The sequence below is a fragment of the Nocardia sp. NBC_01730 genome (genome assembly GCF_035920445.1).
Lineage (GTDB): Bacteria > Actinomycetota > Actinomycetes > Mycobacteriales > Mycobacteriaceae > Nocardia.
The window spans coordinates 7,242,238-7,356,044 of sequence record NZ_CP109162.1 but is presented as its reverse complement, the minus strand read 5'-3'; the positions used below and the strand labels follow the sequence as shown (position 1 = coordinate 7,356,044).

General features: G+C 67.8%; 105 protein-coding genes, 1 tRNA gene and 3 pseudogenes (2 of these 109 only partly in view). 48 read left to right on the top strand and 61 right to left on the bottom strand.

Going from position 1 to position 113,807, the window contains the following annotated elements; translation table 11 throughout:
• Positions 1-229, bottom strand: partial view of an Lrp/AsnC family transcriptional regulator gene (locus OHB12_RS30410; RefSeq protein ID WP_327113064.1) — the start only. Its footprint begins 263 nt before the window's first position; 229 of the gene's 492 nt are visible here — the first part of the coding sequence; it begins with the start codon at positions 227-229; the stop codon falls past the left edge of the window.
• 148 nt (positions 230-377) lie between these two features.
• On the opposite strand from OHB12_RS30410, the gene pdhA reads away from it, so the two are divergent.
• The 3 genes from pdhA to OHB12_RS30395 are packed head-to-tail and all read left to right on the top strand — an operon-like array spanning position 378 to position 3,889.
• Positions 378-1,490 (top strand): pyruvate dehydrogenase (acetyl-transferring) E1 component subunit alpha, encoded by a 1,113-nt coding sequence (gene pdhA / locus OHB12_RS30405; RefSeq protein WP_327113062.1) that lies wholly within the window; start codon positions 378-380, stop codon positions 1,488-1,490.
• On the top strand, positions 1,487-2,470 hold the full coding sequence (locus tag OHB12_RS30400) for an alpha-ketoacid dehydrogenase subunit beta (protein ID WP_327113060.1): 984 nt from the start codon (positions 1,487-1,489) through the stop codon (positions 2,468-2,470). The genes pdhA and OHB12_RS30400 overlap by 4 nt, the downstream gene beginning before the upstream one ends.
• A gap of 30 nt (positions 2,471-2,500) precedes the next feature.
• A complete protein-coding gene (locus tag OHB12_RS30395) occupies positions 2,501-3,889 on the top strand; it encodes a dihydrolipoamide acetyltransferase family protein (RefSeq protein ID WP_327113058.1) in 1,389 nt (462 codons plus the stop codon).
• Between the two features lie 10 nt (positions 3,890-3,899).
• On the opposite strand, the gene OHB12_RS30390 is transcribed toward OHB12_RS30395, so the two are convergent.
• Both OHB12_RS30390 and OHB12_RS30385 read right to left on the bottom strand, forming a co-directional pair.
• Positions 3,900-4,346, bottom strand: coding sequence for an acyl-CoA thioesterase (locus tag OHB12_RS30390; protein ID WP_327113056.1), 447 nt, complete (start codon positions 4,344-4,346; stop codon positions 3,900-3,902).
• Positions 4,347-4,700: 354 nt separating this feature from the next.
• Positions 4,701-5,666: an AraC family transcriptional regulator gene (locus tag OHB12_RS30385; RefSeq protein WP_327113054.1), complete on the bottom strand. Its 966-nt coding sequence runs from the start codon at positions 5,664-5,666 to the stop codon at positions 4,701-4,703.
• A gap of 442 nt (positions 5,667-6,108) precedes the next feature.
• Between OHB12_RS30385 and OHB12_RS30380 the strand changes: the two genes are divergently transcribed.
• Entirely contained in the window at positions 6,109-7,488 is a 1,380-nt protein-coding gene (locus OHB12_RS30380; protein WP_327113052.1) for an MFS transporter, read from the top strand.
• Between the two features lie 4 nt (positions 7,489-7,492).
• Here OHB12_RS30380 and OHB12_RS30375 read toward each other — a convergent pair whose 3' ends face one another.
• From OHB12_RS30375 to OHB12_RS30355, 5 genes are all read right to left on the bottom strand, one after another.
• A complete protein-coding gene (locus OHB12_RS30375) occupies positions 7,493-7,900 on the bottom strand; it encodes a nitroreductase family deazaflavin-dependent oxidoreductase (protein WP_327113050.1) in 408 nt (135 codons plus the stop codon).
• A 75-nt stretch (positions 7,901-7,975) separates the two neighbouring features.
• Complete coding sequence (locus OHB12_RS30370; protein WP_327113048.1) at positions 7,976-8,737, bottom strand: LppU/SCO3897 family protein; 762 nt, start codon at positions 8,735-8,737, stop codon at positions 7,976-7,978.
• Positions 8,738-9,118: 381 nt separating this feature from the next.
• On the bottom strand, positions 9,119-10,549 hold the full coding sequence (locus OHB12_RS30365; protein ID WP_327113046.1) for an NAD(P)(+) transhydrogenase (Re/Si-specific) subunit beta: 1,431 nt from the start codon (positions 10,547-10,549) through the stop codon (positions 9,119-9,121).
• Positions 10,549-10,866 (bottom strand): NAD(P) transhydrogenase subunit alpha, encoded by a 318-nt coding sequence (locus OHB12_RS30360; RefSeq protein WP_327113044.1) that lies wholly within the window; start codon positions 10,864-10,866, stop codon positions 10,549-10,551. Before OHB12_RS30360 ends, OHB12_RS30365 begins: the two co-directional genes overlap by 1 nt.
• Positions 10,866-12,011: a Re/Si-specific NAD(P)(+) transhydrogenase subunit alpha gene (locus tag OHB12_RS30355; RefSeq protein WP_327113042.1), complete on the bottom strand. Its 1,146-nt coding sequence runs from the start codon at positions 12,009-12,011 to the stop codon at positions 10,866-10,868. Before OHB12_RS30355 ends, OHB12_RS30360 begins: the two co-directional genes overlap by 1 nt.
• Before the next feature lie 407 nt (positions 12,012-12,418).
• Here OHB12_RS30355 and OHB12_RS30350 point away from each other — a divergent pair, with 407 nt between their 5' ends.
• The 3 genes from OHB12_RS30350 to OHB12_RS30340 are packed head-to-tail and all read left to right on the top strand — an operon-like array spanning position 12,419 to position 14,371.
• A complete protein-coding gene (locus tag OHB12_RS30350; protein WP_327113040.1) occupies positions 12,419-12,880 on the top strand; it encodes an HIT family protein in 462 nt (153 codons plus the stop codon).
• Positions 12,877-13,713 (top strand): maleylpyruvate isomerase family mycothiol-dependent enzyme, encoded by an 837-nt coding sequence (locus OHB12_RS30345; RefSeq protein ID WP_327113038.1) that lies wholly within the window; start codon positions 12,877-12,879, stop codon positions 13,711-13,713. The genes OHB12_RS30350 and OHB12_RS30345 overlap by 4 nt, the downstream gene beginning before the upstream one ends.
• A gap of 4 nt (positions 13,714-13,717) precedes the next feature.
• Positions 13,718-14,371, top strand: coding sequence for a Type 1 glutamine amidotransferase-like domain-containing protein (locus OHB12_RS30340; protein ID WP_327113036.1), 654 nt, complete (start codon positions 13,718-13,720; stop codon positions 14,369-14,371).
• Positions 14,372-14,573: 202 nt separating this feature from the next.
• Here the strand turns inward: OHB12_RS30340 and OHB12_RS30335 are convergent, their stop codons facing one another.
• Positions 14,574-15,086 carry a GtrA family protein gene (locus OHB12_RS30335; RefSeq protein ID WP_327113034.1) on the bottom strand — a complete coding sequence of 171 codons (513 nt, stop codon included), beginning with the start codon at positions 15,084-15,086 and terminating at the stop codon, positions 14,574-14,576.
• A 221-nt stretch (positions 15,087-15,307) separates the two neighbouring features.
• On the opposite strand from OHB12_RS30335, the gene OHB12_RS30330 reads away from it, so the two are divergent.
• Both OHB12_RS30330 and OHB12_RS30325 read left to right on the top strand, forming a co-directional pair.
• Positions 15,308-16,666, top strand: coding sequence for an FAD-binding oxidoreductase (locus OHB12_RS30330; RefSeq protein WP_327113032.1), 1,359 nt, complete (start codon positions 15,308-15,310; stop codon positions 16,664-16,666).
• Between the two features lie 46 nt (positions 16,667-16,712).
• Entirely contained in the window at positions 16,713-16,997 is a 285-nt protein-coding gene (locus OHB12_RS30325; protein WP_327113030.1) for a GNAT family N-acetyltransferase, read from the top strand.
• 112 nt (positions 16,998-17,109) lie between these two features.
• On the opposite strand, the gene OHB12_RS30320 is transcribed toward OHB12_RS30325, so the two are convergent.
• The 8 genes from OHB12_RS30320 to OHB12_RS30285 all read right to left on the bottom strand — a co-directional run bounded on the left by OHB12_RS30320 (position 17,110) and on the right by OHB12_RS30285 (position 24,569).
• A complete protein-coding gene (locus OHB12_RS30320; protein ID WP_327113028.1) occupies positions 17,110-17,901 on the bottom strand; it encodes an ABC transporter permease in 792 nt (263 codons plus the stop codon).
• Positions 17,898-18,860 (bottom strand): ATP-binding cassette domain-containing protein, encoded by a 963-nt coding sequence (locus OHB12_RS30315; protein ID WP_327121621.1) that lies wholly within the window; start codon positions 18,858-18,860, stop codon positions 17,898-17,900. Before OHB12_RS30315 ends, OHB12_RS30320 begins: the two co-directional genes overlap by 4 nt.
• 28 nt (positions 18,861-18,888) lie before the next feature.
• Complete coding sequence (locus tag OHB12_RS30310; RefSeq protein ID WP_327113026.1) at positions 18,889-19,737, bottom strand: DUF4097 family beta strand repeat-containing protein; 849 nt, start codon at positions 19,735-19,737, stop codon at positions 18,889-18,891.
• A 77-nt stretch (positions 19,738-19,814) separates the two neighbouring features.
• The gene (locus tag OHB12_RS30305; protein ID WP_327113024.1) at positions 19,815-20,333 is read right to left on the bottom strand and encodes an Arc family DNA-binding protein; all 519 of its coding nucleotides are present in this window, start codon (positions 20,331-20,333) and stop codon (positions 19,815-19,817) included.
• A gap of 439 nt (positions 20,334-20,772) precedes the next feature.
• Positions 20,773-21,930 carry an acyl-CoA dehydrogenase gene (locus OHB12_RS30300; RefSeq protein WP_327113022.1) on the bottom strand — a complete coding sequence of 386 codons (1,158 nt, stop codon included), beginning with the start codon at positions 21,928-21,930 and terminating at the stop codon, positions 20,773-20,775.
• A 163-nt stretch (positions 21,931-22,093) separates the two neighbouring features.
• Entirely contained in the window at positions 22,094-22,777 is a 684-nt protein-coding gene (locus OHB12_RS30295; RefSeq protein WP_327113020.1) for a TetR family transcriptional regulator, read from the bottom strand.
• Positions 22,778-22,840: 63 nt separating this feature from the next.
• Positions 22,841-23,356, bottom strand: coding sequence for a 5-(carboxyamino)imidazole ribonucleotide mutase (purE, locus tag OHB12_RS30290; RefSeq protein ID WP_327113018.1), 516 nt, complete (start codon positions 23,354-23,356; stop codon positions 22,841-22,843).
• Complete coding sequence (locus OHB12_RS30285) at positions 23,349-24,569, bottom strand: 5-(carboxyamino)imidazole ribonucleotide synthase (protein WP_442799884.1); 1,221 nt, start codon at positions 24,567-24,569, stop codon at positions 23,349-23,351. Before OHB12_RS30285 ends, purE begins: the two co-directional genes overlap by 8 nt.
• A gap of 39 nt (positions 24,570-24,608) precedes the next feature.
• On the opposite strand from OHB12_RS30285, the gene OHB12_RS30280 reads away from it, so the two are divergent.
• Positions 24,609-25,148, top strand: coding sequence for a GtrA family protein (locus OHB12_RS30280; protein WP_327113015.1), 540 nt, complete (start codon positions 24,609-24,611; stop codon positions 25,146-25,148).
• A 1-nt stretch (position 25,149) separates the two neighbouring features.
• On the opposite strand, the gene OHB12_RS30275 is transcribed toward OHB12_RS30280, so the two are convergent.
• From OHB12_RS30275 to OHB12_RS30255, 5 genes are all read right to left on the bottom strand, one after another.
• The gene (locus OHB12_RS30275; RefSeq protein WP_327113013.1) at positions 25,150-26,457 is read right to left on the bottom strand and encodes a sensor histidine kinase; all 1,308 of its coding nucleotides are present in this window, start codon (positions 26,455-26,457) and stop codon (positions 25,150-25,152) included.
• Position 26,458: 1 nt separating this feature from the next.
• Positions 26,459-27,136, bottom strand: a complete 678-nt coding sequence (locus OHB12_RS30270) for a response regulator transcription factor (protein WP_327113011.1) — start codon at positions 27,134-27,136, stop codon at positions 26,459-26,461.
• Between the two features lie 16 nt (positions 27,137-27,152).
• Complete coding sequence (locus tag OHB12_RS30265; RefSeq protein WP_327113009.1) at positions 27,153-27,704, bottom strand: PH domain-containing protein; 552 nt, start codon at positions 27,702-27,704, stop codon at positions 27,153-27,155.
• Between the two features lie 196 nt (positions 27,705-27,900).
• Complete coding sequence (locus OHB12_RS30260; protein ID WP_327113007.1) at positions 27,901-28,686, bottom strand: biotin--[acetyl-CoA-carboxylase] ligase; 786 nt, start codon at positions 28,684-28,686, stop codon at positions 27,901-27,903.
• A gap of 37 nt (positions 28,687-28,723) precedes the next feature.
• On the bottom strand, positions 28,724-28,918 hold the full coding sequence (locus OHB12_RS30255; protein ID WP_327113005.1) for a hypothetical protein: 195 nt from the start codon (positions 28,916-28,918) through the stop codon (positions 28,724-28,726).
• A 207-nt stretch (positions 28,919-29,125) separates the two neighbouring features.
• On the opposite strand from OHB12_RS30255, the gene OHB12_RS30250 reads away from it, so the two are divergent.
• From OHB12_RS30250 to OHB12_RS30240, 3 genes are all read left to right on the top strand, one after another.
• Positions 29,126-30,766 (top strand): acyl-CoA carboxylase subunit beta, encoded by a 1,641-nt coding sequence (locus tag OHB12_RS30250; protein ID WP_327113003.1) that lies wholly within the window; start codon positions 29,126-29,128, stop codon positions 30,764-30,766.
• Between the two features lie 141 nt (positions 30,767-30,907).
• On the top strand, positions 30,908-31,246 hold the full coding sequence (locus tag OHB12_RS30245) for an acyl-CoA carboxylase subunit epsilon (protein ID WP_327113001.1): 339 nt from the start codon (positions 30,908-30,910) through the stop codon (positions 31,244-31,246).
• Positions 31,243-31,875 (top strand): nucleoside triphosphate pyrophosphatase, encoded by a 633-nt coding sequence (locus tag OHB12_RS30240; protein ID WP_327112999.1) that lies wholly within the window; start codon positions 31,243-31,245, stop codon positions 31,873-31,875. Before OHB12_RS30245 ends, OHB12_RS30240 begins: the two co-directional genes overlap by 4 nt.
• Here OHB12_RS30240 and OHB12_RS30235 read toward each other — a convergent pair.
• Positions 31,804-32,586 (bottom strand): helix-turn-helix transcriptional regulator, encoded by a 783-nt coding sequence (locus OHB12_RS30235; RefSeq protein WP_327112997.1) that lies wholly within the window; start codon positions 32,584-32,586, stop codon positions 31,804-31,806. The two genes, OHB12_RS30240 and OHB12_RS30235, sit on opposite strands and share 72 nt — an antisense overlap.
• A gap of 166 nt (positions 32,587-32,752) precedes the next feature.
• Here OHB12_RS30235 and OHB12_RS30230 point away from each other — a divergent pair, with 166 nt between their 5' ends.
• The 3 genes from OHB12_RS30230 (at position 32,753) to OHB12_RS30220 (ending at position 36,214) form a co-directional block, all read left to right on the top strand.
• Positions 32,753-33,661, top strand: coding sequence for a sulfurtransferase (locus OHB12_RS30230; RefSeq protein ID WP_327121617.1), 909 nt, complete (start codon positions 32,753-32,755; stop codon positions 33,659-33,661).
• A 198-nt stretch (positions 33,662-33,859) separates the two neighbouring features.
• Positions 33,860-35,665 carry an acetyl/propionyl/methylcrotonyl-CoA carboxylase subunit alpha gene (locus OHB12_RS30225; RefSeq protein ID WP_327112995.1) on the top strand — a complete coding sequence of 602 codons (1,806 nt, stop codon included), beginning with the start codon at positions 33,860-33,862 and terminating at the stop codon, positions 35,663-35,665.
• Between the two features lie 390 nt (positions 35,666-36,055).
• Positions 36,056-36,214: a hypothetical protein gene (locus OHB12_RS30220; protein ID WP_327112993.1), complete on the top strand. Its 159-nt coding sequence runs from the start codon at positions 36,056-36,058 to the stop codon at positions 36,212-36,214.
• Between the two features lie 137 nt (positions 36,215-36,351).
• Here the strand turns inward: OHB12_RS30220 and OHB12_RS30215 are convergent, their stop codons facing one another.
• Entirely contained in the window at positions 36,352-38,427 is a 2,076-nt protein-coding gene (locus OHB12_RS30215) for a serine/threonine-protein kinase (protein ID WP_327112991.1), read from the bottom strand.
• A gap of 295 nt (positions 38,428-38,722) precedes the next feature.
• Between OHB12_RS30215 and OHB12_RS30210 the strand changes: the two genes are divergently transcribed.
• Positions 38,723-39,106 (top strand): DUF1707 SHOCT-like domain-containing protein, encoded by a 384-nt coding sequence (locus OHB12_RS30210; protein ID WP_327112989.1) that lies wholly within the window; start codon positions 38,723-38,725, stop codon positions 39,104-39,106.
• A complete protein-coding gene (locus OHB12_RS30205; protein ID WP_327112987.1) occupies positions 39,106-39,450 on the top strand; it encodes a hypothetical protein in 345 nt (114 codons plus the stop codon). The genes OHB12_RS30210 and OHB12_RS30205 overlap by 1 nt, the downstream gene beginning before the upstream one ends.
• A gap of 132 nt (positions 39,451-39,582) precedes the next feature.
• Here the strand turns inward: OHB12_RS30205 and OHB12_RS30200 are convergent, their stop codons facing one another.
• From OHB12_RS30200 to OHB12_RS30190, 3 genes are all read right to left on the bottom strand, one after another.
• Positions 39,583-40,833, bottom strand: coding sequence for a YVTN family beta-propeller repeat protein (locus OHB12_RS30200; protein WP_327112985.1), 1,251 nt, complete (start codon positions 40,831-40,833; stop codon positions 39,583-39,585).
• Between the two features lie 77 nt (positions 40,834-40,910).
• Positions 40,911-42,254, bottom strand: coding sequence for an L-lysine 6-transaminase (lat, locus tag OHB12_RS30195; RefSeq protein ID WP_327112983.1), 1,344 nt, complete (start codon positions 42,252-42,254; stop codon positions 40,911-40,913).
• A gap of 64 nt (positions 42,255-42,318) precedes the next feature.
• Entirely contained in the window at positions 42,319-42,771 is a 453-nt protein-coding gene (locus OHB12_RS30190) for an Lrp/AsnC family transcriptional regulator (RefSeq protein WP_040686931.1), read from the bottom strand.
• A 112-nt stretch (positions 42,772-42,883) separates the two neighbouring features.
• On the opposite strand from OHB12_RS30190, the gene amaB reads away from it, so the two are divergent.
• The 3 genes from amaB (at position 42,884) to OHB12_RS30175 (ending at position 45,156) form a co-directional block, all read left to right on the top strand.
• Positions 42,884-44,413, top strand: a complete 1,530-nt coding sequence (gene amaB / locus OHB12_RS30185; RefSeq protein ID WP_327112981.1) for an L-piperidine-6-carboxylate dehydrogenase — start codon at positions 42,884-42,886, stop codon at positions 44,411-44,413.
• Positions 44,414-44,487: 74 nt separating this feature from the next.
• Positions 44,488-44,561 (top strand) — tRNA-Met (locus tag OHB12_RS30180).
• Positions 44,562-44,991: 430 nt separating this feature from the next.
• Positions 44,992-45,156, top strand: coding sequence for a hypothetical protein (locus tag OHB12_RS30175; protein ID WP_327112979.1), 165 nt, complete (start codon positions 44,992-44,994; stop codon positions 45,154-45,156).
• A 145-nt stretch (positions 45,157-45,301) separates the two neighbouring features.
• On the opposite strand, the gene OHB12_RS30170 is transcribed toward OHB12_RS30175, so the two are convergent.
• Positions 45,302-48,775, bottom strand: a complete 3,474-nt coding sequence (locus tag OHB12_RS30170; protein WP_327112977.1) for an indolepyruvate ferredoxin oxidoreductase family protein — start codon at positions 48,773-48,775, stop codon at positions 45,302-45,304.
• 671 nt (positions 48,776-49,446) lie between these two features.
• On the opposite strand from OHB12_RS30170, the gene OHB12_RS30165 reads away from it, so the two are divergent.
• Together OHB12_RS30165 and OHB12_RS30160 are read left to right on the top strand one after the other, a co-directional pair.
• Positions 49,447-49,935, top strand: coding sequence for a hypothetical protein (locus OHB12_RS30165; protein WP_327112975.1), 489 nt, complete (start codon positions 49,447-49,449; stop codon positions 49,933-49,935).
• Positions 49,936-50,214: 279 nt separating this feature from the next.
• Positions 50,215-51,390, top strand: coding sequence for a lipase family protein (locus tag OHB12_RS30160; RefSeq protein ID WP_442800149.1), 1,176 nt, complete (start codon positions 50,215-50,217; stop codon positions 51,388-51,390).
• A gap of 117 nt (positions 51,391-51,507) precedes the next feature.
• Here the strand turns inward: OHB12_RS30160 and OHB12_RS30155 are convergent, their stop codons facing one another.
• Complete coding sequence (locus OHB12_RS30155; RefSeq protein WP_327112974.1) at positions 51,508-52,053, bottom strand: histidine phosphatase family protein; 546 nt, start codon at positions 52,051-52,053, stop codon at positions 51,508-51,510.
• Between the two features lie 107 nt (positions 52,054-52,160).
• Here OHB12_RS30155 and OHB12_RS30150 point away from each other — a divergent pair.
• From OHB12_RS30150 to OHB12_RS30135, 5 genes and pseudogenes are all read left to right on the top strand, one after another.
• A pseudogene (locus OHB12_RS30150) lies at positions 52,161-55,970 on the top strand (ATP-dependent helicase); the annotation flags it as partial.
• A 381-nt stretch (positions 55,971-56,351) separates the two neighbouring features.
• A pseudogene (locus tag OHB12_RS36490) lies at positions 56,352-57,281 on the top strand (Lhr family helicase); the annotation flags it as partial.
• Positions 57,282-57,335: 54 nt separating this feature from the next.
• Positions 57,336-58,124: a DNA-formamidopyrimidine glycosylase family protein gene (locus OHB12_RS30145; protein WP_327112972.1), complete on the top strand. Its 789-nt coding sequence runs from the start codon at positions 57,336-57,338 to the stop codon at positions 58,122-58,124.
• A gap of 106 nt (positions 58,125-58,230) precedes the next feature.
• A complete protein-coding gene (locus tag OHB12_RS30140; protein ID WP_327112970.1) occupies positions 58,231-58,413 on the top strand; it encodes a hypothetical protein in 183 nt (60 codons plus the stop codon).
• Between the two features lie 112 nt (positions 58,414-58,525).
• Positions 58,526-58,858: a hypothetical protein gene (locus OHB12_RS30135; protein WP_327112968.1), complete on the top strand. Its 333-nt coding sequence runs from the start codon at positions 58,526-58,528 to the stop codon at positions 58,856-58,858.
• A gap of 313 nt (positions 58,859-59,171) precedes the next feature.
• Here OHB12_RS30135 and OHB12_RS30130 read toward each other — a convergent pair whose 3' ends face one another.
• On the bottom strand, positions 59,172-60,905 hold the full coding sequence (locus OHB12_RS30130; protein ID WP_327112966.1) for a glycerol-3-phosphate dehydrogenase/oxidase: 1,734 nt from the start codon (positions 60,903-60,905) through the stop codon (positions 59,172-59,174).
• Between the two features lie 662 nt (positions 60,906-61,567).
• Here OHB12_RS30130 and glpK point away from each other — a divergent pair.
• Positions 61,568-63,067 (top strand): glycerol kinase GlpK, encoded by a 1,500-nt coding sequence (gene glpK, locus OHB12_RS30125; protein WP_327112964.1) that lies wholly within the window; start codon positions 61,568-61,570, stop codon positions 63,065-63,067.
• A gap of 214 nt (positions 63,068-63,281) precedes the next feature.
• On the opposite strand, the gene OHB12_RS30120 is transcribed toward glpK, so the two are convergent.
• The 4 genes from OHB12_RS30120 to OHB12_RS30105 all read right to left on the bottom strand — a co-directional run bounded on the left by OHB12_RS30120 (position 63,282) and on the right by OHB12_RS30105 (position 68,340).
• Positions 63,282-64,460, bottom strand: coding sequence for an aminotransferase-like domain-containing protein (locus tag OHB12_RS30120; RefSeq protein WP_327112962.1), 1,179 nt, complete (start codon positions 64,458-64,460; stop codon positions 63,282-63,284).
• A 93-nt stretch (positions 64,461-64,553) separates the two neighbouring features.
• Positions 64,554-65,570, bottom strand: a complete 1,017-nt coding sequence (locus OHB12_RS30115) for a hypothetical protein (protein ID WP_327112960.1) — start codon at positions 65,568-65,570, stop codon at positions 64,554-64,556.
• A gap of 74 nt (positions 65,571-65,644) precedes the next feature.
• Positions 65,645-66,640, bottom strand: a complete 996-nt coding sequence (locus OHB12_RS30110) for a hypothetical protein (RefSeq protein ID WP_327112958.1) — start codon at positions 66,638-66,640, stop codon at positions 65,645-65,647.
• Between the two features lie 296 nt (positions 66,641-66,936).
• Positions 66,937-68,340 carry an NAD(P)H-quinone dehydrogenase gene (locus OHB12_RS30105; protein WP_327112956.1) on the bottom strand — a complete coding sequence of 468 codons (1,404 nt, stop codon included), beginning with the start codon at positions 68,338-68,340 and terminating at the stop codon, positions 66,937-66,939.
• 170 nt (positions 68,341-68,510) lie between these two features.
• Between OHB12_RS30105 and OHB12_RS30100 the strand changes: the two genes are divergently transcribed.
• Positions 68,511-68,987, top strand: coding sequence for a gamma-glutamylcyclotransferase (locus tag OHB12_RS30100; RefSeq protein ID WP_327112954.1), 477 nt, complete (start codon positions 68,511-68,513; stop codon positions 68,985-68,987).
• A 71-nt stretch (positions 68,988-69,058) separates the two neighbouring features.
• On the opposite strand, the gene OHB12_RS30095 is transcribed toward OHB12_RS30100, so the two are convergent.
• The 3 genes from OHB12_RS30095 to OHB12_RS30085 all read right to left on the bottom strand — a co-directional run bounded on the left by OHB12_RS30095 (position 69,059) and on the right by OHB12_RS30085 (position 72,512).
• Positions 69,059-70,219, bottom strand: coding sequence for a M20 family metallopeptidase (locus tag OHB12_RS30095; protein ID WP_327121611.1), 1,161 nt, complete (start codon positions 70,217-70,219; stop codon positions 69,059-69,061).
• Between the two features lie 83 nt (positions 70,220-70,302).
• Positions 70,303-71,550 carry a M20 family metallopeptidase gene (locus OHB12_RS30090; protein WP_327112952.1) on the bottom strand — a complete coding sequence of 416 codons (1,248 nt, stop codon included), beginning with the start codon at positions 71,548-71,550 and terminating at the stop codon, positions 70,303-70,305.
• A 257-nt stretch (positions 71,551-71,807) separates the two neighbouring features.
• The gene (locus OHB12_RS30085; protein WP_327112950.1) at positions 71,808-72,512 is read right to left on the bottom strand and encodes an enoyl-CoA hydratase-related protein; all 705 of its coding nucleotides are present in this window, start codon (positions 72,510-72,512) and stop codon (positions 71,808-71,810) included.
• Positions 72,513-72,959: 447 nt separating this feature from the next.
• Between OHB12_RS30085 and OHB12_RS30080 the strand changes: the two genes are divergently transcribed.
• Together OHB12_RS30080 and OHB12_RS30075 are read left to right on the top strand one after the other, a co-directional pair.
• A complete protein-coding gene (locus OHB12_RS30080) occupies positions 72,960-73,739 on the top strand; it encodes a purine-nucleoside phosphorylase (protein ID WP_327121609.1) in 780 nt (259 codons plus the stop codon).
• Positions 73,740-75,236, top strand: coding sequence for a phospho-sugar mutase (locus OHB12_RS30075; RefSeq protein ID WP_327112948.1), 1,497 nt, complete (start codon positions 73,740-73,742; stop codon positions 75,234-75,236).
• A gap of 31 nt (positions 75,237-75,267) precedes the next feature.
• Here OHB12_RS30075 and upp read toward each other — a convergent pair whose 3' ends face one another.
• The gene (gene upp, locus OHB12_RS30070; protein WP_327112946.1) at positions 75,268-75,891 is read right to left on the bottom strand and encodes a uracil phosphoribosyltransferase; all 624 of its coding nucleotides are present in this window, start codon (positions 75,889-75,891) and stop codon (positions 75,268-75,270) included.
• A gap of 145 nt (positions 75,892-76,036) precedes the next feature.
• Between upp and OHB12_RS30065 the strand changes: the two genes are divergently transcribed.
• The 5 genes from OHB12_RS30065 (at position 76,037) to OHB12_RS30045 (ending at position 79,560) form a co-directional block, all read left to right on the top strand.
• Complete coding sequence (locus tag OHB12_RS30065; RefSeq protein ID WP_327112944.1) at positions 76,037-76,357, top strand: hypothetical protein; 321 nt, start codon at positions 76,037-76,039, stop codon at positions 76,355-76,357.
• 4 nt (positions 76,358-76,361) lie between these two features.
• On the top strand, positions 76,362-77,462 hold the full coding sequence (locus OHB12_RS30060) for a C40 family peptidase (protein ID WP_327112942.1): 1,101 nt from the start codon (positions 76,362-76,364) through the stop codon (positions 77,460-77,462).
• A gap of 144 nt (positions 77,463-77,606) precedes the next feature.
• The gene (locus OHB12_RS30055) at positions 77,607-77,948 is read left to right on the top strand and encodes a hypothetical protein (protein WP_327112940.1); all 342 of its coding nucleotides are present in this window, start codon (positions 77,607-77,609) and stop codon (positions 77,946-77,948) included.
• On the top strand, positions 77,945-78,292 hold the full coding sequence (locus OHB12_RS30050) for a YbaB/EbfC family nucleoid-associated protein (protein WP_327112938.1): 348 nt from the start codon (positions 77,945-77,947) through the stop codon (positions 78,290-78,292). The genes OHB12_RS30055 and OHB12_RS30050 overlap by 4 nt, the downstream gene beginning before the upstream one ends.
• A gap of 26 nt (positions 78,293-78,318) precedes the next feature.
• Positions 78,319-79,560 carry a primosomal protein gene (locus OHB12_RS30045; RefSeq protein WP_327112936.1) on the top strand — a complete coding sequence of 414 codons (1,242 nt, stop codon included), beginning with the start codon at positions 78,319-78,321 and terminating at the stop codon, positions 79,558-79,560.
• Positions 79,561-80,093: 533 nt separating this feature from the next.
• Here the strand turns inward: OHB12_RS30045 and OHB12_RS30040 are convergent.
• From OHB12_RS30040 to OHB12_RS30030, 3 genes are all read right to left on the bottom strand, one after another.
• The gene (locus OHB12_RS30040; RefSeq protein ID WP_327112934.1) at positions 80,094-81,191 is read right to left on the bottom strand and encodes an adenosine deaminase; all 1,098 of its coding nucleotides are present in this window, start codon (positions 81,189-81,191) and stop codon (positions 80,094-80,096) included.
• 141 nt (positions 81,192-81,332) lie between these two features.
• Positions 81,333-82,622 (bottom strand): thymidine phosphorylase, encoded by a 1,290-nt coding sequence (locus OHB12_RS30035; protein ID WP_327112932.1) that lies wholly within the window; start codon positions 82,620-82,622, stop codon positions 81,333-81,335.
• 163 nt (positions 82,623-82,785) lie between these two features.
• The gene (locus OHB12_RS30030) at positions 82,786-83,187 is read right to left on the bottom strand and encodes a cytidine deaminase (protein ID WP_327112930.1); all 402 of its coding nucleotides are present in this window, start codon (positions 83,185-83,187) and stop codon (positions 82,786-82,788) included.
• Positions 83,188-83,464: 277 nt separating this feature from the next.
• On the opposite strand from OHB12_RS30030, the gene sdhC reads away from it, so the two are divergent.
• The 4 genes from sdhC (at position 83,465) to OHB12_RS30010 (ending at position 86,946) form a co-directional block, all read left to right on the top strand.
• A complete protein-coding gene (gene sdhC / locus OHB12_RS30025; RefSeq protein ID WP_327112928.1) occupies positions 83,465-83,863 on the top strand; it encodes a succinate dehydrogenase, cytochrome b556 subunit in 399 nt (132 codons plus the stop codon).
• A 4-nt stretch (positions 83,864-83,867) separates the two neighbouring features.
• On the top strand, positions 83,868-84,299 hold the full coding sequence (locus tag OHB12_RS30020) for a succinate dehydrogenase hydrophobic membrane anchor subunit (protein ID WP_327112926.1): 432 nt from the start codon (positions 83,868-83,870) through the stop codon (positions 84,297-84,299).
• Between the two features lie 92 nt (positions 84,300-84,391).
• Positions 84,392-86,173, top strand: a complete 1,782-nt coding sequence (gene sdhA / locus OHB12_RS30015; protein WP_327112924.1) for a succinate dehydrogenase flavoprotein subunit — start codon at positions 84,392-84,394, stop codon at positions 86,171-86,173.
• Complete coding sequence (locus OHB12_RS30010; protein WP_327112922.1) at positions 86,173-86,946, top strand: succinate dehydrogenase iron-sulfur subunit; 774 nt, start codon at positions 86,173-86,175, stop codon at positions 86,944-86,946. Before sdhA ends, OHB12_RS30010 begins: the two co-directional genes overlap by 1 nt.
• A gap of 96 nt (positions 86,947-87,042) precedes the next feature.
• On the opposite strand, the gene OHB12_RS30005 is transcribed toward OHB12_RS30010, so the two are convergent.
• Complete coding sequence (locus tag OHB12_RS30005) at positions 87,043-87,720, bottom strand: JAB domain-containing protein (RefSeq protein ID WP_327112920.1); 678 nt, start codon at positions 87,718-87,720, stop codon at positions 87,043-87,045.
• A 133-nt stretch (positions 87,721-87,853) separates the two neighbouring features.
• Positions 87,854-88,057, bottom strand: coding sequence for a type II toxin-antitoxin system VapB family antitoxin (locus tag OHB12_RS30000; protein ID WP_327112918.1), 204 nt, complete (start codon positions 88,055-88,057; stop codon positions 87,854-87,856).
• Between the two features lie 109 nt (positions 88,058-88,166).
• Between OHB12_RS30000 and OHB12_RS29995 the strand changes: the two genes are divergently transcribed.
• Together OHB12_RS29995 and OHB12_RS29990 are read left to right on the top strand one after the other, a co-directional pair.
• Positions 88,167-88,700: a DUF4396 domain-containing protein gene (locus OHB12_RS29995; RefSeq protein ID WP_327112916.1), complete on the top strand. Its 534-nt coding sequence runs from the start codon at positions 88,167-88,169 to the stop codon at positions 88,698-88,700.
• Positions 88,701-88,822: 122 nt separating this feature from the next.
• Positions 88,823-89,698 (top strand): annotated as a pseudogene (locus tag OHB12_RS29990) (phenylalanine 4-monooxygenase); the annotation flags it as partial.
• A 97-nt stretch (positions 89,699-89,795) separates the two neighbouring features.
• On the opposite strand, the gene OHB12_RS29985 reads toward OHB12_RS29990, so the two are convergent.
• Both OHB12_RS29985 and OHB12_RS29980 read right to left on the bottom strand, forming a co-directional pair.
• The gene (locus tag OHB12_RS29985; RefSeq protein WP_327112914.1) at positions 89,796-90,410 is read right to left on the bottom strand and encodes an acyl-CoA-like ligand-binding transcription factor; all 615 of its coding nucleotides are present in this window, start codon (positions 90,408-90,410) and stop codon (positions 89,796-89,798) included.
• Positions 90,400-91,914 carry an MFS transporter gene (locus tag OHB12_RS29980; protein ID WP_327112912.1) on the bottom strand — a complete coding sequence of 505 codons (1,515 nt, stop codon included), beginning with the start codon at positions 91,912-91,914 and terminating at the stop codon, positions 90,400-90,402. Before OHB12_RS29980 ends, OHB12_RS29985 begins: the two co-directional genes overlap by 11 nt.
• Positions 91,915-92,043: 129 nt before the next feature.
• Here OHB12_RS29980 and OHB12_RS29975 point away from each other — a divergent pair, with 129 nt between their 5' ends.
• Positions 92,044-93,324, top strand: coding sequence for a D-alanyl-D-alanine carboxypeptidase family protein (locus tag OHB12_RS29975; RefSeq protein ID WP_327112910.1), 1,281 nt, complete (start codon positions 92,044-92,046; stop codon positions 93,322-93,324).
• 91 nt (positions 93,325-93,415) lie between these two features.
• On the opposite strand, the gene yhjD is transcribed toward OHB12_RS29975, so the two are convergent.
• The 3 genes from yhjD to OHB12_RS29960 all read right to left on the bottom strand — a co-directional run bounded on the left by yhjD (position 93,416) and on the right by OHB12_RS29960 (position 96,577).
• Positions 93,416-94,447, bottom strand: coding sequence for an inner membrane protein YhjD (yhjD, locus tag OHB12_RS29970; RefSeq protein ID WP_327121607.1), 1,032 nt, complete (start codon positions 94,445-94,447; stop codon positions 93,416-93,418).
• Between the two features lie 144 nt (positions 94,448-94,591).
• Positions 94,592-95,623 (bottom strand): tryptophan--tRNA ligase, encoded by a 1,032-nt coding sequence (gene trpS / locus OHB12_RS29965; protein ID WP_327112908.1) that lies wholly within the window; start codon positions 95,621-95,623, stop codon positions 94,592-94,594.
• 21 nt (positions 95,624-95,644) lie between these two features.
• Positions 95,645-96,577, bottom strand: coding sequence for an oxygenase MpaB family protein (locus OHB12_RS29960; protein ID WP_327112906.1), 933 nt, complete (start codon positions 96,575-96,577; stop codon positions 95,645-95,647).
• Positions 96,578-96,737: 160 nt separating this feature from the next.
• Between OHB12_RS29960 and OHB12_RS29955 the strand changes: the two genes are divergently transcribed.
• Positions 96,738-97,382 carry a TetR/AcrR family transcriptional regulator gene (locus OHB12_RS29955; protein WP_327112904.1) on the top strand — a complete coding sequence of 215 codons (645 nt, stop codon included), beginning with the start codon at positions 96,738-96,740 and terminating at the stop codon, positions 97,380-97,382.
• A 91-nt stretch (positions 97,383-97,473) separates the two neighbouring features.
• On the opposite strand, the gene OHB12_RS29950 is transcribed toward OHB12_RS29955, so the two are convergent.
• Genes OHB12_RS29950 through OHB12_RS29940 form a run of 3 tightly spaced genes read right to left on the bottom strand, consistent with a single transcriptional unit; the run spans position 97,474 to position 99,247 of the window.
• Positions 97,474-97,965 (bottom strand): barstar family protein, encoded by a 492-nt coding sequence (locus OHB12_RS29950; protein ID WP_327112902.1) that lies wholly within the window; start codon positions 97,963-97,965, stop codon positions 97,474-97,476.
• Positions 97,965-98,474, bottom strand: coding sequence for a ribonuclease domain-containing protein (locus tag OHB12_RS29945; RefSeq protein ID WP_327112900.1), 510 nt, complete (start codon positions 98,472-98,474; stop codon positions 97,965-97,967). Before OHB12_RS29945 ends, OHB12_RS29950 begins: the two co-directional genes overlap by 1 nt.
• Positions 98,471-99,247 carry an exodeoxyribonuclease III gene (locus OHB12_RS29940; RefSeq protein ID WP_327112898.1) on the bottom strand — a complete coding sequence of 259 codons (777 nt, stop codon included), beginning with the start codon at positions 99,245-99,247 and terminating at the stop codon, positions 98,471-98,473. The genes OHB12_RS29945 and OHB12_RS29940 overlap by 4 nt, the downstream gene beginning before the upstream one ends.
• Before the next feature lie 62 nt (positions 99,248-99,309).
• On the opposite strand from OHB12_RS29940, the gene OHB12_RS29935 reads away from it, so the two are divergent.
• Complete coding sequence (locus OHB12_RS29935; RefSeq protein WP_327112896.1) at positions 99,310-100,227, top strand: alpha/beta fold hydrolase; 918 nt, start codon at positions 99,310-99,312, stop codon at positions 100,225-100,227.
• Positions 100,228-100,692: 465 nt separating this feature from the next.
• Here the strand turns inward: OHB12_RS29935 and OHB12_RS29930 are convergent, their stop codons facing one another.
• The 8 genes from OHB12_RS29930 to OHB12_RS29895 all read right to left on the bottom strand — a co-directional run bounded on the left by OHB12_RS29930 (position 100,693) and on the right by OHB12_RS29895 (position 109,128).
• Entirely contained in the window at positions 100,693-101,952 is a 1,260-nt protein-coding gene (locus OHB12_RS29930; protein WP_327112894.1) for an acyl-CoA dehydrogenase family protein, read from the bottom strand.
• Between the two features lie 30 nt (positions 101,953-101,982).
• On the bottom strand, positions 101,983-102,861 hold the full coding sequence (locus OHB12_RS29925) for an SDR family oxidoreductase (RefSeq protein WP_327112892.1): 879 nt from the start codon (positions 102,859-102,861) through the stop codon (positions 101,983-101,985).
• Positions 102,862-102,940: 79 nt separating this feature from the next.
• Complete coding sequence (locus tag OHB12_RS29920) at positions 102,941-103,819, bottom strand: MaoC/PaaZ C-terminal domain-containing protein (protein WP_327112890.1); 879 nt, start codon at positions 103,817-103,819, stop codon at positions 102,941-102,943.
• A complete protein-coding gene (locus tag OHB12_RS29915; protein ID WP_327112888.1) occupies positions 103,816-104,250 on the bottom strand; it encodes a type II toxin-antitoxin system Rv0910 family toxin in 435 nt (144 codons plus the stop codon). Before OHB12_RS29915 ends, OHB12_RS29920 begins: the two co-directional genes overlap by 4 nt.
• A gap of 38 nt (positions 104,251-104,288) precedes the next feature.
• On the bottom strand, positions 104,289-105,494 hold the full coding sequence (locus tag OHB12_RS29910) for a lipid-transfer protein (RefSeq protein WP_327112886.1): 1,206 nt from the start codon (positions 105,492-105,494) through the stop codon (positions 104,289-104,291).
• A 319-nt stretch (positions 105,495-105,813) separates the two neighbouring features.
• Complete coding sequence (locus OHB12_RS29905; RefSeq protein ID WP_327112884.1) at positions 105,814-106,446, bottom strand: TetR/AcrR family transcriptional regulator; 633 nt, start codon at positions 106,444-106,446, stop codon at positions 105,814-105,816.
• Between the two features lie 100 nt (positions 106,447-106,546).
• Positions 106,547-107,692: an MFS transporter gene (locus OHB12_RS29900; RefSeq protein WP_327121605.1), complete on the bottom strand. Its 1,146-nt coding sequence runs from the start codon at positions 107,690-107,692 to the stop codon at positions 106,547-106,549.
• A 398-nt stretch (positions 107,693-108,090) separates the two neighbouring features.
• Positions 108,091-109,128: a GlxA family transcriptional regulator gene (locus OHB12_RS29895; RefSeq protein ID WP_327112882.1), complete on the bottom strand. Its 1,038-nt coding sequence runs from the start codon at positions 109,126-109,128 to the stop codon at positions 108,091-108,093.
• A gap of 127 nt (positions 109,129-109,255) precedes the next feature.
• Here OHB12_RS29895 and OHB12_RS29890 point away from each other — a divergent pair, with 127 nt between their 5' ends.
• Positions 109,256-110,146, top strand: coding sequence for an imine reductase family protein (locus OHB12_RS29890; protein WP_327112880.1), 891 nt, complete (start codon positions 109,256-109,258; stop codon positions 110,144-110,146).
• A gap of 158 nt (positions 110,147-110,304) precedes the next feature.
• Here OHB12_RS29890 and OHB12_RS29885 read toward each other — a convergent pair whose 3' ends face one another.
• Positions 110,305-111,522 (bottom strand): NADP-dependent isocitrate dehydrogenase, encoded by a 1,218-nt coding sequence (locus OHB12_RS29885; protein ID WP_327112878.1) that lies wholly within the window; start codon positions 111,520-111,522, stop codon positions 110,305-110,307.
• Positions 111,523-111,857: 335 nt separating this feature from the next.
• On the bottom strand, positions 111,858-113,375 hold the full coding sequence (locus OHB12_RS29880; RefSeq protein WP_327112876.1) for an MFS transporter: 1,518 nt from the start codon (positions 113,373-113,375) through the stop codon (positions 111,858-111,860).
• A gap of 128 nt (positions 113,376-113,503) precedes the next feature.
• On the opposite strand from OHB12_RS29880, the gene OHB12_RS29875 reads away from it, so the two are divergent.
• A protein-coding gene (locus OHB12_RS29875; RefSeq protein ID WP_327112874.1) for a TetR family transcriptional regulator crosses the window boundary here: on the top strand, positions 113,504-113,807 show its beginning. The gene runs 425 nt beyond the window's last position; 304 of the gene's 729 nt are visible here — the first part of the coding sequence; its start codon is at positions 113,504-113,506; its stop codon lies off the right edge, out of view.

Here is a 113,807-nt window from a genome sequence, read left to right as displayed (position 1 = left end):
CGACAAACGCCGCCAGCGGATAGCCGAGGGCGCGCGGTCGCACGCGGCGTTCGAAACTGCCCAGCACGCCGCCCGCCTCCCAGCGGGACAACCGGGCCTGCACAGTGTTGCGCGACAGCCCGAGCCGCGCAGCCAGCTCGACGCCCGTCGCCCTGGGATTGGCGACCAGTTCCAGCAACAGCCGGGCATCGGTGGCATCCAGGGCCACATCGGCGGTTTCTCTGGGCATACAACGCAGTATGACATCAGGGCGTCGGTATTAATTGAGCATTCTGCTCATTCGCACGACGGTCACTTGCGCAGTTCGCGTTCCGGTGGATGCTGTGAGTTAGAACACAGAGTTATCCGCGGCGCCCCATGGTGAGGAGGCGGTCACGATGCCAGGCCAGCCCGACTATCCCGTGCAGTTGGTGCAGCCCGACGGTCGCCGTGTCCTCGATCCCGAGCATGCGGCGCTGGTCGCCGACGTCGGACCGGAGCAGCTGCGCGCGCTGTACGAGGACATGGCGATCACCCGGCGAATCGATATCGAGGGCACCGCGCTCCAGCGGCAGGGCCAGCTCGGTCTGTGGGCGCCGCTGCTCGGTCAGGAAGCCGCCCAGGTCGGCTCGGCGCACGCCCTGTATCCCGACGACTACGTATTCTGCAGCTACCGCGAGGCCGCCGTCGCCTACTGCCGCGGCGTTCCTCCCACCGAGCTCACCCGGCTGTGGCGCGGAGTCGCACACCACTGCTGGGACCCGCACGCGGTGAACATGACCAATCCGAACATCGTCGTCGGCTCGCAGGGCCTGCACGCGACGGGCTACGCCTTCGCCGCGCACCTGGACGGCGCCGAGATCGCCACCATCGCCTACTTCGGCGACGGCGCCAGCAGCCAGGGTGACATCGCCGAGGCGCTCGGCTTCGCCGCGAGCTGGAGCGCGCCCGTGGTGTTCTTCTGCCAGAACAACCATTGGGCGATCAGTGAACCGGTCCGCGTGCAGAGCGCGACCCCGATCGCGCGCCGCGCCTACGGCTACGGCATGCCCGGCGTGCAGGTCGACGGCAATGATGTGCTCGCCGTTCTCGCGGTGACCAGGCAGGCAGTAGCGAGGGCACGATCCGGTGGCGGACCTTCCTTCATCGAGGCGCTCACCTACCGGATGGGGCCGCACACCACCGCGGACGATCCCACCCGCTACCGCTCGGCCGCGGAGACCGAACAATGGGCGCGGCGCGATCCGATCGACCGGGTACGCAGGCTGCTGGAGCGCGAGGGCCACTGGGACTACGCGTTCGAGCTCCGGGTCACCGAGCACGCCGACGAGGTCGCACACCAGGTGCGCACGGCGACCATCGACCTGCCCGATCCCGCACCGACGGAGCTGTTCGACCACGTCTATACCACCCCGCACCCGCTGATCACCGAACAGCGGCGGGAGTACACGGAGTACTTGACCGGCGATCCCGACGAGGCCTCCGCGCGACCGGAAGGAGTCCCGCGATGATCACCACATTCGCCGCCTCGCTCAACGTCGGGTTGCGCCGCGCGCTGGAGGACGACCCGAAGGTTTTGCTGATGGGCGAGGACATCGGGCGTCTGGGCGGGGTGTTCCGGGTGACCGACACGCTGCAGAAGGACTTCGGGGACAGTCGCGTCATCGACACTCCGCTGGCCGAGTCGGGCATTGTCGGAACGGCCTTCGGCATGGCGCTGCGCGGCTATCGGCCGGTGTGCGAGATCCAGTTCGACGGCTTCGTCTATCCGGCATTCGATCAGATCGTGTCCCACGTGGCCAAGATCAACTTCCGCACCCAGGGAAAGGTGCACGCTCCCCTCACGATTCGCATCCCGTTCGGCGGCGGCATCGGCTCGGTGGAGCACCACTCCGAATCACCCGAGGCCTATTTCGCGCACACCGCGGGCCTGCGCGTCGTCACCCCGAGCAATCCGGCGGACGCGTATTCGATGATCCGCCAGGCGATCGCGCTGGACGACCCGGTGATCTTCTTCGAGCCCAAGCGGCGGTACTGGGACAAGGCCGACGTCGACTTCGACGCCCTCGGCCGCGACGCCGGGCTGCCGCTCGACCGCGCCAGGGTATGCACGACCGGCACCGACGCGACCGTCGTCGCCTATGGCGGCACTGTGGCCACTGCGCTGTCGGCGGCGAAAATCGCGGCGGAAGAGGGGCACTCGCTCGAAGTAATCGACCTGCGCAGCCTTTCGCCGATCGACTTCGACACCGTCGAGGAGTCGGTCGCCAAAACCGGACGACTGATCGTCACGCACGAGGCGCCGGTGTTCGCCGGCCTCGGCGCCGAGATCGCCGCCCGGATCACCGAGCGCTGCTTCTACCAACTGGAGGCACCCGTCCTGCGCGTCGGCGGCTTCGACATCCCCTATCCCCCGGCTAAGCTCGAGAAGCACCACCTGCCCGACCCCGATCGCATTCTCGCCGCGGTCGACCGTTCACTCGCCGCCTGACGCCGGTTCGCCGTAGTGAGAGGTGCCCACGTGGAAGATCGCCAGGATGCTCCAGGGGCCGTGCTGGAATTCCGGCTCCCCGACCTCGGAGAAGGGCTCACCGACGCCGAGCTGGTGTCCTGGGCGGTGGCCGTCGGCGAGACGGTGCAGCTGAACCAGACCATCGCGGAGGTCGAGACGGCGAAAGCCGTGGTGTCGCTGCCGTGCCCGTTCGCGGGACGGGTGGTCGAGTTGCTCGCGCAGCCGGGCGACACCGTTCCGGTCGGCGCGCCGCTGATTCGGGTAGAGCACGAGCAGGCGGCCGGACCCGACGCCGCCGCGGACGGGCGCACCTCGGTATTGGTGGGCTACGGCCCAGAAGGGGAGGCGGCATCCAGGCGACGCAGGCCAGCCGTTGCCCCGCAAGACGTTTCGCACTCCGCAGGCAACGGCGCTGCGGAAGCCGCCGCACCCGAGCCGGTCTCGCGGCCGTCCGACAACACGATCCAGGAGCCCGAACGCATGGTGACGCGGGCGGCGGCCACGCCCGGCGCGCGGAAACTGGCTCGCGAACTCGGCATCGATCTGTGGTTCGTCGCAGGGTCCGGGCCAGGCGGCGCGGTTACTGTCGACGACGTGCGCGGTGCAGTGCCCGTCTCCCAGCCGCGCCCGGCCGAGCAGGCCGAGGCCGCGCCGCCCGCCGTCCCCGAGCCGGACGCGGGCGTCGTCCGTCCGACCACCCGCGAGGCCCGCACCCCGATCAGCGGCATCCGCAAGCGCACCGCCGCGGCGATGCTGACCAGCGTCCGCACCATCCCGCAGGCCGGCGCATTCGTCACCCTCGACTGCACCGCGTCGATGGAGCTGCTCGACCACCTGCGCAGCAGCACGTCCTTTGTCGGCCTGACCCTCACGCCGCTCGCGCTGGTGGCCAAGGCGGTGCTGGCCGCGCTCACGGAATTCCCCGGCATGAACAGCTGCTGGGATGAGGGCGACCAAGAGATCGTCACCAAGCACTACGTGAATCTGGGCATCGCGGTGGCCACCGGCCGCGGGCTGCTGGTGCCGAACATCAAAGAGGCGCAGACCCTGAGCCTGCGGGATCTGACCCGCGAGATCGGCTGGGTGGCGGACACCGCCCGTTCGGGTGCCGCCACTCCCACCGACCTGCGCGGCGGCACGTTCACCATCACCAACGTCGGAGTATTCGGCGTCGACGCCGGGATGCCACTGGTCAATCCCGGCGAGGCCGCGATCCTGTGCCTCGGCTCGATCCGCAAGCGGCCGTGGGTATTCCGTGACGAACTCGCCGTCCGCTGGGTGACCACCCTCGGCGTGAGCTTCGACCACCGGATGATCGACGGCGAACTGGCCGCCCGCTTCCTCGCCACCACCGCCGGGTTCTTGGAGGACCCGCTCACCCTGCTCAGTCGCGTGTGAATACAGCGGTTCACGCGTCGGCGGCGCGTGGGTCCTCTTCGATGACGAGCGCCGCCGCTGCGGTGCGGATGACCTCCGGGATCTCGACCGGCTCGCGGGTCTCCGCGTCCACGTAGACATGGACGAAGGTGCCGGTGGCAACCAGTTCCGGTGCGCTGTCGGCCTCGCGGAAGATGGCCAGATCGTAGGTGATACTGGAGCGGCCGAGCCGCGCGATCCGCAGGCCGACCCGCAGCTGGTCCGGGAAGCTGATCGAGCCGAGATACCGGCAGGAAGTCTGCGCGACCACCCCGAGCGCTGGCAGCGTGCGAATGTCGGTGCCCGTGGCGTGCATCAACCACGCGTTGACCGCGGTATCGAAGTACGAGTAGTACGTCACGTTGTTCACGTGGCCGTAGTGATCGTTGTCGGCCCACCGGGTTGGTACCGGCCAGAGCACCGGATACTGCTGCGTCACCCGGCCGACGATAGCTCAGCCGGGGTCACGCTGTGTCGATGCGCCGCACGCCGGGGCCCTACGTGGCTACGCGAGCTCCCTCCTCCAGGCCTGACCGCACGCGGCTGTGTCGATGCGCCGCACGCCGGGGCCCTACGTGGCTACGCGAGCTCCCTCCTCCAGGCCTGACCGCACGCGGCTGTGTCGATGCGCCGCACGCCGGGGCCCTACGTGGCTACGCGAGCTCCCTCCTCCAGGCCTGACCGCACGCGGCTGTGTCGATGCGCCGCACGCCGGGGCCCTACGTGGCTACGCGAGCTCCCTCCTCCAGGCCTGACCGCACGCGGCTGTGTCGATGCGCCGCACGCCGGGGCCCTACGTGGCTACGCGAGCTCCCTCCTCCAGGCCTGACCGCACGCGGCTGTGCCGATGGTCGCGCGGGGAGACACCGAAGTGGCGTTTGAACGCGGTGCTCAGCGCGAACGCGCTGCCGTACCCGACCTGACGGGCGATCGCCTCGATCGTGGCGTCGGACTCCTGTAGCAGGTCGGCGGCCAGCGCCAGCCGCCATTCGGTGAGGAACGCCATCGGTGGCTCGCCGACCAGGTCGGTGAACCGGCGGGCCAGCGCGGCCCGCGACACACCCACCGCCTCGGCCAAGCCTGCGACCGTCCACCCGTGCGCCGGATTGTGCTGCAACAGCCGCAATGCCTTGCCGACCAGCGGGTCGCCGTAGGCGTGGTACCAAGCGGGCGCGTCATTGCGGGCGAACCAGGCGCGCAACGCGGCAATCAACACCAGATCGAGCAGCCGGTCGAGCACCGCTCCCTGCGCGGGTTCATCCTTGGTCGCCTCGTCGACCAGGATGTCGAGCACCCTGCTGTCGAATTCGCCGCGCCGCAACACGATGACGGGCGGGAGCGCGCGCAGCAGGCGCTGGCTGGCCGCGCCCGCGGACTCGTAGGTCCCGGTGACCATCATGGTGGCGCCGTCCGGATCGGTCCCCCACTGCCGAACCCCAAGACTGAGCGTCTCGCAGAGGATTTCGCCGTCCGGCGTCTTCGTCACCTGGCCGGGATGGATGACGATCTGCGGTTCGGTCGCCGGATCGTCGGCCACGATGTACGGATCGGGCCCACGGAAGATAGCGACATCGCCTGCGCCCAGCTGCCGCGGCGCACCCTGCTCGGTGCGAATCCACGCACCACCGCGAATCATCGATACCACGGTCAGCGGGGCCTCGTCCTGGATGCGCAACGACCACGGCGGATCCAGCAGCGAACACATCAGGAACGCACCCCGGGCGCGTGGACCTTCGAGCAGACTGGCGAGCGCATCCACGCATCAACAGTAGACGATCGCACATGATCATGAGCCACTGAACCATGTTCCGTCTCATCCGGCGCCGATGTACTCGAACCCTGACACACCACCGCCGACCAGCACCTCCGACGTGGTGAGCCTGCTGGACCACCTGTTCGGCGCCGTGCTCGACGGCCGCAATGCCGAGTCCGCCGACGAGGTCCGCCGGGGCTCGGCCGGGAACCCCGAGATTTCACCGACTACGCCACGGAGAAGGGCGGCTACCGGAATCCGGAATGTCTCGGGGCAGTGCCGCGTTGACACTAGAAAAGCAGACCCTACCTGCGGGTACGGCGCTCAACGTAGTGCGCCTCGCAGCCGGGTGCCACCAGGTCGACGTTGCCCTGGACCGGTTTCCGCGGGTGGGGTTGGCAAGCCGTTCCGGAGGCACACCGGACCGTTCATCGCTACCGTCGAAGTGGTGTCGAGCCCTACAGTCGACCGTTCGACCCGCGTCGCGCGTTTCGCGGTGTTCACGGTGTTCGCGTTGAGCGGTTTCCTACTCGCTATGTGGGTGGTGCACATTCCCGTCATCACCGACCGCACGGGCGTCACGAAGTCGACGCTGGGGATGTTCATCCTGCTGATGGCCGGTGCCGGCATCGTCGGCATGCGTCTGGCAGGCCCGCTCGCCGACCGCTTCGGCAGCACGACCCTGGTCGGCGCGGCCGCGTGCACCGCCTCGGTGGCGGTGCTCGGGCCCGGCTTCGCGACCGGACCGGTCACGCTCGCGTTGGCGCTCATCTGCTTCGGCTTCGGCAACGGCGCGTTGGACGTATCGATGAATACCCAAGCGGTACATGTGGAACGGGCGTATCACCGCCCGATCATGGCCGCGTTCCACGCCCTGTTCTCCGGAGGTGGCCTGCTCGGTTCGCTGGTGGGGGCCGCGACGCTGCGTGTGGGCTGGGATGTGCGGCTGACTCTGACGCTGGCCGCGATCGGCTGCGTCGCACTGACCCTCGCGCTGGTGCCGCGGCTGCTGCGCGACGCCACGCCCGAGGCGGGGACGGCGGACGCGGCGACCCACGGCGGCCAGGCCGTGCACGTGACCAAGCACGACACCACACCGCCTGGGCACGACCCAGCACTGCCCGATCACAACCCCGCACCACCCGATGCGGCACTGCCCCTGCACACCGCCGGTTCGCCCCAGCACGCCACGGCACCGATCGAGTACGACACCGCGCCGACCGCACAGCCCGAGCGGGACGCGGCGGCACTCGCCACGATCGCGCGTGCCGAGGTCCGTGATCGCAGCCGAAAGGTCATGGCGCTGGCCGCGATCGCGTTCGCGTTGCTGCTGGCCGAAGGCGTAGCCGCGGATTGGAGCACATTGCAGATGCGCGAACATCTCGGAGCGGACGCGGCGACGGCCGCGCTCGCCTTCGGCGCGTTCTCCACGACGATGACCGTCGGGCGTCTGGCCACCGACCGGGTCAGCGGCGCGTTCGGCCCGGTCGCGGTGGTCCGTTACGGCGCGCTGATCGCCGCGATCGGACTTGCTCTGATCATGATGTCTCCGTGGATTGCGCTGACGCTGCTCGGCTGGGCCATGGCGGGCCTCGGGCTCTCCGGCGGCGTCCCCCAGATCTTCACCGCCGCGGGAAATCTGGGCTCCGCCACGGCCGCGACCGATATGTCCCGGGTGTTCAGCGTCGGCTATCTGGGGCTGCTCGCCGGCCCCACGGTGATCGGCTGGCTCACAGCGGTGGTGCCGCTGACCACGGCGATGGTGGTACCGCTGATCGCCATACTGCTGTGCTGCCGCTACTCGGGCGTAGCCGCCCCGGCGAAATAGCCGGTCAAGACCGCAAGGTCAGCTCGACCAACGGCACGTGGTCGATGTCCGAGCCCGTGGCCTCCTCGATGAGCCCGCCCAGCTTTCGGTACGCCGTGGGGTGTTCGTGTCGATAGCCGTCGAGCACCGTGGCGGACTCGTCGAGGGTGAGGACTCTGGCAACCGCCGAAACCCGATTGCGCGAACCAATACTCACCCAACAGCGGGGATCGGCCACGAGATTACGGAACCACTGGGCCTGCCTGCCGAATCCGGACGCGATGACCACGCGATCTCGGCTCGGCCGCGCGATGGTCTCCAGCACGACGTAGCGCGGTCGACCAGAGCCGCGTCCGGTGTGTTCCAGCAGCAAGAGCCGGCCGCCGAACAGGAAGCCCAACCGGGCCCGGAACAAACCGATCGGCGCTCGCACGAATGACCTGTTCCGCAGTAATCGCGCGCCGACACCCGCCATGCTCGAACGTTAGCAATCCCCCTGCGTCCAGCCCTACTTGGGCGGCACCAGGCACAGTGTGATCGGATCCGGCTTCGGATAGACGATCGTGTCGTTCTCGGTTGCTCGCGACCCGCATGCGGTTTTGTCCGCGGTGCCGCGCACCACCCGGCCGATCTTGAAGTCCGCCGTCGAGCCGCAGGCCACCTTGGTGCTCGCGCCGAGGAAACCGGATTTGATGCAGTCGCCCTCTCCGGCGTTGAGCCGAAGGCAGAGCGTGTAGTCGTTTCTGCCGGTCTGGTAATAGCTGGCGTAGTCCTTGGTCGGGCAGTCCTTGTTCGCACCGTCGATCCGTTGCGCCACCACGTAGTTGGCGTCCGGATCGGAGCATTCCTTCGTGGCGAACTCGGCCTTGACGGTGGTGCCCGACAGCTTCGCGCACTGGCCGATCTCGATCTTCTCGCCGTCCGAGCGCAGCACAGTGCGGGCGCCGAAGACCAGGAGACCGATCACCACCAGGGCGCCGATCGCGAGGAAGATCTTCCCGATCCCGCTGCCGCCACCACTCTGCCGAGGCGGTTGCCCAGGCGGCGGGAAACCACCGACGGGGTAGCCCGGCTGCTGGGGCGGCGGGAAACCGCCCTGCTGTGGATAACCGGATTGCGGTTGCCCTGGATAGCCCGGCTGTGGATAGCCCTGGGGCTGCCCCGGGTAACCCTGCGGCACAGCGGCGGGCGCCTGTGGGTAGCCCGGCTGGCCGCCATAGCCTGGACCCGCGGGCTGGCCTGGATACGGGTAGTTCGGTGGTGTGGTCATGGATCCCCTCCCCGGGTCTCGCGCAGTTCCGTCCGCACAGGGGCGGCGAACTCATGGAATCTAGCCGATGGACGCGCAACTCGCCGCCCGCAAGACCATCCGGTCTGTTCAGCGGCCCGCACCGGATCGGCGAATCCAGGTCGCTCCCGGCCGATCGTTCACAGATAGAGCCCCGGGTTCACCAGATCTTGCGCGAGTCCAACGAACTACCCTCGCTCGCTCCCACTCGGCGATACCGCGGATGGAGACGACCCGACCGGCTCGGCTCCTCGATCGTGCGCCGGCTGCGTCTGGACCGGTTACACCGTGCGCAGGCGACATGACAGCGCCCCTCCACCGATAGCTTCGATGGAGGGGCGCTCGCTGCGAAACGTACCGCCGCTACAACGCCTTCAGTTCTTCGGTGACCGAACCGACGGACTTTTTGGCGTCGCCGAAGAGCATGGAGGTGTGGTCGGCGTAGAAGAGAGGGTTGTCGATACCGGCGAAACCGGAGTTCATCGAACGCTTCAGCACGATCACTGATTTCGCCTGGTCGACGTTGAGGACGGGCATGCCGTAGATCGGGCTGGAGGCGTCCTCGCGGGCGGCGGGGTTGGTGACGTCGTTGGCGCCGATCACCAGGGCGACATCGGTACGGCTGAACTCGCCGTTGATATCGTCCATTTCCTTGAGCGCGTCATAGGAGACTTCCGCCTCGGCCAACAGCACGTTCATATGGCCGGGCATCCGGCCCGCGACCGGGTGGATGGCGTATTTGACCTCGACACCCTTGGCCTCCAAGAGCGACGCCATTTCCTTGACCGCGTGCTGGGCCTGCGCGACGGCCATACCGTAGCCCGGCACCACGATCACCTGGTTGGCATACGCCATCTGGATCGCGGCGTCCGCGGCGGAGGTGGCCTTGGCCTGCTTCTGCTCACCACCACCGGCGCCAGGCGCGGTACCGCCGCCGCCGAATCCGCCCGCAACGATGGCGGGGATGGACCGGTTCATCGCCTTGGCCATCAAATTGGTGAGGATGGTGCCGGACGCGCCGACGATCATGCCTGCCACGATCATCGCGGTGTTGTTCAAGGCGAGACCGGCCGCCGCGGCGGACAACCCGGTCAGGGCGTTGAGCAGTGAGATGACCACCGGCATGTCGGCGCCGCCGATGGGCAGCACGACCATCAGGCCGAGCACACCCGCAAGCACGAGCACGGCGATCATCCACACCTGCGGCACGCCGTCACCGGTGGCCCCGATACCGATAACCACGGCTGCGGCGACAGCGCCGACGAACAGCAACAGGTTCAACGGTTGCTGCAGCTTGCCGATCCCGATCGGGCGACCGGGCAGGATCTCCTGCAGTTTGCCGAACGCGATCAGCGAGCCCCAGAACGACACCGAACCGATGATCGCCGCGAACAGCGAGCCGATCACGATGTGCACGGTGGGTTCTTCATCGAAGCGCGAGAAACCTTGGGAGTTGATGAACTCCGACCACGCGATCAAAGCGACCGTGCCACCACCGACACCGTTGAAGGCGGCAACCAGCTGCGGCATCGCGGTCATCTTGGTGAACTTGGCCGGCGGAACACCCAGCGCGACACCGACCACCAAGCCGGCGACGATCAGAATCCAGTTGCTGGTGTGCCGGATCGAGATCAAGGTGGCCACCACCGCGAGCACCATGCCCGCCGCTGCGATGAGGTTGCCGCGCACCGCGGTCTTCGGACCGGTCAAACCCATCAGACCGTAGATGAACATGCCGAACGCGACGATGTAGAGACCGTTGACCAGATAGGTCACATTGTCGAAGGTATGCATCACTGATCCGCCTTCACCGGCGCTGCCGCCTTCTTCGTCTTGAACATGCCCAGCATGCGGTCGGTGACGACGAAACCACCGATGACGTTCAGGGTTCCGAACACGACGGCGACGAACAGAATGATCTGGGTCAGGATCGACGGATCCTGCACGTTCCCGAGTGTGACCAGCGCGCCGAGCACGACGATGCCGTGGATGGCGTTGGTGCCCGACATCAGCGGGGTGTGCAAGGTGTTGGGCACCTTGGAGATGACGGCGAATCCGACGAATCCGGATAGCACCAGGATCGCGATATTCGCCAGCAGTTCGGTATACATCAGGAGGCTTCCTTCCCCGCGGTTTCGAGGTCCCCGACCGCACGGGTCACACAGGAGTCGGCGAGCACCTGATCATCGAAGTCGGGCGCGAGCTTGCCGTCGACCAGCATCAACTCCAGCAGTGCCGCGATGTTCTTGGAGTAAAGCTCGCTGGCGTGCTCGGGCATGGTGGCGGGCAGATTCAACGGCGACGCGATGGTCACCTCGTGCTTGACAACGGTTCGGCCGGGCTCGGTGAGCTCACAGTTGCCTCCGGTCTCACCGGCCAGGTCCACGATCACGCTGCCCGGCTTCATGCCCTGCACCGCCGCGGCGGTCACCAGTCGCGGCGCGGGACGACCCGGCACCAGCGCCGTGGTGATCACCACGTCGAAACCCTTGATCGCATCCTCCAAAGCCTGCTGCTGGGTGGCCTTCTCCTCGTCGGTGAGTTCGCGGGCGTACCCACCCGCACCGGCGGCATCGATACCCAGATCCAGCCACTGCGCACCCACCGAACGCACCTGATCGGCCACCTCGGGCCGCACGTCATAGCCGGTGGTCCGCCCACCGAGACGCTTCGCGGTGGCCAACGCCTGCAAACCGGCGACACCCACACCCAACACCAGCACCGTCGCAGGCTTCACTGTGCCCGCCGCGGTAGTCAGCATCGGGAAGAACCGAGTCGACTCCGACGCGGCCAACAGCACCGCCTTGTACCCGGCCACATTCGCCTGCGAAGACAACGCATCCATCACCTGCGCGCGCGAAATCCGCGGAATCGCCTCCACCGCGAACGCCTGCACCCCGGCCGACTTCAACGCACCGATCTGATTCTCGGCGTTACGCGGGGCGAGAAACCCGATCAGCGTCTGCCCCGACGACAGCTTCGCCACCTCGGCGTCACTGGGCGGGGCCACCTTGACGACCACCTCGGCCGACCAGGGATCGCCGATCGTCGCGCCCGCTTCTTCATAGGCGCTGTCGGGAATCAGCGCGCCGCGCCCTGCTCCGGACTCGACGACGACCTCGACGCCCCGCTTCAGCAGGCTCGGAATGATCTTCGGCACCAATGCGACACGTCGCTCGCCCGTGTTGGACTCGCGAACGACTCCGACACGCGCGCCACGTAGCGACGGATCGCCTACGCTCTGCGTTGTCTCCACTTGTCAGACTTCCTTCTCGTGCTGAGCTTCCAGGCAACGGGTAGACGGTCGGACGATGCTACTCCAGAGTAAGTTCGCCCAAATCCTCGCAACTGTACCCGGCTCGCCGTGAGCCTAGCTGAGATGCCAGTCACACGTGTCGGCTGTATTCCGCCGGTTTGCCGGATTCTCCCGCGGCCTGTGCGGACCTTACCGCCGCCTCCTGAGCTGTGCTTTGTTCGGTTCCCGCAGTAGTCGATGGTGCTCGCCGCAGGCGACAACGACAAGACCGTACGTCGAAGTCCCTTACTTACCCGGAGGTTCGAGAACTGGTCAGGCGGTCGGCGCGTCGCGGAACAGTGGCGTGTGTCATGCCGGATCGCCCGCCGGGGTGTTCCGCTCCGCCCGTACGCCGTATCGTCCAGCATGTGAACGACTGCGTCTTCTGCCGCATCGTCGCAGGCGAGGCGCCTGCGACAAAGGTGTACGAGGACGACACGCTGTGCGCGTTCCTCGATATCCGGCCGATCACTCGCGGGCACACGCTGGTGATCCCCAAGCGGCACGCCACCGAACTGGAGGACCTCGACGCCGAGCTCGGCGCGCACGTCTTCCGGGCCGGGCATCGGCTCGCACTTGCCGTCCGGCGCAGCAGTCTCGCCGCGGACGGCGCCAACCTGGTGCTCAACGACGGCACGGCCGCTTTCCAGACCGTTTCACATGTCCACCTGCACGTTATCCCCCGCAGACACGGCGACAGACTGAGTTTCGCCAAAGGTTTTCTCCTGCGGCGTCCGCACGACCCGGTCGCCACCGCCGCCGCCATCCGGGGTGGAATAGCGGTACTGGACAACGAGAGCACGGGCCCGGAAAAAGGAGCCGACGGATGACCGAGACGCCAGACCGGACCGAGCGGATCGCCCTGCTGTCGCAGCAGTGGGAAGCGATCGAGACGCTCGTCGCCGCACTCGACGAAGACCGCTGGCGGGCCCCGTCGCCACTACCCGGCTGGACCGTGTTCGACGTCGTCGCCCACATCATCGGCATCGAATCCTGGCTGCTCGGCGAACGCCCGCCCGCCCATGACCCGAACAGGGTCAAGACCGATGTGCGCACGCTTCCGTACATCCGCAACGAGACCGCGGTGCTCAACGAGATCTGGGTGGACCGGCTGCGCCCGCTGCCCGGCGCCCGACTGGTCGAGTTATACCGCGATGTTGTCGACCGCAGGCGTCAGGCGCTCGCGGCGATGGGCGAGATCGAATGGGAGAAGGAAACCGTGTCGCCGATCGGTCCGGTGAGCTACGGCCGGTTCATGCGAGTGCGACTGTTCGACTGCTGGATGCACGAACTCGATATCGCCGACGCGCTCGGCGTCCGCGTCGAGGAGGGCGGGCCGCGCGGCGAGCTGGCCTTCGCCGAGTTCGCGGGCAGCATCCCGCGCGTAGTAGTCAAGAAGGGCGGGGCACCGGACGGCTCGCGGATCATTTTCGCGCTGACCGGCCCGCTGGCCAGAACGCTGCACATCCAGGTGGCGGGCCGGGCGAGCTACGTCGACGCCTTCGACGAACCCGCCGACGTCGAGATCGGCATGGACTCCGGGCTGTTCGTCCGACTTGGCGGCGGGCGCACGTCCGCCGAGCAGCACCTCGACGAGATCACCTTCGACGGCGATACCGAGCTCGGGCAGCGGCTGGTGCGCCACCTCGCCTTCACGATCTGAAACCATGCGGCTGTTCCTGTCCAGCTACCGCTTCGGGGCGCACTTCGACCGGCTGGTCGCACTCGCGGGCCCGCCGGGCCGGGTCGCGGTGATCGGCAACGCCTGTGACGCATGGCCGTCGATGCGGGCGTCGGCCGTCACCAGCGACCTGGTGCCGCTGGGCGGGCTCGGGTACGCCCCGGAGGAGATCGACCTGCGCGACTTCGTCGGGCGTGCGGCGGAACTGGAGCGCCGCCTGGCCGAATTCCCACTGGTGTGGGTCCGTGGCGGGAACACCTTCGTGCTGCGTGCCCAATTCGCCCGCAGCGGAGCGGATCTCGCGCTGACGCGGCTGCTTGCCGACGACGCGCTGGTCTACGCGGGCTACAGCGCGGGCGCCTGTGTGCTCACACCAGACCTCCACGGCCTCGAGACACTGGACGACCCGGCCGAGGTAGCGCCCGCCTGCGGCGTCGAGCCACAATGGGACGGAATGGGTTTGGTCGATCGCGCAATCGTCCCGCATATCAATTCCGCGACCGATCCGGATGGCGCTTGCAACCGACTCGCCGCCCGGTTCCGGGTGGAAGGCGTGGCGCATTGGGCGCTCACCGACGACGACGCAATCGTCGTCGATGGCTCGCACACCGAGGACTTGATCAACACAGCGGCGACATGAACGTCGACAGCCGCTGCTCGAGATCACGGGCGCTGTAGTCTCGGTACCCGCAGAACTGGTCGCTGGCTCGTGCGGGCAGTCCTGCCGGACGCGTATCGGTGGCGCAGAAGCCGGACGTCGGGCAGAGGCCAGCATCACCAGGGAACCGACGGCAATCAACTCGACGCCTGGTTGCCGCGCCGACCCATCTGGACGGAGCACCTCACGTCGCGTCAGGTGCAAATTCCGGTTCCAGGCCGACCGCGCGGCGGCGGAAGACCACCCAGCGCAGCGCGCTGTACATATACCCGGCCTCGCAGGCGCCCGCCAGCAACCGGGACAGGTGGTACTCCAGGCCGAGCGCGGTCAGCCCGCTGGCGACGCCGAGGATGAACGCGAGGTAGTTGATCACGACCACAACGACGTACACCGCGGCCTGTCTGCCGACGGGCGCGTACGAGTGGAAATTGAAGGTGCGGTTGAGCACAAAGCTGAGGCCGAACGCGCACACATACGCCACGGTCACCGACAGCCAGACCGGTAGTCCCCACCAGCCGTGCAAGAGGCTGAGCAGCGCCAGGTCGACGCCGAAGGTGCCGCTGTTGATCAGCGCGAAACCCAGGAAGGTCGGCGGGAGGGCACGATTCAGCCCGAAAGGCAACCTGGCCACGACAGCCTCGCACCAGCGGGTGAATCGATCGGCGATCGTGTCGGCGGTCTCGGACAGCTCGTGCACGCGGCCAGCGTGCCAGCTGCAGGTGTCCGTCAGATGATCAGCCGGAGACCTACCGGTAGCTCAGCCGATCCGCGCTCGGGTGCCCCGCCCGGCGCGTGGGCCGCCGGATGGTCCCGACCTACGGGACTTCCGGAGCCGCGGCGTGGCGCCATTTCCACCCGCCACACGCTGACACCTCAGCCGATCAGCAAGTATCGGACGCGGGCAGCTAGCGTGAAGACGTGGACCTGGACGACTTGATCGCCTGCCTTCCCGACCGCGCGGTGCTCACCGACCCGGATCTGCTCGCGGGCTACCGGCAGGACTGGGCACGTGACCCGAACGCGGGCACCGCGCTGGCTGTGGTGCTCGCGACCTGCACCGACGACGTGGCCGCCACCTTGCGCTTGGCGAGCGCGCACCACGTCCCGGTGGTTCCCCGCGGCGCCGGGTCCGGGCTGTCCGGCGGTGCGACCGCGGTCGACGGCGGGATCGTGCTGAGTACCGAGCGGATGCGCGCGGTAACGGTCGATCCGGTTACCCGGACGGCGGTGGTACAGCCGGGTCTGTTCAACGCTGAGGTCAAGCGCGCGGTCGCCGAACACGGGCTGTGGTACCCGCCCGATCCCTCGTCTTTCGAAATCTGCTCGATCGGCGGCAACGCCGCCACCAACGCGGGCGGACTGTGCTGTGTGAAGTACGGCGTGACAGCTGATTACGTGCTCGGCATGGAGGTGGTGCTCGCCGACGGCACTGTCGTGCGGCTCGGCGGTCCGCGCCTGAAGGACTCGGCAGGGCTGTCGCTGACCAAGCTTTTCGTCGGCAGCGAGGGCACTCTCGGCGTGATCACCGAACTGACCCTGCGGTTGCTGCCCGCACAACCGCCGCAGAGCACGGTCGTGGCGACCTTCGGCACGCTCACCGCTGCCACCGAGGCGATTTCGACGATCACGGGTGAACTGCGGCCCTCGATGCTCGAGTTCATGGACTCGGTGTCGATCAACGCCGTGGAAGACGAGATGCGGATGGGCTTGGACCGCGAGGCCGCCGCGCTGCTGGTGGCCCGCTCCGACGCACCGGGCGAATTCGCGCGACGCGAAGCGGAGATCATGGTGGCGGCTTGCGAAAAGGCAGGTGCGACCGAGGTTTTCCACACCGAGGACCCCGAGGAGGGCGAAGCGTTCGCCGCCGCACGGCGTTTCGCGATTCCCGCGGTGGAGAAGCTCGGCGCGCTGCTGCTGGAAGACGTCGGCGTGCCACTGCCCCGGCTCGGCGATCTGGTGACCGGCATCGCCGCGATCGCCGAACGCAACGCGGTCACGGTGTCGGTGATCGCGCACGCTGGAGACGGCAACACCCACCCGCTGATCGTGCACGACCCGTCCGACCCGGACCTGACCGCGCGGGCGCACCAGACCTTCGGCGAGATCATGGACCTAGCCATCACGCTCGGCGGCACCATCACCGGCGAGCACGGCGTGGGGCGATTGAAGAAGGCGTGGCTGCCCGATCAGCTCGGCCCGGACGTCATGGCCTTGACCCGGAAAATCAAAGACGCGCTCGACCCGAACGGCATCCTCAACCCCGGCGCGGTCCTGTGACCGCCGCCACGGAACATTCCCGTCCGACAAGGAGTTCTACCCGATCATGACGACCAGGCTCGAGCACAACGTCGCCGACACCCGTTTCGAGATCTACGTCGACGACACCCTCGCCGGGTACGCCGACTACGCCGAACGCGACGACCCCAAGGTCCGCGACCTTCACCACACCATGACCTTCCCCGAATTCCGCGGCCACGGTATCGCCGCCCAGGTGGTCGAGTTCGCCCTGAAAGACTCCCGCGACGCGGGCTTCGCCATCATCCCCACCTGCTGGTATGTCGAGAAGTACATTGCAGAACACCGGGAGTACGCCGACCTGGTCGCTTAGGGCGCCGATGTGGTGACGGGGGATTCGCCGGTAGCGCTTCGACGGGCCGAACCGTACCTGGCGGAAGCCGGCGGCTCGACCCCAAAGTCGAGCCGCCGGCCATGACGCCGGGTCACGCCTTGCGGTTGTAGAGCTTCTTCGCCCACACGTAGCCGAGCAGCGCGATGCCCGCGCACCAGGCCAGCGCGATCCACACGTCGTTGCCGACCGGCTTGTCCATCAGCAGTGCCCGGATGGATTCCATGATCGGGGTGAACGGCTGGTACTCGGCGAACCAGCGCACGCCATCGGGCATCGAGTCGGTCGGCACGAACCCGCTGCCGAGGAAGGGCAGGAACATCAGCGGCATCGGCAGGCTGCTGGCCGCCTCGACGGTCTGCGAAGCCTGGCCGATCGCCACGGTGAACCAGACCAGCGCGAGCGTGACGGCGGCGAGCAAACCGACGAGGGTGAGCCAGTCACCGAAGCCGGCCCGCGGCTCGAAACCGATCAGCAGCGCCACCCCGATCACCACCGCGAGGCTGAGAAACGCCTGGATGAGACTGCCGATCACGTGCCCGGTCAAGACCGAAACCCTGGCGATGTTCATGGTGCGGAACCGGGCGATGATCCCTTCGGTCATGTCCATGGCCACGGATATCGCGGTGCCCTGGACGGTGGACGCGATGGTCATCAGCAGGATCGCAGGCACCACGTAGTTGACATATTCGGCACGGCCGCCGGAAGGCCCGCCGAGCCCGGCGCCGAGCGTGCCGCCGAACACGTACACGAACAGCAGCAGCAAGAGGACCGGCATGGCGATCAGTTGCACGGTCATCGACGGGTATCGCACCATCCGTTTCAGGTTGCGACGCACCATCGTCGTCGAATCGCGCAACGGGTGGCTCGCAACTGCGGTGGTCATCGGGTCGTCACCTTCTCGTTGTCGGAATCACCAGTGAGGGCGAGGAAAACGTCATCCAGATCGGGCGTGTGCACGGAAAGGCCGTCCACCTCGATCGACTCAGAGTCGAGCCGGTCCAGCAGTGCCTTCAGCGAGCGCATGCTGCCGTCGTTCGGCACCCGCAGGGCCAGCGCCTCACCGTCCCGGTGCGCGGCCCGGCCGAGAATCCGTTGCGCGGTCCGGAAACCACTGTGCTCGGTGAACTCGAGCCGGACGTGGCCGCCGGGAATCCGGCGTTTCAGTTCTTCCGCGGTGCCCTCGGCGACCAGCCTGCCGCCCTCGAGCACCGCGATCCGGTCGGCCAGTTCGTCGGCCTCCGCCAGATACTGCGTGGTCAGGAAGATGGTCACGCCCCCAGCCACCAGTTCCCGCACGATCTGCCACATCCCGCGCCTGCTGCGAGGATCCAGCCCGGTGGTCGGCTCGTCCAGGAAGATCACCCGGGGACTCCCCACCAGCGTCATCGCCAGATCCAGCCGCCGCCGCATACCCCCGGAATATGTGGACGCCGGTTTCCGCGCCGCCTCGGTCAGGTCGAACCGCTCCAGCAGATCGATCGCCGTCCGCTTACCGTCATTTTTGGACAGATGGTTCAGGTCCGCCATCAACCGCAGGTTTTCCTCGCCGGTGAGCAGGTTGTCCACCGCGGAGAACTGGCCGGTGACCCCGATCGCCGCCCGCACCGCATCCGGATCGGACGCCACATCATGCCCCGCGACCTCGGCCCGGCCGTCACTCGCGTCGATCAGCGTAGACAGGATCTTGACCGTCGTCGTCTTGCCTGCGCCGTTCGCACCGAGCAACGAGAAGATCGTGCCCTGCGGAACGTTCAGGTCGATTCCGTCCAGCACCACCTTGTCGCCGAACGATTTCCGCAGCCCGCGCACCGATATTGCCAGTTGTGCGGCATTGTTCATCATCAGAATTCCCTTCACCGTTAAACCGGGTTCAGGCCCGCTGGATCGTGATGTCACCGAATCCGGTGTGCGCGCGTACTTCGACCTTCTCGCCGGTCTTCTCCGGCGGCTTCGCCGTTTCGTCGAGCGCGTTGCGCACCTGCCCGAAATTGGTCTTCACATCGAGCCAGGCCGACGCACCCGCACCGATGCCGATCTCCAGGTCGCCGGTCGCGGTCTCCAGCACGACGGAACCGCGGGCCACCTCGCCGACCCGGATGGCCCCGTTGGCGGTCTTCGTGTTCACTCCGCCGCCCACCCGGCCCAGCGCGATGTCCCCGTTCGCAGAACGCACTCGCGCCTCGCCGCCGATCGTGCCGATGTCGGTGTCGCCGTTGGAGTTCTTGATCGTGGCGCTGCCCTCGATCTCGCCGATCCGGATTCGGCCGGTCCCGGTGGTCACCTCGGCATCGCCCGCGACGCCCTCGACCGAGACGTTGCCTGCGGACGTGTTCAGCCGCAGCGGCCCGGTCCGGCCGAGCCGCGCATGCCCGGTGGCGGACTTGAACCGGCACTCGCCGAGCCGACCGGTCGACTGGAAGTCGCCGATCGCCGCGTCCGCGTGCACCTGCGAGCCCTCGGGCAGTTCGACGGTCAGGTCGACCGACCAGCTCTTGGCGGAGAAGTCGAACGGGCGCGGGTTCTTGCCCTTGATCAGCAGCGTGCCACCCGAGTATTCGACGCGGACCTGCTTGGCAGCCTTCACGTCCGAAGATTCGTTCTCGTTGGTCGGGCGCACCTCGACCACGGTGTCGGTACGCTCGCTCGCGACGAACCGCACGTTGGCGACGCTGAGATCGAGGGTCACGATGATCGGTTCTGGCGTATCGAATGTAGACATGGTTGTCCCCTTCTAATCGGTTGAATCGACGTTCTCGCTGGTGAGAACGGTGAGATGCGGTGGCGCTGCCTGCGCGGCTAGCTGACCCAGCCGGTGTAGTGCTGCTTGCCCCTGCCGCCGCGCTGCGCCGGGGCTTGTTCCATGCCTGGTTGCCGCAACGCGGCAGAGGCGACCCGGCCGAGCCACGCGTTGACCGAGCGGCCCTCCTTCGCGGCTGCCTCCTCGATCGAGGCCTTGAGGTGTTCCGGGAGCCGGAAGTTGATCCGCGCGGTGGCGGCTTCGTCGACGCCCGCCGGCCCGGCGTCCGGTACCGACGCGGGTGCCGGCGCGGCCGTGGCGTATGCGGGCTCGGACGGTGGTGGCGTCACCACGAAGTCCGGGTCGCGGCCCCGCAGCCGGACCTCGACCGAACCAGGCGCGAGGTCACGGGTGATCTCGTCGGCGGCGGCCGACAGCGCCTCCAGCAGAGTGAGGCGGACCGCCGACTCGACCGGCCCAGCCAGCCGCTCAGCCAGCGCACGGGCCTCCTCACCCCCCGCCTCGGCAGCGGTCGCCAGTTCCCGGACGAGGAAATCCACATACGATGTCAAGTCCATGGCGCCACTATGGCACATAAATGGCGCCACAACAAGCCATCATGGCGCAGAACGTCGCCACTGTGGCGTTTTACCTGGTCAGAGCCGCCATCGTTGTTCACCCGCAGCGCGGTTCGTGAGCACGATCGCGACCCCGGCGAGCGGTACGAAGTGCGGCCGCGGCGGCGCTGAGCCAGGAGTGGCCGGGGAGAAGTAGGCTGCCAAAAGGCCGACGGCAGTCCAGTCCTCCGGCGCCCAGCTGAAATCATCGCGCGGCCCGAGGTCGCGGACACCAGCAGAAATGGGGGCTCCGAAGCCTCCGGTCCGGTCAGCAGGGTGCGTGGGCCGGAAGCGGCGCGTTGCGCTCGGCAACCTGGCGGCAGCGATCGCACAGGTAGAGCGCGCGGGCGGCCTGAATGCGTTCCCAGGTACGCCCGAACTTCCGCGATCTACGGAAATATCATTTGAGCAGGGCGCGGGACATGACCAGACGCTGGATCTGGTTGGTTCCCTCGTAGATCTGGGTGATCTTCGCGTCCCGCATCATGCGCTCCACCGGGAAATCGGTGGTGTAGCCGGCGCCGCCGAACAGCTGGACGGCGTTGGTGGTGACCTCCATGGCGACGTCGGAGGCGAAGCACTTGGCGGCGGCGGAGATGAAGCCGAGGTTCTTCTCGCCGCGCTCGGCGCGGGCGGCCGAAGTGTAGACCATGAGGCGGGCCGCCTCGATCTTCATCGCCATGTCGGCGAGCATGAACTGGGTGTTCTGGAAGTCGGCGATCGACTTGCCGAACTGCTTGCGGTCCTTGGTGTAGGCGATGGCCGCGTCCAGCGCGCCCTGGGCCAGGCCGACGGCCTGGGCGCCGATGGTCGGCCGGGTGTGGTCGAGGGTCTGCAGCGCGGTCTTGAAACCGGTGCCCGGCTCGCCGACGATGCGGTCACCCGGCACTCGGCAGTTCTCGAAGTACAGCTCGGCGGTGGGCGAACCCTTGATGCCGAGCTTGTGCTCCAGCGGACCGACTACGAAGCCCTCGTCGTCCTGGTGCACCAGGAACGCCGAAATGCCGTTGGCGCCCTTGTCCGCGTCGGTCACCGCCATGACGGTGTACCAGGAGGACTTGCCGCCGTTGGTGATCCAACACTTGGAGCCGTTGATGATCCAGTCGTCACCCTCCCGCTTTGCCCGGGTGCGCATACCTGCCGCGTCGGAACCAGCCTCGCGCTCGGACAGCGCGTAGGAGGCCATCGCGCCGTTGACGATGTCGGGCAGGACCTGCCGCTTCAGCTCCTCGGAGCCGTTGAGGATCAGGCCCATGGTGCCGAGCTTGTTGACCGCGGGAATCAGCGAGGAAGAACCGCAGACCCGGGCGACCTCTTCGATCACGATGCAGGTCGCGACCGAGTCCGCGTCCTGGCCTCCATATGCCTCCGGCACATGCACGGCATTGAAGCCGGAGGCGTTGAGTACGGCCAACGCCTCCTCGGGGAAGCGGGAGTTGCCATCGACGTCCTTGGCGTGCGGGGCGATTTCTTTCTCCGCGAGACCGCGGATGGCGGCACGCAGCTCATCGTGGAAGTCCTCGAGCTTGAACAGGTCGAAATCGGGGTTTCCCGCCATGGGGCTCACTCCTGGTCGTCGGTCGTGATCGCTGGTTCCGCGGAGCGGGATTCAGCCAATCGGCACTAAGTGCCATACTTGCATCGAGTATACGCAAGCATGCTTACCTTACTAGGCGAGACGCTATGGCACTCAGTGTCAGATTCGTCGCACTTTCAGCTGTTCACAACGTTCTCAGCTTGCGGGCGAGTAGATCGGCGACCTGTCGGGGCGCGATGTCGCGGGGGAAAACGGCGACGACCAGCTCGTCGGCGTTCGATTCGCGCCGCGCGCCGCGCGGAATCGCGGCCAGCTCCAGTCGCAGATCCGCAGCGCCCGCGGCGGACTCGCCGCGCACCATCCGGCGCAGCAGGTAGTTGTGCGTCGCCGTGACGGCCGCGGTGAACTGCACCCGCGCCAGATCCGGCACGTCGGGCAGCCGCTCGCGCAGGTAGTCGGTGAACAGCCGCTCATAGCGGAAGACGGTGACGATCTCGCGTTCGCGCAGTGCGGGCACGCGGCGCACCACCCGATAGCGGCGGGCCGCGATATCCCGCCACTGGGTGAACCGCTCGAATACCTGCACCACCGCGTCGCACACCGCTTCCCACGGATCCGCGCGCGACGCGGCGAGGAACTCGGCCGCCTGCGCCAACTGCGACTCGTGATCGGCGAAGATCACGTCTTCTTTCGACCGGAACTGCCGGAAGAATGTCCGCCGGGAAATACCCGCCGCCTCCGCGATCTCGTCCACCGTCGTCGCTTCGTACCCCTTCTCGGCGAACAACCGCAACGCCTGATCCACAACGGTGAGCCGGAACTGCGCAGGGTCGCCGCCCCGCGGCCGGGCGATGTCGCCAATAGTCACGGACACACCGTAGCCAGGGGGCAAGGAGGCGGATTCCCCACGGTGAAGTTCATGCTGTGGCGCTCAACCCAAAAGTTTTGTGCGGAGGGCGTCGTCCTTTTCCAGGACCATCTGTTCGAGTCCGGCCTGGAACTGTTCCATTCGGGTGCGCAGAGCCGGGTCGTAGGTGGCGAGGATGCGGGCGGCGAGCAAGCCCGCGTTGCGGGCGCCGCCGATCGAGACCGTGGCTACGGGCACGCCCGCGGGCATCTGGACGATAGACAGCAGCGAGTCGATGCCGTCGAGGTACTTGAGCGGGACGGGCACCCCGATGACCGGCAGCGGGGTGGCCGAGGCGACCATGCCGGGCAGGTGGGCGGCACCGCCCGCACCGGCGATGATGACCTTCAGTCCGCGGCCGGCGGCGTCTCGCGCGTACTCGAGCATGCGTTGCGGGGTGCGGTGTGCCGAGACGACGCCCACCTCGAAGCGAATGCCGAACTCCGCCAGCGCTTCCGCGGCGGCCTCCATGGTCGGCCAGTCGGAGTCGCTGCCCATGATCAGGCCGACCGCCGGAGTCACTGCCACTGCTTCACTCATGCGGATCCCATCCGTCGGTCCAAACAGCGTGCGACATCCAGTGCGCCGCGCGCTCGGCCTTCTCCCGAACCTCGGCCACGTCGTCGCCGAGGATGTTGACGTGCCCGATCTTCCGGTCGGGCCGCTCGCTCTTGCCGTACAGGTGCACCTTGGCGTCGGACATCCTGGCGAACAGGTGGTGCAGCCGTTCGTCCATCGACATGGCCGGAGACTCGGGCGCGCCGAGGATGTTGACCATCACGGTCACCGGCGCCAGCGGGCTGGTGTCGCCGAGCGGGTAGTCCAGCACGGCGCGCAGATGCTGCTCGAATTGACCGGTGCGCGCGCCGTCCATCCCCCAGTGCCCGGAATTGTGCGGGCGCATCGCCAGCTCGTTCACCAGCAGCGCGCCGTCGTTGGTCTCGAACAACTCCACCGCCATGGCCCCGACGACACCCAGCTCCTCGGCGAGGTTCAGCGCCATGGTCTCCGCCTCGGCGGCCCTGGACTCCGGGAGGCCGGGCGCGGGCGCTATCACCACGACGCACTGACCGTTGCGCTGCACGGTCTCCACCACCGGCCAGGTCGCCGCCTGCCCGAACGGCGAACGCGCCACCATCGCCGACAGCTCCCGCTTCAGGTCGACCTTCACCTCCGCGAGCAGCCCCACGCCGTATGCGAGCTGGTCGGTGACGATCGCCTCGGCGGCGGCGGCGGAATCGGGCATCCAGACGCCGCGCCCGTCGTAGCCGCCACGCACCGCCTTCAGCACGATCCGCCAGTCGTGTTCCGCCCCGAACCGCACCGCGTCGGCCACCGAAGTCACCGGCGTGAACGCGGGCACGGGCAGCCCGAGTTCGGTGAGCTTGGTGCGCATCGCCAACTTGTCCTGCGCGTAGACAAGGGCCTGCGGCGGCGGCTGGACATTCACGCCCTCGGCGACCAGTGCCTCCAGGTGCTCGGTCAGCACGTGCTCGTGGTCGAAGGTCAGCGCGTGCGAGCCGACCGCGGCCTTGCGCAGCGCGGCCAGATCGGTGTGGCTGCCGAGCACCACCTCGGGGCTCACCTGCGCGGCCGGGTCGTCCGGGTGCTCGGCGAGCACGCGGAGCCGCTGGCCCAGCGCGATCGCCGCCTGGTGGGTCATACGTGACAGCTGCCCGCCACCGACCATGGTGACGGTGGGCATGGTTGACGGATCGAAAGAACGTGCGCTCACGTCGGACAATATTGTCATGTCCGGCGCGAACGAACGGTACCGGTACACTCCGGTCTTGTGACATTCGTCGACGACGTGGTCAGCGTCCTCCCCAAACAGCTGCAAGACATCGCGTACCGGCAGCGGGAATTGATCAAGTTCGCGATCGTCGGCGCGACCACCTTCGTGATCGACAGCGGCATCTTCTACATGCTGAAGTGGACGGTGCTCGCGGAGAAACCGGTCACCGCCAAGATCATTTCCGGCGTCATCGCCGTGATCGCGTCCTACATCCTCAACCGGGAATGGTCGTTCAAGAACCGGGGCGGACGTGAACGCCATCATGAGGCAGCGCTCTTCTTCGGCGTCAGCGGCGTCGGCGTTGTGCTGTCCTTCACGCCGCTGTGGATTTCCAGCTACGTTTTCGACCTGCGCCAGCCCAATGTGAGCTTCACTGTCGAGAATGTCGCCGACTTCATCAGCGCTTTCGTCATCGGCAACCTGCTGCAGATGGCCTTCCGGTTCTGGGCGATGCGCCGCTGGGTCTTCCCCGACGAAATGAACGAGATCGTTGCGGAATTCGAGGACCTCGTGGAAGAGGAATTCGGCCACAGCTGAGTCATCTCGGCTCAGCCACCACCGAGTTGGGCGCCCGGTACCCCGACGATCCGAGGAAGACCGCGAACAGCGCGGGCCTGCGTCGCTGCAATTCCAGGCGCCCGCCGTCGGCCTCGACCAGCGCACGCGCCAGCGCCAGTCCCACGCCGGTAGAACCGCCCGCCGAGAACCCCCGATCGAAGATGTGCGGCGCCAGCTCGTCGCGCACCCCGTCGCCCTCGTCGGCGACCTCGACACACACCAGCGGCTCCCGATCGCCGCCCGGCCGCACTGTGCGCACCGATACCGTGCAGGTTCCGCCACCATGCATGAGTGCGTTGTCCACCAGCACTGCCACCGCCTCGCGCAGCCGCGAGCCGGTGAGCGGCGCGCGCAGCGACTCGTCCCCGATCAGCGTCAGCGCCCGGCCCGCCTCAGCGAACGGGTGGGTCCATTCGGCGACCATGCCGCGCAGCTCGTCCATCACCGGCACCGGATCGCGGTCCGCCGCGTCCTCGTCCCGCGACGCCCGCACCAGATCGTCGATTGCTTCGGTGAGCCGGTCCACCTGGGCCATCGCCTCCTCGGCCTCGTGCACCACCTCCGGATCGGAGTGCGTGGAGAGCTCGTCCAGGCGCAGCCGCACGGCGGTAAGCCTGCTGCGCAGCTGGTGCGACACATCGGCGACCAAGGCGTGCTCCCGCTGGAGCCGCCCGGCGATCTCCACGGTCGCCGAATCGAGCACGTCCGAGACGCGGTCCAGTTCCGAAATACCGTGCCTACGCGGATCGGGCCGGAAATCGCCCATCGCCAGCCGCGCGGCGCGCGCCGCGACGTCGCGCAGCGGATCGGCCACCCGACGGGCGGTGACCACCGCGACCGAGACCGCCGCTGCCAACGAGGCGAGCACCGCGAGTCCCACCACCGCGACCGCCTGACGCTGCATGGCGTGCATCGGCGCCGAGGGCACCTCCAGACGCAGCGACCCCGAGGTGCCCATCGACAGCGACTCCACCAACGGGTCGGACACATCGCCCGCCCCGACGTCGCGCCGGGAGGCGTTGTCCCGCGGCGACGGGTAGACGATGGTGAGCTTGCCGTTCTCGGGCACCAACGGCGCCACCGACCGCGTGTCCAACTCGCCGAGCACCGTGCCATCGCCGTGCTCCTGCGCGATGATCTCCGTTGCGATCCGGTCCAGCCGGTTCTGTAGGTCGTTGCGGGTGATGTCCTCGACCCACAGCCAAGCCGTATAGATGAGCGGCACGCCGAGCACGACCGTGGTGAGGGTCAGCACAGTGAGCATCGAACGCAGAATCCGTCGGCGCATGTCAGTCGGTATTCAGTCGGAAGCCGACACCGCGGACGGTGACGATGCGCCGCTCGGCCATCGGCCCTTCGTCACCGATCTTGCGGCGCAGCCAGGACATATGCATATCCAAGGTCTTGGAGCCGCGCAGCTCGGCGTCACCCCACACCTCGCGCAGGATGGTCTCGCGCGGCACCACCTGCCCGGCCCGGTCGATCAGTACCTTGAGCAATTCGTATTCCTTATTGGCCAAACCGATTTCGACGCCGTTCACCAGCACCCGCCGCGCCGCCGGTTCCAAACGGATGCCGCCTACTTCGACCGTGTCGTCACCGATGCCGCTGCGGCGCAACAACGCTCGCACCCGGGCCAACAGCTCGGCGAGCCGGAAGGGCTTGCCGACGTAGTCGTCGGCGCCCGCGTCCAGCCCGACCACGAAGTCCACCTCGTCGGTGCGCGCGGTGAGCATCAGCACAGCCAGATCCGCACCGCGGGCGCGCACCTGACGACACACCTCGAGCCCGTCCATTCCTGGCAGGCCGAGGTCGAGGATGAGCAGATCGTGGTCGCCTTCCAGTGCCCGCGTCAGCACGGCGGGCCCGAAACGCTCGACGGTCACCGAATAGCCCTCACGCCCGAGCGCGCGCGACAGCGGCGCGGCGATAGCCTCGTCGTCCTCGGCCAGCAGTACAGCGGTCATCTGCCCAGGTTACGGCTTATCGGTAGCCGCCATGGTCGTCCCAGCCGCCGCGACCGCTGTGGCCGCTGTGGCCGCGCTCGACCTCGAACACCTGGTGGTAGAGCAGCGCGTGCACCTGCTGCACGGCGGGGATGTCGTCGTACTCGAGCGGTTCGGAGGAGGACGACTCGATGATCAGCGTCCCGGTCCCGAGCATCCGGTCGAACAGCCCGTGCCGGAACTGGACACTCGAGATCCGGCTCATCGGAATGTCGATGCCGGTATGCGTGAGCACGCCCTGGCGCACGAGCACTCTGCGGTCGGTGATGATGAAATGCGTCGACTTCCAGCTGACAACCGGTGCGACACAACGCCATCCGAGGATGAACAGGTACACCACCAGCACCGCGATCAGCAGCGCGGATCGCGTGGTTCCCTCGGCCTTGCGTGAGATGAGCCCGCCCGCGAAACCGGCGAGCGCCGTGGCGACGATGAGCGTCACGATGGGCAAGAACAGCATTTTCCAATGTGGATGACGATGGAGTACCAGCTGTTCATCGGGCGCCAGCACGTCCTCCGGATAACCCATGCCAGGCACCCTACCGCGTGCGGATGCCGGAACAGCCGACACCGAAGCGCGTCGTGCTACACAATCGTCTGCCAGCGTGTCTATTCCGCGATATTCGCCAGGGAGGCCGCCCACCCCCGCCTTCCCGCCCGTCTAACACATTCAGCCACCACACTTTCCGGTTCCCGAGCGATCGGGAAGTACGCACTCCGGGTGGTCAGTTTTCCGCGCGCAGATGGGTGACGTCGGCCGCGGATACCGCCTGGTCGCCGATGAGCAGGCGGCCCGCGTCGTCGACACCGTCGGCCACGCCGGTCAGCACTTGGCCGCCGGGCAGCTCGGCCCGGACCTGGGCACCGATCGTGGCGCACCGGTCGCGGTAGGCGGCGGCCAGCTCGCCGTTCGCCCAGTTCCCGTCGCGCCACGCGGTGAAGCGGCGGGCGAATTCGGTCAGCAGCGATCGCACCAGCACGGTCCGGTCGGTCTCCTTCGCGCCCGCGAGAGTGAGCGACGTGGCATGCGGCACCGGCAGTTCCGCCTCGGTGAGGCTCACGTTGAGTCCGACGCCAATCACCACGGCCGACGCGACGCCACCTGTCGCGACCTCGGCGAGGATGCCCGCGACCTTGCGTCCGTCGATCAGCACGTCGTTAGGCCACTTGAGGTCCGCGGCGACCCCGGCCGTCGTGCGCAGCGCGTCCACGACGCTGACGCCGGTCAGCAGCGACAGCCAGCCGAGCGAGGCCGGGTCGATCCCGCGCAGCCGCACCAACAGCGACATCGCGATCTGCGCCCGCGGCGGGCTGACCCAGGTTCGCGCGTGTCGACCGCGGCCGTGTTCCTGCGTCTCCGCCAGCAGTACCACGCGATCGAGGTCCGGCTCGCCCGCCCGCGCGATCAGGTCCGCGTTCGTCGACCCGGTCGTCTCCACCACATCGATGTGGGAGAAGAACGACAGCTCGGGCGACTCGATGACACTGCGCCGCAATTGCTCTGCATCCAACGGTGGCCTCTGCACACCGGGCACGCTACTCGCAGCGCTATCCGACGAGGTCGTACACGCCGATCTGGTCGCCTGCCGCGATCTCTACCCCATCGCCTTCCGCGGACTCGCCCTCGACGGTCTCGGCCCAGCACTCGGGGTCGCCGTACTTCGGCACGGTCTGCTCGGTGCGTGTGCTCGTCCACGCCGCCGCGACGGCGTATTCGGTGACCGTCCTGCTCCATTCCCACATGGCGGGCTCCTCCCCTGAGCTCGAAAATCGGTCGTTATCAAGCTATCTGGACACCCCCCCGGCGGCGATACTCGTTTTCCGCCGATCGCACCCGCCGATCGACCAGGAACTTTGCGCTCCGCAACCTGATCTAGCTGCGGTTTTTACCAGCCGGTAGTCCGGACTCGGTTAGAAAAGAAGCACTGGCACTCGTTACACTCCGGAGCCATGACGAGTGTCCAGCAGCAGCCCGCCTCAGGTCCGGCGGGTTCCCCCGATATCCACACCACCGCCGGGAAGCTGGCTGACCTGCGGAATCGGCTGGAAGAGGCCAAGCACCCGATGGGTGAGGCCGCAGTCGACAAGGTGCACGCGAAGGGCAAGATGACTGCCCGCGAGCGCATCCTTGCCCTGCTGGACGAGGGCTCGTTCGTCGAACTCGACGCGCTGGCACGCCACCGCAGCGTCAACTTCGGTCTGGAGAACAACCGGCCGCTTGGCGACGGCGTGGTGACCGGCTACGGCACCATCGACGGCCGCGACGTCTGCATCTTCAGCCAGGATGTCACGGTGTTCGGTGGCAGCCTCGGCGAGGTCTACGGCGAGAAGATCGTCAAGGTGATGGACCTGGCCTTGAAGACCGGCCGTCCGCTGATCGGCATCAACGAGGGCGCGGGCGCGCGCATCCAGGAGGGCGTGGTCTCCCTCGGCCTGTACGGCGAGATCTTCCACCGCAACATCCAGGCCTCCGGCGTGATCCCGCAGATCTCGCTGATCATGGGCCCGGCCGCCGGTGGTCACGTGTACTCCCCCGCGCTGACCGACTTCGTGGTGATGGTCGACGGCACCAGCCAGATGTTCGTCACCGGGCCGGACGTCATCAAGACGGTGACCGGCGAGGACGTCACCATGGAGGACCTGGGCGGTGCGCACACGCACATGACCAAGTCCGGCGTCGCGCACTACGTCGCGTCCGGCGAGCAGGACGCGCTGGACTACGTCAAGGACCTGCTGTCCTACCTGCCGAGCAACAACCGCGCCGAGGCGCCGCGGTTCCCGGCCACCGACCCGGCCACCGGCGCGATCGAGGACTCCCTCACCGACGAGGACCTCGAGCTGGACACGATCATTCCGGACTCGCCGAACCAGCCCTACGACATGCACGAGGTGATCCGTCGCCTGCTGGACGACGACGAGTTCCTCGAGGTGCAGGCCGAGCGCGCGATGAATATCATCGTCGGCTTCGGTCGCGTCGACGGCCGCAGCGTCGGCATTGTGGCCAATCAGCCCACCCAGTTCGCAGGCTGCCTGGACATCGACGCCTCGGAGAAGGCGGCTCGGTTCGTGCGCACCTGCGACGCGTTCAACGTCCCGATCATCACCCTGGTCGACGTTCCCGGCTTCCTGCCCGGCACCGGCCAGGAGTACAACGGCATCATCCGGAGGGGCGCGAAGCTGCTCTACGCCTACGGCGAGGCCACTGTGGGCAAAATCACGATCATCACGCGCAAGGCCTACGGTGGCGCCTACGACGTGATGGGTTCCAAACACATGGGTGCGGATGTGAACCTCGCTTGGCCGTCCGCTCAGATCGCCGTGATGGGCGCTTCCGGTGCGGTCGGATTCGTCTACCGCAAGCAATTGCAGCAGGCCGCCAAAGAGGGCGGAGACGTCGATGCGCTGCGGCTCGAGCTGCAGAACGAGTACGAAGACACACTCGTGAACCCGTACATCGCCGCCGAGCGCGGCTATGTGGACGCGGTCATCCCGCCGTCGCACACGCGCGGTCAAATCGTGTCGGCGCTGCGATTGCTCGAACGCAAAATGGTTACCCTTCCGCCGAAGAAACACGGCAACATCCCGCTGTGATCAAGCGATATCCTCGTAGGCCGCGCACACTTGCGGAGACGTAATGAGTGGATCCGAGGATGATCTGCTTTATCGGCTATTTCTGAATATGGGAACGCCTGATCAAATCAACGCGATCGAGGCAAGAGAGGATCTGGCACTGTGACGACCGTGGCAGAAGAAGATGTGTTGAGCGCCGTCGAACTGGAACTCGCAGTCGACCCGATCGCGGATCAGGTCCGAGCGGCCACCGACGCGAACGCGGCCGCCGCGCTACCGGCCGAAGCCACCGCGGAGCCCTTCTTCCGTGTAGTGAAGGGCGCACCCACCGACGAGGAACTCGCCGCGCTGGTGTGTGTCCTGTCCGCCGCCGCGAACAGCGCGGCCCCGGCGGGCCGGTCCGGCCCGCCGGACATGTGGGGTCGCCCGACGCTGATGCACCGTGGCAGTTCGCCGTTCTCCCCGTACGCCTTCCCGCAACTGTCCCACCTGCGCGAGTGACGCGTCTGGTTCTCGCTTCCGCGTCTCCGGCGCGCAGGGAAGTACTCCGTTCGGCGGGCATCGACCCGATCGTCCGAGTATCCGACGTAGACGAGGACGCGGTGGCCCGTGCCCTTCCCCGGGATACTGCGCCCCAGCTGGTCGTGGTGGAACTGGCCCGCGCCAAGGCGGCGGCCGTCGCTGCCGACATTCCCGAGCTCGCCACCGATTGTATTGTGGTGGCCTGCGATTCGATGCTGCTCGTCGACGGCGAGCTGCAGGGCAAGCCACACACTCCCGAGGTCGCCCGCGCCCGCTGGGGTGCCATGGCGGGGCGCAGCGCGGACCTGGTGACCGGCCACTGCGTGCTGCGGCTCCGGGACGGGCAGGTCACCGCCGAGGCGGTGGACCACAGTTCCACCACGGTGCATTTCGCCAAGCCGGAACCGGACGAGCTGGACGCCTACATCGCGACCGGCGAGCCGTTGCAGGTGGCGGGTGCGTTCACCCTCGACGGGCTGGGCGGCTGGTTCGTCGATCGCATCGACGGCGATCCGTCCAGCGTCATCGGAATCGGGCTACCACTGCTGCGCCGATTGCTTGATGACGTTGGGGTCGGAGTTACGCAGTTGTGGGGCCACACGGCCTGACGGCGCGGTCAGCGGCTCGGAAGCCTCCACATCACCCACGGGCACCGTCGCCGCCTCGCGGGTGCCGGCGTGCCGCGCGGCGATGAGTTCCAGTCGCGCCACGCATAGTTCCGGCTCGACAAACGGATGCATCTGGACATCGATCTCGCCGCGCACACCGTTGCGATCGAGCACCTCTTCGATCAGGCCGAGATGCACGCCACACACCACCTCGGAGTGCGTCCGCGCGAGCTCGCGCAGCGGACACGCCGTCAGCCGGATCAACACCCGCTCGTCGGTCTCCGAGGAAGGGTCGCGTTCCGGTGCGAAGCCGAGCTCCGACATCAGCGTCATGGTGACGTCTTTGGCGTCCTCCAGTGATTCGATCCGGTGGTCGCCGGCATCGAGCTTGGCGCCCCAGGCCCGGCCCGCCGCGACGGCAGCCTCCGACCGACGCTGCGGATCGGGCCCCAACTGGTCGGCGAGCACCTGCGCCAAATCCTGATAGCCGACCGATCGCTGGACCGCGCTGTATCCGATGCGCGGACGTCCGCGGCCGCGGGGTGGCTGCTGGAATTGCCGGACGAGAGATTCCCTGGTGAGCACGTCCAGATGAAACCGAACCGTGGTGACGTGCTGTCCTGTGATTCTGGCCAGTTCTTGGGCATCGAGAGGTTCGCTGGCGCCACGTAGGATCGCAAGCAATCGCCGCCGCGGCCAAGAATCGGACATAGCTCACCCCTCCTCTCGGGAGACTTTATCGGATGTAGGTGCGATTAATTCGCCCCTCAGCCGATTTGTGATCTGAAACGAGAGTCACTATCGCCTCACACCTAGCATCGCTGTGAGACCCGAAACCGTTGTCACCACCGCCTACCCACGCGTGAAGGACCACACCGTGCCCGTTGCCTCGGATCCTCATTCCTCATTCGGTTCCTACGCACATCCTCACCGACTAGTAACCACCGAATGGTTGTCGGCAAACATCGGCACGAAGGGACTCGCGATCATCGAGTCCAACGAGGACATATTGCTCTACGACATCGGGCACGTTCCGGGCGCCACCAAGCTGGATTGGCGAGGCGATCTGAACGATCCGGTCACGCGCGACTATATCGACGGAACCCGCTTCACCGAACTGATGCGCGCCAAAGGAATCGAAGTCGACGACACGGTGGTGATCTACGGCGATCGAGACAACGCGCAGGCGGCGCACACCGCATGGGTCTTCACCTTGTTCGGGCACGAGGACGTGCGGTTACTCGACGGTGGGCGGGCGGCATGGATCTCCGAGGGACGCGACACGACCTTCGAGCCCGCCGACGGCGGCGGCAGCGCGTACCCGACCGTGCGCCGCGACGACAGCACCGCCCGCGCCTTCCGCGAGGACGTGCTCGCCCGCCTGGGCAAGCCGCTGATCGACGTGCGCTCGCCCGGGGAGTATTGCGGTGCGCCGAAGCCGGACAACCCCCAGGACGCCGCGCTGCGCGACGGTCACATTCCGACCGCGCTGAACATCCCGTGGTCCGAGTCGCTCGCCCCGGACGGACGGTTCCGCCCGCGCGCGGAACTCGACGAGATCTACCGCCCGCTGGCCGGCCTGGACGACCTGATGGTCTACAGCCGGGTCGGCGTACGGTCCAGTCACACCTGGTTCGTCCTCACCTATCTGCTCGGCTATGACACCGTCCGCAACTACGACGGTTCCTGGACCGAATGGGGCAACGCGGTGCGGATGCCGATCGCCAAGGGAGATGATTCCGGCGAGGTCCCTTCGGGCGCCTCGCGGCGCGCCCGCGGCAGGTAGGGCAGGCTGCGGTCCCGAACACCGCCCGCGTAGGTTGTGAGCTACGACCTACTGTTGAGTAGGGCTAGCCGGGTTCGGTGTCTGTTGGCAGACTGCCTACACTCGCCCGAGACGTAAGTTTGTCGACTACGGGAGCGGAGCCCTGCGCAGCGACCCCACCCCCCGCGAAGCGACCAAAGATTGCACACAGGAGGCTCAGTGCCCAGCCATGCCAGCGCACGGATCACGAAGGTACTCGTAGCTAACCGAGGCGAAATCGCCGTGCGCGTAATCCGGGCGGCCAAGGACGCCGGCATCGGCAGCGTCGCGGTCTACGCCGAGCCGGACGCCGATGCCCCGTTCGTGAAGCTCGCCGACGAGGCATTCGCCCTGGGTGGGCAGACCTCGGCCGAGTCGTACCTCGTGTTCGACAAGATCCTCGACGCCGCCGCCCGGTCCGGCGCCGACGCCATCCACCCTGGCTATGGCTTCCTGTCGGAGAACGCCGATTTCGCCCAGGCCGTCATCGACGCCGGGCTGATCTGGATCGGCCCCTCGCCGCAATCGATTCGCGACCTGGGTGACAAGGTCACCGCGCGCCATATCGCCGAGCGCGCGAAAGCGCCGATGGCCGCGGGCACCAAGGACCCGGTCAAGAACGCCGACGAGGTTGTGGAGTTCGCGAAGAAGTACGGCGTTCCGGTCGCCATCAAGGCCGCGTTCGGCGGCGGCGGTCGTGGCATGAAGGTCGCGCACTCCATCGAGGAGATCCCCGAGCTGTTCGAGTCGGCCACCCGCGAGGCGACCGCCGCCTTCGGCCGCGGCGAGTGCTTCGTCGAGCAGTATCTGGACAAGGCCCGTCACGTCGAGGCACAGGTCATCGCCGACAAGCACGGCAACGTCGTGGTCGCGGGCACCCGCGACTGCTCGCTGCAACGGCGCTTCCAGAAGCTCGTCGAGGAGGCCCCCGCGCCGTTCCTGACCGACGAGGTGCGTACGAAGATCCACGCCTCGGCCAAAGCCATCTGCAAGGAAGCCCACTACTACGGCGCGGGCACCGTCGAGTACCTGGTGCAGGGCGAGACCGTCTCGTTCCTCGAGGTGAACACCCGTCTACAGGTCGAACACCCGGTCACCGAGGAGACCGCGGGCATCGACCTGGTGCGCCAGCAGTTCCGCATCGCCAACGGCGAAGAGCTGGAGATCAAGGAAGACCCCACGCCGCGTGGCCACTCCTTCGAGTTCCGCATCAACGGCGAGGACGCGGGCCGCGGCTTTCTGCCCGCCCCCGGCCCGGTCACGGTGTACAAGGAGCCGACAGGCCCCGGCGTCCGCGTGGACTCCGGCGTGGTGCAGGGCAGCGTGATCGGCGGTCAGTTCGACTCGATGCTGGCCAAGCTGATCGTCACCGGGGAGAACCGCACGCAGGCGCTGGAGCGGGCGCGACGCGCCCTGGCCGAGTTCGAGGTCGACGGCCTTGCCACCGTCATCCCGTTCCACCGGGCGATCGTCGAGGACCCGGCGTTCATCGGTGACGGCGAGACGTTCCAGGTCTACACCAAGTGGATCGAAACCGAGTGGGTCAACGCTGTCGAGCCGTTCAGCGGCGGTGCCGCCGAGGCCGACGAGGACGAGGATCTGCCCAGGCAGAAGGTCGTCGTCGAGGTCGGTGGACGCCGGGTCGAGGTGTCGCTTCCTGGCAACTTCACCGTGGGCGCCGGAGCCGCTGGAGCGGCGAGCAACGGCGCCGGTGTGATCCGCAAGAAGCCCAAGCCGCGCAAGCGTGGCGGCGCGGGCGGCGGCGCGGCCTCCGGTGACGCGGTCACCGCACCGATGCAGGGCACCGTCGTCAAGGTCGCCGTCGAGGAAGGCCAATCCGTCGAGGCGGGTGACCTGATCGTGGTGCTCGAGGCGATGAAGATGGAGAACCCGGTCAACGCGCACAAGGCAGGCGTGGTCACCGGGCTGTCCGTCGAGGCGGGCGCGGCGATCACCCAGGGTACGGTTCTCGCCGAAATCAAGTAGACACGGGGCGAAGACCGTCTCCGAGCGGGTGCTGGACACGACGTCCGCGCCCGCTCTGTTCGATCAGCGGCGTTCGTCGGCCCTCCGTGGTGACGCAAACTGCCTCCTCCAGGCCTGAAACTCACGCCGCCCTGTTCGATCAGCGGCGTTCGTCGGCCCTCCGTGGTGACGCAAACTGCCTCCTCCAGGCCTGAAACTCACGCCGCCCTGTTCGATCAGCGGCGTTCGTCGGCCCTCCGTGGTGACGCAAACTGCCTCCTCCAGGCCTGAAACTCACGCCGCCCTGTTCGATCAGCGGCGTTCGTCGGCCCTCCGTGGTGACGCAAACTGCCTCCTCCAGGCCTGAAACTCACGCCGCCCTGTTCGATCAGCGGCGTTCGTCGGCCCTCCGTGGTGACGCAAACTGCCTCCTCCAGGCCTGAAACTCACGCCGCCACCGACACCCGCACCGGTCAGGCGGTCGACCTGCACCCGCACATCACCGACAAGCGCACGCTCATGCGCGCGCTGCGTGCCTCGGCGGGATTGCCCATCCTGGCCGGACGTTGACAGCGCGGCCCGCGACACCGCCCTGCTGGCCAGGGCTCTGCGTATCGGCCGCCAAGCGGTCCGCACGGCTCTCGCCGACACCGCCCGCGTCGCCCTGACGCGTCCCCAGCCAACGGACTCCGAGCGTCGCCGCCGCGTCAGTTGAGGTGCACCCGGACTCCGTTGGAGAGGACGAAGTCGTGGAGTTCGAGGTGGTCGGGGCTGGCCTGCGGCGGGAGATCGAAGACCAGTTGGGTGGTGGCGGACTGGCCTGGGCGCAGCTCGAACGAATAACCGAGGCGCTGTTGGGTGTTCTGCCACATGGTGGCGGTGGCATTGTGCTCGAAGGGGGTGCCCTGGGCGTCGAACAGGCGCTGGCCCATCGGCAGGAACCACTTCACCTCGTCGGAGATGTTGCGGACGGCCAGGGTGACGATCAGGAACGAGCCTGCGGCCGTTTGCAATCCTACTCGCGACACGTCCGCGTCGACCTTCGTCACGACGAACTCGAATTTGCCGTCGCGGACCGGGGTGTCCCCCGACGCCGGTACGGCGGGGTCCGGTGGCGACCGATCCGGCGGCGGTCCGGGATGCTCGTCCGCAAGCGCCGAGGGCGGCGAGGCGGGCGCACCGCCGCCCGAATCGCTCGCCTTGCTCCCGACGGCGATCAGCGCGAAACATCCCGCGGCGAGCGCGAACGGTGCCAGGAAGATCACGGTCAGCGTACCGATCACCTTCGACATCATGCTCCGCCGCCGCGGCCGCCACCGCAGCACCGGGACGAGCGGGCGCACCTGAGGAGGTCGGTAGGCAGGACGATTGACCGGAGCGGGGAAGACCCTGCGCGCGGGTGTGCCTGCCCGCGGATACGGCAGGGGCGATGGGGTGGGCCTCGGGGCCAGCACCCGCGCCTGGAGTGCGAGCAGCCGCCCCTGCCATCCGCCGGGGTCGGGCCCGGCGCCCGGTTGCCCACGTCGAGCGGGAACCGCCGGATACGGTCCGTTCGAGTACCAATGCTGCGCGCCTGAATACGGCTGCCCGGCAACCGGATATACCGCACCCGCACTCACCTGCGGCTGTCCCGCATCGAAATACGGCTGCCGACTCCGTGGCGCATCGGGAGCCGAGGAGCGATTCGAATTATGCTGTCCCGCAGCAGGATTCACTTGTGGCACGATCGGGGATATATCGAGCCTTGTCGCCACCAAGGTCGGCGTCGGCCCCGGCTCCGGCAGAACCTTCGTCGGCGTCGGCCCGCATTCCGCGGCGACCGCCGCGGGAGCCTGCCCGGGTCGCGGCGGATGTTCCACAGCGGGTTCGTCGGTCAGGAACTTCGTTGCCGGGCGGCCGGGTTCGGGGAGGTGCGTGGTCGGCGGCACCGAGTCAGCGGCGGCAACCGGTGCGGTCTGCGCGCGCGGCGCGGGCGCACCGATCGCCGTGCGTGCGGCGGCGGCGAATGCGCCTGCGGTGGAAAATCGTTCGGCCGGGTCCTTGGCCAGACCCCGATCGATGACGGCATCGAGCTCGACCGGAACGTCGACGCGGGCCGAGCTGGCGTGCGGCGGTGCCGACATCAGGTGGGCGTGCATCTGCTGGGCGGGATCGGTGTCGCCGTAGGGCCGGGAGCCGGTGAGGCATTCGTAGAGCACACAGGCCAGCGAGTAGACGTCCGCGCGACCGTCCACCTTGCCGGTGAACCGTTCCGGCGCCATGTAGGCCAGGGTGCCAATCGCCATGCCGGTGGTGGTCACGGCCGTCTGGCCCAGCCCATGTGCGATGCCGAAGTCGATCAGGTAGGTAAAGCCGGTGGGATGAACGACGATGTTCGACGGTTTGACGTCGCGGTGTACCAGCCCGGCCCGATGCGCCACGTCGAGCGCGACCGCCACGTGTCCGACGATGCCGACCGCGATGTCCGGCGCCAGCGGCCCCTCGGCCGCCAGCCTGCCCGCCAGGTCGGTGCCCTCGACGAACTGCATGTCGATGTAGAACCGACCATCGATCTCGCCGAAGTGGTGAATCCGCGGCACGTGCGGATCGCGCAACGCGGCAACGGCCTCGGCTTCGCGCTCGAACCGCTTGCGATATCCCCCGGCGGCCGCGAGTTCGGCAGGCAGGAGTTTCAGCGCCACCCATCGCGTCGCAGCCGTGTCGTACGCCAACCAGACCTGCCCCATACCGCCCTTGCCGAGCAGCCGCTCCAGCCGGTAACCCCCGAATCGCACCTCCCCCATCGCGAACCTCCAGTCACCATTGACATCTGGCGGACCCATTCTTCGCCCGAACGAGCCGACAACGGAAATCAGCAGCTCACCATACGAATACCGAACAATCCATCCTCTTTCGGAGCCTAACCGCACCCGGCCGCGCGCACCACTGTGTGCTGGACGACAGTCCGGCGACGCACGCCCGCCTACCTACGTGGCTCGTCCGGCTCGCCAGTTGCCCTGGTTCGAGTGGCCCGGCTCGTCCTTCTGGCCGAACCGCATCTCGCCCATCGCGAAATAACCTCCCGCTAGCCTTCTCCTCATGGAGGAGTTACCCGAAATTCGGATCGGCACCACAGAACGCGAGCAGGCGATGCGGCGACTGTCCGATCATTTCGCAGCCGGGCGGCTCAGCGTCGCGGAATTCGACGAACGCAGCGTCGTAGTCGCCGCGGCGCTCACCCGCGGCGATCTGGACAAAGTATTCACCGATCTGCCCGCCGAGCCCGTGACGGCGGCGCTGCCCGCCGATCGGGCCGGCGGATTCCTCGCCGACTGGCCTGACCGAGTGATCGCCGCGATCCCGATCGTCGCGGTCATTCTGTTCTTCACGACCGGCAGTTGGCTCTGGTTCCTGGCCATCCCGCTCGCGGGGGCGCTGTTCGGCACCAGGCGGCACCAGCGCGACGAGGAGGACAAAGACTGATGGAACCGATCGAGATCAACGCGGGCACCTGGTATCTGCGCGCCCTCCGCGCGGACGACCGCATCGACGACCGCCCCGCGCTGGCGGCCGGCGGGATCACCGACCCGGATTACGTGGCCCGGCGCAGCGCGGGCTGGAACGAGGACACCCACTTCTCCTGGGCCGTCTGCGAACCGACCACCGCCGAGCTGGTCGCCGAGATCGGCGTGACACCTGCGGGCGACGGCACCGCGAGGGTCACCGGGTGGGCGCGCCCCGGCTACCAGCCCGCGCTGGACGCCGGGCTGACTACCGTCCGTCGCTTCGTCGAGGGTGGATTGGGCCTGCGCCCGGTCGTCTCCTGACCTGCCTCCGAGCACGAGGGCGGCCTCCCCTTCGGATTCCTCATCCGCAGCCACGCGAGCAGCCATGCGATGCTGACTTTTCGCCCGGGTGTGTTTCTGTGCCGCACACGCGCTTCGGCGAGGTGTGTGGTGTCAGCGCATGACACCGGTGTGTCCGGTGGAATAACGTCCGGGCTGGGGCCAGACGGTGAGCCCGTGCGGTCCCCTGCCGACGCGGATGCGCGCCAACAGGTTCCAGCTGACGATGTCGATGGCGTATACCTCGCCGTGGTGGCGGCCGGTGGCCCAGAAGACCCCGCCGTCCGCCGAGATGTTGCCCATGTCCGGACTGCCGCCCCCGGGCACAAACCACTTGTGCACCAGCGCGTTCGCCACGAAATCCCAGACCGAGATGCTGCCTTCGTGCCGGTTGGTGATGAGCATCTGTCTGGAGTCGCGGGTGACGTAGAGCCCATGCGTCCCCTTGCCGGTCGGTACGAACCCGATGTTGTCGAAGGTGTGCGCGTCGATCGTGTAGATACCGTTCGCGACCATGTCGGCGACGAAGAAGGTGTGGCCGTCCGGCGACAACTTCACATCCTGCGGCTTTCCGGAGCGGCCGCCCGGCAGGTCGATCATCTTGACGACCCTGCGCTCGGCGACGTCGAAAACCAGCATCCGGCCGACGAATTCGCACGAGGCCAGGGCGAAACGGCCGTCGGCTGTGAAGTCCATGTGGTCGACGCCCGCGCAGTCGGGCACCGCGAGGGCATGCACTTTCTGCCAGGTCCGTGGGTCGTAGAAGTCCAGCGACTTGTCCGCCTCCGCGACGACCAGCGCATAGCGGCCGTCCGGCGTGAAATACATGTTGTAGGGATCACGCACCGGAACCGGCTGCCCCGGCGTGCCGGTGCGCGGATCGATCGGCAACAGGCTGCCCCGGCCCAGCGGCATGTCGTTGGTGACGAACAGCGTCTGCATGTCGTAGGACGGCACGATGTGCTGAGGTTCCATGCCGCCCGCGGGGAAGGTGTCGATCACCTGGAAGGTGTTCGGATCGATCACCGACACCGTGTTCGACTCGCTGTTGGGCACGTAGACGAGCGGGCGGTGGTCGGCCACGCTCGGGAGCAGCTCACGATTCGCCGCGTACACGTCGGTCGGCGAGAGCGGCGGAGGCATCCCGGGGAGCAGATCGGTCAGGTGCGGCGGAAACGCACTGGTGGTCTGGGTGACGACGGTGGTCTCGGCCGTCGGGCCGGTTACCGTGCCCGCGTCGCTGGTGGCGCAGCCCGCCACGGCTGCCAGCACGGTAACGCAAACCACGACGTCGTGGGGTGCACGGCTGCGGGCCTCGCGCTGTCTGTTCACGCGCTGCACCGGATGGTGAAGACGAGAGGACATGGCAGCGAAGCCTAGGGGGTGAATCCGGGATTCCGGCGCATCCGCGCCGAGGACACCGGAATATCCGGACCATCCCGTTATGCAGGTGATTCGATACCGGTGAGCACCCTGTCCAGCGCGTCGACGGCCTCGTCCAGTTCGACCGCGGTGACCGTCAGCGGTGGGCGGAAGCGGATACCCCGCTCGCCGGTGCCGAGGATCAGCACGTGCTCGCGCTCGCGCAACGCGGTAAGCACCTCGTCGCGCAGCCGGGCCGAGGACAGTGTGATCGCGCACATCAGTCCGCGCCCCCGCGGCTCACTGACGTCGGTGTGGTCGACGGCCAGCGACTCCAACCGATCGAGCAGGTGCGCGCCGAGCAGACGGGACCGTTCGACCAGCTCGTCGCGCTCGAGCACCTCGAGAATGCGCCGAGTGCGCACCATGTCGGTGAGGTTGCCGCCCCAGGTCGAGTTGAGCCGGGAACTGACCGCGAACACGTTGTCGGGCACCTCGCCCAAACGCCCGCCCGCCATCACACCACACACCTGAGTCTTCTTACCGAAGGCGACCACGTCGGGCTCGAGCCCGAGTTGCTGGTAGGCCCAGGTGGTTCCGGTCATGCCGACACCGGTCTGTACCTCGTCGAGGACGAACAGCGCGTCGTTCTCGTGGCACAGCCGCTGCACGGCCTGCAGAAACTCCGGACGCAGATGCCGGTCGCCGCCTTCGCCTTGGATCGGCTCGGCGATGAAACATGCTATGTCGTGCGGGTATTCCGCGAATGCGCGCCGCGCCTGGTCCAGAGCACTGGCCTCGGCGTCCTCGATGTCGAAGGCGTCGGTGTGGTACGGCGCCTTGATGCGGGGCCAGTCGAACTTGGGGAAGCGTGCGGTCTTCACCAGGTCGGTGTTGGTGAGCGACATGGTGTAGCCGGTGCGGCCGTGGAACGCGCCGGTCAGATGCAGCACTTTGGTGCCTAGTTCCGGTGCGCGGCCGTGGGATTCGTTGTGCCTGGACTTCCAGTCGAACGCGATCTTGAGCGCGTTTTCCACCGCGAGGCCGCCGCCGTCGATGAAGAACAGGTGCGGTAGCCGTGGATCGCCGAGCACCCGCACGAAGGTCTCGACGAAGCGGGCCATCTCGACGGTGTAGATGTCGGAGTTGCTCGGCTTGTTGAGCGCCGCGGTGGCGAGTTCGGCGCGGAACTCCTCATCGTCGGCTAGGTCGGGATGGTTCATGCCCAGCGCGTTGGACGCGAAGAAGCCGAACATATCGAGGTAGGAGCTGCCGTCACGTTCGTCGACGAGACGGCAGCCGCGGGACTGCCGTAGATCCAGCACCAAATCGAAGCCATCGGCAAGGATGCTGGCCGACAAGATCTCATGTACCCGGGCGGCGGGGGTGACCGCAGGGCGGGTGCGTTCCAGTTCGATGGTCACGCCCTGAGGGTACGTAAAAATTTACGGAATCTCTATATCCAAGAGGATTAATTACATGTAATGGCTACCTGTCATAGAATGTCTGCAAGATGATGGTGCTCCGGGTTCTGACGTTGGCGGTCGCTCTGATCTCCTGCAGCAGCTGCTCGAGGTGCCTCGGGGACGCCACACGCACCAGCAGGACGTAGCTCTCGTCGCCCGCCACCGAGTGGCATGCCTCGATACCGGGGATGTGCTGCAACACAGCGGGCGCGTCATCGGGCTGCGACGGGTCGAGAGGAGTGATCGCGACGAATGCCGACAAGAGCTGGCCGAGCGCCTCGGGATCGACGTGCGCGGTGTATCCGCGGATCACGCCGCGTGCCTCGAGTCGACGGACCCGTGATTGCACGGCGGACACCGACAAACTCGCCTTTTCGGCCAGATTCGACAGCGTGGCCCGTCCATCGGCCATCAGTTCACGAATCAGCAGGCGATCGATGTCATCGAGTACGGGTCGAGCCGGTGTATCCGCCATCAGCGAAGGCTAACTCAGGCGGCCCGCCTCGTGTCCGAAACCCGACCCCCACCCTCCCGCTATGTGGGATAGATACGCCGCGACGCGGCTGAAAGGTACGGCGGAACAACACATGACTGAAGTACTCGGCGCCAAGACCACCCAGGAACTCGCCGCTCGCGCGACCGCGGTATTGCACGAGCTCGGCGCGCGGCCGCCCGAGCCCGGTGAGCTGTCCGCGCGCACTCCGATCACCGGAGGACAGCTGCTGGCCCTGCGACCCAGCTCGCTCGACGAGGTCGACACCGCGATCGGCCGGGCCGCCAGCGCATTCCAGGCGTGGCGCCGCGATCCGGCCCCCGTCCGGGCGGCGGTCGTGCGCAGACTGGCGGAGTTGCTCACCGGCCACAAGAGCGAGCTGGCCGAACTGGTGACGCTGGAGGCGGGCAAGATCCCCGCCGAGGCCGCGGGCGAGGTGCAGGAGATGATCGACATCTGCGAGTTCGCCATCGGACTTTCCCGGCAGCTGTACGGACACACCATGCCGTCGGAGCGGCCGGGACACCGATTGATGGAGACCTGGCACCCACTCGGCGTGGTCGGGGTGATCTCGGCGTTCAACTTCCCGGTCGCGGTGTGGGCGTGGAACACGGCGGTCGCGCTGGTCTGCGGCGACACCGTGGTGTGGAAGCCGTCGGAGACCACACCGCTGACGGCGGTGGCCTGCCACGCCCTGCTGCGGCGCGCCGCCATCGACGTCGGCGCGGATCCCGAAGTGCACCAACTGATTCAGGGCGGGAGCGAGGTCGGATCCCGGCTGGTGGGGGACGAGCGGGTAGCGCTGGTCAGCGCGACCGGCTCGGTGCGGATGGGCCGGCTCGTCGCACCGCGGGTGGCCGATCGCTTGGGGCGCTGCTTGCTGGAGCTGGGTGGCAACAACGGCGCCATCGTCACGCGGTCGGCCGATCTGGAGCTGGCGGCACGGGCGATCGTGTTCGCGGCGGCGGGTACGGCCGGGCAGCGGTGCACCACGCTGCGGCGTCTGATCGCGCACCGCGACGTGATCGGCCCGCTGGTCGACCGGCTCGAGCGCGCATACCGACAACTGCCCGTTGGCAATCCGCTCGACGACGGGGTGCTGGTCGGGCCGCTGATCGACGGCAGGGCCTACACCGGGATGCGCGCCGCGCTGGACAAAGCGGTCGCGGACGGCGGCGAACTGGTCTGCGGCGGCGAACGAGTGGAGGGATTCGGCGACGACGCCTACTACGTGCGGCCCGCCATCGTGCGCATGCCCGCGCAGACCGCCGTGGTGCGCGAAGAGACCTTCGCACCGATCCTGTACGTGCTCACCTACGACGACTTCGACCGCGCGATCGCCTTACACAACCAGGTGCCGCAGGGCCTTTCGTCATCGATCTTCACCACCGACCAGCGCGAGGCCGAGCGCTTCCTCGCCGCCGACGGCTCCGACTGCGGTATCGCCAACGTCAACATCGGCACCTCCGGCGCCGAGATCGGCGGCGCCTTCGGCGGGGAGAAGCAAACCGGCGGTGGCCGTGAATCCGGTTCGGACGCCTGGAAGGCCTACATGCGCCGGGCCACCAACACCGTCAACTACTCCACCGAACTGCCCCTCGCACAGGGCATAAAGTTCGGCTGAGCAACCCGCCGCACCCCCGTTTACCTGCACGATTCGTCGCTACGCGCACACCTGTGTAGTGTTATGCATACCGACGCGGGGTGGAGCAGCTCGGTAGCTCGCTGGGCTCATAACCCAGAGGTCGCAGGTTCAAATCCTGTCCCCGCTACTACGCGAGTGGCCCGGAGAGATTTTCTCTCTGGGCCACTTCGCGTTGTGCGATCCAGCGCCCCGCATCGATGGTCACGTCCCGTGTCGGGGATAGTCGTCAGGGATGATCTCCGGTATGAGCGCTCCCGATCAGCACCACGAACTGCGTCTGACTGCTGAGGAATTGGTGCGCGGGCACGCGCAATCCGCGGACGGGACCGTCTACATCAAGACCGAAGCCCGCGGGGCGATCACCGATCTTCGGCTCTCGCCCCTACGGAGATCGATGCCGGGGCTTTGTCGATTTGCGAGGCCACGCGGACCAAGTTCCTGTTCTCGGCCACGGGTCCGGCCGATCGCGGTGAGATCGCGGTCGATCTCGATATGGTGTGCGGCCTGCGGGGGTGCCCAAGTCGGTGTGGCGGTGGGACGATACGGCGCAGTACAGATTGACGCAGCGTGGTCAGTACCGGTGGGCTGGTGTGGTTGATCTCGTGGTGCGCGCGACTGCGGTGCACCACGATCTAACGGTTCTGCATGCCGACGCGGACTTCGCCGCTGTCGCCCGTGTCCTACCCGAACTGCGCCAACGGGATATCCGTTCCTCGGTCTGAGTACTGGCTCCAGTCCCGGACCCCGGTCTCGGTCATAGCTTGGGTTCCGATGATGTAGCGAGACGCGCTCGGCTGGTTCACCACCAACCACCTGGTCAAGGCTCGTGCCGATGGTCGGAAGGCATGGGGAGCAGATTGGTTCACCTCAGACGCGTGGCGGGTTGATGCCGAGCTCGCTCAGGCGGTCGCAGTAGCGCTCGACGTTGGCGAGCTTGATGTCCTCGTAGCCACGTACCAGATCGGGCAGGCCCGCAGCCTCGACGGCACGGTCGTAGTTCGAGGCATCGAGGGTGTCGGCGAGGGTGGTCACCATCGCGGTGTAGTGCTCGAGCAGGGCTCGCTCGACCCTGCGCACGTGCGCATAGCCGAACGGGTCGAATTTGGTGCCGCGCAGGCGCTTTCCCTTGGCCAGCAGACGTAGTGCAAAGTGGCTCCGGGGCCCGATGCCGATCTTCTTCTCGCGCCCCATCGCGCGCAGGATCGGCGGGTGCAGCCGGTAGGTCAGGTTCGCACCATCAGGCAGCTGCGCGGCAACATCGTCCAGGAACTCCGGGTCGGTGAGGCGCCGCGCCACCTCGTACTCGTCCTTGTAGGCGGTGAGCTTGTACAGGCCGCGCGTCACCTGCTCGCTGAACTCGGTGCGGTCGCCCAGCCGAATCTGTGCCTCCCAGATCCGTTGCACCGCACGCACGTACTCACAAGCAACCTTCGCACTGTGGAATCCGACCAGCTCCACGGCCCGCGACTCGACCAGCCGCCGGGTCTCCCCCGTCGCGGTGAGCCCCTCGAAAAGGTCCGACGGAATGGCGATCTCAGGCTTCGACCGCCGATGCCGGGTGCTGGCCGCGGCGAACTCGTCCGGCCGGGCCACCACCACGCGTCCCCAGCGGAAGGCGGCGATATTCGCCTCGACCGCGACGCCGTTGATCGCGATGGCCTCCTCGATCGCCGCGGCGGGTAGCCGTAGGCCGCCGATCTGGTAGGCGGCGCCTACCAGGAGGAAGTTGGCGGCGGCGGTATTGCCGAAAAGCGCGTCGGCCGCGGCCAGCGCGTCGAACGACCGCACCGAGCGCGACACCTGTGCCAGCCGGGACAGCAGCAAGCCCTCGTCCGGGTAGGCGACAGACTTGTCATAGACCATGTCGCCGGTCGGCGTCTTGCTGGTCGAGACGACGGAGACGGTGACCGCCTTCGAGCCGTAGGCGAGATTCTTGTTGTCGGTGGCGGTGAGCAGGTCGAAGGCCACGATGCAGTCCGCCGAAGCGGGCGTCAGCCGGTTGGCCGGTTCCAGTTCGCCGAGCGCGAACCGCAGGTGTGAGACGACCGGGCCTGCCTTCTGGCTCATTCCGATCTGGTCCAAGCTCGCGACGTCGTACCCGGCACGCACCGCCGCGGTTGCCAGTACCTGGTTCACGGTGACGATGCCGGTGCCGCCGATACCCGCGAGGAAGACGTTCTGCGTCGACGTCGGCGCGACGGAGAGGAGTTCGGGCAGTCGCGGGGGCTCGGGGTGCCGAATCCTGTTGCGCCGCTTCGTTTTTGCCGGATTTGGCAACTCGACCGTGACGAACGACGGGCAGTCGCCGTCCAGGCAGCTGTAGTCGGTGTTGCAGGAGGTCTGGTCGATCCTGGTCTTCCTGCCGAATTCGGTGTCCACCGGCTGGACCGAGAGGCAGTTGCTCTTGACCCCGCAGTCGCCGCAGCCCTCACACACCGCCTCGTTGATGATCACCCGGGTGCGGCGCACCGGGAGTGTGCCGCGTTTGCGCTGCCGCCGCGCGTCGGCGGCGCAGTGCTGGTCGTAGATGAGCACCGTGACACCGGGGATTTCACGCAGGGTGCGCTGGGCCTCGTCGAGCCGATCCCGGTGCCACAGTAGGGTTCCCGCCGCGAGATCGCGCTTGCGGTAACGCTCGGGATCGTCGGTGCAGATGATGACCTGCCGGACACCCTCGGTGGTGAGCTTGTGCGTGAGCATCGGCACCGTGAGCGCGCCTTCGGCGTGCTGCGCGCCGGTCATCGCGACGACGTCGTTGTGCAGCAGCTTGAAGGTGATGTTCACGCCAGCGGCGACGCACGCCTGCACGGCGAGCTGGCCGGAGTGGAAATACGTTCCGTCGCCGATGTTCTGGAACAGGTGCGGCACGTCGGTGAACGGGGCCTGACCGATCCACTGCGCGCCCTCGCCGCCCATCTGAGTCAACCCGGTGACCTTGCTGTCGGTGCGGCCCGACATGGTCACCATGGTGTGACAGCCGATTCCGCCGCCCGCCAACGAGCCGTCCGGCACGGCGGTGGACCGGTTGTGCGGGCAACCGCTGCAGAAGTAGGCTGCGCGTTTGGCGGGCAGAACAGACAGCGACAGCGGTTGCGGCAGAGCGCGTTTCATGTCGATGTAGCCGGCGAGTGCGCGGCGAAGCGGCGGAGTGATGCGGCCGGTGGTGAGTTCGCCGTCGGTCGCGAACAGCGGACGGCGCTCGGCGTCGCGTTTGCCGATGATCTCCGGCGCACCCGGTGTGCCGTACAGGATGTCCCGGATCTGGGTTTCGACGAACGCGGTCTTGTCCTCGACGACGATCAGTCGCGCGAGCCCGTCGGCGAACTCCCGGACCCGCTCGGGTGCGATGGGATACGGCATGCCGATGCGCAGTAGTCGCACTCCTGCGCGGTGCAGCGCGTCGTCGTCCACCCCCAGATCGATCAGCGCCTGGCGGACGGCATCGAAGGTTGTTCCGGTCGCGGCGATCCCGACCGTGGCGCGGACCGGGTTCACCTCGATCACGTCCAGACCATTGCGCGTGCTGTAGGCCTGCACCAGCTCCCAGCGCGGACCGTAGAGGTCGGCCTCGGCGAGCACACTGTCGGCCGGCGCGGCCATCGGACGCCGGCGATAGGTGAACGGGTGACCGTCCCAGTCGATCTCGGGCACGATGATGTCGATGTCGCCGACCGAACCCTCGACGGTCCACGCGCCGTCCGCGACGTCGGCGACGATCTTCAGCGCCACAAGGCATCCCGAGGCGCGCGACAGGGCGACACCGTGCAGGCCCATGGTGATGATTTCGCGGGCGTTGCGCGGGAACAGCACCGGGATGTTCAGTGCCGCCAGCGAACGCTCGCTCACCGCAGGCACGGTGGATGATTTCGACGCCGGATCGTCACCGACCAGAAGCAGCACGCCGCCGCGGGCGTTCGCGCCGTACATATTGGCGTGCCGCAGGGCGTCGGTCGCACGGTCGAGCCCGGGGCCCTTGCCATACCAGACTCCGACGACGCCGTCGTGGGTGGCGTTGCCGGCGGGCAGATCCGCCTGGCTGCCCCACACCGAGGTGGCGGCCAGTTCCTCGTTCAACCCGGGGAGGAAAGAGATGTCGTGCTCGGCGAGGACATCGGGCATTCCGGCCAGCATCTTGTCGACGCCACCGAGCGGACTGCCCTGATACCCCGACACGAACGTGCCGACCCGTCGCCCGGCGCGCAGGTCACGCACGTGCTGCTCGACCAGCTGCCGGGCGATCGCCTGGACGCCGGTGAGGAGAACGGTCCCCGCGCCGACGCGGTAACGGTCGGCAAGGTCATACGTGGCTGCGATCAGATCGCGGTCAGCGAGCTCGGTCATACAGATCCACCCGTCCAATCGGCACCGATCAGGCACCTCGCATCATTGAGCACTTGTTGCCGATATCCTGGCCCTGAACGAACCGAACGCACAATAGTTGGTCAGAAAATTGAGCAATCTGCGCAATTTGCAAAGATCCAAATGAGCATCGCCTAGGCAGGGTGCGAGGTCGATGCGACGGCCACACGGACGCTGACCACCGGCGCGGCCAGCCGCGATGTCGCCCAGGCGAGCCGCGATCGATCCCGACGCGATCCGCGGCGATACCCGCACCGAGAACACAACCACATCGGCCCACTCCCCGTTCCGAGCGCAGCAAGACCAAACACTCCCCGTTCACAGCCCAACCCCACCCCGATACCAACCACGCAGAACCCGCAAACACCCAGCACAAAAAGCAAACAATCAACACCGCACCCACCAACCGACGCAACCACACCGGCCAAACCCCAGCTTCCGAGCGCAGCGAGACCGAGCATTCCCCCTGTTCGCGGCTCGGCTCGCGTCCGAGCGGCCGACGCGTCCGCGACGAAGTCGCCAGCGTCGGCCGCTCGGACGCGAGCCAAAAGAGGGCCGCGAACCCGCCGCGCCCGCGCGGCCAAAAACACAGCGAACACGCAGCGTCGCACGCGCTGCAAAACAAGGAGCTGTGTGAAGGTGGAGGGATGGGTATGCGGAGGAGGGTCGCGTCCGGAGTCGTCGCGATGGCCGCGGTCGCGGGATCGACCGCGTGTGGTGGGCAGCAGGCCCCTCCGGCAAACTCGGGCGTCACGCCCTCGGCGGACGCAACCACGGGTGCGCCGGCGGGGATGCCGGCCGATCTTGGTCCCCGTCACTACGCGGGCGGAGCGATGGTCGTCGTCCCGCACTCGGCGGATCTGGAACCCAGTTCGGCGATGGCCTTCTCGGCATACGACATCGAGGACGGTACGGAAAGACTCGCGATCCACATCCCGGGACCGGTCGGTTGCCCGAGCATCGGATTCACGGCGCAGGCCGAGGAATCAGCCGAGCTGGTGACTGTGAAGCTCATCCGCGGCCTGCACCGTGGCATGCCGCCGTGCCAGGGCGCAAATCCAGAGCAAAAGCGTGAGTACGGCGTGGTCGTGGTCGACCTGCAACACCCACTGGGCAACCGAACGGTGTTAAGCCTCGCCTGAACAGGCAATATCCGGTTCGACGATACCTTTCGCAGCGAATAGAACGCCCTTCTTTGGCTATCACCTACCCGAAGCCAAGGGGCCGTGCTAATCTTCAGCAAACATTTTGCATTCGCTCCGGCTGCCGTTGCCTTCTTTCGATCCACGCAGTGAACGAGGTGGTTCGCTGCGACTTCCCATGCCGTGCCGGTCCATCCGAAACACCGACCTGGGGAATGAGCCCCGTCGGTCGGTGTATCGCTGGCGGCTGACCTTCGAAGGAAAACCGTGACCAGAGTCGTGTTCCGGATCGCGATCCTACTGTTGAGCATCTTCTCGGTCGGCCTGCTCGGCCCACCCGTGACAGCACAGCCACTGTATCCCACCCCGGATCCTGATCCCTTCTACGCCGCGCCGCCAAATCTTGCCGGACTCCAGCCAGGTGACGTGGTGCGCGCCCGCAGGATCGACAGCGGTCCCTACGCGGGGACCGACGACTGGCAGGTGGCGTTCCGCTCCACCAACTCACAGGGCAATCCCGTCATGGGAGTAACAACCGTCCTACTTCCCCCCGGGGTCCAGAACCCGCCGCTGGTCTCCTACCAGGCGTTGATCAATTCCCTCGGCACCCAGTGCAGCCCGTCGCGCTCGCTGTTCAACGGCGAATTGGACGACGCGGCCGGCATGATGCTGCCCATCAGACGCGGCTGGGCGGTCTCGGTCCCGGACTACTTGGGCCCCACCTCCGCCTACAGCGCGGCGCGACTGAGCGGAATGATGACCCTCGACAGCATCAGGGCCGTGCGCAAGGTCGCCGAACTCGGTCTGGCCAACTCCCCGGTCGCCCTCGCCGGCTACTCCGGCGGCGGTTTGGCCACCGCGTGGGCGGCCGCGATGCAACCCACCTACGCGCCGGACGTGCAGCTCACCGCCGCCGTCGCGGGCGGCATCCCCGCCGACCTCGGAGAGATGGCACACGCGCTCGGCTTCAACCCGCACCCCGGGTTCGGGCTGGCTTTCGCCGCGGCCATGGGGCTGGAACGCGAATACCCGGACCGGGTGCCGGTCTCCGATCAGCTCAACGACACCGGGCTGTGGTTCCGGGATCTCACGCGCGATGCCTGCCGCCGGTTCCTGATCAACGAGGGAGCCTTCCGCAGCGCGGAGCAGATGGCGGCGTCCAAGAACCTGATGGACAGCCCGGAGGCGCTCGCCGTACTGCGGGAGAACAGCCTGCGCTACTTCGAGGGCGTGCCGACCGTTCCGACCTTTATCTGGCAGGGCCGCTTCGACACGCTCACCTCGTTCGGCCCCGTCGCCGAGGTCGTCAACCGGTATTGCAGGGCAGGGGCCAGGGTGCAGTTCCGCCCCTACGAGATCGCCGAGCACATGACCACGGCCGTCGCCGGATTCGCCGAAGCATGGAACTACATGGACGCCAGGTTCCGCGGCGAACCCGCACCGATCAACTGCTAGCCACACCGGAACAAGCGGCCCCGGAGATGTGCTCCGGGGCCGCTTCGCGCTCGTTCAGCTGAGGGAGCGGACCTGCTGCTGGTCACCCTCGCCGCCGGATGACCGTGCCGCCGCGCGTCAGGCCGTGAAGTGCAGCGTCCATTCGCCGCGATAGTGCAGACGGGTGACGCTGCCCGGCGGAATGTCGATCCGCCAGAACGATTTCGGCGGGGCGTCCAGGGTCACCAGCAGCGCCGCCCGAATGACGGCCGGATGGGTGACCGCGATGGTGGACTTTCCCTCCGCGGCGACCTCCGCCATCCAGTCCCTGGTCCGCTCGATCACATCCACCACGGACTCGCCGCCGTGCCCGCGGAACGCAGGGTCGGTGAGCCAGGCGTACAGCTCGTCCTGCGGCACCGACATCAGTTCCCCGCCGCGCCACGCGCCCGCGTCCAGATCGCGCAGCCGGGTGTCCTCGTCGCCGGGCAACCCCAGCAGGGCGGCGGTTTCCACGGTCCTACGCTCCGGTCCCGTGAGCACCCGCGCGGCGGTGAGCGGCCCACACTCGGTGATATTCCGGCGGCCTGCCTCGGTCAGCGATTCATCGACCGGAAAACGTGCCTTCCGCATCGCCTCGGTCATACCATGGCTGACCAGGTCGACTCTGAGCACCTTTTGCACGGATCGAAGCGTACGGCGCGACGCCGACGGCCGTACCTCGATTGCTCCCGCTTCGCTCGTGCAACGGTGCGGACGTGCTTGTCGGTGCCCGGGTGCACACTGATGCCATGGCCCAGTTCTCCCGTGCGACCCAGGAGTGGTTCGACGGCGCGTTCCCCGGGCCGACGTCCGCTCAACTCGGGGCGTGGGATGCCATCGCGGCGGGCGACCACACGCTGGTCATCGCGCCGACGGGGTCAGGGAAGACGCTCTCGGCGTTCCTCTGGGCGATCGATCGGCTGGCGACGCGGGAACGGCCCGCCGAGAAGACCGGGACCTCGGTGCTCTACATCTCCCCTTTGAAGGCGCTCGCGGTGGACGTGGAGCGCAATCTGCGGGCGCCGCTGGTCGGCGTCACGCAGACCGCCAAGCGGCTCGGACTCGATCCGCCGCGGATCACCGTCGGAGTCCGTTCGGGCGACACCAGCACCGCGGAGCGCCGATCCATGCAGCGCACCCCGCCGGACATTCTGATCACCACGCCGGAATCGCTGTTCCTGATGCTCACCTCGGCGGCGCGGGCGACGCTGCGGGACGTGGGCACGGTGATCGTGGACGAGGTGCACGCGATCGCCGGTTCCAAGCGCGGCGCGCATCTGGCGTTGTCGCTGGCCCGGCTCGACCTGCTGACCGAGCGACCCGCGCAGCGGATCGGCCTGTCCGCCACCGTGCGGCCCCCGGAGGATGTCGGTCGGTTCCTGGTCGGCAACGCGCCGTTCACGCTGGTCGCACCGCCCGCGCCGAAGACGTTCGACCTGTCGGTGCGCGTGCCGGTGCCGGACATGACCGAGCCGGGCGACTCCGACCAGCCGGGATCGATCTGGCCGCATGTGGACGAAGCGATCGTGGATCTCGTTCTGGAACATCGGTCCTCGATCGTGTTCGCGAACTCCCGCAGGCTGGCCGAGCGTCTCACGGCCAGGCTGAACGAGGCCTATGCGGCGCGGCGCGGCGAGCCGGTGGGGACCGTGCCCGATACCTCCGTGGTTCCGCAAACTGTCGCCTACCGGCCGGACGCGCGCGCCGGGCACAAGCCGCCCGCCCAGCTCGGGCCGTCCACCGAGGTGATCCACGGCGCTGGACCACTGCTGGCGCGCGCCCACCACGGTTCGGTCAGCAAGGAACAGCGCGCGCTGATCGAAGACGATTTGAAGAGCGGACGGCTGCGCTGCGTCGTCGCGACCAGCAGCCTGGAGCTCGGCATCGACATGGGCGCGGTCGATCTGGTGGTGCAGGTGGAGGCGCCGCCTTCGGTGGCGAGCGGATTGCAACGGATCGGACGGGCCGGACACCAGGTCGGCGAGATCTCGCGCGGGGTGATCTTCCCGAAGCATCGCACCGACGTCATCCATTGCGCGGTGGCCGCCAAGCGGATGGCCGCGGGGCAGATCGAGGCGATCCAGATCCCGGCGCACCCGCTGGACATCCTCGCCCAGCAGACGATCGCGGCGTGCGCGCTCGACCCGATCGACGCCGACGCGTGGTTCGAGGTCGTGCGCGGCACGGGAAGTTATGCGTCACTGCCGCGTTCAGCCTACGAGTCGGTGCTGGATCTGCTGTCCGGCCGGTATCCCTCGGACGAGTTCGCCGAGCTGCGGCCCCGGCTGGTCTGGGACCGCGACGCGGGCACGCTCACCGGGCGGCCCGGCGCGCAACGCTTGGCCGTGACCTCGGGAGGAGCGATTCCGGACCGCGGCATGTTCGCGGTGTACATGGTCGGTGAAAAGGCCTCGCGGGTTGGCGAGCTCGACGAGGAGATGGTCTACGAGTCCCGGGTCGGCGATGTGTTCGCGCTCGGGGCGACGAGCTGGCGGATCGAGGAGATCACGTTCGACCGGGTGCTTGTGACACCCGCGTTCGGACAGCCGGGCCGGTTGCCGTTCTGGCACGGCGACGGGCTCGGGCGGCCCGCGGAACTCGGTGCGGCGCTCGGTGAGTTCGTGCGCATGGTCGGACAGGAGCGTGCGTCCGAGTCCACCCACATGATAGGCACGCGAAATCCCCTGCGACGCAAGGGTGCTGCTACCCGAAGCGGGTCGACATCCCCTGGTTCGGCGGCTTCCGATGTATCGGCACCCGGTTCGGTCGCGCCGGGCTCAGTAGCCGTCGGGTCGGTGACTTCGTCGCGCGCGCAAGCCGAGCGCGCAGAACCCAGCCGCCCGGCCGGCACTCCCGCTCAGCGGCCATCGCGGCAAAAGTCCGCCGATCCCGGCGCGGGACCGGCGCAGGACGGCATCGCACAACTCATGGGCTCGGCCGGTCTCGACGACAACGCGACGGCGAACCTGATCACGTTGCTGGACGAACAGCGCACCGCGACCGGACATCTGCCCACCGATCGCACCCTGGTGGTGGAGCGGTTTCGCGACGAACTCGGCGACTGGCGACTGGTCCTGCATTCGCCGTACGGCCTGCCGGTGCATGCGCCGTGGGCGCTGGCCATCGGGGCGCGGCTGCGCGAGCGGTTCGGCGTGGACGCCACGCCGAACGCCTCCGATGACGGCATCGTCGTGCGGCTCCCCGACACCACCGACGATCCGCCCGGCGCCGAGCTGTTCGTCTTCGAGCCCGACGAGATCGACGACATCGTCACCGAGCAGGTCGGCGGCTCGGCGCTGTTCGCCTCCCGGTTCCGCGAGTGCGCGGCACGCGCACTGCTGCTGCCCCGCCGCGACCCTGGCAAGCGCGCCCCGCTGTGGCAGCAGCGTCAGCGCTCGGCCCAACTGCTCGACGTAGCACGCAAGTTTCCCGAGTTCCCGATCCTGCTGGAGACGGTGCGCGAATGCCTGCGCGACGTCTACGATCTGCCGTCGCTGCGCGACCTGCTCGGCCGGGTGGCGCGACGCCAGTTGCGGCTGGTCGAGGTGGCGACCGCGACGCCGTCACCGTTCGCGAACGCCCTACTGTTCGACTACATCGGGCAGTTCATGTACGACGGGGACAGCCCGCTGGCCGAGCGCCGCGCCGCCGCGCTCTCGCTCGACTCCGGGCTGCTCGCCGAACTGCTCGGCCGGGTTGAGCTGCGCGAGCTGCTGGATGCCGCGGTCATCGAGCAGACCGAACGGGAATTGCAGCGGCTCACGCCGGAACGCCGTGCAAGAGACGCCGAGGGCTTGGCGGATCTGCTGCGGCTGCTCGGTCCGCTCACTGCCGCCGAGGCTGCCGAGCGCTGCGATGAGGACCCGGCTGCCTGGTTCGGCGGCCTCGTGACTTCGCGTCGGGCACTGGGGGTTTCATTCGCGGGCCGGAGCTGGTGGGTGGCGGTGGAAGACGCGGCGCGGCTGCGGGACGCACTGGGGGTGCCGTTGCCGATCGGCACGCCGTCGGCTTTCATCGAGCCGGTGGCCGACCCACTCGGTGACCTGATCGGCCGCTACGCCCGCACACACGGCCCGTTCGGCGTCGAGGCGGTCGCGGCACGGTTCGGTCTCGGCACCGCCGTCGCCGCCACCGCGCTGCGCCGACTCGCCGCTGAAAAGCGGGTGGTGGAGGGCGAATTCACGCCCGCTGCCACGGGCTCGGAATGGTGCGACGCGCAGGTGCTGCGCCGGCTGCGCCGCCGGTCGCTCGCCGCGGCACGGCACGATGTCGAGCCGGTCTCGACCGCCGCGCTCGGCCGCTTCCTTGCCTCATGGCAGCACATCGACACCGGCGAGCTGCGTGGCGTCGACGGCGTGGCGACCGTCGTGGAACAGCTGGCGGGCGTGCCGGTTCCGGCGTCGGCTTGGGAATCGCTCGTCCTGCCCGCGCGGGTGCGCGACTACTCCCCCGCCATGCTCGACGAACTCATGGCGACCGGCGAGATGATCTGGTCCGGCCACGGCGCCATCACCGCCAAGGACGGCTGGATCGCCCTGCACCTGGCCGACCAAGCCCCGTTCACCTTGACGCCATCGGACGAGATCGATCTCTCGGAGATTCAGCTGCGACTGCTCACCACCCTTGGCGCGTCCCTGGCGCCGAGGACTCCGCTTCCTCCCTCCGAGGACCCGATCGCCCGAGCGCCGGTGTCGCTCGACGAACCGGATTCGCCCGGCGAGGCCGTGGAAAACTTCGGGATGCGGACGGACTCGACCGACCAACGCTCGGCGCGCCGCAGCCCGCGGAACGCTCGTGACTCGACGAATCATGCGCAGGGGCCCGGCTCCACGAGCGCGAATCGGGGCACCGCCGGACGACTATCGCCGCCCGAACACTCCGCGGCGGGGCGGTTGGACGCTTCCGCCTCGGGCGCCCCCCAACTCGTTCCGGTACCGCAGGCCGGCGGCGCGTTCTTCTTCCGGCAGCTCTCGGATGCGACCGGCATGCTCAACGACAGTGCGGTAGCCACTGCGCTATGGGAGTTGGTCTGGGCGGGCATCGTTTCCGGCGACACGTTTGCGCCCGTGCGTGCGCTGCTGTCCGGCACGACGCGGACCACCACCGCGCACCGGACACCGCGGCGTGCGCCGCGCGGCCGGGCCTACCTGCCCCGAGCGAGCATGCCGACCCGATCCGGCCCGCCCTCGGTCGCCGGGCGGTGGTCGCTGCTGCCGGAGCGGGTATCGGACAACACCGTGCGCGCGCACGCGACCGCGGACCTGCTTCTGGAGCGATACGGGGTGCTGACCAGAGGCTCGGTGCAGAACGAGGGTGTGCCCGGCGGATTCGCGCTGATGTATCGAGTGCTCACCGAGTTCGAAGATCGCGGGCGCTGCCGTCGAGGCTATTTCGTCGACTCGCTGGGCGGCGCCCAGTTCTCCACCACCGACGTGGTGGACCGGCTGCGCTCCTTCGACACCGAACGCGCTCGTCCCGAGTCCAGGCAGCCGACCGGCACGGCTCTGGCGCTGGCCGCGTGCGATCCGGCGAACCCGTACGGCGCCGCGCTGGCCTGGCCGAAGGGCGACGGCGATGGCGGACATCGGCCGGGACGCAAAGCCGGGGCCCTCGTCGTGCTTGTCGACGGTGAACTGGTCCTGTACCTGGAGCGGGGCGGCAAGACCCTGCTGACCTTCACCGAGGACCCGGAGGCTCGCCGCCGCGCCGCGCAGGCACTGGCCGACCTGGTGCATCGCCGCCGGGTGGACTCGCTGGTGATCGACCGCGTCAACGGCGACACCGTGCACGGCAACACCTTCGCCGGTTTCCTCACCGAGGCGGGCTTCTCCGCCACCCCGCGTGGGCTGCGCCTGCGGAGCCGCCCGTGAGCCCGCACACCCGGGCGAGCCGCAGTGCCGACGCCGCGGAATCGGAGCCACCGTATGCCTGAGGGCGACACGGTCTACCTGGCCGCCGGACGTCTCCGCGCCGCGTTGGCCGGGAAAGAATTGACACGCAGCGATTTCCGGGTGCCGCGATACGCGACGATCGACCTGCGCGGACAGGTGGTCGAGAGCGTCGGCAGCTATGGCAAGCATCTGTTCATCCGGACGCCGACCTCGAGCATCCATAGCCACCTGAAGATGGAGGGCAAGTGGCGCGTCTTCCACTGCGGGCAGCGGTGGACCGGACCCCGAGTTGCCGCGCGGGTCGTGCTGAGCACGGACGAGGTGGAAGCCGTCGGATTCTCGCTGGGCACTGTCGAGGTGGTGCGGGTGGGCGAGGAGCACCGGATCGTCGACCACCTCGGACCGGACCTGCTCGGGCCGAATTGGGATGCGGCCGAAGCCGTTCGGCGGCTGGAGCGGTATCCGAATCAACCTATCGGCGTCGCGCTGCTCGACCAGCGCAATCTGGCCGGCATCGGCAATATCTTCCGCAGCGAAGTCTGTTTTCTGCGCCGAGTCCACCCGGCCACCGGGGTCGGCGACGTCCCTGACCTGTTCGCACTGGTCAACGAGGCGCACCGGGTGCTGACCGAGGCCGCCGACAAACCCCCGCGCCGCCCGCTGGCCTATGGCCGCGCCCGCCGCCCGTGCCAGCGCTGCGGGACACCACTGGTGGCCGACCTGCTCGGCGACACCGCCCCCGACTCCGACCGCGTCGTCCAACGAGAACGCGGCATCTACTTCTGCCCGCGCTGTCAGCCGATCCCGGCTACCTGGGCCTGACCCGGATACCGCGCTCCGAATGTAATTTGCCACCCCATTGCTAACGATCCGCGCCCCTGCGACGACATGCACTGTGGCAGTCCGGACCCAGCACAGGAGCAGGCACATGACGACGGTATCGCAATCGAGCACGCGGCTGCTCCTCGCGATCTCCATGCGTCTTCTGGTCGCCACCATGGCGGCCCTCGCCACCGTCGCGTTCACTTACCTTCTGCTGCACCCGAATTCGTCGACCGGCGCCCCGGAGTCTCCGCGCGCACCCGTGTCGACGATGTCGCCGCATCCTTGACGCGCGACCAACTCACCCACTTGACTCACAATTCGTAAGTCAACCGTGGAGTGCATCAGGCAGGGTCGCCGGCGTCGCCCTCACCGGCGGAACCACGGTTCCCGCCGACTCGGTGATCTGCGCGGTACCCAACTCCAACGTCGGCGGCCTGCTCGACGACCTGCCCGAACACCCCGAGATCTACGAGGCCGCCGAAGAAACTCGGCTACATGCCGATCGTCGGCACCAACCTGTACCTCGATCGCCCGCTGGGCACCACGGCCGAGTTCGAGGCACTGATCGGCGGCCCGCGCTGCTGGACCGCGAGTCGGCGATCGCACTGCCCGGGATCAGCAGCGTGGACTGGAACGCCGACGTGGACCAGGTCGGCCGCCTAGCCGCACGCTGCGCCGGCCGGCGCATCATGCTCAGCCCACCTGACGGCGGGCCACCCGGTCTGCGGTAGCGGCTCGGGCTCGGGCGCGCTTACGCACGGGCGATCGACGCGCGCCATCTGTCCCGGTACATCGGGTGAGCGTCGATCCGAACGGCGCGACCGAGCGAATCCGGTCGGCCGCCGTGGAGGAGCTGGCCGTCTGCACCTCGCCGACCCGATCCGATACCAGACAAGCTGATGCTGCGATATCTACGGGTCACTGGCCGAATGGGCGATGGGTGTGGAAACGCACTGATCTCGGCCGCTGATCGCACTGCGCTGCCTGCGATCTGGATGCGATTGCCACCGGTTGTCGAGCACGAAAGTCAGGCGAACGGCCGGATCAGCTTTCCGATGGCACGGGCTCGAGGAGCTCCGGGCGGGGTTCGGGCGCCGCGACGCGCAGGGCGTCGGCGGAGGCGTCGTCCGGCTGGGTCTGCGAACGGATCTCCGCCTCGACGCGCGCCTGATAGGTCCGGACCTCCCGGTCGATCTCGTCGGCGTCCCAGCCCAGGATCGGCGCGACCAATCCGGCCACCTGTTCGGCGCAGTTGGCGCCCCGGTGCGGGTACTCGATCGAGATCCTGGTCCGCCGGGCCAGGATGTCGTCCAGGTGCAGCGCGCCCTCGGCTTCCGCCGCGTAGACCGCCTCCACCTGCAGATATGACGGAGCGTCCGTGATCGGTTGCAGCAGTTCGGGTTTGCCGTCGGCGAAGGCCATCACCTGGTCGATCAGCGAGCCGTAGCGGTCGAGCAGGTGCTTGATCCGGTACGGGTGCACACCATATGCCTCGGCCAGCTGCACCGTCTGGTTGACCAGCGCGAAGTAGCCGTCCGCGCCGAGCAGCGGCACCTTCTCGGTGATCGAAGGCGAGACCCGGGCCGGAATGTCCTGTGCCGCTTCGTCTACCGCGTCGTAGGCCATCACACGGTAGGTGGTGTACTTGCCGCCCGCGATGCCGACCAGTCCGGGCGCCACCCGCGCGACGGCGTGCTCGCGCGACAGCTTGGAGGTCTCGTCGCTCTCGCCCGCCAGCAGCGGCCGCAGTCCCGCGTACACGCCGTCGATGTCGTCGGGGGTGAGCGAGGTAACCAGCACCTGGTTCACCCGGTCGAGCAGGTAGTCGATGTCGGCCCTGGTGGCCGCCGGATGCGCGAGGTCGAGGTTCCACTGGGTGTCGGTAGTGCCGATGATCCAGTGCGTACCCCACGGGATGACGAACAACACCGAGGTCGTGGTACGCAGGATGATCGCGGTGTCGCTGACGATCCGGTCGCGGGGCACCACGATATGCACTCCTTTGGAGGCGCGCACGTGGAACCGCCCCCTCTGCTGCGAGAGAGCCTGGACCTCGTCGGTCCACACGCCGGTCGCGTTGATCACCACGTGTCCGCGCACCTCGCCGGTGCGTCCGTCCTCGGTGTCACGCACCTTCACACCGACCACCCGGTCGGCCTCGCGCAGAAGCCCCACCACCTGGGTGGAGGCGCGGATCACCGCGCCGTAGTGTGCGGCGGTGCGGGCCACGGTCATGGTGTGACGCGCGTCGTCGACCACCGTGTCGTAGTAGCTCACGCCGCCGATCAGTGCGTCACGCCGCAGCCCCGGCGCCAGCCGCAACGCGCCGGCGCGGGTCAGATGCCGTTGTCCGGGAACGGATTTAGCACCACCCATGGTGTCGTAGAGGACCAGCCCTGCCGCGACGTACGGACGCTCCCACGCTCGATGGGTCAGCGGATACAGGAAGCGCAGCGGCTTGACCAGGTGTGGTGCCAGGGTTGACAGCGCGAGTTCACGTTCCCGCAGCGCCTCGCGCACCAGTCCGAACTCCAGCTGTTCCAGATAACGCAATCCGCCGTGGAACATCTTCGACGACCGACTGGAGGTACCCGATGCGAGATCACGCGCCTCGACGAGTGCGACCTGCAGGCCCCGGGTCGCCGCGTCCAGCGCGATCCCGGCGCCGACCACGCCACCGCCGACCACGACCACGTCGAAATGATCCTTGCCGAAGCGCTCCCACGCCGTTCTGCGCTGCTCCGGGCCGAGGAACTGCGAAACCGGTTTCTTGGTCATGCTCGACTCCTCCAACCGATGCGGATGTATTCGATCGAGCTGTTCAACTCCAGGCTAAGCGAACCGCCGCGGAATCCCCCGGCCGTCGCCACTCCCGTGTGGCCATGTACTACCCATCGGTAACAAGACCTACCTTAACCGAGCGACCGGCCACCACGCCGCCCTTCGCAACCACACCGGGCCGACCTCCTCTTTGCCTGGGCATGAGCCGAGGGACCACTCGTCGTGTCGTGGACAACCCAGACAAAACGCGCAACCCGACTCCACATCGGCCCACTCCCGCTTCCGAGCGAAGCGAGACCAAACATTGCCCGTTCGCGGCCCAGCTCACGTCCGAGCAGCCGACGCGCACGCGACGAAGTCGCCAGCGTCGACCACTCCGCATACGAAACACCGAGGGGCCGCAAACGCCCAAGAGCGAAGAGCTCAATACCACGTTCGCCACCCGACGCAATCACACCAGCCCCACTCCCGCTTCCGAGCGAAGCGAGACCAAACATTGCCCGTTCGCGGCCCGGCTCGCGTCCGAGCGGCCGCCGCGTCCGCGACGAAGTCGCCAGCGGCGGCCGCTCGGACGCGAGCCACCAGGGGGCCGCGAACCCGCCGCGCCCGCGCGGCCAAAGACACAGCAAAAACAAACACAGCGCTGCAAAATACATCACATGCGTCGCTATGTGGCCGCCATCGATCAAGGCACGACCTCGAGTCGGTGCATCGTCTTCGACCGGCAGGGGCGCGTCGTCGGTGTCGCCCAGCGGGAACACGAACAGATCTTCCCGCGACCAGGCTGGGTCGAGCACGATCCCGAAACAATTTGGCGCAATATCGAATTCGTGCTCGGCGAGGCGCTGGAGCGCAACGGGCTCACCCGCGACGACATCGCCGCGGTCGGGGTCACCAACCAGCGCGAGACTACGGTGGTGTGGGATCGCAAGACCGGCAAGCCGGTGCACAATGCCATCGTCTGGCAGGACACCCGCACCGATCGGCTGTGCGCCGAGCTGGGCGGCGAGGCGGGAGCGACCCGCTACCAGGACCGCACCGGCCTTCCGCTGTCCACCTACTTCGCGGGGCCGAAGCTGCGTTGGATCCTGGACAACGTCGCGGGCGCGCGGGACCGCGCCGAGGCGGGCGAGCTGTGTTTCGGCACCGTCGACAGCTGGGTGCTGTGGAACCTCACCGGCGAGCACGTCACCGACGTGACCAATGCCTCGCGCACCATGCTGATGGATCTTCGTTCGCTGCAGTGGGATTCGCGGATCTGCGCGAAGTTCGGCGTGCCGGAGGCGATGCTGCCGCGGATCCGCAGTTCTTCGGAGGTGTACGCGGAGATCAATTCCGGGCCGTTGGCCGGGGTACCTGTGGCCGGCATCCTCGGCGACCAGCAGGCCGCCACCTTCGGCCAGGCATGCCTGGCGCCCGGTGAGGCCAAGAACACCTACGGCACCGGCAATTTCATGCTGCTGAACACCGGCACCACGCCGGTGTTCAGCCGACACGGCCTTCTCACCACGGTGTGCTATCGCCTCGGCGACGCGGACGCCGTGTACGCGCTGGAGGGCGCCATCGCGGTCACCGGCTCGCTGGTGCAGTGGTTCCGCGACAATCTCGGCATCATCTCCGCCGCCGACGAGATCGAGCCGCTGGCTCGCAGCGTCGCCGACAACGGCGGCGCCTACATCGTCCCCGCCTTCTCCGGGCTGTTCGCGCCGCGCTGGCGACCGGACGCGCGCGGCGTGATCGCCGGGCTCACCAGGTTCGTCACCAAGGCGCATCTCGCGCGGGCGGTGCTGGAGTCCACCGCGTTCCAGACCCGCGAAGTGGTCGATGCGATGCGCGCCGACGCCGAGTCCGAACACCTCGGCCTGGAGCTCACCACACTGAAGGTGGACGGCGGCATGGTCGGCAACGACCTGCTCATGCAGTTCCAGTCCGACATTCTCGACGCGCCCGTGGTGCGCCCCGTGGTCAACGAGACCACCGCGCTCGGCGCCGCCTACGCGGCGGGTCTGGCCGTCGGTTTCTGGCCGAGCACCGACGACATCCGCGCCAACTGGGCCGCCGACAAGACCTGGCACCCGACCATGTCGGCCGCGGACCGGGACAAGCACCTCGAAGCATGGGACAAGGCCGTCGAACGCACCTACGGCTGGGTAGATTAGCGAACAATCGATACCGTGTTCGCCTCCCGACGCAACCGCATCGGCCCCCTCTCAGTTCCGAGCGAAGCGAGACCGAGCATTGCCCGTTCGCGGCCCGGCTCGCGTCCGAGCGGCCGCGGCGTCCGCGACGAAGTCGCCAGCAGTGGTCGCTCGGACGCGAGCCAATAGGGGGCCGCGAACACGCAGCGCCGAAGGCGCTGCCAAACAAACACAGCTATTCGCCTATTGCACGGGACAAGCGGACGGTCGCCTCCTGAAGCGTCTCCGCCTCGGAGGTGGTGAAGCACAGGCGCATCGAATTGCGGTGGGCGCCGGACATCGAGAAAGCCTCGCCGGGGACGTAGGCTACGCCGAGATCGACCGCGCGAGGTAGCAGGTCCACGGTGTCGGTTCCATCGGTGAAGTCGACCCAGACAAACATGCCGCCAGCGGCTTCGGTAGTCACCACTCGGTCACCGAAGCGCTCGCGCAGCGCCTGCACCAAGACACGCGCCCGCTCACCGTAGACGCGCCGGATCTTGTCCACATGCGCCACCAGCCAATCGGTGTCGGCGAGCAGATCGGCGGCGATCTGCTGAGTCAGGGCCGAACCGCACAGGTCCGCACCCTGCTTCAGCAACTCCACGCCCCGGCACACCGCATTCGGTGCGATCATCCACCCCACCCGCAGCGTCGGCGCCAGGGTCTTCGACACACTCGACAGCCGGATCACGTTGGGCGAGTACGACGCAACCGGCTCCGGCGATGGCCGATCGAACCACAGCTCACCGTACGGATCGTCTTCGATCACCCAGAACCCGTACCGTTCGGCGAGTTCGGCGAGTTCGCGGCGACGCCGCGGGGTCATGGTGACACCACGCGGATTGTGGAAATTGCTCACCGTGTGCACCAGCGCGGGGCGCTCCCCACGGCCGAGCAGTTCGGCCAGCGCGTCGATCCGCATACCCTCCGCGTCGAGCGGAACCGTGACGATCCGCGCTCCCGCAGCCCGAAACACTTGCAGCGCACCGACATACGCCGGATCCTCGACCACGACAAGCGCGCTTGGATCCAGCAGCACCTCGGCAAGCAGCGACAGCGCTTGCTGCGAGCCGTGCGTGACGAACATCTCCTCGAGCGGCACCTGCCGACCGATCCGTGCCGTCTCGCGTGCCGCCAGCACCTCGCGCAGCGGTCCCCAGCCCGCCGATTCGGTGTACTGAAGCCGTGTGCGGTCCGCGAGCGCCGACTCGGCCGCCAGCGCGATCCGATCGCGCGGCATGAGCTGCTCATCGGGCAGCCCACCGGCCAGGCTGATGACGTCGTCGCGGGCGGTCAGCTTCAACAGGTCGCGAATCGCCGAGCTCGTCAGGCCTCCGAGGCGCCGGGCCAGCGGTGGAGTGATCGGCGACATGAAACCTCCGAGGTACGCCACGGTACGCGAGACCTCACTGTCCCACATCGCTGACCAGAATATGAAATTCTATTCCCAGTATATGAGAAGAAATCACCGTTCCCGGATGACGAAGACCAGTTTCCTGCCGCCCCTGTCCACGGTCGTGACACGCTGCGGGTACACGATCGTGGTGCCGTCTGGGCGATGCTCGGTCAGGTCGACATCGAAGGTGTCCTGGCCCGACTCGGTGATCCGCACGCAATGCGTGGTGCCCACCGGAATATGTTCGTCGATGGCCTGCTGGAGGACGGCGGCGGTCGAAAAATCCGCGTCCGGCGCAACGAACGACCTGGCCCGTTCCCCATTGCGCGCGACGTAGAACGCGTTTTGGAACCCGAGAATGGCCCCGGCCCCACTGGCAGTGTCGCCGGGGCCGTTGCCGACGGTCACTTTGCCGTCCTTGCTGGACGGGCAGCTCAACGCGGCAGTGGTGCCCCCGACGTCGGGGGTGGCGGTGGTGTCGCCGTTGTCGCGGGAGACCGCGATGATGGTCACCGTCAGCGCGATCAGCACGACCACCGCCGCGAGCACGCCGAGCACGCGCCCCCGGGATGAGGAACCGGAACGGCGAGCGGGCGGGGGCGTCGCAGGAACGCGCAGTGCCAGCCGCATGGCGATCGGGTCCTCGGCCCAGGACAGGCCCGACTCGGACGGTGGAGGAGGTTTCGGCACGCCACCCTCGGCGGCAGGCCGGTTCCACCAGGACTCCTGCTCGCCATCCGAGGCCTGCGGTCGCGCGGCCTCCGTAGCAGGCATGTCACGGTGGTCGGGCGCAGGCGCCGGAGCAGGCCGATCGGCGACGACGGTGGAATCCGGCGCCCGATACTGTGGGGGCGGCGCGGGCGTCGTCTCTGGCTCGGCGGCCGGTCGCCAGATCAGCTCGGGGTGGTCGGTCGGCTGCTCCGGCACGGGCCAGCGCGGTCCGGTGTCGGCGCCCATCGGCGGGCCGAACTCCGAAACCGGAGGACCGAATTCGGAAACCGGTGGTCCGAAACCCCCCATCGGCGGGCCGAACTCCGACCCGGACTGTTCGAGGTCGTCTTCCCTCGCATCACCCTCGGAGGTCACACCCAATCCTTTCCCCAGGACACACGAGTGGGGCGGTCGCGAACGACCGCCCCACTCGCCGAAATCAGCTCGTGTCAGTACTGGAGTGAACCACCCCACTGGGCGGTGACGCCAGCCACCTCAACGGTCTGCGGAGCAATATCGCCCGACTGAAGCGGAAGCTTAACCTGTGCGGCGGCCTCGAGGGCGGCGGCGCCGCCCGGCTGCTCCCGGATCCAGTCCTCCACGGCGGCCTTGGCCGCGTTCAGCTGAGTGGTATCGAACACCGCGGTGGTGTTGTTGTCGGCCAAGCCCTCGCCACCGGTGTAAGTGGTCAGCTTGACGGTGTTCTTGTCGACGAACTCCACCGAGACGCCGGCCTCGCCCACACCGGTGGGCGTGTTGTAGCCGATGGTACCGACGTAACCCGCCTCGTTGCTGAAGTGGTGGGTGTTGGCCACGTAGCCCGGCAGCAGCGTGCCACCGTCGACGTTCGCGCCGATCTCCGCGTGCGGACCGGTCATCTCCACGACCGGCGCGGGTGGGGCGGCCTCCATACGCGGCGCCTGCCACCGCGGTTGCGCCTGCGTCGAGGTCTCCGGCTGCTGCGCCTCGGCGTTCTCGCCACCCGGGGTGTCCGACTGGGTGCCATCCGGCTGCGCGCCCTGCTCCGGCGCGACCGGGGGCTGCGGCTCGCCCGGCTGCCCAGGAACCGGCAGCGGCGCGACGCGCGGAGGAGTCACACCCGGCTGCGTCGGCCGGGGCAGCCGCGGATCCTTCTGGTCGGGCATGGCATGGTCCGAGTCCGGGGTGGTGACGCCGGGCTGGCTCGGCGTCGGCGTGCTCTCCGGCTTCTCGGGATCCTGCTTCGATTCCGGCTTGTCCGGATCCTGCTTGGTGGTCTCCGGAGTGCTCGGTGTCTCGTTCACTCCCGGCTGCGCGGGAGCGGGCGTCGGCGGAGTGGTCGGCTGATCGTTGGGAGCCGCCCCCGCCGGCGCCGCGAAGAGAGTGGCCACCGCAGCCGCGGTGGCCAGTGGCAACGAGGTGCTCGCCATCGCTCGCTGCGTTCGACTCGGCTTACGATGTTTCACTTTTCGCAATCCTTCCCGGGGTGCGGACCGGATCGGCCGCACTCTGTGGTCCCTGGGTGAGACGCCTGATCGTCGAACTAAGCCGAATCGTTCGCCGTTCCGATTTGGAAAGGACCTATCCCCCCGCACCGAACCTCGCGACCGCCCTCCGATCGCATCTCTGCCGAGGAGTGAACCACATGTGTGCACGATGGGCAACGCGGCGAATAACCAAGGGTGGCAAGAGCACCCGCGCCGAACGCCCGCACCATGTTCACGGGGCCATATGTCCGATAACGGACACGGCACCGCACGCGTCAATCCAGGTCGTCGTGCCGCATCAGCAGGCGCGCTGCCTCGGTCACCGAACCGGTGAGCGACGGGTAGACCGAGAAGGTCTGCGCCAGGTCGTTGACCGTCAGATTGTTCTGCACCGCAAGCGCGATCGGCAGGATCAGCTCCGAGGCGATCGGCGCGACGACGACGCCGCCGATCACCACGCCGGTCGCGGGCCGACAGAAGATCTTGACGAAACCGCGCCGCAGCCCGGACATCTTGGCCCGTGGGTTGGTGTTCAGCGGCAGCATCACTGTGCGTGCGGGAATCTCGCCATTGTCGATGGCGGTTTGGCTGACGCCGACGGTCGCGATCTCCGGGCGGGTGAACACCGCGGAGGCGACGGTCTTCAAGCGGATCGGACTCACGCCTTCGCCGAGCGCGTGGTACATCGCGATGCGGCCCTGCATCGCGGCCACCGAGGCCAGTGGCAGCAGGCCGGTGCAGTCGCCCGCGGCGTAGATGCCCGGCACCGATGTGCGGGACACCCGGTCCACCCGCAGGTAGCCGCCTCGGTCGAGTTCGATGCCCACCCGCTCCAACCCGAGCCCCTTGGTGTTCGGCGTGGAGCCGACGGTCATCAGCGCGTGCGAGCCGGAGACCGTGCGGCCGTCGGACAACTTGACCACGATGCCCTCGGCGGTCCGCTGCACCGCGTCGGCGCGCGCGTGCTTGACCAACTCGACGCCGCGCTCGGCGAGCGCGTCTTCGAGCACAAGCGCCGCGTCGGCGTCCTCGCCGGGCAGCACGCGGTCCCGGCTGGAGACCAGCTTCACCCGCACACCCATTTCGGTGTAGGCGGAGACGAACTCGGCGCCTGTCACGCCGGAACCGACCACAACCAGGGTCTCCGGCAGCTCCTCCAGGTCGAAGAGCTGACGCCAGTTGAGGACGCGCTCGCCGTCCGGCTCGGCACCGGGCAGCACGCGGGGGCTCGCGCCGGTCGCGATCAGCACCACCTCGGCCTCGACGGTCAGCTGCGCGCCGTCGGACAGCTTGGCGAGCACCCGGTGCGCGGCGAGACCGGAGCCGGGATCGATCAACTCGCCGCGCCCGGACAGCAGCGTCACCCCGACGGTCTGCAATTTCGAGCGGATATCGGAGGACTGCGCAAGCGCGAGCGCCTTCACGCGCGCGTTCACCTCGGGCAGTTGCACCCGCGCCTGGTTCGGGTCGAGGGTGATGCCGAGATCGCGGGCGCGGCGCAGGTCGGTGCGCACGCCGGTCGAGGCGATGAACGTCTTGGAGGGGACACAGTCCCACAGCACACACGCGCCACCGATGCCATCGGCATCGATCAGCGTCACCGACGCGCCGTGCTGGGCCGCCACCAGTGCCGCCTCGTAGCCGGCTGGTCCACCACCGATGATCGCGATGCGGGTCATTGATACCTCCGCTCGAGCTTCGCGCCGGGATCTCCGGCACGTAACTAGACGTTATCCGGCAACCGCCTCGCACCCCCGATCGCGTTACCGGTGCGCAACAGTTCCGCGGCGCGCGCCGCGGGTGCGGCAATCAAACGCGGTCTCCGACGGTTATTGGCTACCCTTTGCAGGTGCCGATCTACGCCGCTTATGGGTCCAACATGGACTCAACGCAGATGCTCGAGCGCTGTCCGCACTCCCCCATGTCCGGGACGGGCTGGTTGGAGGGCTGGCGGCTCACCTTCGCAGGTGACGACATCGGTTGGGAAGGGCCTCTCGCGACGGTTGTCGAGGAGCCGGATTCCCGGGTGTTCGTCGTGCTCTACGACGTGTCCCCGGAGGACGAACAGCGGCTGGACCGCTGGGAGGGCTCGGACTTCGGTGTCCACAAGAAGATCCGACTGCGCGTCACCCGCAACGCGGACGGTGGCGGCGAACCCACGCTGGCCTGGCTGTATGTGCTCGACGCCTACGAGGGCGGACTACCGTCGGCCCGCTACATCGGCGTGATCGCCGACGCCGCCGAAAAGGCGGGCGCGCCAGAGGATTACGTCCACGCGTTGCGTACCCGCAACAGCCGCAACGTCGGACCGGGCAACTTCGGCTGACGGCGAGGCCGTCGAAACGCAACAGCGGTGTGGCCGCCCCGGGGGGCGGCCACACCGCTGTGACAAAGAACTCAGCGCGCGTTCAGCACGAGTTCGGTCAGCACCCGGACGCCGACCGCGAGCGCTCGCTCGTCGATGTCGAAGGTCGGCTGGTGCAGATCCAACTGCTCGCCCTGCCCGGACCAGACGCCGAGGCGTGCCATCGCACCCGGCACCTCCTCCAGGTACCAGGAGAAGTCCTCGCCGCCGCCCGACTGCATGGTGTCGGCCAGCGCGTCGGGACCGAGCTCGCGGATCGCGTCCTCGAACATCCTGGTGGAGTGCTCGTCGTTGACCACCGGCGGCACGCCACGCCGATAGTTCAGCTGGTAGCGCACACCCGTCGGGGCGAGCAGGCCGTCGACGATCTCGCGCACCATCGGCTCCAGCAGCGACCAGGTCGCGTGGTCGCCGGTGCGGACGGTCCCGGTGAGCATGCCCGTCTGCGGAATCGCGTTCGGCGCTTTGCCCGCGCTGACCGCGCCCCACACCATCACCGTGCTGGTACGCGGGTCGATCCGGCGGCTGAGCAGACCAGGCAGGCCGGTGATCACCGTGCCGATCGCGTAGACCAAGTCGCTGGTCAGATGCGGGCGCGAGGTGTGGCCGCCGGGCGAGTCCAGCACCAGCTCGACGGTGTCGGCGGCCGAGGTGATCGCGCCGACGCGGATGCCGACCCGGCCCACCTCGAGGCGTGGGTCGCAGTGCAGCGCGAAGATCCGCTCCACGCCCGCCATCGCGCCGGTGGCCACGACGTCGATCGCACCGCCTGGCATGACCTCCTCGGCGGGCTGGAAGATCAGCCGCACACCGACCGGCAGCTCGACCTCGGCCAGCGCCAGTGCGGTGCCGAGCAGGATTGTGGTGTGCGCGTCATGGCCGCACGCGTGCGAGACGCCCGGGACGGTGGAGGCGAAGGCGAGTCCGGTGAACTCCTGCAGCGGGAGCGCGTCGATGTCGGCGCGCAGGCCTATGCGCGGTCCCTCCGGCCCGATGTCACAGATGAGTCCGGTGCCACCGGGAAGTACCCGCGGTGCGAGGCCGGCCTTGGTCAGCCAGGTCGAGACGAACTCGGTGGTGGCGAACTCGGTGCGGGAAAGCTCCGGGTTGGCGTGGATGTGCCTGCGCCATTGGACTAGATCGACCGTGTGCTCGGCCAACCACGACTCGACCGCTTCCTGCCCGGTTCCCACAGTGTCCGACGATGTCGGGCTCCCGGAACCCTCCGTGGCTACGCACGGGCCCGTCGCCCGCGCCGCCGAACGGCCGGTAGTGCTCACCGAATGTCCTCCTGTCGTTGAACGAGTCGTTGCAACAACCTGTCCCTATGTATGTCATCGCGGGCGACGGCGATCGCGGTACGCGCGAGCGCGAGCGCGCCATCGAGAACCGCCTGATCCGCCGAGGCATTGATGCTCGCCGCGGCGAAGCCCGGCTGATGTGTCACCGCACCACCGGCATCGATGCCGATAACCGGATGTATGCCCGGAATGATGTTGGTGACGTTTCCCATGTCCGTGCTGCCCAGCGGCCGCTGCGCCTCGAGTTCCGGGGCGATCGGCACACGCCCCAATCCGGTGATCTGCTCACGATAGGCGAACAGTAACTCCGGATCCGGGGTGAGCTCGGTGTACGTCGGCGCGAGCGTCCGGATCTCGTGGGTGCAGCCGGTCGCGAGGGCGCCCGCCTCGAAACAAGCCGACGCTCGTCGCATCAGATTGTCGAGGGATGCGGAGTCGACTGCGCGTAGGTAATACAGCAGTTCCGCACGTCCGGGCACGATGTTGGGAGCTACGCCACCGTCGCCGACTATACCGTGCAGTTGCTGGCCGGGCAGGAGATGTTGCCGCAGCAATCCAAGAGCAACCTGCGCGACGGTGGCCGCGTCACCCGCGTTGCGGCCCAGCTCCGGAGCCGCGCTGGCGTGCGCCTCGCGCCCGTGGAAAACCACCGACACGTCGGCAAGGGCCAGCGAGCGGGCACCGACGATGTCGAGCGGGCCAGGGTGCACCATCATCGCCATCGCGACATCGTCGAACACCCCGCGCTCCAGCATCAGCACCTTGCCGCCGCCGCTCTCCTCGGCGGGCGTGCCGAACACCAGCACGGTGAGGCCGAGCGCGTCCGCGACCTCGGCGAGGCCGAGCGCGGCGCCGACCGCGGCTGCGGCGATGACGTTGTGGCCGCAGGCATGCCCGATCTCGGGGAGCGCGTCGTACTCCGCGCAGATACCGACCGTCAGAGGGCCGCTGCCGTAGCGAGCGCGGAACGCGGTAGGCAGTTCCGCGACGCCGGTCTCGATCTCGAAGCCGCGTTCGGCCAGCGGAGCGATGGTCTTGGCGACACTGCGAGTCTCCTCGAACGCCAGCTCCGGTTCGGCGTGGATCGCGTGCGAGAGCGCGATCAGCTCGGCGGACGCCGCTTCGACAGCGGCATCGGAGCGGCCCGCCGCGTCGTCGATATCGATGCGCACAGCGTGATCGTCGCGGTGCGATTCACGGTGTCCACTGCGCAGTGGTGGCATGAAACACAGTATCCAATGTGCAGTATCTAATGTGCAGCGCCTGCGGCGCTGCGTGTTCGCGGCCCCCTCATGGCTCGCGTCCGAGCGACCGCCGCTGGCGGCTTCGTCGCGGACGCGTCGGCCGCTCGGACGCGAGCCGGGCCGCGAACGGGCAATGCCCGGTCTGGCTACGCTCGAAAACGGGAGTAGGCCTATGCGGTTGCGTCGGGTGGCGAATGCGGCATTGTTCGCCGACATGGACAACGGCGAACGCCGGGTCAGCCAGCCGTGAAGGCGACGTTCTCCCGAGCGGTCGGTACCGCGAGGCCGGCGAGCGCGTTCGCATGCAGCGCGCGCTTGATCGCCGGCAGATTCGGCTTGCGATTGCCGGCGAGTGCCCCGGCCCGCTCGATCGCGGCAGAAAGCAACGAAGGCGCATCCGCCTTGCCGTCCACGATGCCTGCGGCGATCGCCTCGTCGGCCGGGTAACGGTGCCCGGTGGTCATCGCCCGGACGCAGACCTGGTTGGTCAGCCGCTCGGTGAGCAGGGCGTTCATCCCGACGGTGAACGGCATGCCCAGGTGCACCTCGGGCAGGCACCAGAAGCCGCGGTCAGCGCGCATCACCCGGAAGTCGTGCGAGGTGGCCAGCATGGCGCCCGCGCCGAAGGCGTGGCCGTTGATCGCGGCAACGGTCGCCATCGGAAAGGCCAGCAGGCGGGTGTAGAGCGAGTGCACACGGTCCAGGTAGCCGTGCATCTTGTCCAGGTTGCCGAACAGCCAATCGGTGTCCAGGCCGTTGCTGTAGAACTTTCCGCTGGCGGTGGTTACCAGCGCCGCGGGTCCCTCAGAGTTCTCGACCCGGTCCAGCAGCCCGTGGAATTCATCGATCCAGTTCGGGTGGAAGCGGTTCTCGCTATCGGTCTGTCCCTCGTTGCCGAGGTAGACGACGAACACTTCCCCTTCACGTTCCAGATGCGGCATGTGTGCAGCGTAGCTGTGTTTGTTTGCCGCGCGGGCGCGGCGTGTTCGCGGCCCCCTCATGGCTCGCGTCCGAGCGACCACTGCTGGCGACTTCGTCGCGGACGCAGCGATCACTCGGACGCGAGCCGGGCCGCGAACGGGCAATGCTCGGTCTCGCTGCGCTCGGAAGCGGGGAGTGCGCCGAGTAGTTGCGTGCGGCGGCAACTGCGGCATCGGGGTGCGACGTGATTTGCGTGGCTCGCCTTGGTGTGGCTGTCGCTGCGACTGCGTTGCCTACGCGGCGGTCGCCTGACCGACAACTACCACAGAGGCAAACATTCAGACCTGCGGCTCCCGCCTCTCACCGCCACATCGGCCCGACTCCCAGTTCCGAGCGCAGCGAGACCGAGCGTTGCCCGTTCGCGGCGCCGCAGGCGCTGCAAGACAAACACCACTATCGTGACGATCATGCTTGCCGAACAGGCCGCCGAGGCGATCGCCGAACGTACGGGAGTGCCGCGCCACCGGGTCGCGGTGGTGCTGGGATCAGGCTGGCAGGACGCTGCCGCGGAGATCGGGTCGCCACGCGCGTCCGTGCCGATGCCGGAGCTACCGGGGTTCGGAACGCCGAGCGCGCAGGGCCATGTCGGCGTAATCCACTCCGTCGAGGTGGACGACACCGCCGTGCTGGTGCTGATGGGTCGCCAGCATCTCTACGAGGGTTACCGACCCGCCGACGTAGTGCACCCGGTGACCGCTGCCGTCGCCGCGGGCGCGGAGATCGTCGTGCTGACCAACGCCGCGGGCGGCATCCGTCCCGGCCTCCAGGTCGGCGACCCGGTCCTGATCAGCGATCACCTCAACCTGACCGGCCGCACGCCGCTGACCGGCGCGACCTTCGTCGACTTGGTCGACGCGTGGGATCCCGAATTACGCGCTCTGGCAAGGGAACTCGACCCGGGCCTGACGGAGGGCGTGTACGCGGGTCTGACCGGCCCGCAGTACGAGACCCCTGCCGAGATCCGGATGCTGCGCACGATCGGCGCGGATCTGGTCGGGATGTCCACGGTGCTGGAGGCGATCGCTTGCCGCGCACTCAGCGCGAAGGTGCTCGGCATCTCGCTGGTCACCAACCTGGCCGCGGGCGTCACGGGTGCGCACCTGTCGCACGCCGAGGTACTTGCCGAGGGCCACGCCGCAGCGCCGCGGCTCGGCAAATTGCTGCGCGGCGTGCTGGAACGGGTGTAGATGCTGCGCTTCGGCACGGCAGGCCTGCGCGGGCCGCTGCAGGACGGCCCGGACGGCATGAACGTCACGACGGTGACCAGAGCGACCGCTGGAATCGTCGACTGGCTGCGCGGCCGTTGCCTCGGCGGCGGCGCGGTGGTCGTCGGCCGCGATGCCAGGCACGGGTCCGCCGACTTCGCTACGGCGACCGCGGAAATCTTTGCCGCGGCGGGCTTTCCGGTGACGCTGCTGCCACGTCCGCTGCCCACGCCGGTGGTCGCGTACGCGGTGCGCGAGCTGGGTGCCGTCGCAGGCGTGCAGATCACCGCGTCGCACAACCCGGCCGCCGACAACGGCTACAAGGTGTACCTCGACGGTGGCGCGCAGCTGATCGCACCGGCAGACACCGAAATCGAGCGCTGCATCGAGGCGGTCACCGAGCCGGTCGCCCGCACGCCGGTCGCCGCAGCGGACGACGATGTGGTGCGGCACTATCTGCGCCGGGTGACCGAACTGCCCGTGCTGATCGGCGGTGCCCGCGAGCGCGCGGGGATCAGGATCGCGCTCACTCCGCTGCACGGCGTCGGCGGTGATCTCGCCGTGCAAGCGCTCACCGCGGCGGGATTCACCGATATCCACGTGGTCGACCAGCAGTTCGAGCCCGACCCCGACTTCCCCACCGTCGCCTTCCCGAACCCGGAGGAGCCCGGCGCCACTGATCTGTTGCTCACGCTGGCCGCCCGGGTCGGCGCCGACCTGGCGATCGCGCTCGACCCGGACGCCGACCGGTGCGCCGTAGGCATCCCGCTGCCCGACCACACCTGGCGGATGCTGCGCGGCGACGAAACAGGCGTGCTGCTAGGCGACTGCGCGCTACGCACGGCACGTCCCGGCGCGCTGGTGGCTACGACAATCGTGTCGTCCCGGCTGCTGTCCAAGCTGGCTCCCGCCCGCGGCGGACGTTATGCGGAGACCCTCACCGGCTTCAAATGGCTGGCCCGCGCGGGCGACGGCCTGGTGTATGCGTACGAAGAGGCGATCGGGCACTGTGTCGACCCTGCGACCGTCCGAGACAAGGACGGCATCTCCGCCTCCGTGCTGACCGCCGATCTGGTGGCCCGGCTGAAGGCCGCGGGGCGCACTCTCGGCGACGAACTCGATGACTACGCGGTCGAATTCGGCCTGCACGCCGGCGACCAACTGTCGCTGCGGCTGGCATCGGCCGAGGACGCCGCCGCGGTAGTCGCACGGCTGCGGGCGAATCCGCCGCACGAAATCGGGGGTGAGCCGGTGAAATACACCGACCAGCTCCAGGTGCGCGGCCGGATGCGGACCGACGCACTGATCTTCGAGGGCGCCTCGTCTCGCCTGGTGGTCCGTCCCTCCGGCACCGAGCCGAAGCTCAAGTGCTACCTGGAAGTGGTCGAGCCGATCGCCACGCGCGCCGACCTTGACGCCGCGCGCGCCGATGCGCACCTGCGGCTTTCGGCGCTGCGCGACTTCTGCCGGACACTCTGACCCGTTGACGCAGGCCCGCCGCGCGGACGGGTCAGCGCGGGCCGAACTGCCGGTCGCCCGCGTCACCGAGGCCGGGGACGATATAGGCGTTCTCGTTCAGTGCCGCGTCGACGGCAGCCGTGAAGAGCCGCACCGGAAGACCCGAATCCGCCAGCGCCGCAATGCCTTCCGGGGCCGCGACGACGCATACCGCAGTGATGTCGGTGGCGCCGCGCGCCGTGAGCAGATCCAGCGTGTGGCGCATCGAGCCGCCGGTGGCAAGCATCGGGTCGAGCACGAAGACCGGCAGCCCGGCGAGGTCGGCGGGCAGCGACTGCATGTAGGGGACCGGCTGGTGGGTCGCTTCGTCGCGGGCGATGCCGACGAACCCGACCCTGGCGTCCGGGATCAGCTCGGCGGCCGCGTCGACCATGCCGAGCCCGGCACGCAATACCGGAACCAGCAGCGGCGGCTCAGCCAGCCGGATGCCCTCGGTGGCGGCGACCGGCGTGACGATCTCGAACCGCTCGACCGGCGCCTCGCGCAGCGCCTCGTAGATCAGGATTCCGGTGAGATCGCGCAGCGCGGCACGGAAAGCCGCATTCGCCGTTCGCTTGTCCCGCATCGTCGTGAGCAGTGCGGTGACGAGTGGATGGTCCACGGTGTGGGTGCGCATGAGGGAACGATAAGGTCGGTCGCGGGTGCGCCGCCGAACTCCGCCCGACTTTTTTGCGAACCGGCGGAACCGAACGGGAAGAGCGCGCGTCGAACCAAGTGGATGACGTACTCTGCCTGGGAACAACAGATGGGGGGAAGCTCTGATGCGAAAGATGTCGGCGGACACTGAGGGCATCGCGGCCTATGGTGTCACCGCCCAGGTCATGGCCGGTGAGATGGCGGCGGCGGGGGTGAGCGCGGCGGCGGCCGAGCCGGTGTTACTCGGTCCGATCATGGGCCTCATCGGCGGCGATTTCATGGCCGCCTACACCGCGGCGCACGCCGGGCACATCGCCTCGATCGGCCAGCTCTCGGCGGTACTCGCCAGCATGGGTGGCGCGGCCGCCGGTGCGGCGACCGTGCTCACCGAGACCGATACATCCCACGCGAGCGCGCTGCGGAACGCGGCGACCGAACTGGAGTGAGCCTGTGATCGACGTCAACGCGCTGGCCAAGCCGCTCTTCGACCTGCTCACCAGCTTCGGCACCGGCGTGCTGCCCACCGGCGGCCCGGCCGACGCGCTGCGCGACACCTCGACTGTGGTCGACCAGATCCACCAGATGGGTCGCGACAGCATCAACGGCATGAACGCCGCATGGGACGGCCGCGCCGCCGACGCCGCCACCGCCAAAGCACTACGGGTGCAGACCTCCGCTGCCACCATCTCCGATCGTGGCAATGACATGGCAACCGTGGTGAACCAGGCCGCGGCCGAGGTCGAGACGGGCCAGAAGGAACTCACCGGCATCGCCCAGTCGTTCGTGAACACCGCGGCGAGCATGGGCCCCGCACTGGCGACGCCCGAGGGGCTGACGGTGCTCGTCGGCTCGGCGATCGACCACCTCGGCCAGGCACTCAACGTGGTCGGCCGGGTGCAGAACGAGCTGCACACGCATACCGCGTCGATGAACGACCTCACCCCGCCGCCGCCGACCCCGCCGCCCGCCGGTCTGCCCGTCTCCGCCCCCGCCGTGCAGCAGCTGGCGTCCGGCGTGTTCACCGGCGCGGGCCAGGTGATGAGCACCGCGATGAGTTCACCGCGCCCCTCGCTGCAGTCCCAACGAAGTCCTGGCACCACTCCGGGTGCGCCACGGCCCGACACCGGCTCGTCGGGAAGGCCCGCCGACGGCAAGGGCGTGAAGATCACGCTGCCCGACGGCAGCATCGTGGAGGCGCCGAACGAGCAGGCCGCGACGGCGGTCCGCTCGGCGATCGGCGCCGTCGGTACCCCCTATGTCTGGGGTGGCAACAGCCCCGGCGCAGGGCTGGACTGCAGCGGGCTCACCAAGTACGCCTACGGCGAGGCGGGTGTCGACCTGCCCCGGCTCGCAGCCGATCAAGGCAACGGGGCCACACCGGTATCCGCCGGTGACCTGATGCCCGGCGACCTCGCGATCTGGGACGGCCATGTGGCCATGGTGGTCGGCAACGGGCAATTCGTCGAGGCGGGTGACCCGGTCCAGATCAGCTCGATTCGAACGGAGAATTCAGGCATGGACTTCCACGGCTTCTACAGGCCGACGGCATGACCGGTCAGGCCCGAAGGCGGCAGCGAAGCGTGACCACGCAGGGCCCCGGTCATGCCAGAAAGGACACGGCATGACCGGTCAGGCCCGAAGGCGGCAGCGAAGCGTGACCACGCAGGGCCCCGGTCATGCCAGAAAGGACACAGCATGACCCGACCGCAGGTCCCCAACGTCACGGTGGCGAGCAGCAGCAACCGGTCGGGCACCATTTCGGTGCGGGCGACCGATCAGGGCATGCCGGTGGAGGTCAAGTTCGAGCGGAGCGAATACCGCTACGGTGCGCAGTCTCTCGCCAACGAGATCCTGCGGCTAACCCAGCGCTCGACTATCGCGGCGCGAGCGCGGCGACGCGAACTGCTCGCGGAGACGGGCATGCCCGCGGACATTCTCGATCGGCTCGGCCTGCCCACTCGTCAGCAGGCGGTGGACGAGCTGGACCGCATCGACGACGCGGACACGGGACCGACGAGTTGGATGAGGCCGGTATGAGTGCGGAAATGGACGCCCTGGTCGCGTCGGCGACCCAGAAGCTGGAAGCACTGGAGGCGGCGCTGTTCGGCCTGAAGCAGGTTCGCGGACGGTTTACCAGCGAGGACGGCTCGGTCGGCGTCGAGGTGAACAGCGACGGTGCGCTGGTCGGTCTGAGCCTGGCGGAGTCGGTCACATCGTTGCCGCCCGCCGAGGTCGGACAGCTGATCGTCTGGGCGTGCAGGCGGGCCGCCGAGGATGCCGGCGCGCAGCGCTCGAAGGTCGTTGCGACACTGAACGAGTCGTTCGTTCCGGCCGGGCAGGGGCCCGGAGGAACAAATCGGGGCGGGCCGGATAGTGCCTGACGCGGAAGGTCGATAGGCTTCCGCTCATGGCTTCTGGAGACATCGTCCCGATCGAGCTCGGCCTGACCGATGGCGATCTCGTCACCCTGTGGGCACCGCGCTGGCGAGATGGTGACGACGAGTGGGAGGCATTCCTCGGGCACGAGGACTCCCTCTACGGTTTCGACTCCGTTGCGGAGCTGGCCGCGTTCATCCGCACCAACTCCGACAACGATCTCGTCGACCATCCGGCGTGGAAGGTCGTCGCCGGCCTCTCGGCGGTCGAACTGGAGCCGGAGGAGAACTTCACCTTCGATCTGGTCGCGGTGCCGGAACTGGCCGCGGGCACCCCCGACGTGGACACGGTCGCCGAGTTGGAGGACACCCTCGGCATGGTGCGCAACATCGGCGAGGTCTGCGAGCTGGAGACGGTCACCAAGTTCTTCGGTTCGCACCCGGTGCTCGGTGCCCTGCCCGGCGGGGTCAGCGCATTCGTCGGGCGCGATGGCGAGGAGCTGTGGGACCAGATCGGCGCCGCCATCGCCAAGGGCTGGGACGACGTCCTGGACGCCATCGACTCCGTGGTCCAGACCCCGGAGGTGGACGCGGAGGCGGTCGCTGTCGCGGAGGCCGAGCTGCTCGCCGCCGAGGAGAACGTGGTCGACGCCGATGACGCGTCCGACAGCGAGGAGGACGAGGAGTTCGAGTCCGTCGACCTCGACGAGGAAGACGACGAGGACGAGTCGTTCTGGAACGAGGTCGGCATCGACCCGGTCAAGATCGTCACCTCCGAGGGCAGCTTCTTCACGCTGCGCTGTTACCTCGATGACGAACCGATCTTCCTCGGCGCCAAGGGCTCGATCACGGTCTTCTCCTCCGAGCGCGCGCTGGCCCGCTATCTCGCCGACGACCACGAGCACGACCTGGCCCGGGTGAGCACGTTCGCCGATGTGCAGACCGCAGCGGTCGACGGCTCCCTCGAGGTCGAGGTCACCGACGAGAACGTCTACGTGCTGCCCGGCCTGGCCGACGACTTGGCCGAGGGCCCGGAGGCGGTCGACATCGAACAGCTCGACCTGGCGGTCGAACTGTTCACCGACGCCGCCGACTACGCCGACGACGACACCATCGAGCAGGCGCTGGCGCAGTCCACTCCACTCGGCTGGTACGTCTCCTACCTGCTGAACCCGGACCCGACCCGAATGGCACCCAACCCGCCGTTCACCGCCGAGGCGCAGTCCTGGCGCGAGCTGGAACGCAATCTCGAGTCCCGGCTCGACCGGCAGTAGGCGGCTGCCTCACCTCCACTCGACTTTGACGCGAGCTGCGGGCGGACACAGTCCGACTGTGTTCGACAAAGGACTACCCCTGCCTCCGCTGAGCCCGGCGCGAGCCGAGGGCGGACACAGTCCGGCAGTGTTCGACAGACGACTACCCCTGCCTTCACGCGGCTCGGCGCGAGCCGCACGGGCGGACACGATCCGGCAGTGTCCAACAGACGACTACCCCGGCCTCCGCTGAGCCCCGAGCGAGCCGCGGGCGGACACAGTCCGGCAGTGTCCGCATGCGGCTGGCTCGCCTTGGCTCGGCTGGCGCAGGCTACGAGCAGACTTGGTGCACCCAACACCGCAGTTGCCTCCTCACGCAACTACTCGGCGCAACCCCCACTTCCGAGCGCAGCGAGACCGAGCATTCCCCGTTCGCGGCCCGGCTCGCGTCCGAGCGGCCGACGCGTCCGCGACGAAGTCGCCAGCGTCGGCCGCTCGGACGCGAGCCTAAAGGGGGCCGCGAACACGCCGCGCCCGCGCGGCCAAAAACACAGCTACCCGATCAGCACGGCGTATCCGGGCTTGATGATGTCGTCGATGATGCGCAGCCGCTCGGGGAATGGGATGAATGCCGACTTCATGGCATTGATGGTGAACCGCTCCAGATCACTCCAGCCGTATCCGAATGTCTCGACCAACTTGTGCATCTCCTGGCTCATGCTGGTGTCGCTCATCAGCCGGTTGTCGGTGTTCACCGTGACACGGAAGCGCAGCCGGGCAAGCAGGTCGAACGGATGCTTGTCCAACGAGGGCACGGCGCCGGTCTGCACGTTCGACGACGGGCACAGCTCCAGCGGAATGCGCATGTCCCGCACGTAGTTCGCCACCAGTCCGAGCCGCGCGTCCTCGACCGCGCCTGGCGCGCTGATGTCGTCGGTGATCCGCACGCCGTGTCCGAGCCGGTCGCACCCGCAGAACGCGAGCGCCTCGTGGATGGACGGCAGGCCGAACGCCTCGCCCGCGTGGATGGTGAAGTGCGCGCTGTTGGCGCGCATGTACTCGAACGCGTCGAGGTGCCTGCTGGGCGGGAAGCCCGCCTCCGCACCCGCGATGTCGAAGCCACCGACGCCGCGGTCACGGAATCGCACCGCCAGCTCCGCGATCTCCCGTGAGCGTGCCGCATGCCGCATGGCGGTGAGCAGACAGGTCACCACGATCGTGTGGCCCTGTTCCGCGGCGGCCGCCTCGCCCTCGCGGAAACCGGCGAGGGTGTGGTCGACCACTTCGTCCAGCGTCAGCCCGCGCTCCAGGTGTTGCTCGGGAGCGAAGCGGACCTCGGCGTACACCACGCCGTCGGCGGCGAGGTCCTCGGCGCATTCGCGGGCGACCCGGCGCAGACCCTCCGGGGTCTGCATCACAGCGACGGTGTGCGCGAACGTCTCCAGGTACCGCTCCAGCGATCCGCTGTCGGCCGCGTCACGGAACCAGGCGCCGAGCGCGGTCGCTTCGGTCGCGGGTAGCTCGTCGTAGCCGCAGGTCGCGGCAAGCTCGAGCACCGTAGCGGGCCGCAGACCACCATCGAGGTGATCGTGCAGCAGCGCTTTGGGCGCTTGGCGGATCGAGGCGAGAGTCAGAGGCATCGGTCCAGTCATGTATCGACGGTAGCCGCACCACGCCGAAACGGCAGCAGAGTCCTACGTGGCGACCATCTCGCTGCCGATCCGGCTCGGCCCGGTTCGCGATGGGACACCGAACCGACCGGCACCGCCCCGGCGCGCCACGCCCGGCGCGGATCAGGCTCCGACGCGTTCGAGGATCAGCGGGGCGGGCAAGGGCGGGGCGGCGGCCTCGACGGTGACGGCATCGCGCAGGACGGCCGAGGCGCCCGCGAATGCCTCCGGGGTATCCGTGTGCATGGTGAGCAACGGCTGTCCCGCCGTCACGGAATCGCCCGGCTTGGCGTGCATTTCGACGCCCGCGCCGAACTGGACCGGGTCGCCCTGTCGCGCGCGGCCCGCGCCGAGTCGCCAGGCGGCGAGGCCGACGCCCAGTGCGTCGAGCCGGGTCAGCACACCGTCGCGCTCGGCCCGGACGGCTTCGGTGTGCTTCGCGATGGGCAGCGGCGCGTCCGGGTCGCCGCCCTGGGCGCGGACCATCGCGCGCCAGTGGTCCATCGCCCGGCCGTCGGCGAGTACATCGGCGGGATCGATCTCCAGTCCGGCCAGCGCCACCATCTCGCGCGCCAGGGTGAGCGTCAGCTCGATGACGTCGGCGGCTCCGCCGCCCGCGAGGACCTCCACCGATTCCGCCACTTCCAGTGCGTTACCCGCGGCGCGGCCGAGCGGGGTGTCCATAGCGGTGAGTAGCGCGACTGTCCGCACGCCCGCGTCGGTGCCCAGTTCCACCATGGCCGTGGCCAGTTCGCGCGCGCCGTCGAGGGTCTTCAGGAAGGCTCCGGAGCCGACCTTGACGTCGAGTACCAGCGCCGCGGTGCCCTCGGCGATCTTCTTGCTCATGATCGAGCTGGCGATCAGCGGGATCGATTCAACCGTGCCGGTGACGTCGCGCAGGGCATAGAGCCGCTTGTCCGCCGGTGCGAGATCCGCGCCTGCCGCACAGACCACCGCGCCGATGCCGGGGTCCGCCAGGATGTCGCGCATCCGCGGCACCGCCACGTCCGCCCGCCAACCGGGAATCGCCTCCAGCTTGTCCAGCGTCCCTCCGGTGTGCCCGAGCCCGCGCCCCGACAGCTGCGGCACCGCGGCGCCACACGCGGCGACCAGCGGTGCCAGCGGAAGCGTGATCTTGTCGCCGACCCCGCCTGTCGAGTGTTTGTCCACCGTCGGGCGCGGTAGGTCGGTGAAGTCCATGCGCTGCCCCGAGGCGATCATCGCGGCCGTCCACTCGGCTGTCTCGCGCCGCGTCATACCCCGCCATACGATCGCCATGGCCAGCGCCGACATCTGCTCGTCGGCGACCTCGCCGCGGGTGAACCTGTCGATCACCCAGTCGATCTGCGCGTCGGACAGTTCCCCTCCGTCGCGCTTGGTTGTGATGATCGAAACCGCGTCCAGTGCCGTCACATTCGTCAGTCTGGCACGAGGCTGCGCAAACGCTGGTTCTTGTCGGCGGCTTCCGATAGTTTCGCCGCGTCATTCGTCCGAGGTCGCGCAGGCCCGGACCTGACCATGCCCACCGATGACGACGTCGACGCGGCGCTCGTAGGCGATTGCCGAGGGTCTCGGCTCACACCTGCCCGGCGTCCAGGTCGTCGGGGCCGAAGGCGTCCGGAAGAAGTGCGCGCAGCGGCACCGCTCCGGCCTGGTGATCGACCAGAACCTCGGCGCCACCGTGCTCATAGAGCAATTGACGGCACCGACCACAGGGCATGAGGATTTCCCCACGGGAATCGGTCACGGAGACCGCCAGAAGACGCCCTCCACCACCCGCAATCAAGTTACCGATCAGTACACATTCGGCACACAGGCCCAATCCATATGAGACATTCTCCACATTGCAACCGCTCACAATTCGGCCATCACTACAGAGAGCGGCGGCGCCGACCGGAAACCGCGAGTACGGCGCATAGGCGCGACGCATAATTCGAATAGCGTTGTCACGCAATACATTCCACTCGATTTGCGACATCGGGAACCCCTCTCGGGCTGAGCCGAACATGGCCGCGCGAGGGCCACGGCAGAACCCTGCACACATCAAGAAAGGTAAACCTAACCCGGCTGATTGTCGCGCAACGCACGGCACTCCGAATTAGTTCCGGCATTGCGAGAGGATTAGAGTCCACAACAGATCGGTTCAGGTTCCCTTCGGCGGGTCGGAGTGCAGCCACCTGGGCATTCGCCCCCAACGCGGCCTGCGTCGGACCTGCAACCGGGTCCATCAACGACGTTGGAGGCGACCGCACGCTATGACCACGATTGAAGCTCCGGCCCAGCCGAAGCGGAAGACGCTGTACCGAGGCGACCCAGGAATGTGGTCGTGGGCACTGCACCGGATCACCGGCGTCGCCATCTTCTTCTTCCTCTTCGTCCATGTCCTGGACACCGCGCTCGTGCGGGTCAGCCCCGACACCTACAACGAGGCGATCGAGATCTACAAGAACCCCATCGTCGCGCTGATGGAGATGGGCCTTGTCGTCGTCGTGCTGTTCCACGCGCTCAACGGCGTCCGCGTGATCCTGGTGGACTTCTGGTCCAAGGGCCCGAAATACCAGCGCCTGATGCTCTGGATCATCCTCGCGATCTGGTTCCTGCTGGCGGTTCCCGCGATCGGGCGCCAGTTCTTCTACCTGTTCACGGAGCACTGACACAATGACCGCACCTGTCATCGGGAAGTCGTACGACCGTCCGGCCAGTCTGGATCTGCCCCGCTCGCCGCGCGCCCGCTCGAGCAACAACTTCGAGAAGTACGCGTGGCTGTTCATGCGCTTCTCCGGTCTGCTGCTTATCGTGCTCGTGCTCGGCCACATGTCGATCATGCTGCTGCTCGACGGCGGCGTGAAGCGCCTCAACTTCGCCTTCGTGGCCGGTCGCTGGTCCAGCCCGTTCTGGCAGTTCTGGGACCTGACCATGCTGTGGCTCGCCCAACTGCACGGCGGCAACGGGCTGCGCACCGTGATCGCGGACTACTCCCGCAAGGACTCGACCCGGTTCTGGCTGAACACGCTGCTGGCCATCTCGATGATCCTGATCATGGGCGTGGGCACCTACGTCATCTTCACCTTCGACCCCAACATCAGTTAGGAACAGGCCACCTCCATGAGTGAGCGCAGCGAACGAATCATCGACTCAGCGTGCATCGCACATGCCGGAGCCGAGCGCAGCGAGGTGCAGGCATGAGTGAATCCCGGATTCAGGAGCATCGCTACGACGTCGTGATCGTCGGGGCGGGCGGCGCGGGTATGCGTGCCGCGATCGAGGCGGGTCCACGTGTCCGGACGGCGGTGCTGACCAAGCTGTACCCGACCCGCAGCCACACCGGCGCCGCCCAGGGTGGCATGTGTGCCGCGCTGGCCAACGTCGAAGAGGACAACTGGGAGTGGCACACCTTCGACACTGTCAAGGGTGGTGACTACCTGGTCGACCAGGACGCCGCGGAGATCATGGCCAAGGAAGCCATCGACGCGGTGCTCGACCTGGAGAAGATGGGCCTGCCGTTCAACCGCACGCCCGAAGGCAAGATCGACCAGCGCCGCTTCGGCGGCCACACCCGCGACCACGGCAAGGCCCCGGTCCGCCGCGCGTGCTATGCCGCCGACCGCACCGGCCACATGATCCTGCAGACGCTCTACCAGAACTGCGTCAAGCACGACGTGGAGTTCTACAACGAGTTCTACGTGCTGGATCTGGTGCTCACCGAGTCCGAACGCGGCCCGGTCGCCACCGGCGTCGTTGCCTACGAGCTGGCCACCGGCGACATCCACGTCTTCCACGCCAAGTCGATCGTGTTCGCCACCGGCGGCTCGGGCCGGATGTACAAGACCACCTCGAATGCGCACACGCTGACCGGCGACGGCATGGCGATCGTGTTCCGCAAGGGTCTGCCGCTGGAGGACATGGAGTTCCACCAGTTCCACCCGACAGGTCTCGCCGGGCTCGGCATCCTGATCTCCGAGGCGGTCCGCGGCGAGGGCGGCATCCTGCGCAATGCCGACGGCGAGCGCTTCATGGAGCGCTACGCCCCCACCATCAAGGACCTCGCGCCACGCGATATCGTCGCCCGCTCGATGGTGCTCGAGGTGCTGGAAGGCCGCGGCGCGGGGCCGAACAAGGATTACGTCTACATCGACGTGACCCACCTCGGCGAGGACGTGCTCGAGGAGAAGCTGCCCGATATCACCGAGTTCTCCCGCACCTACCTCGGTGTGGACCCGGTGAAGGAACTGGTGCCGGTGTTCCCGACCTGTCACTACGTGATGGGCGGCATCCCGACCCGGATCCGCGGCGAGGTGCTGCGCAACAACTCCGACGTCGTGCCCGGCCTCTACGCGGCGGGCGAGTGCGCGTGCGTCTCGGTGCACGGCGCCAACCGCCTCGGCACCAACTCGCTGCTCGACATCAATGTATTCGGTCGCCGCGCCGGCATCGCCGCCGCGGAGTACGCACAGCGCAGCGAATTCGTGGAGCTGCCGGAACAGCCTGCACAGATGGTGCAGGACTGGCTGGCCATGCTGCTGAGCGAGCACGGCAACGAGCGGGTGGCCGACATCCGCACCGAGTTGCAGCGCTCGATGGACAACAACGCTTCGGTTTTCCGCACCGAGGACACGCTCAAGCAGGCCCTCACCGACATCCACACGCTCAAGGAGCGCTACGCGCGGATCACGGTGCAGGACAAGGGAAAGCGGTACAACAGCGACCTGCTCGAGGCCGTCGAACTCGGCTTCCTGCTCGAGCTGGCCGAGGTCACCGTGGTCGGTGCGCTCAACCGCAAGGAATCGCGCGGCGGCCACGCCCGCGAGGACTACCCGGACCGCGACGACGTGAACTTCATGCGGCACACGATGGCCTACAAGGAAGTCGAACCGGGATCTCCTCCGGAGCTTGTTTCCGAGATCCGTCTCGACTTCAAGCCGGTGGTGCAGACCCGTTACGAGCCGATGGAGCGTAAGTACTGATGACTGCTGTAGCCGAAGCACCCGCGACACAGGCTCCCGCACCGGTCCCCGAGGGCTCGGTGATGATCACCGTCAAGGTGGCCCGGTTCAACCCGGAGGACGACAAGGGCGCGCACTGGGAGTCCTTCCAGGTGCCGGTCCTGACGACCGACCGCTTCCTGAACGTGCTGATATACATCAAGTCCTACCTGGATGGCACGCTCACCTTCCGCCGCTCCTGTGCGCACGGCGTCTGCGGTTCCGATGCGATGCGCATCAACGGCGTCAACCGGCTGGCGTGCAAGGTGCTGATGAAGGACATGCTGCCCAAGGGCGGCAAGTCGATCACGGTCACCGTCGAGCCGATCCGCGGCCTGCCCGTGGAAAAGGACCTCGTGGTGAACATGGAACCGTTCTTCGACGCGTTCCGCGCCGTCAAGCCCTACCTGATCACCTCAGGTAACGAGCCCACCCGCGAACGCATCCAGAGCCAGGCCGACCGCGCCCGATTCGACGACACCACCAAGTGCATCCTCTGCGCCTGCTGCACCACCTCCTGCCCCGTGTACTGGAGCGACGGCAGCTACTTCGGCCCGGCCGCGATCGTGAACGCGCACCGCTTCATCTTCGACAGCCGGGACGAAGCCGCCCGCGAACGCCTCGACATCCTCAACGACGTCGAAGGCGTCTGGCGCTGCCGCACCACCTTCAACTGCACCGACGCCTGCCCCCGCGGTATCGAAGTCACGAAGGCCATCCAGGAAGTCAAGCGCGCACTGCTGTTCACCCGCTGACCTCCCTGTTGTCGAAAGCGAAGGCCGCCTCCCTCTTTCGAGGGAGGCGGCCTTCGCTGATTCGCCGGGTCGCTCGGTCCGGGGTGGACCTACCCGTCAGCACCCCGGCAACCCGGATGCACTGGCCCATTCCTCTCCCGCGATCACCACATGGTCGAGGAATCGCAGACCCACCGTGTGGGCGGCCTCGACGAGAAAGGTGGTGGCGCGGCGGTCGTCCACGCTCGGGGTCGGGTCACCCGAGGGGTGGTTGTGTACCACGGCGAAGGCGCGGCCGTCGTGCCGCAGGACGGTGTTCATGATCTCCCGCACCGGTACGGCGACCTGGTCGACGGCGCCCTCCGCCACGAACACCTTGCGCCGCAACCGGTTCTGCGCATCGCACACCAAGACGAGCAGCCGCTCCACCCGCGCGCCGGCGAACAGCGGCCGGGCGGCTGCGGCGACATCGGCGGGAGTGGCCAGCCGGATCGACGTATCCCCTTCGCCCCGCACCCGCGCGCCCAGGTGGAACGCGGCGATGATGGCGGACGCCTTCGCCACGCCGACCCCGGCTCCGCGTGACAACTCCTCCGGGCGCGCCGCCGCCAACCCCGCGAGCCCACCGTGCTCGACCAGCAATTCCACCGCCAGATCCAACGCACTCGCGCCACGCCTGCCGTGCCGCAACAACAGCGCGAGCAACTCCACATCGGTGAGCGCCTGCGGCCCGAGCGCCACCAACCGCTCCCGCGGCCGCTGTGCGGCAGGCACATCGACAAGAGAGACCGCCATAATTCCACCCCTCGGCCGCATCAACAGTCCCCCGGATTCTGCCAGCCCCCACCGACACATCACGCGCACACGATGCGCGGTGCCGTTGGTGCCCCTCCCAGCGCCTGGCAGCAGGCTGCCTGGTCCGCGGCGGCTATCGATCGACTACTACCGCCTCCGGCTCGGATAGGTCGAAGAAAGCGTTGGCAGCCAGCTTTTCGAGGTGGTGCAGCTGGCGCTCGTGCACGACGATTCGGCGCAGAGCCTCGTTGACGGTGGCGTGACTCGTCGACGTGCCCATGATGGCGGCCGCGTCGTCGAGTAACTTCTGGTCGAGATCGATCCGCACGGATTTCATGCGTCCTCCTTCATCCTTTCGTTATCTTGCGGCACGAGGCCCGCTCATGTCTGGCAAATCGCGAACTCCATCTTCCGCATAAATACCCTACGGGGGTATAGTAAACCGCATGGAGCACAGGTACGAACAGTCCGGGGAACACGTTTCCCACTCCGCACATGCGACGCACACAGCCGAAGACCATGCCGGTCGGTACGCTCCGGCTACCTGGCGGATGGCGGCCGCGGCGACACTGCACTGCCTGACCGGCTGTGCCATCGGCGAGATTCTGGGCATGGTGATCGGCACCGCGCTGGGCTGGAACAATGCCTCGACGATGGCCCTTGCCATCGTGCTGGCGTTCCTGTTCGGCTACGCGTTCACCATGCGCGGCGTGCTGAAGGCGGGCCTGCCACTAGCCGCCGCCGTCACCACGGCGCTCGCGGCCGACACCGTGTCGATCACGGTCATGGAGATCGTGGACAACGCCGTGATCCTCGCCGTCCCCGGTGCCATGGACGCCCATCTGGACAGCGCGCTGTTCTGGGCCACCCTGGTGTTCTCCCTCGCGGTGGCGTTCGTGCTGACCACCCCGGTGAACAAGTGGATGATCGGGCGAGGCAAGGGACACGCGGTGGTGCACTCGCTGCACGCCCACCATTGATCAGAGCCCGTCAGGCTATGGCGTCCGCCGGAATCGCACGGAAAGGCCCGTTCAGCTAGGCAATGTGCCCAGCTGAGCGGGCTTTTGTTGTCGAAAGCGCCGTGCGGTGCTTGCATCGAGGCATGTTCAGCGAGGCTCAGTTGTACTCGCCGGTGACCCGCACCGGCGAGGGTGATGTGACGGTGCACCTGAGCGACGAACATCCTGGCGTGCACGACGCGGACTATCGGGCCCGGCGCAACGCTATCGCCGCGCTGGCGCTGGACTACACACCAGGCTCACCGCTCCCCCACATCGCCTACACCGATGAGGAACAGCAGGTATGGCGGATCGCGTCCGCCGAACTCGCCCGTAAGCACCGTACATACGCCAGCGCCGAGGTGCTCGCGGCCGCCGAAGCGCTCGCTCTGCCGAACGATCACATCCCGCAGTTGGACGAGGTGTCCGCGGCGCTCGCGCCGCTCAGCGGGTTCCGCTATGTCCCGGCCGCGGGCCTGGTGCCCCTGCGGCAGTTCTTCGGCTCATTCGCTGATCGGATCTTTCACTCCACGCAGTACATCCGGCACCACACGGCACCGCTGTATACCCCGGAGCCCGATGCCATCCACGAGATCATCGGGCACGCCAACCAGATCGCCAGCCCCCGGTTCGCGGCCGTCTATGCCGAGGTCGGCGCGGCCGCGGGCAGGCTGAGCAGCGAAAGCGCGCTGAAATTCCTCGCCAACGTGTTCTGGTTCTCGATGGAATTCGGCGTGGTTCGTGAAGGCGACGAGATCCGGTGCTATGGAGCTGGTTTGCTGTCCTCCTACGGCGAGATCGAGGAGTTCCGGCAGGCCGAGCTGCGCCCGCTCGACGTCGCTGAAATGGGCAACGCGGTCTACGACATCACCCACTACCAGCCGATTCTCTACTGTGCGGAATCGATCGCCGAGATCGAGGACGTGATCGGCGGCTTCTTCGCGACGGTGAACGACGACACTCCCGAACGCCTGGTGCACTCGAGTGCCGCAGGCGCGCCTGAGATGTCACGACGTAGCCCGGTTCGGTCTCGAGCCACGGCTGTGGAACGGAATCCAACCAGCCGGACCCTCAGCCCTACTCGGCCTCGTGGTCCGGTCCGAGCGGGAGGCCCGCATCCAGGAAATCCAGTAGACGGGTGATGTTCTCGGTGTTCATCGGCGTCATCGTCGAGATGGCCAGCGCAGCGCCCGCCATCGCGCCCGCCGCCGCTCGCACCTCGAAGTCGTCGGCGGACTTGCCGAGGTGATCGGCCAAGAGACCCGCGACGAGATCGATGCTGCGCATGATCTCCAAGCCGATGGCAGACCGCAGCTCGGGTACGTGATAGAGCAGCGCCTGCCGCTCCTGCTCGAAGGCCATCTCGGCGGCAGGCAGATTCCCGAAGACCTCGATCACCGCGTTGCGGAAGGCTGCCATCGGCGAGATGTCACGCGGCTGGCGGCGCAGCGCGTCGATGATCACCGGGTCGAGGTCGTCGGCGAGTACCAGCTGCTCCTTGGTCGGGAAGTAGCGGAAGAAGGTGCTCGGCGAGACATCGGCGGCCGCGGCGATCTGCTCGATCGTCGTCTCGTTATAGCCCTGCTCGCGGAACAGCCGGAACGCCTCCAGGCGAATCGTCCGTCGGGTCCGCTCCTTCTTCCGCTCGCGCAGGCCCTGCGCCGTCCCGTTCGCGGGTAGCTCAACCGACATGAATCGATTCTGCCGTACCAGGCTCGGCCACCTCGACGGGTCGCTTCGCGCGGACGAACGCCGCGGCTACCGCAGCCGAGAGCAGACAAAGTGCGGCACAGGCCCACAGCATCGCACCCATACCGCCGATGAATGCGTTCTGCACCTGGTGCAGCACCGACGGATCGCCGAGCTTGTGGGCGGTCGCGACGCCGGCATTGACGCCATCGGCGATCGGATCGCGATTCAGCTCATCCAATTCCGACCGGTATCGGGTGGACAAGACGCTGCCGAGCACCGCGACGCCGATGGTGCCGCCGGCCTGGCGCAGCGCCTGCAGCAGCGCGGACCCGGACCCGGAGCGCTCCGCGGTCAGCTCGCCCATCGCCAGGCCCATGGCCGCGGGCAGCACCAGACCCATTCCGGCGCCGAGCAGCGTGATCCACAGCGCGGTGCGCCCGTATCCGCTGTCGACAGTGGTCAACGCGCCGAGCGCGAGCGAACCCGCGAGGAGCGCGAACCCCGCGGTGAGCACCACGCGGACGCCGAGCTTCGGCAGCACCCGGTCCACGAGCCTGCTGCCGACCAGCAATCCGCCGATCAGCGGAAGCAGCCGCAGCCCGCTGCCGAGCGCGTCCACGCCGAGCACCGCCTGGAAGTACTGCGGAACGGCGAAGAACATACCGAACATGGCGAAGTTCACCATGATGGAAAATGCCGTGCCCCACCGGAATCCGTCGGTAGCGAAGAGCGCGATCTCGACCAGTGGCTGTGTGGTCCTGCGCTGCCACGCTCCGAACGCGCCGAGCAGCAGCGCTCCGGCCAGGACGGTGGCCCAGGCGAGGCCGTCGCCCCACCCTTCCTCGCCGATTCGAATGAAGCCATACGTGAGTCCGAGCATGCCTGCTGCCGACAGCACGGCGCCGGGCAGATCGATGCGGAACCGGTGGGTGCTACGTGATTCCGGCACCAGTACGGCGACGGCGACCGCGCCGATCACCACCATCGGCACGTTGATCAAGAACACCGAGCCCCACCAGAAGTTGCGCAGCAGCCAGCCGCCCACGATCGGGCCGAGCGGCAGTCCCATCGCGGTCGAGGTGATCCATATGGTGAGCGCGCGCTGCCGTTCGACCGGCTCGGGGAACATCGCGGGCAGCACCGACATCGACAGCGGCATCATGGCCGCCGCCGCGATCCCGAGCACGACACGCGCTGCGATGAGCTGACCAGCCGAGGTGGACACGGTGCAGGCGATGGACGCGACTCCGAACAGAAGCAGCGCGGCAAGCAGGAACTTCTTGCGGCCGTAGCGGTCGCCGAGCGCGCCGGCGGGCAACATCACGGCGGCCAGCGCCAGCGTGTACGCGCTGCTGAACCACTGCAGCGCGGAGGTATTCGCGTTCAGGTCGACGGCGAGCGTGGGCAGCGCCACGGTCAGCACGGTGACATCGAGCCCAATGGTGAGCATCGCCACCGCCAGCGCGCCGAGCGCAAGCCAGCGGCGGGTCGAGTCGGTCTTCATAAATGCCTCCGTAAATGAAAGTTAGAACTTTTTGATAGTAACTTTCATTTAGTAGTCGATGTCAATACGCTAGCCGTAATCCGGCTCGCCTTCGCCCCCCATGCCGATCGCTCGCTAGGCTCACTGCCGATGAAGATCAGGGAGTTCCGTCGCCGCGCCACGCTCTGCGCCGGCGCTGTGCTGGCCGTCGCCGCGATCGGGGCGGTGACCACGCCCTCACTCGCCGCGCCGAGCACGACGACCACGCCGTTCGCCACCCCGAACACCGACGACTGCCCGCAGAAGACGCAGCCGCCCGCGCCGATCGACGAATCCGAGGTGCCCGCGCCCGGACAGCCGACACCGACGCCGCTGCCGGTCCCCACGCCCCCGGTCGGCGGCGCCCGACTCGGCGACTGCGGCGTGGTGCTGCCACAAGGCGCGCCACCGGTGCCACAGGACATTTCGGCGGCGGCCTGGCTCGTGTCCGACCTGGACACCGGCGAGGTGCTGGCGGCGAAGGACCCGCACGGACGCTACCGGCCTGCCAGCACGATCAAGGTGCTGCTCGCCACGGTGGCATTGCGGACGCTGGATCTGGACAAAGTGGTGGTCGGCACACAAGCGGACGCCGACGTCGACGGCACCAAGGTCGGTATCGGTTCCGGCGGGCTCTACACCAATCGGCAGCTGCTGCACGCGCTGATCATGGCCTCCGGCAACGACGCGGCGCACGCGATCGCCGCCCAGCTCGGCGGCGACGCGGCCACCGTCGCGAAGATGAACGAAGTGGCGAAGTCGTTGCGTGCCTTGGACACTCGCGCGGCAAGTCCCTCCGGCCTGGATGGCCCCGGCATGAGCACTTCAGCCTACGACCTGGCCCTGCTGTTTAGCGAGGCCATGACGATTCCGCTGTTCGCCGAGCTGATCCACACCGAGCAGGTCGACTTCCCCGGCTATCCCGCGGACCCGAGGATTCCCGGCGATATCGACCACCCCGGCTTCCTCATCGGCAACGACAACCACCTGCTCTACAACTATGAGGGCGCCCTCGGCGGCAAGACCGGGTTCACCGACGACGCCAGACAGACGTTCGTCGCCGCCGCCCAGCGTGACGGCCGCAGGCTCGCCGTCACTTTGCTGAAGGCCGATGTGCTCCCGCTGCGCCCGTGGGAACAGGCAGCCCGCCTGCTCGACTACAGCTTCGCGCTCCCCCGCGGCACATCGATCGGCAACCTGCACGAGGCCACCGTCCAGTCCACGCAGACCGACATCGCCCTCGCCGCACCACCCGCGAGAGGGGGCGGATACTCTGCCGCGCCCCCTGCGGAAGACCGACGTGTCAGTACCAGAACCCTGCTGATCGTCGGCGGCATCATCCTGATTTTCGCCCTGCTGGTCGGTGCGCGAAAGGCCAACCGGCGGCGGTAGGTCGGCACGCGGGCGGTGCCCTGGGCGTCCTCCCGGCACGAAAGGCGCCCCGAACAGGCCAGATACCGTGCCGTTCCGGGTTGCGCGTGCGTCAGCGGCGACCATGCGGTCGACGCAGTCCCGAAAGCACCAGGGCCGCAAGGGCACCCGCGCCGAAGAAAGCGGCGCCCACCCCCACGGACACATCGCGGGCGCTGACCCGCGGCGCGATGACGGCGGGACCGGGCGCTGAGACGTCGACCTCGGGTTCATTCTCGGCGGCAGTGGCGGCCCAGGCGGTGGCGAACAGGATGATGCGGTAGGTGATGTAGCTGAACACCATCAGACCGATGATCGAGCCGAACGCGGCGCCCGCGGGACTGCTCAGCACGGAGTGCAGGTAGATCGAGGCGACGATCTTGAAAACCTCGAACACCACCGCGGCCAGCGCCGCCGCCTCGGCCGCACTTGCCAGCGTGACCGGCTCCCGCGGCAACCGCGCGATGATCCAGGCGAACACCGCCCAGGACGCTAGGAATCCCAGCAGGGTCGACAGCAGCGCCAGCAGCAGCCGAGCGCCGGGCAGATCGGCAAGGCCCAGGGCACTGAGCGCCTGTGCCCCGAGGGTGCTCGACGCCAGTGCCGACAGGCCCAGCGAGACCACGGAGGCAAGGCCGAGGCCGATCAGCGCACCCAGATCCGAGAGTTTGGTCAGCAACCAGTTTCCGTCCGGGCTCTTCTGCTCCCACTGCTCGGTGAGCGCGGCCCTCAGGTTGGCCATCCAGCCGAGGCCTGCGTAAACGCCGGCGAGCAAGCCGAGGGTGCCGACCGTGCCTCGCGATTCGACCGCCTGAGCGACCAAGTCGTTCAGCTGGGTGCCGAGCGAGCCAGGGATGTTGTCGACGATCTTGGCCTGTAGCTCGCCGAGCAGTTCCGGATTGCTGGACAGCACGATGCCCCCGACCGCGAACGCGACCATCAACAGCGGAAACAGCGACAGGACAGTGAAATACGTGATTCCTGCGGCGTAGTAGTCACCGCGCTGTCGCCGATATCGTCCGCCTGCCCGCACCAGATGATCCAGCCATGGCAGCGCTTGTATCCAGCGTTCGATCCCGGCCTTGATGTTGTCGATAACCTGCACCATTCGTCCCTTCGGACAAGAGACCTCGCAGGTCCCGTATAGCGGGCGCAGCCGGACGAAGTCCGGCCGCAGCCCGCGCCGGGCCGAGCGAAGGCTCGAGGTAGCCGCTAATGCGCCGGGCCGAGCGGACGCGAGGCAGCCGCCCTAGCGACCCAGTAGGCCGACCCGGTCGTAAACCTGTGCGAGGGTGTTGCCGGCGATCTCGCGCGCCCGCTCCGCTCCGGCGGCGAGGATGCGGTCGAGTTCGCCTTGATCCGACAAATACTCTTGCACTTTCGCACGCAACGGCGTGACAAATTCGACCAACGCGTCGGCGACGTCGGCTTTCAAATCGCCGTAGCCCTTGCCCTCGAAGTCCTTTTCCAGCGTGACAATCGGCGCGCCGGTCAGGGAACTCAGGATCACCAGCAGGTTACTGACGCCCGGCTTCCGCTCCTGGTCGTAGCGGATTTCGCGTTCGGTGTCGGTAACCGCCGATCTCACCTTCTTGGCGGTGACCTTCGGATCGTCGAGCAGGTTGATCAGGCCCGCGTCGGAAGCGGCCGACTTGCTCATCTTCGCGGTCGGGTCCTGCAGGTCGTAGATCTTCGCCGTGCCCTTGACGATGTGCGCCTCCGGCACAACGAACGTCTTCTTGAATCGAGTGTTGAAGCGCTGGGCCAGGTTTCGGGTCAGCTCCAGGTGCTGGCGCTGGTCCTCGCCGACCGGTACCTGGTGGGCGCGGTAGAGCAGGATGTCCGCGGCCATCAACACCGGGTAGGTGAACAGGCCCACGGTCGCGTTCTCCGCGCCCTGCTTCACCGACTTATCCTTGAACTGGGTCATCCGACTGGCTTCGCCGAAACCGGTGACGCAGCTGAGCACCCAGGTCAACTCGGCGTGCTCGGGCACTTGGCTTTGCACGAACAGGGTGGACTTCTTCGGGTCGATGCCGAGCGCGAGCAGCTGCGCGGCGGCGGACTTGGTGCGCGCCTTCAGCTCCTTGGGATCCTGCGGCACCGTGATCGCGTGCAGGTTCGGGATGAAGTACAGCGCGTCGTAGTCGTCCTGCATGGTCACCCAGTACTGCAGCGCGCCAAGGTAGTTGCCGAGATGGAAGGAGGAGCTGGTCGGCTGGATCCCGGACAGGACCCGCTGCTTGCGTTCAGCGGCCGGGGTTTGCGCAGGACTGGACATACTCCGATCTTCGCATGACGCTCAAGCTGAATTCCGCTGCACCCAGTTGCGCGGATCGATACCGGGCATACTCGGCCGCCCGGTGCCGGCCAGTTCATGTTCGCGCTTGGAGATCAGTTTGTAGACCGGCGCACTCGGCCCGGCCAGCGTGCCGCGCAGCACCGGTGGCACCAACGGGACCGACACGTGCGCGGTGCGGACCGCCCGCGACAGCGCACGGTAGGCGACCTCGTCGGCGACACCCCAGCGCATCCCGTACATCCGGCGAATCCGTGGCGGCAGGCTGCCCTGTACCAGCAGGTAGAACGCGGAGGTGACGTGCTGCAACGGCGCACCCTGCGTATAGGGCACGCGCAGTCCGGCCAGGTAGGAGCCGACCAGCCGCGCCTCGTCGGTGAGGAAAAGCTCATCGGAGGCAAGGTAGCCGTCGAAGAACGCCCGGAACTCACGGTAGCTGCCCGGCGCCGCGTCCGCGGGCATGCCGAACAGCTCGCCCCAGCGCACGTAGTCCTGGTAGAGGCCCTCGCGTTCGCCATCGGTCATGGTGCGCACCAGCAGGTCGTACATCACCTCGGCGGAGTCGAAGGTGAAGGCCATCGTCATGAACATCAGATGGGGGTCGAGCGCGGAGTAACTGGTGCCCGCCGGATGGCGTCGGCCCGCGTCCTCTGGCAGCGCGCCGCGCACTCTGACGTGCTTCTTCGTGGTGAAGGCCAGCGCGCGGTCGGCCTCCGCCTTGCTGCCGAGGAACACGGCCTCGAACAGATGCCCGGTCAGCGCGAGCCGGGTGTAAGGCGTCATCCGATGCGCGGTGTTCTCCGCGGTACCAACGTAGAGCAGCGGGTGCACCGCCCCGACGACCAGGGCGCGCAGGCCGTACGTGAGACCTACCGCGCGCTTGCTCATGACTCGTCGAATCATGGAGTGGTCACTGAAATAGCCGGGCTCGGACATCGCCGCCTCCTCATCGAGAGCATCTGGCAACAGCATCCACCAGATTTACACTTCTGGCAATATCCCCTACCAGAATTGAGCTGTGCTCGATTTGCGGCACCTTCGGCGCTGCCGGCAAAAACCACAACCCGCGAACACACAGCGCCGCAGGCGCTGCAGAATGAACACCGTGACTGCGCAGCGAACCTACGGGGGGATCTCCGCGGAAGAGCGCCGCGCACAGCGGCGTGCGGCCTTGCTGGAGGCCGCGCTGGAGATCGTCGGTACCGAGGGGTTTGCGAAGCTGACCGTCTCCGGGCTGTGTGCGCAGGCCGGGCTCAACGAGCGGTACTACTACGAGAATTTCGACAGCCGCGACGCCGTACTCGCGGCGCTGATCGACGGGATCGCCGAGGAACTCGCGGTCGCCATCCTCGCGGCGGTCCGCACCGCCCCGCCGGACACCCGCGCGACCGCACACGCCGCGATCACCGCGGGCGTGCATCTGCTCACCGACGACCCGCGCAAGGCGAAGGTCGCGCTGATCGCGGGCATGGCGACGCCGGAGCTGCGCGCCCGCACCACCGAGACGGTGCGGGTGTTCGCGCGGATGGTGGCCGCGGAGGGCATCGACTTCTACCGGATGAGCGACGCTGCCCCGGACCCCGCGATCGAGTTCCGTGCCATGTACCTGGTCGGCGGATTGGTGCAGACGCTGACCGCCTGGCTGCATGGCGATCTGAACCTCACCCGCGACGAACTGATCGAGCACACCGTCGACGTGTTCGTGCTGCTCGGCGAGGATCTAGCGGACAAGCTGACCTGAGCGAGCGCAGCGAGCGAACAACAAGCACAGCCGCCACCGGCGGTCATGACGGAGCCGAGCGCCAGCGAGGTGCAGTCATGACCGCCGCACGTCACAGGCGCAGCGAGACGTCCTGGATGTCGGGCGCGTCCCCCTGCAGCACCACACGGAAAGCCACCTCGCGCCGAGACCAGTAGGCCGCGCAGTCGCGCACGGCCTCGGCGAACCAGTCCCGCTCGACCAGCTCGTCGGCGAGCAGCTGGGCCGAGTCGCGGACCGCGGCAACATATCCGGGCGCGTCCCCGATGAAATCGTCCAGGTCACGGAGGCATTCGTCGAAGGCGTCCTTGTTCTCACCGAAGTAGTACGGGAACTGGAACGCGGCGGCGAACTCGTCGAAAACACCCGCGGTGATGCGCATCTTCACGCCACGTAGCTCGCGCACCAGGTAGCCGGAGGGCACCTTGTCTCGCAGCCCACTGAACTCGGCGGCGTCGACCGCGAGAACGCCGAGCGTGGGTGGCACGGACCGCGCGGGAGCGTGCGCGGCGCCTTCGCCGACAGGACGGGCAAGGAACTGCGACAACGTAACCGAATTCGGCATCAGCGCATCCTCGTGAAGGTCTTGTAGTGGTCGCCCGTATACCAGGCCGAGCCGTCACTGCCGGTGACGATGCGTTCGGCATCCCGGGATCGGCCGGGCTGTTTCGGATTGACGTCCCATTCCTGGTAGATGATCGGTTTACCGGATGCGTCCGCCGCGGGGAGGTCACCACCGCGGTTCATCCAGCGCTCGCCACCCTTGGTGCCCGGGGAGTTCGCCGAGTCGGGCCAGCGGCCCGCGTCGATCTCGCGCAGCGTGGTGAAGGCGCGGTCCGGGACGCCGGGCGCCTGGGTGACCGGCGACGCGGAGGATCCGCGCGGGCCGGCGGCCCCGGCCGCGGAGGTCTGCACCGTCGTGATGGCGCGAGCGGTCGCGACGGTTGTCGCGGCGGTGTTCTCATCGCCGCCACCGCGCAGCGCGAGCACCGCGACGACCACCAGTGCCAACGCGACCCCGCCGAGCGCGCCGAGCGCGGCGAGGGCGCGACGCGCCTCGAGCGAGCGGCTCATCGATACTGCACCGTGACAGGCGCGTGGTCGGACCAGCGCTGATCGTAGGCGGCGGCGCGTTCCACCACCGCTTGCTTGGCGCGTGCGGCGAGATCGCCGCGGGCCAACTGGTAGTCGATGCGCCACCCTGTGTCGTTGTCGAAGGCGCGGCCGCGATACGACCACCAGCTGTACGGCCCCTCGACCCCGGGATGCAGCCTGCGCACGACGTCGACGTAGCCCGCGGCGAGCAGCTCGTCGATCCAGGCGCGCTCCTCGGGCAGGAACCCGGCCGACTTCAGGTTGCCTTTCCAGTTCTTCAGATCGAGCTCGGTGTGCGCGATGTTCCAATCCCCGCCCACCACGAAATCACCGGTACGCGCGGCCAGATAGGCGCCGAGTTCGGCCAGGAAACGGTACTTCTCGTCCTGGCGCACGGTGCCCGCTTCCCCCGAGTGCACATACACGCTGGCGACGGTGACGTGATCGAAGTCCGCCTCGAGGTAACGGCCGGACGCTCCGAACTCGCTGCTGCCGAAGCCGATTCGTACCGCGTGCGGCGCGCGCCGGGACAGGATGCCGACACCGGCGCGTCCTTTGGACTCCGGCTCGGCGTGCGACAACCACCACCCGGCATCGAGCGCGGGCGCCAGCGCGGCCCTAACCTGTTCGTCGGTGGCGCGCGTTTCCTGCACACAGACGATGTCGGCCTCGGTGTCCGCGAGCCAGGCGAGCATGCCTTTGCCGGTTGCCGCGCGGACACCGTTCACATTCACTGTCGAGATATACGGCACTCCACGACCGTACAATGCTGGTCAGATGAACTCCCCCGGACACCGCCGTCCAGGAAGGGGTGATGACGATGTCGTCTGAAACCTCCAAGTCCTCCTCTGCCGCCGACCGCTCCGGCACCACCCCACGAAAAACCGTCACGCGAGGTTCCGCCGCTGAACCCCGGCCGATCAAGGCGCTGCACCTGGGTTCCGGCGACCCGCTGCTGTTGCTGCACGGATTCATGCTGTCGCCGCATTGCTGGGAACAGACCGCGGCGCGGCTGTCGACGCAGTGCGAGGTGTTCGCGCCCGCGTTCGCGGGTCACTGGGGCGGCGCGCCCTCGGACAACGGGCCGGTCGACCTGCACGCGCTCGCCGACCGGATCGAGGACCAGCTCGACGATCTCGGCTGGCGCACCTGCCATATCGCGGGAAACGCGCTCGGCGGCTGGGTCGGCGTCGAACTCGCCCGCCGCGGCCGGGCCCGCACGCTGACGCTGATCGCGCCCGCTGGCGGTTGGCACGCGCCCTCGCTCACCCAGCTGCGAGTCGGCCTGAAATTCCTCGCGCTGGTCCCATTCATCGAAATCGCCAAGCACCTGGGCGGATTCGCGACGGACAACCCGATCGCCCAGCGGATCGCCCTGCTCGCGTTGAGCAAGAACGCCTCCGCGGTATCGCGACGCGACACCGCGGCCACCATCACGGCAGCACTGCACTGCACTGCCATGATTCCCATGATTCTGGACAGCATCCGCTCGCCGGAGCAGGAAGATCTATCCACCCTGCAGACGCCGGTCCGGCTACTGCTGTCGGAATACGACCGGGTCATCCCCAATCGCGTCTACGCCCGCCGCTATCTGAAGGAACTGCCGGAATCCGCCGACCGCATCCTGGTCAACGGCGTCGGCCACGTGCCGATGCTCGAGGCGCCGGACCGCATCGCCACCCTCATCGCCGAACACGTCTACGCCAGCCGGAACCGGCTGCGCGCTGTGTAATTGGCCGCGCGGGCGCGGCGTGTTCGCGGCCCCCTGGTGGCTCGCGTCCGAGCGGCCGACGCTGGCGACTTCGTCGCGAACACGTCGGCCACTCGGACGCGAGCCGGGCCGCGAACAAACAATGCCCGATCTCGCTTCGCTCGGAACCGGCAGTCTGGCCTACGTGTTGCGTCGAGAGGCGAACGCGGTACTAATTGCTCGCACATCGCCCTGAACGTTCACAGCTGCTCTCCTCATAGCTCGCATTCGAGCGACCGCCGGTAGCGACTTCGTCACAAACACGTCGGCCACTCGGACGCGAACCGGGCCGCGAACAAACAATGCCCGATCTCGCTGGCCCGAAAATAGCGAATTTTCCCCACCCACGGCGGAGCGCGCAGCGCCCCTGAACAGCTTCGCTCGGAACCGAAAGCCGGGCCCGATGTCGTTGTATAGGGTCAAGCGCGAAGTGCCCAGGCTCGGGCACTATTGCGCGAGCAAGCCCTTGGCGATGTGCGTCACCTGGATTTCGTTGCTGCCCGCGTAGATCATCAGCGACTTGGCGTCGCGTGCGAGCTGTTCCACGCGGTATTCGGTCATGTAGCCGTTGCCGCCGAACAGCTGGACCGCCTCCATGGCGACCTCGGTGGCCGCCTCTGACGCGTACAGCTTCATCGCGGAGGCCTCGGCGAGCGTCGGCGGCTTGCCCGCCCTACCTCGTTCGAGGGTGTTGAAGACCATGTTCTGCACGTTGATTCGCGCGATCTCCATTTTCGCCAGCTTCAACTGAACCAGCTGGAACCGTCCGATCTCCTGGCCCCAGAGCTTGCGGCTCTTGGCGTACGCCAGGCAGAGCCGGTGGCATTCGTTGATGATGCCCAGCGCCATGAAGGCGACGCCGATGCGCTCGGCGGTGAAGCTGGAACGGGCGCTGTCCCTGCCGTCGCCGCCCTCGTGCTTCTCGGTCTCACCGAGTAACCGGTCCCGGCCGACCCGCACGTTGTCGAAGAACAGCTCACCGGTCGGCGAGGAGTGCAGTCCCATCTTCTGGAACGGCTTGCCCTGGCTGAGGCCTTCCATGCCCTTGTCGAGCACGAAGGTGAGCACCTCGCGTTCGCGCTTGTCTCCGCCCGCACCGTCGTCGAGCTTGGCGTAGACGATCATCACGTCGGCGTAGGGCCCGTTGGTGATGAAGGTCTTCTGTCCATTGAGGATGTAGTCCGCACCATCGCGTTTGACGTAGGTCTTCATGCCACCGAACGCGTCCGAACCGGAATCCGGTTCGGTGATCGCCCACGACGCGACCTTCTTCATGGTGACGATATCCTTCAGCCAGCGCTCTTTCTGCGCAAGCGTGCCACGCGACATGATGGTGGTTGCGCCGAGCCCGGTGCTCACGCCCATTGCGGTGACCAGGCCCATGCACACCCCGGACAGCTCGCCGATCAGCACCGCCATCAACGACTCCTGCCCGCCGAACGGGCTTGCGCCGGACGACTTCTTCGTCTTCTCCGGCTTCGTCTCGCCGGGGGCTGCCGCCTCGCGCGCCCGCTGCTCGGCCAGCATCTTGTCCACGGCCTCGCCGCCCATGGCATCGATCCCGAACTGGCTGAACAGTTTTCGGAGAATCGGATACGGCGGCAGTTCGCCGCTGTCGAGCGCGTCCAGGTTGGGGCGGATCTCCTTGTCGATGAACGCCCGGACGGCATCGCGGATCAGCACATCGGTCTCGGACCATTCGAACATCGTCGTTGTTCTCCTAACGTTCCCGCGCGGTCAGGGCAGCCGGGCGGCGATGTCGTCGATCGCCCACGGCCCCTCGGTCTCGATGGTCTTGACGTCGTGCCAACCGGCCAGCTCGGAGATGGCGCCGCCCTGCACCGCGAACACCTTGCCGGTGAGCGAGCACTTGTCGCCGGCCAGGTAGGCCACCAGCGGCGAGATATTGGCCGGGCTGAAGGCGTCGAAACCGCCCTCCTCGACGGCTTCGGCCTCGGCCGCCATGATATCGCCCATACCTGGCGTGGCCAGGGTGAGGCGGGTGCGCGCGATCGGTGCGATCGCGTTGACGCGCACGCCGTAGCGCGCCAACTCTTCGGCGGCGACCAGGGTCAGCGCGGCGATCCCCGCCTTGGCCGCGCCGTAGTTGGCCTGGCCTGCGTTCGGCACGGTGGTGCCGGAGGCCGAGGCCGTGTTGATCACCGCGGCATTCGGCTGCCTGCCCGCCTTGGACTGTTCCTTCCAGTACGCGGCGGCATGGTGCAGCACCGCGGCATGGCCCTTGAGGTGCACGGCGATCACCGTGTCCCACTGCGCCTCGTCCATGCCCGCGAGGAAAGCGTCGCGCAGGATGCCCGCGTTGTTGACCACGATATCGAGCCCGTCGAACTCCGAAATAGACTGCACCACAACGTTTTTTGCGCCGCCCCAGGTGGCGATGTCGTCGGTGTTGGCGACCGCCCTTCCGCCGGCGGCGACGATCTCGTTCACGACCTCCTGCGCGGGTCCGCTGTCGGTTCCCTCGCCCGCATTGCTGCCGCCGCGGTCGTTGACGACCACGGCGGCGCCTTCCTTCGCGAACAGCAGTGCGTGCTCGCGGCCGATGCCGCGGCCTGCACCGGTGATGACGGCGACCCGTCCAGCCAGTGCACCCATATGTTGTCTCCTTCATCCGAGCGATGGGGTGTGTGAATGCTGTGGCAGAGCTCCGGCAGACACCGGAATGACCGCCGAATCAGTCGGCGATTTCCGCCAGTCCGTCGCTGAGGACGACATCCGCACCGCGTACGGTCTCGAACGCGTAGGTGGTCATGCCGTCGGCCGAGCCGACCTTCCAGATGCGGGTCTCCAGATCGTCTCCGGGAAAGACCAGCTTCGCGAAGCGCACCGCGAAGCGCTTCAGCCGACGCACCTCCGAGCCACCCACCTCGCCGAGCACCGCCCACGACGCGAAAGCCATGGTGCACAGCCCATGCGCGATGATGCCGGGCAGCCCGGCATCCTCGGCCACCTGCTCGTCCAGGTGCAGCGGCACCGGATCGCCGGAAGCCGGTGCGTAGCGGAAGGTCTGGTTGTTGTCGACGTGCTGTGGCACGACCGCGATCGGCTCCTGCCCGCGCAACCTCTCGTCGAACTTGTGCGCGGGAGCGGCCTCCCCGACAGTCTTTCCCGCGTCGACATTGCGGAAGAAGGCGGTCAGATACTGCTCGTTGACCAGTTCGCCTGTCTCGCTGCGGCATTCGATGAGAATCGTGATGGCCGTCCCGTTGGAGCGGCTGGTGTAGCCGGTCGCCTTGGCGCGCGACACCAGCCGATCGCCTGGCAGGATCGCCCGATGGCAGTGGAAGTCCTGCTCCCCGTGTACGACCCGGCCGAAGATGTCCATCGGCGCGACGTCGATCACCGGCATCATCATGGCCTCGAAGACCGGGACGATGGCGAAGACGGGCGGGGCCACCACCCCCGCCAAGTGCGCGGCGATCGGATCGTTGGTCGCTGCGGCGTACTCCGCGATACGCGCGCCGGTGACTTCGAAACGCTCTTCGTCACACCAGGTTTCCAGGCCCGCGTCGTCGAACTCGACAACGCGGGCAGCGGTGGTCTCGGTGCTCATACCGAGGCCAGCGCGTCGAGCTGTTCGAGTGACCGATCGAGCTGCTTGATGCCGTCCTTCTCGACCGCCTTGCCCAGCGCGCCCTTGATCAGCGCGCCCTCGAATTCGCCGGACACCAAGATCGTGCTCCCATCGCCTTTGGGCTGGATGTCGAAGGTGAATTCGGTCTTCACCCCGGCCATGCCCGCGCCGCCGAGGGTCAGTTTGTTCGGCGCGGCGACCGAAACGACGGTCCACTCCAGTTTGTTCGCCATACCGAGCATCACGATCTTGGCGACCAGCTTGACACCCTCGTTCAGCACGACAGGCGGCTCCTCCATGAAGCGCTCGTGGATGGTGAACCACTTGTCCCAGGTCTGCGGGTCGGAGACGACCGCCCACAGCGCCTCGGGGGTGGCGTTGACGTCCTTGGTGGCTTCGATGTGTCCCATAATCTTCTGCTCCTCGTCGGGTGCGGCGTGAGCCGCATTCAGCGGTCGGCGCGCTGGTAGGCGGTGACGACCGCGGCGCCGCCGAGGCCGATGTTGTGCTGGAGCGCGGCGGTGACGTTGTCCACCTGCCGCTTGTCCGCGGTGCCGCGCAACTGCCAGGTCAGTTCGGAGCACTGCGCCAGACCGGTGGCACCGAGTGGGTGGCCCTTGGAAATCAGGCCACCGGAGGGGTTCACGACCCACTTGCCGCCGTAGGTGGTCTGGTTGTCGTCGATCAGCTTCCCCGCCTCGCCCGCGCCGCACAGGCCGAGAGCTTCGTACAGCAGCAGTTCGTTGGCCGAGAAGCAGTCGTGCAGCTCGATGACCTGGAAGTCCTCGGGGCCGAGCCCGGCCTGCTGATAGACCTTCCGCGCGGCTTGGACGTTCATGTCGTAGCCGATGAGGTTCTTGGCGGTGCCGTCGAACGTGGAGGCGAAGTCGGTGGTCATCACTTGGCCGACGATCTCCACCGCCTGCGCGGCGAGATCGTGCTTGTTCACGAAGTCCGCACTCGCCAGGATCACCGCGCCGGACCCGTCGGAGGTCGGCGAGCACTGCAGCTTGGTGAGCGGGTCGTAGATCATCCGCGAGCCGAGGATGTCGTCGAGCGTGTACTCGTCCTGGAACTGGGAGTACGGGTTGTGCACCGAGTGCCTGTGGTTTTTGTAGCCGATCTTCGCGAAATGCTCCGCGGTGGTGCCGTACTGCTTCATGTGCTCGCGGCCCGCGGCGCCGAACATCCACGGTGCCACCGGGAACAGCACCTCGGAGATCTCGGCGAGCGCCATGACGTGCTCGGCCATCGGCTGCTCGCGGTCGTCCCAGGTGGAGCCGAGCGAGCCCGGTTGCATCTTCTCGAAGCCCAGCGCCAGTGTGCAGTCGGCCAGCCCGCCCCGGATCGCCTGCGCCGCGAGGTAGAGCGCGGTCGAGCCGGTGGAGCAGTTGTTGTTCACGTTGACCACCGGGATGCCGGTGCGGCCGAGTTCGTAGACGGCGCGTTGTCCCGAGGTGGACTCGCCGTAGACATAGCCGACGTAGGCCTGCTCCACCAGGTCATAGGCGATGCCGGCGTCCGCGAGTGCCTTGGTCCCCGATTCCTTGGCCATGTGCGGGTAGTCCCAGTCGCTGCCGTCGTCGTTCTTGCGGCGGCCCGGCTTCTCGAATTTCGTCATGCCGACGCCGACGACGTAGACCCTGTTCGCCATCGAACTCCTCAGATAGTGCGCGCTCCGCGGGCGCGGCGGATGGTCATGGGCCGACCCGTCCGGATCCAGCCGAAACAAACATACAAAGATGTATGTAAGTACGCAAGGGGATCGAACCGACTGCGCCCAGCCAGCCCCGATGGCCAGGGGTTTACGGACTTCTGTCACATACAGCGAGATGTGTATGCGAGCCGATTCGCTGAAGCGCTACCGACTCGGCGACACGGAAACGCGCGAGCAGCCGCGCCTCGCGACAGTTCGGGAACAAGGCTCACTCGACGAGTTGGACAGCCCAGAAGTCCCGATCCGGGCATACCGGCTATTCGGTGGTGAGGGCGGCGGCGGCGATCTCGCGGAGGTGGGCGCAGGCGCGGCGCCAGCGGCGGTGGGCGCGTTCGGGATCCGGGTCGATGAAGTTGGAGATCAGGATGCCGCGCAGCGCGTCCATCGCGGTGTAGATGAAGTCGCGCGCCTCCTTACGGCGTACGTCGTCCGGCACGAAGCGGGCGACCGCCATCAGGACGGCGTTGTTGACGAACGGCTCGACCTTCTCCATCGTGGCGGCGAGCACCGGATCGGTCCGCCCGGCCACCCACAGTTCGACGGTCGCGATGAACAGCGGGCCCTGGTGCAGCTCCCACAGGAAGTCCAGCGCCGCCGCGACCGGATCGACACCGCCCTCGACCCGGGACATCTCCCGCATCGCGGTCTCGGCGCGCAGCTGCGCCAAATGGCTGATCGCGGCGACCACCAGATCGGTCCTCGAACCGAAGTGGTGCACCTGAGCCCCGCGGGTCACTCCCGCCCGTTCGGCCACCCGGGGGGTAGTCGTCCCCGCATACCCGTACTCGACCAGGCAATCCACCGTCGCGTCCAGCAACCGGGCGCGCATCTCGGTGCTGCGCTGCTCCTGCGTACGCCGCTGCCGCTTCACCGGTACACCCCTGGCCATCCGCCGATCCTACACTTACATACAGCTCTGTATGTTCCGGCGAGCGGATGGCAAAGAGACCTCTCGGCCGCTGCCGCAACAGGTACCACTCGCGCTGGGGTCAGGAGTGGGTGGTGGGGCGACGGGCGATCCAGGTGGTGAGGAGGAAGAGGAGGATGCCGAGAACAGCGAGACCCGCGCCGACGATGGCGGGAGCGGTATAGCCGAGGCCCGCGGCGATGACGATACCTCCGAGCCAGGCGCCGCCGGCGTTGGCGGTGTTCAAGGCAGCGTGGTTCAGGGCGGCGGCGAGCGTTTGGGCGTCGGCGGCGACGTCCATCAGGCGGGTCTGCAGGCTGGGCGACAACACGGCTCCGGAGGCGCCGACCAGGAATGCCCCGACGGCCGCGGTGTACGGGTTGTGCGCGGCGGCGACGAAAACGGCGAGGATGACGGCCATAGCGATCATGGACGCGAAGATCGCACGGTCCACGCCGCGGTCGGCCAGCACGCCGCCGGCGATGTTGCCGACCACCATGCCGACGCCGAACAGCATCAGCACCACCGGCACCAGCCCGGCCCGCATTCCCGCGACGTCGGTGAGCGTGGTCGCGATGTAGGTGTAGACGGCGAACATGCCGCCGAAGCCGACGGCACCGACCAGCAGGGTCAACAGCACCTGGGGGCGGCGCAGCGCGCCGAGTTCGATCATCGGGTTGGTCGCTTTGATGCCGGTGAGTGCCGGGACGAAACGAATCAGGGCCGCGACGGTGGCGACGCCGATCACCGCGACCACCACGAACGCGTCGCGCCAGCCGAGATGCTGGCCGAGCCAGGTGGCGGCGGGAACGCCGACGACATTGGCGGCGCTCAGCCCCAGCATAACTGCGGCAATCGCCTTGGCCCGCTGCCCCACCGGGGCGAGCGTGGCGGCGGCGAGCGAGGCGACACCAAAGTAGGCGCCGTGCGGCAACCCGGAGACGAACCGCGCGAGCACCAGCGTCTGGAACGAGGGCGCCAGCACGGTGGCCACGTTACCCAGGGTGAACGCGACCATCAGCGCGATGAGCAATTGCTTGCGTTGAACTCGCGCGGACAGTGCGGCGATCACCGGAGCACCGATCACCACGCCGAGCGCGTAGGCCGACACCGCGTGGCCCGCGGTCGGTTCTGAGACTCGCATGGAGGAAGCGATGTCTGGCAGCAACCCCATGGCGACGAATTCGGTTGTGCCGATCCCGAATCCGCCGAGCGCCAGCGCCGACATGGCGGGAATGTGCCAACGCGTCCGCTCGGCCTCGTCGGGACGTGCGCGCGTGCGAGTGGCTACCAGGGTCACACGGTCATGTAACCGCTCGGCCGGCGGATCCGCTTCCCAGAGCAGACGTGAGTTCGACCACCGTGCCATCGAGAAATCATGTAGGTCAGCTCCGGAAGCCGCAATCGGGACGAACCTCCCTCCTGTGGCAAGGATCGCGCGCTACCGCTGCCCCGACAGCAGTACGCGGCGGCTCCCGAGAACGCGGGTCCGGCGACGGACTCGTCGGGAGAATGCCGAGAACCGCGAGGGTGGCGCCTACGGCGACGTGGCGTAGCCGAATCCCGCCGAACCACGTGCCTGCGGTGTCAGCGATGTGCACTGCAAGACACAAGAATTCGCACGCTTCAGTCCGCCGCCGATCCGACCCGGGATTTCCTACCCGCACTGGCATCCGCCGGAGAGCGCCGCTGGAAAGTGCGGCGGTATTCCGCCGGAGTAACCCCGATGACACCGGAGAAATGGCGGCGCAGGTTGGTGGCGGTGCCGAGGCCGGACATGCGGCTGATTCGTTCGATGCCGTAATCGGTAGATTCCAGCAGGGATTGGGCGTGTGCGAGGCGCTGGCCGAGCAGCCACTGCATCGGGGTCACGCCGGTGGACTGCTGCAGGCGGCGGTGGAAGGTGCGCTGGCTCATGGTGGCCTTGGCGGCGAGGGTCTCGACGGTGAGCGGCTCGTCGAGGTGCGCGATGGCCCATTGCAGCACGGGGCCGAGATCGTCCTCCGCGCGCGCCGGAATGGTCAGGTCGACGAATTGCGCCTGCCCTCCGGAGCGGTGCGGCGGGATCACCATGCGCCGGGCCAGCCGGTTGGCGACGGCCGCACCGAGATCCCGCCGGACCAGGTGCAGGCAGAGGTCGAGCGCGGCGGTCATGCCCGCGCTGGTGAGTATGTCGTCGTCGTCGACGTAGAGCACCGAGCCGTCGACCTCGATACTCGGGTAGCGCTTGGCCAGCAGAGGTGCGTGTTCCCAGTGCGCGGTGACCCGGCGCCCGTGCAAGATCCCGGCGGCGGCGAGGGCGAACGTGCCGTCGCAGAGGGCGACTATGCGCGCGCCGCGGCGATGCGCTTCGACAAGGGCGTCGAGCAGTTCCCGCGGCAGTTCACGTTCGGCGGTGACGCAGTCCTGCGCGACCGAAGGGACGATGACCGTATCGGCCTCCAGCAGTTCCGCGAGCCCGTACTCCGGCCGCAGGAACGCGCCGAAACCCATCGGCTGCGCGTCCGTCGCCAAGGTCACCGAGCAGACCCGCAGGTCGTACCAAGGGTCGGCCAGATCGGGCTGCGGCGTGCCGAAGATCGAGGCCACCACGCCCAGCTCGTAGAGATCCCAGGGGTGCATGGCGCCGGGAGCGAGTGCCATCGCGACGGTTCGACCAGTCATACCACCAGCATGGCAGGAAACGTTTGATTATGGGCAGTCCTGCCACTCACTTCGCGCTGCCCGCAGCACCGAGACTGGTCTCCGGGCGCCCCACACACACCGAACTCACGAACCGACGGAGGAACCAATGAATGACAACCGGACTCCGGTGACCGTCCTCGGCTTGGGGCGCATCGGCGCGACGATCGCCGAGATCTTCCTGCGCAACGGACACCCGACCGTCGTGTGGAACCGGTCCGACAAGGGAAACCGGCTCGCGGAGCTGGGCGCGCGGCCTGCGGCGACGCCTGCTGAGGCGATCGCCGCCGGCAAGCTGGTCGTGGTCGCGGTGGCCGACACCGGCGGGGCCGCCGCCCTGCTCGGCTCGACCCCCGGCGGGCTGGACGGACGCACCATCCTGAACGTTGCCACCGGACGGCAGGATGAGGCGCGCGAACTGGCCGTCGCGCTCAGCGGCCGCGGCGGCTACTTCCTGGACGGCGGCATCCTCGGCGTGCCGCAGACCCTCGGCACGCCCGACACCCTGCTGATGTACAGCGGCTCCCCCATCGCGCAGGCCGAGCACGCCGACACCATCGCCGAACTCGGGAACGCGAAGTACCTCGGTGCGGACGCCGGCCTGGCAGGGCTGCACGACATGGCGGTGCTCGCGGGCATGTACGGCATGTTCGGCGGGTTCTTCCAGGCCGTCGCGATGGTGGGCAGCGAGAACTTCACTGCCGGCGAGTTCACCGACAACTTCCTGGTCCCCTGGTTCCGCGCACTGCTGGACATGCTGCCGGTGCTCGCCGCGGAGGTCGACTCCGGGGAGTTCCCGGTCAACTTCTCCGACCTGGTGGTCAACCAGGCGGGCCTGGCCACTATCCGGACTGCCAGCCGCACCCAGGGCGTGCCGACGGATCTGCTCGACCCGTTGCAGCGACTGTTCGACGCGGAAGTCGAACGCGGCAACGGTTCGGCGAGCTTCACCCGTGCCGTCGCCGGCCTGATCGGCAGCGGCGTGGCGAGCCGGAACTGACCTGGCAAAAACAGTGCGGGCACCCGCTCCACCACAGGTGGGTCGGGTGCCCGATTCCGTTCAGCCCGGCGCTGGGTACCCACCCAGCGCCGGAGTCGGCCGAGCACTATGCCTCGGCCCCGCAGCTCGGCGCCGAGACGGTTCGGCGCCGGGTCGGCTCAGCGCAACGCGCGAGCCAGGTTGGCGTCCAGCGCGCCGAGGAACTCCTCGGTGCTCAGGTAGCCCTGGTCCCCGCCGACGAGCAGCGCGAGGTCCTTGGTCATCTGGCCGCCCTCGACGGTCTTGATGACGACGTCCTCCAGGGTCTGCGCGAAGCCGATGACCTCAGGAGTGCTGTCCAGCTTGCCGCGGTGCTCGAGGCCGCGGGTCCAGGCGAAGATCGACGCGATCGGATTGGTCGAGGTCGGCTTGCCCTGCTGGTGCTGGCGGTAGTGCCGGGTGACGGTGCCGTGCGCGGCCTCGGCCTCACAGGTGCGGCCGTCCGGGGTCAGCAACACGGAGGTCATCAGGCCGAGCGAGCCGAAGCCCTGCGCGACGGTGTCGGACTGCACGTCGCCGTCGTAGTTCTTGCAGGCCCAGACGTAACCGCCCTCCCATTTCATGGACGAGGCGACCATGTCGTCGATCAGGCGGTGCTCGTAGGTGAGGCCGGCCGCGTCGAACTGGGTCTTGAACTCGGCGTCGAAGACCTCCTGGAAGGTGTCCTTGAACATACCGTCGTAGGCCTTCAGGATGGTGTTCTTCGTGGACATGTACACCGGATAGTTCTGCGCGAGCCCGTAGTTGAGCGAAGCGCGCGCGAAATCCTCGATGGACTTCTTGAAGTTGTACATGCCCATCACAACGCCGCCGTCCTCGGGCATCTTCACGACCTCGTGCACGATCGGCTCGCTGCCGTCGTCCGGGGTGAAGGTGAGGGTGACAGTTCCGCCTTGGAACACCTTGAAATCGGTGGCGCGATACTGATCGCCGAATGCGTGACGGCCGATGATGATCGGCTTGGTCCAGCCCGGCACCAGGCGCGGGACGTTGGAAATGATGATCGGGGCGCGGAAGATCGTGCCGCCGAGAATGTTGCGGATGGTGCCGTTGGGCGACCGCCACATCTTCTTCAGGCCGAACTCCTCGACGCGCGCCTCGTCCGGGGTGATGGTGGCGCACTTCACGCCGACGCCGTGCTGCTTGATGGCATTGGCGGCGTCGATCGTGACCTGGTCGTCTGTCTTGTCCCGGTACTCGATACCCAGGTCGTAATACTCCAGGTTCACGTCGAGATACGGGTGGATCAGTTTGTCCTTGATGAACTGCCAGATGATCCGGGTCATCTCGTCGCCGTCGAGTTCGACGACGGTGCCTTCAACCTTGATCTTGGACATGGATCTTCGTGTCCTCCTAGGATGGTGCCCTTATTGCACGGCCAGGCGAAGACGCTTGTGAGCGGACCCCAGCTGTTCCAACAGACAACGTATATGTCCCGCGTTGTCCGCGAGACTTCTGGTGCAAACAAGACAAGCGTACTGCTTCCGAAGATCTCACCACGCGGGCAGCCCCCGGGGTGAGCCGGGCCACGATGGTTACCGATTGGTAGGTCGGCGGCATCTTCACGGCGCGCAACGACCGCGGCCGTCGGCAACCCCTCGATACCGCGACGCACAGGAAACGACGAGGTCCGCGCATCGCCGGTGCGATACGCGGACCTCGTGCGACCGAATCAGACCGCGACCGGAACCCGGGCGTCCGAGGCACCTGCAGCGCCTTGTTCGGAGCCTTCGATCAGGCTCTCGGGCCGATCCCGGATCATGAGGGCGATGACCGGGATAGCCGCGAGGAAGAACCCGGCGCCGACGTAGAAGGCCACGTCGTAGCTGTGGATCGCGGCACGCGCGGCCAAGTTGTCGATGGCCGGATTGTTCGCCGCGAAGGTCTTGGCGACCTGCACCGAGATGGTGGTCAGCAACGCTGTGCCGACCGCGCCGCCGACCTGCTGCGCCGCGTTCAGCAGCGCGGAGGCCACACCCGAGTCCTCTTCCTCCACTTGATGCAGGGCAACGGTCTGCATGCCGACGAACAGCGGGCCCATGCCCAGCGCGATCAACACCTGAGCGGGCAGCACACCCGCGAGGTAACTGTCGCCGTAGCCCAGTTGCGCGAGCAGCACCAGGCCGATGACCCCGAGCACGGCGCCGCCCACCATCAGCGGACGCGGCCCGAGCTTCGGCAGCAACGCGCTGGTGACGCCCGCGGAGATCGCGATGCCCGCAGGGAAGGGCAGGAACGCGAAGCCTGCCTTCAGCGCGGAGTAGCCGAGCGTGATCTGGAAGTAGTAGCTCAGGAACAGGAACATCGCGAACATGGCGATCGGGATGAGCAGCGCGGCAAGGAACGCGCCACCCCGGTTGATCTCCCCAGGAATGTGCAGCGGCAACAGCGGGTTCGACGAGCGCCGTTCGATCGCGATGAAGGCGATGAGCAAGCCCAGCCCCACGATGAGCAGCGCGAGGGTGCTGCCCGCCAGCCAGCCGTCGTCGGCGGCGCGGCTGAAGCCGTACACAATGGCGATCAGACCCGTCGTCACGGTGACGGCGCCCGGCACGTCGTAACCTCCGCTGCGCGGCGTCGGCACGTCCTTCACCACCCAGGCCAGCGCGCCGAGCAGCGCAAGGAACGCGACCGGCGTGTTGACCAGCAGGCACCAGCGCCAGGAGGCGTACTCGGTGAGTGCGCCTCCCGCGATCAATCCGAGCGCCGCGCCGCCGGCGGAGACGCCGGCGAACAGGCCGAAGGCCTTGGCGCGCTCACCGGGTTCAGTGAAGGTCACCGACAGCAGCGAGAGCGCGGCCGGCGCGAGCAGTGCGGCGAACGCACCCTGGAGCGCACGCCCGGCAAACATCTCGGCGCCATTCTGCGCGAGACCGGCCAGGGCGGAGGCGCCTGCGAAGCCGACCAGCCCGATGAGGAAGATCCGGCGCCGCCCCAGGTAGTCGGCCAGCCGACCGCCCAGCAGCAGCAGGCCGCCGAAGATCAGTGTGTAGGCCGTGAGCATCCATTGCCGGTTGCCGTCACTGATGTCGAGATCGCGCTGGGCGAACGGCAGCGAGATGGTCACGATCGTGGCGTCCAGAACCACCATGAGCTGGGCCAATGCGATCACCCCCAGCGCAAGCCAGCGCGCCGAACTGCCCTGTCTTTCCGGAACGTCTACCGCTTTCGCAGTCTCGGTCACCGTCATCTCCTCGTTGGTCGAAGTAGTGGAGCCATCCTGTCATTTGGCGACATTTGTCGTCAAGAGAAAAAAGTCGTAATACGACATTTGGCTGTTCTAGACATGAAACTGTCAGATCGCGATACGATGTGCACATGCTCGAGTCATCAGCGCCGATCGGCGCGAGCGCAGCGGCGGACACCTCCGCGAGCCCACCAGCGAACCCGGGGCAGCCCGGCCTGCGCGAACGCAAGAAGCAGCAGACCAGGCTGCGCATCATCGAGGTCGGCCTCGACCTGTGTGACACCCAGGGCTTCGACGCGACAACGGTCGAGCAGATCGCCAACGCCGCCGATGTCTCGCCGCGCACGATCAACCGCTACTTCGACAGCAAAGAGGACATCGTCCTCGGCCCGGTGAAGGACTTCGGGCTCGCCGTCGCCGAGACTCTGCGCGACC

What these genes read in the sequence shown, in the direction of transcription:
- OHB12_RS30275 (WP_327113013.1), bottom strand. Translation starts at nt 26,457, where the DNA reads ATGCGCCGACGGATTCTGCGTTCGATGCTCACTGTGCTGACCCTCACC.
- OHB12_RS30075 (WP_327112948.1), top strand. Translation starts at nt 73,740, where the DNA reads ATGCTGCGCTTCGGCACGGCAGGCCTGCGCGGGCCGCTGCAGGACGGC.
- OHB12_RS30130 (WP_327112966.1), bottom strand. Translation starts at nt 60,905, where the DNA reads ATGACCAAGAAACCGGTTTCGCAGTTCCTCGGCCCGGAGCAGCGCAGA.
- OHB12_RS30085 (WP_327112950.1), bottom strand. Translation starts at nt 72,512, where the DNA reads ATGCCGCATCTGGAACGTGAAGGGGAAGTGTTCGTCGTCTACCTCGGC.
- OHB12_RS30310 (WP_327113026.1), bottom strand. Translation starts at nt 19,737, where the DNA reads ATGTCTACATTCGATACGCCAGAACCGATCATCGTGACCCTCGATCTC.
- OHB12_RS30090 (WP_327112952.1), bottom strand. Translation starts at nt 71,550, where the DNA reads ATGCCACCACTGCGCAGTGGACACCGTGAATCGCACCGCGACGATCAC.
- OHB12_RS29910 (WP_327112886.1), bottom strand. Translation starts at nt 105,494, where the DNA reads ATGGCGAACAGGGTCTACGTCGTCGGCGTCGGCATGACGAAATTCGAG.
- OHB12_RS30215 (WP_327112991.1), bottom strand. Translation starts at nt 38,427, where the DNA reads ATGGGGGAGGTGCGATTCGGGGGTTACCGGCTGGAGCGGCTGCTCGGC.
- OHB12_RS29960 (WP_327112906.1), bottom strand. Translation starts at nt 96,577, where the DNA reads ATGTCCGAGCCCGGCTATTTCAGTGACCACTCCATGATTCGACGAGTC.
- glpK (WP_327112964.1), top strand. Translation starts at nt 61,568, where the DNA reads ATGCGTCGCTATGTGGCCGCCATCGATCAAGGCACGACCTCGAGTCGG.
- OHB12_RS30365 (WP_327113046.1), bottom strand. Translation starts at nt 10,549, where the DNA reads ATGCATACCTTCGACAATGTGACCTATCTGGTCAACGGTCTCTACATC.
- OHB12_RS30080 (WP_327121609.1), top strand. Translation starts at nt 72,960, where the DNA reads ATGCTTGCCGAACAGGCCGCCGAGGCGATCGCCGAACGTACGGGAGTG.
- OHB12_RS29955 (WP_327112904.1), top strand. Translation starts at nt 96,738, where the DNA reads ATGAACACCGTGACTGCGCAGCGAACCTACGGGGGGATCTCCGCGGAA.
- OHB12_RS30345 (WP_327113038.1), top strand. Translation starts at nt 12,877, where the DNA reads ATGACCGAGACGCCAGACCGGACCGAGCGGATCGCCCTGCTGTCGCAG.
- OHB12_RS30400 (WP_327113060.1), top strand. Translation starts at nt 1,487, where the DNA reads ATGATCACCACATTCGCCGCCTCGCTCAACGTCGGGTTGCGCCGCGCG.
- OHB12_RS29995 (WP_327112916.1), top strand. Translation starts at nt 88,167, where the DNA reads ATGGAGCACAGGTACGAACAGTCCGGGGAACACGTTTCCCACTCCGCA.
- OHB12_RS30010 (WP_327112922.1), top strand. Translation starts at nt 86,173, where the DNA reads ATGACTGCTGTAGCCGAAGCACCCGCGACACAGGCTCCCGCACCGGTC.
- sdhA (WP_327112924.1), top strand. Translation starts at nt 84,392, where the DNA reads ATGAGTGAATCCCGGATTCAGGAGCATCGCTACGACGTCGTGATCGTC.
- OHB12_RS30200 (WP_327112985.1), bottom strand. Translation starts at nt 40,833, where the DNA reads ATGTCCTCTCGTCTTCACCATCCGGTGCAGCGCGTGAACAGACAGCGC.
- OHB12_RS29905 (WP_327112884.1), bottom strand. Translation starts at nt 106,446, where the DNA reads ATGGCCAGGGGTGTACCGGTGAAGCGGCAGCGGCGTACGCAGGAGCAG.
- OHB12_RS29935 (WP_327112896.1), top strand. Translation starts at nt 99,310, where the DNA reads ATGACGATGTCGTCTGAAACCTCCAAGTCCTCCTCTGCCGCCGACCGC.
- sdhC (WP_327112928.1), top strand. Translation starts at nt 83,465, where the DNA reads ATGACCACGATTGAAGCTCCGGCCCAGCCGAAGCGGAAGACGCTGTAC.
- OHB12_RS30165 (WP_327112975.1), top strand. Translation starts at nt 49,447, where the DNA reads ATGCGGAGGAGGGTCGCGTCCGGAGTCGTCGCGATGGCCGCGGTCGCG.
- OHB12_RS30145 (WP_327112972.1), top strand. Translation starts at nt 57,336, where the DNA reads ATGCCTGAGGGCGACACGGTCTACCTGGCCGCCGGACGTCTCCGCGCC.
- OHB12_RS30300 (WP_327113022.1), bottom strand. Translation starts at nt 21,930, where the DNA reads ATGGCGGGAAACCCCGATTTCGACCTGTTCAAGCTCGAGGACTTCCAC.
- OHB12_RS30320 (WP_327113028.1), bottom strand. Translation starts at nt 17,901, where the DNA reads ATGACCACCGCAGTTGCGAGCCACCCGTTGCGCGATTCGACGACGATG.
- OHB12_RS30140 (WP_327112970.1), top strand. Translation starts at nt 58,231, where the DNA reads ATGACGACGGTATCGCAATCGAGCACGCGGCTGCTCCTCGCGATCTCC.
- OHB12_RS29975 (WP_327112910.1), top strand. Translation starts at nt 92,044, where the DNA reads ATGAAGATCAGGGAGTTCCGTCGCCGCGCCACGCTCTGCGCCGGCGCT.
- OHB12_RS30250 (WP_327113003.1), top strand. Translation starts at nt 29,126, where the DNA reads ATGACGAGTGTCCAGCAGCAGCCCGCCTCAGGTCCGGCGGGTTCCCCC.
- OHB12_RS30190 (WP_040686931.1), bottom strand. Translation starts at nt 42,771, where the DNA reads ATGGCGGATACACCGGCTCGACCCGTACTCGATGACATCGATCGCCTG.
- OHB12_RS30005 (WP_327112920.1), bottom strand. Translation starts at nt 87,720, where the DNA reads ATGGCGGTCTCTCTTGTCGATGTGCCTGCCGCACAGCGGCCGCGGGAG.
- OHB12_RS29900 (WP_327121605.1), bottom strand. Translation starts at nt 107,692, where the DNA reads ATGTCGGCGCTGGCGCTCGGCGGATTCGGGATCGGCACAACCGAATTC.
- OHB12_RS30030 (WP_327112930.1), bottom strand. Translation starts at nt 83,187, where the DNA reads ATGTCGCAAATCGAGTGGAATGTATTGCGTGACAACGCTATTCGAATT.
- OHB12_RS29895 (WP_327112882.1), bottom strand. Translation starts at nt 109,128, where the DNA reads ATGACTGGTCGAACCGTCGCGATGGCACTCGCTCCCGGCGCCATGCAC.
- OHB12_RS29945 (WP_327112900.1), bottom strand. Translation starts at nt 98,474, where the DNA reads ATGAGCCGCTCGCTCGAGGCGCGTCGCGCCCTCGCCGCGCTCGGCGCG.
- OHB12_RS30360 (WP_327113044.1), bottom strand. Translation starts at nt 10,866, where the DNA reads ATGTATACCGAACTGCTGGCGAATATCGCGATCCTGGTGCTATCCGGA.
- OHB12_RS30205 (WP_327112987.1), top strand. Translation starts at nt 39,106, where the DNA reads ATGGAACCGATCGAGATCAACGCGGGCACCTGGTATCTGCGCGCCCTC.
- OHB12_RS30050 (WP_327112938.1), top strand. Translation starts at nt 77,945, where the DNA reads ATGAGTGCGGAAATGGACGCCCTGGTCGCGTCGGCGACCCAGAAGCTG.
- OHB12_RS29890 (WP_327112880.1), top strand. Translation starts at nt 109,256, where the DNA reads ATGAATGACAACCGGACTCCGGTGACCGTCCTCGGCTTGGGGCGCATC.
- OHB12_RS29880 (WP_327112876.1), bottom strand. Translation starts at nt 113,375, where the DNA reads ATGACGGTGACCGAGACTGCGAAAGCGGTAGACGTTCCGGAAAGACAG.
- OHB12_RS29925 (WP_327112892.1), bottom strand. Translation starts at nt 102,861, where the DNA reads ATGGGTGCACTGGCTGGACGGGTCGCCGTCATCACCGGTGCAGGCCGC.
- OHB12_RS29985 (WP_327112914.1), bottom strand. Translation starts at nt 90,410, where the DNA reads ATGTCGGTTGAGCTACCCGCGAACGGGACGGCGCAGGGCCTGCGCGAG.
- OHB12_RS30270 (WP_327113011.1), bottom strand. Translation starts at nt 27,136, where the DNA reads ATGACCGCTGTACTGCTGGCCGAGGACGACGAGGCTATCGCCGCGCCG.
- OHB12_RS30285 (WP_442799884.1), bottom strand. Translation starts at nt 24,569, where the DNA reads ATGACAATATTGTCCGACGTGAGCGCACGTTCTTTCGATCCGTCAACC.
- OHB12_RS29930 (WP_327112894.1), bottom strand. Translation starts at nt 101,952, where the DNA reads ATGTTCGAATGGTCCGAGACCGATGTGCTGATCCGCGATGCCGTCCGG.
- OHB12_RS30020 (WP_327112926.1), top strand. Translation starts at nt 83,868, where the DNA reads ATGACCGCACCTGTCATCGGGAAGTCGTACGACCGTCCGGCCAGTCTG.
- OHB12_RS30370 (WP_327113048.1), bottom strand. Translation starts at nt 8,737, where the DNA reads ATGACCACACCACCGAACTACCCGTATCCAGGCCAGCCCGCGGGTCCA.
- OHB12_RS30055 (WP_327112940.1), top strand. Translation starts at nt 77,607, where the DNA reads ATGACCCGACCGCAGGTCCCCAACGTCACGGTGGCGAGCAGCAGCAAC.
- OHB12_RS30265 (WP_327113009.1), bottom strand. Translation starts at nt 27,704, where the DNA reads ATGGGTTATCCGGAGGACGTGCTGGCGCCCGATGAACAGCTGGTACTC.
- trpS (WP_327112908.1), bottom strand. Translation starts at nt 95,623, where the DNA reads ATGTCCAGTCCTGCGCAAACCCCGGCCGCTGAACGCAAGCAGCGGGTC.
- amaB (WP_327112981.1), top strand. Translation starts at nt 42,884, where the DNA reads ATGACTGAAGTACTCGGCGCCAAGACCACCCAGGAACTCGCCGCTCGC.
- OHB12_RS29885 (WP_327112878.1), bottom strand. Translation starts at nt 111,522, where the DNA reads ATGTCCAAGATCAAGGTTGAAGGCACCGTCGTCGAACTCGACGGCGAC.
- OHB12_RS29950 (WP_327112902.1), bottom strand. Translation starts at nt 97,965, where the DNA reads ATGCCGAATTCGGTTACGTTGTCGCAGTTCCTTGCCCGTCCTGTCGGC.
- OHB12_RS30340 (WP_327113036.1), top strand. Translation starts at nt 13,718, where the DNA reads ATGCGGCTGTTCCTGTCCAGCTACCGCTTCGGGGCGCACTTCGACCGG.
- upp (WP_327112946.1), bottom strand. Translation starts at nt 75,891, where the DNA reads ATGCGCACCCACACCGTGGACCATCCACTCGTCACCGCACTGCTCACG.
- OHB12_RS29920 (WP_327112890.1), bottom strand. Translation starts at nt 103,819, where the DNA reads ATGAGCACCGAGACCACCGCTGCCCGCGTTGTCGAGTTCGACGACGCG.
- OHB12_RS30210 (WP_327112989.1), top strand. Translation starts at nt 38,723, where the DNA reads ATGGAGGAGTTACCCGAAATTCGGATCGGCACCACAGAACGCGAGCAG.
- OHB12_RS29915 (WP_327112888.1), bottom strand. Translation starts at nt 104,250, where the DNA reads ATGGGACACATCGAAGCCACCAAGGACGTCAACGCCACCCCCGAGGCG.
- OHB12_RS30235 (WP_327112997.1), bottom strand. Translation starts at nt 32,586, where the DNA reads ATGTCCGATTCTTGGCCGCGGCGGCGATTGCTTGCGATCCTACGTGGC.
- OHB12_RS30315 (WP_327121621.1), bottom strand. Translation starts at nt 18,860, where the DNA reads ATGATGAACAATGCCGCACAACTGGCAATATCGGTGCGCGGGCTGCGG.
- OHB12_RS30040 (WP_327112934.1), bottom strand. Translation starts at nt 81,191, where the DNA reads ATGACTGGACCGATGCCTCTGACTCTCGCCTCGATCCGCCAAGCGCCC.
- purE (WP_327113018.1), bottom strand. Translation starts at nt 23,356, where the DNA reads ATGAGTGAAGCAGTGGCAGTGACTCCGGCGGTCGGCCTGATCATGGGC.
- OHB12_RS30065 (WP_327112944.1), top strand. Translation starts at nt 76,037, where the DNA reads ATGCGAAAGATGTCGGCGGACACTGAGGGCATCGCGGCCTATGGTGTC.
- OHB12_RS30170 (WP_327112977.1), bottom strand. Translation starts at nt 48,775, where the DNA reads ATGACCGAGCTCGCTGACCGCGATCTGATCGCAGCCACGTATGACCTT.
- OHB12_RS30000 (WP_327112918.1), bottom strand. Translation starts at nt 88,057, where the DNA reads ATGAAATCCGTGCGGATCGATCTCGACCAGAAGTTACTCGACGACGCG.
- OHB12_RS29980 (WP_327112912.1), bottom strand. Translation starts at nt 91,914, where the DNA reads ATGAAGACCGACTCGACCCGCCGCTGGCTTGCGCTCGGCGCGCTGGCG.
- OHB12_RS30305 (WP_327113024.1), bottom strand. Translation starts at nt 20,333, where the DNA reads ATGGACTTGACATCGTATGTGGATTTCCTCGTCCGGGAACTGGCGACC.
- OHB12_RS30255 (WP_327113005.1), bottom strand. Translation starts at nt 28,918, where the DNA reads ATGTGGGAATGGAGCAGGACGGTCACCGAATACGCCGTCGCGGCGGCG.
- OHB12_RS30045 (WP_327112936.1), top strand. Translation starts at nt 78,319, where the DNA reads ATGGCTTCTGGAGACATCGTCCCGATCGAGCTCGGCCTGACCGATGGC.
- OHB12_RS30105 (WP_327112956.1), bottom strand. Translation starts at nt 68,340, where the DNA reads ATGACCCGCATCGCGATCATCGGTGGTGGACCAGCCGGCTACGAGGCG.
- OHB12_RS30120 (WP_327112962.1), bottom strand. Translation starts at nt 64,460, where the DNA reads ATGTCGCCGATCACTCCACCGCTGGCCCGGCGCCTCGGAGGCCTGACG.
- OHB12_RS30325 (WP_327113030.1), top strand. Translation starts at nt 16,713, where the DNA reads ATGACGACCAGGCTCGAGCACAACGTCGCCGACACCCGTTTCGAGATC.
- pdhA (WP_327113062.1), top strand. Translation starts at nt 378, where the DNA reads ATGCCAGGCCAGCCCGACTATCCCGTGCAGTTGGTGCAGCCCGACGGT.